This is a genomic window from Paraeggerthella sp. LCP19S3_G8, assembly GCF_052119225.1.
Taxonomy (GTDB): domain Bacteria; phylum Actinomycetota; class Coriobacteriia; order Coriobacteriales; family Eggerthellaceae; genus Paraeggerthella; species Paraeggerthella hominis.
The window spans coordinates 56899-172241 of record NZ_JBQKFQ010000004.1 but is presented as its reverse complement, the minus strand read 5'-3'; the positions used below and the strand labels follow the sequence as shown (position 1 = coordinate 172241).

93 protein-coding genes and 1 pseudogene (2 of these 94 only partly in view) are annotated in these 115343 nt (G+C 61.0%); 67 read left to right on the top strand and 27 right to left on the bottom strand.

Going from position 1 to position 115343, the window contains the following annotated elements; genetic code table 11:
- Positions 1-727, top strand: the final stretch of a protein-coding gene (cydC, locus tag ACTQZK_RS06095; RefSeq protein ID WP_441898870.1) for a thiol reductant ABC exporter subunit CydC. Its footprint begins 2783 nt before the window's first position; 727 of the gene's 3510 nt are visible here — the last part of the coding sequence; its start codon lies off the left edge, out of view; its stop codon occupies positions 725-727.
- A 90-nt stretch (positions 728-817) separates the two neighbouring features.
- Here cydC and yfcE read toward each other — a convergent pair whose 3' ends face one another.
- Positions 818-1363, bottom strand: a complete 546-nt coding sequence (gene yfcE, locus ACTQZK_RS06090; RefSeq protein WP_441898869.1) for a phosphodiesterase — start codon at positions 1361-1363, stop codon at positions 818-820.
- Between the two features lie 15 nt (positions 1364-1378).
- The gene (locus ACTQZK_RS06085; protein WP_114566877.1) at positions 1379-2608 is read right to left on the bottom strand and encodes a deoxyguanosinetriphosphate triphosphohydrolase family protein; all 1230 of its coding nucleotides are present in this window, start codon (positions 2606-2608) and stop codon (positions 1379-1381) included.
- Positions 2609-3432: 824 nt separating this feature from the next.
- Between ACTQZK_RS06085 and ACTQZK_RS06080 the strand changes: the two genes are divergently transcribed.
- The 10 genes from ACTQZK_RS06080 to ACTQZK_RS06035 all read left to right on the top strand — a co-directional run bounded on the left by ACTQZK_RS06080 (position 3433) and on the right by ACTQZK_RS06035 (position 14327).
- Positions 3433-4203, top strand: a complete 771-nt coding sequence (locus ACTQZK_RS06080; protein ID WP_216529540.1) for a class I SAM-dependent methyltransferase — start codon at positions 3433-3435, stop codon at positions 4201-4203.
- Positions 4204-4337: 134 nt separating this feature from the next.
- Positions 4338-5036, top strand: a complete 699-nt coding sequence (locus ACTQZK_RS06075) for a hypothetical protein (RefSeq protein WP_114567998.1) — start codon at positions 4338-4340, stop codon at positions 5034-5036.
- Positions 5037-5822: 786 nt separating this feature from the next.
- Positions 5823-7514, top strand: a complete 1692-nt coding sequence (locus tag ACTQZK_RS06070) for a response regulator transcription factor (RefSeq protein WP_181792631.1) — start codon at positions 5823-5825, stop codon at positions 7512-7514.
- Positions 7515-7601: 87 nt separating this feature from the next.
- The gene (locus ACTQZK_RS06065) at positions 7602-8312 is read left to right on the top strand and encodes a hypothetical protein (protein WP_216529541.1); all 711 of its coding nucleotides are present in this window, start codon (positions 7602-7604) and stop codon (positions 8310-8312) included.
- Between the two features lie 409 nt (positions 8313-8721).
- Positions 8722-8952, top strand: coding sequence for a hypothetical protein (locus ACTQZK_RS06060; RefSeq protein ID WP_181792633.1), 231 nt, complete (start codon positions 8722-8724; stop codon positions 8950-8952).
- A gap of 234 nt (positions 8953-9186) precedes the next feature.
- Positions 9187-11553 (top strand): molybdopterin-dependent oxidoreductase, encoded by a 2367-nt coding sequence (locus ACTQZK_RS06055; protein WP_114567994.1) that lies wholly within the window; start codon positions 9187-9189, stop codon positions 11551-11553.
- Complete coding sequence (locus ACTQZK_RS06050) at positions 11525-11878, top strand: 4Fe-4S dicluster domain-containing protein (protein ID WP_114567993.1); 354 nt, start codon at positions 11525-11527, stop codon at positions 11876-11878. Before ACTQZK_RS06055 ends, ACTQZK_RS06050 begins: the two co-directional genes overlap by 29 nt.
- 21 nt (positions 11879-11899) lie before the next feature.
- Positions 11900-12130: a zinc finger protein gene (locus ACTQZK_RS06045; protein WP_114567992.1), complete on the top strand. Its 231-nt coding sequence runs from the start codon at positions 11900-11902 to the stop codon at positions 12128-12130.
- 286 nt (positions 12131-12416) lie between these two features.
- The gene (locus tag ACTQZK_RS06040) at positions 12417-13817 is read left to right on the top strand and encodes an MFS transporter (protein ID WP_216529542.1); all 1401 of its coding nucleotides are present in this window, start codon (positions 12417-12419) and stop codon (positions 13815-13817) included.
- Positions 13818-14084: 267 nt separating this feature from the next.
- A complete protein-coding gene (locus tag ACTQZK_RS06035) occupies positions 14085-14327 on the top strand; it encodes a hypothetical protein (RefSeq protein WP_216529543.1) in 243 nt (80 codons plus the stop codon).
- A gap of 248 nt (positions 14328-14575) precedes the next feature.
- On the opposite strand, the gene ACTQZK_RS06030 is transcribed toward ACTQZK_RS06035, so the two are convergent.
- Both ACTQZK_RS06030 and ACTQZK_RS06025 read right to left on the bottom strand, forming a co-directional pair.
- Entirely contained in the window at positions 14576-14926 is a 351-nt protein-coding gene (locus tag ACTQZK_RS06030) for a hypothetical protein (RefSeq protein WP_114567989.1), read from the bottom strand.
- Between the two features lie 114 nt (positions 14927-15040).
- Complete coding sequence (locus ACTQZK_RS06025; protein ID WP_225749079.1) at positions 15041-16306, bottom strand: MFS transporter; 1266 nt, start codon at positions 16304-16306, stop codon at positions 15041-15043.
- Positions 16307-16490: 184 nt separating this feature from the next.
- Here ACTQZK_RS06025 and ACTQZK_RS06020 point away from each other — a divergent pair, with 184 nt between their 5' ends.
- The 9 genes from ACTQZK_RS06020 (at position 16491) to ACTQZK_RS05980 (ending at position 26520) form a co-directional block, all read left to right on the top strand.
- Complete coding sequence (locus ACTQZK_RS06020; RefSeq protein WP_441898863.1) at positions 16491-17807, top strand: trigger factor; 1317 nt, start codon at positions 16491-16493, stop codon at positions 17805-17807.
- 117 nt (positions 17808-17924) lie between these two features.
- On the top strand, positions 17925-19301 hold the full coding sequence (gene rimI / locus ACTQZK_RS06015) for a ribosomal protein S18-alanine N-acetyltransferase (RefSeq protein ID WP_441898861.1): 1377 nt from the start codon (positions 17925-17927) through the stop codon (positions 19299-19301).
- A 505-nt stretch (positions 19302-19806) separates the two neighbouring features.
- The gene (locus tag ACTQZK_RS06010; RefSeq protein WP_114565961.1) at positions 19807-19998 is read left to right on the top strand and encodes a hypothetical protein; all 192 of its coding nucleotides are present in this window, start codon (positions 19807-19809) and stop codon (positions 19996-19998) included.
- A 9-nt stretch (positions 19999-20007) separates the two neighbouring features.
- Complete coding sequence (dnaG, locus tag ACTQZK_RS06005; RefSeq protein WP_441898859.1) at positions 20008-21864, top strand: DNA primase; 1857 nt, start codon at positions 20008-20010, stop codon at positions 21862-21864.
- 89 nt (positions 21865-21953) lie between these two features.
- A complete protein-coding gene (locus tag ACTQZK_RS06000; protein WP_114565963.1) occupies positions 21954-22382 on the top strand; it encodes an NfeD family protein in 429 nt (142 codons plus the stop codon).
- Positions 22379-23317: an SPFH domain-containing protein gene (locus ACTQZK_RS05995; RefSeq protein ID WP_418830903.1), complete on the top strand. Its 939-nt coding sequence runs from the start codon at positions 22379-22381 to the stop codon at positions 23315-23317. Before ACTQZK_RS06000 ends, ACTQZK_RS05995 begins: the two co-directional genes overlap by 4 nt.
- A gap of 254 nt (positions 23318-23571) precedes the next feature.
- A complete protein-coding gene (gene def, locus ACTQZK_RS05990) occupies positions 23572-24120 on the top strand; it encodes a peptide deformylase (RefSeq protein WP_114566116.1) in 549 nt (182 codons plus the stop codon).
- A 2-nt stretch (positions 24121-24122) separates the two neighbouring features.
- Positions 24123-25082, top strand: a complete 960-nt coding sequence (gene fmt / locus ACTQZK_RS05985) for a methionyl-tRNA formyltransferase (protein WP_216529548.1) — start codon at positions 24123-24125, stop codon at positions 25080-25082.
- Positions 25075-26520 (top strand): RsmB/NOP family class I SAM-dependent RNA methyltransferase, encoded by a 1446-nt coding sequence (locus tag ACTQZK_RS05980; RefSeq protein ID WP_441898855.1) that lies wholly within the window; start codon positions 25075-25077, stop codon positions 26518-26520. Before fmt ends, ACTQZK_RS05980 begins: the two co-directional genes overlap by 8 nt.
- Positions 26521-26717: 197 nt before the next feature.
- Here ACTQZK_RS05980 and ACTQZK_RS05975 read toward each other — a convergent pair whose 3' ends face one another.
- Positions 26718-27068, bottom strand: coding sequence for a hypothetical protein (locus tag ACTQZK_RS05975; RefSeq protein ID WP_441898853.1), 351 nt, complete (start codon positions 27066-27068; stop codon positions 26718-26720).
- 74 nt (positions 27069-27142) lie between these two features.
- On the opposite strand from ACTQZK_RS05975, the gene brnQ reads away from it, so the two are divergent.
- Entirely contained in the window at positions 27143-28495 is a 1353-nt protein-coding gene (gene brnQ / locus ACTQZK_RS05970) for a branched-chain amino acid transport system II carrier protein (RefSeq protein WP_418830899.1), read from the top strand.
- Here brnQ and ACTQZK_RS05965 read toward each other — a convergent pair.
- Positions 28454-29095: a TetR/AcrR family transcriptional regulator gene (locus tag ACTQZK_RS05965; protein WP_216529550.1), complete on the bottom strand. Its 642-nt coding sequence runs from the start codon at positions 29093-29095 to the stop codon at positions 28454-28456. The genes brnQ and ACTQZK_RS05965 overlap by 42 nt on opposite strands.
- Before the next feature lie 229 nt (positions 29096-29324).
- Between ACTQZK_RS05965 and ACTQZK_RS05960 the strand changes: the two genes are divergently transcribed.
- The 7 genes from ACTQZK_RS05960 (at position 29325) to ACTQZK_RS05930 (ending at position 43038) form a co-directional block, all read left to right on the top strand.
- The gene (locus ACTQZK_RS05960) at positions 29325-30083 is read left to right on the top strand and encodes an ABC transporter ATP-binding protein (RefSeq protein WP_441898851.1); all 759 of its coding nucleotides are present in this window, start codon (positions 29325-29327) and stop codon (positions 30081-30083) included.
- Entirely contained in the window at positions 30076-31344 is a 1269-nt protein-coding gene (locus ACTQZK_RS05955) for an ABC transporter permease (RefSeq protein WP_418830898.1), read from the top strand. Before ACTQZK_RS05960 ends, ACTQZK_RS05955 begins: the two co-directional genes overlap by 8 nt.
- Before the next feature lie 452 nt (positions 31345-31796).
- A complete protein-coding gene (locus ACTQZK_RS05950) occupies positions 31797-34412 on the top strand; it encodes a DEAD/DEAH box helicase (RefSeq protein WP_441898849.1) in 2616 nt (871 codons plus the stop codon).
- 147 nt (positions 34413-34559) lie between these two features.
- A complete protein-coding gene (locus tag ACTQZK_RS05945) occupies positions 34560-36347 on the top strand; it encodes an ABC transporter ATP-binding protein (protein WP_441898847.1) in 1788 nt (595 codons plus the stop codon).
- Between the two features lie 514 nt (positions 36348-36861).
- Positions 36862-38064, top strand: coding sequence for an NADP-dependent isocitrate dehydrogenase (locus ACTQZK_RS05940; RefSeq protein WP_441898845.1), 1203 nt, complete (start codon positions 36862-36864; stop codon positions 38062-38064).
- Positions 38065-38267: 203 nt separating this feature from the next.
- Entirely contained in the window at positions 38268-40859 is a 2592-nt protein-coding gene (locus ACTQZK_RS05935) for a YhgE/Pip family protein (RefSeq protein ID WP_441898843.1), read from the top strand.
- Positions 40852-43038: a YhgE/Pip domain-containing protein gene (locus tag ACTQZK_RS05930; protein WP_216529557.1), complete on the top strand. Its 2187-nt coding sequence runs from the start codon at positions 40852-40854 to the stop codon at positions 43036-43038. The genes ACTQZK_RS05935 and ACTQZK_RS05930 overlap by 8 nt, the downstream gene beginning before the upstream one ends.
- 58 nt (positions 43039-43096) lie before the next feature.
- Here ACTQZK_RS05930 and ACTQZK_RS05925 read toward each other — a convergent pair whose 3' ends face one another.
- The 3 genes from ACTQZK_RS05925 to ACTQZK_RS05915 are packed head-to-tail and all read right to left on the bottom strand — an operon-like array spanning position 43097 to position 44247.
- Entirely contained in the window at positions 43097-43378 is a 282-nt protein-coding gene (locus ACTQZK_RS05925; RefSeq protein WP_147269846.1) for an ArsR/SmtB family transcription factor, read from the bottom strand.
- 9 nt (positions 43379-43387) lie between these two features.
- The gene (locus ACTQZK_RS05920) at positions 43388-44044 is read right to left on the bottom strand and encodes a 4Fe-4S binding protein (protein WP_216529558.1); all 657 of its coding nucleotides are present in this window, start codon (positions 44042-44044) and stop codon (positions 43388-43390) included.
- The gene (locus ACTQZK_RS05915; protein WP_114565979.1) at positions 44041-44247 is read right to left on the bottom strand and encodes an ATP-binding protein; all 207 of its coding nucleotides are present in this window, start codon (positions 44245-44247) and stop codon (positions 44041-44043) included. Before ACTQZK_RS05915 ends, ACTQZK_RS05920 begins: the two co-directional genes overlap by 4 nt.
- 319 nt (positions 44248-44566) lie before the next feature.
- Here ACTQZK_RS05915 and ACTQZK_RS05910 point away from each other — a divergent pair, with 319 nt between their 5' ends.
- Entirely contained in the window at positions 44567-46480 is a 1914-nt protein-coding gene (locus ACTQZK_RS05910) for an SHIRT domain-containing protein (protein WP_216528430.1), read from the top strand.
- Between the two features lie 129 nt (positions 46481-46609).
- Here the strand turns inward: ACTQZK_RS05910 and ACTQZK_RS05905 are convergent, their stop codons facing one another.
- From ACTQZK_RS05905 to ACTQZK_RS05885, 5 genes are all read right to left on the bottom strand, one after another.
- A complete protein-coding gene (locus ACTQZK_RS05905) occupies positions 46610-48766 on the bottom strand; it encodes a Tex family protein (RefSeq protein WP_216528431.1) in 2157 nt (718 codons plus the stop codon).
- A 385-nt stretch (positions 48767-49151) separates the two neighbouring features.
- Positions 49152-50999, bottom strand: a complete 1848-nt coding sequence (locus tag ACTQZK_RS05900) for an extracellular solute-binding protein (RefSeq protein ID WP_441898839.1) — start codon at positions 50997-50999, stop codon at positions 49152-49154.
- A 13-nt stretch (positions 51000-51012) separates the two neighbouring features.
- A complete protein-coding gene (locus ACTQZK_RS05895) occupies positions 51013-53145 on the bottom strand; it encodes an ATP-binding response regulator (RefSeq protein ID WP_216528433.1) in 2133 nt (710 codons plus the stop codon).
- A complete protein-coding gene (locus ACTQZK_RS05890; RefSeq protein WP_225749093.1) occupies positions 53142-55232 on the bottom strand; it encodes a diguanylate cyclase in 2091 nt (696 codons plus the stop codon). Before ACTQZK_RS05890 ends, ACTQZK_RS05895 begins: the two co-directional genes overlap by 4 nt.
- The gene (locus tag ACTQZK_RS05885; RefSeq protein WP_114565985.1) at positions 55229-55603 is read right to left on the bottom strand and encodes an Hpt domain-containing protein; all 375 of its coding nucleotides are present in this window, start codon (positions 55601-55603) and stop codon (positions 55229-55231) included. The genes ACTQZK_RS05890 and ACTQZK_RS05885 overlap by 4 nt, the downstream gene beginning before the upstream one ends.
- Before the next feature lie 246 nt (positions 55604-55849).
- On the opposite strand from ACTQZK_RS05885, the gene ACTQZK_RS05880 reads away from it, so the two are divergent.
- Together ACTQZK_RS05880 and ACTQZK_RS05875 are read left to right on the top strand one after the other, a co-directional pair.
- A complete protein-coding gene (locus ACTQZK_RS05880) occupies positions 55850-57805 on the top strand; it encodes a fructose-1,6-bisphosphatase (protein WP_225749094.1) in 1956 nt (651 codons plus the stop codon).
- Between the two features lie 5 nt (positions 57806-57810).
- Positions 57811-58152: an arsenate reductase family protein gene (locus ACTQZK_RS05875; RefSeq protein ID WP_114565987.1), complete on the top strand. Its 342-nt coding sequence runs from the start codon at positions 57811-57813 to the stop codon at positions 58150-58152.
- Between the two features lie 11 nt (positions 58153-58163).
- On the opposite strand, the gene ACTQZK_RS05870 is transcribed toward ACTQZK_RS05875, so the two are convergent.
- The 3 genes from ACTQZK_RS05870 to ACTQZK_RS05860 form a co-directional block, all read right to left on the bottom strand.
- Positions 58164-58412, bottom strand: coding sequence for a hypothetical protein (locus ACTQZK_RS05870; RefSeq protein ID WP_216528438.1), 249 nt, complete (start codon positions 58410-58412; stop codon positions 58164-58166).
- A 143-nt stretch (positions 58413-58555) separates the two neighbouring features.
- Positions 58556-59851, bottom strand: a complete 1296-nt coding sequence (locus ACTQZK_RS05865; RefSeq protein ID WP_441898835.1) for a sensor histidine kinase — start codon at positions 59849-59851, stop codon at positions 58556-58558.
- A gap of 4 nt (positions 59852-59855) precedes the next feature.
- Positions 59856-60668, bottom strand: a complete 813-nt coding sequence (locus ACTQZK_RS05860) for a LytR/AlgR family response regulator transcription factor (protein WP_441898833.1) — start codon at positions 60666-60668, stop codon at positions 59856-59858.
- A gap of 99 nt (positions 60669-60767) precedes the next feature.
- Between ACTQZK_RS05860 and ACTQZK_RS05855 the strand changes: the two genes are divergently transcribed.
- The 8 genes and pseudogenes from ACTQZK_RS05855 to ACTQZK_RS05820 all read left to right on the top strand — a co-directional run bounded on the left by ACTQZK_RS05855 (position 60768) and on the right by ACTQZK_RS05820 (position 69472).
- Positions 60768-62576 (top strand): InlB B-repeat-containing protein, encoded by a 1809-nt coding sequence (locus ACTQZK_RS05855; protein WP_216528441.1) that lies wholly within the window; start codon positions 60768-60770, stop codon positions 62574-62576.
- 76 nt (positions 62577-62652) lie between these two features.
- Positions 62653-63093, top strand: coding sequence for a hypothetical protein (locus ACTQZK_RS05850; RefSeq protein ID WP_216528442.1), 441 nt, complete (start codon positions 62653-62655; stop codon positions 63091-63093).
- Between the two features lie 206 nt (positions 63094-63299).
- The gene (serA, locus tag ACTQZK_RS05845) at positions 63300-64880 is read left to right on the top strand and encodes a phosphoglycerate dehydrogenase (RefSeq protein WP_114566001.1); all 1581 of its coding nucleotides are present in this window, start codon (positions 63300-63302) and stop codon (positions 64878-64880) included.
- Positions 64881-65091: 211 nt separating this feature from the next.
- Entirely contained in the window at positions 65092-65973 is an 882-nt protein-coding gene (locus ACTQZK_RS05840; protein ID WP_441898831.1) for a 2-isopropylmalate synthase, read from the top strand.
- A 12-nt stretch (positions 65974-65985) separates the two neighbouring features.
- Positions 65986-66186: pseudogene (locus tag ACTQZK_RS05835) on the top strand (homocitrate synthase/isopropylmalate synthase family protein); the annotation flags it as partial.
- A complete protein-coding gene (locus tag ACTQZK_RS05830; RefSeq protein WP_441899036.1) occupies positions 66160-66621 on the top strand; it encodes an alpha-isopropylmalate synthase regulatory domain-containing protein in 462 nt (153 codons plus the stop codon). The pseudogene ACTQZK_RS05835 and the gene ACTQZK_RS05830, both read left to right, overlap by 27 nt.
- Positions 66622-66983: 362 nt before the next feature.
- Entirely contained in the window at positions 66984-68468 is a 1485-nt protein-coding gene (locus tag ACTQZK_RS05825; RefSeq protein WP_114566003.1) for an aldehyde dehydrogenase family protein, read from the top strand.
- A 518-nt stretch (positions 68469-68986) separates the two neighbouring features.
- A complete protein-coding gene (locus tag ACTQZK_RS05820) occupies positions 68987-69472 on the top strand; it encodes a PaaI family thioesterase (RefSeq protein ID WP_428420468.1) in 486 nt (161 codons plus the stop codon).
- A gap of 62 nt (positions 69473-69534) precedes the next feature.
- Here the strand turns inward: ACTQZK_RS05820 and ACTQZK_RS05815 are convergent, their stop codons facing one another.
- On the bottom strand, positions 69535-70188 hold the full coding sequence (locus ACTQZK_RS05815; protein ID WP_114566005.1) for a TetR/AcrR family transcriptional regulator C-terminal domain-containing protein: 654 nt from the start codon (positions 70186-70188) through the stop codon (positions 69535-69537).
- A 345-nt stretch (positions 70189-70533) separates the two neighbouring features.
- On the opposite strand from ACTQZK_RS05815, the gene ACTQZK_RS05810 reads away from it, so the two are divergent.
- Together ACTQZK_RS05810 and ACTQZK_RS05805 are read left to right on the top strand one after the other, a co-directional pair.
- The gene (locus ACTQZK_RS05810) at positions 70534-72615 is read left to right on the top strand and encodes an oxidoreductase (protein WP_114566006.1); all 2082 of its coding nucleotides are present in this window, start codon (positions 70534-70536) and stop codon (positions 72613-72615) included.
- Between the two features lie 138 nt (positions 72616-72753).
- Positions 72754-73938, top strand: a complete 1185-nt coding sequence (locus ACTQZK_RS05805; protein ID WP_114566007.1) for an acyl-CoA dehydrogenase family protein — start codon at positions 72754-72756, stop codon at positions 73936-73938.
- A 204-nt stretch (positions 73939-74142) separates the two neighbouring features.
- On the opposite strand, the gene ACTQZK_RS05800 is transcribed toward ACTQZK_RS05805, so the two are convergent.
- Positions 74143-74997, bottom strand: a complete 855-nt coding sequence (locus ACTQZK_RS05800; RefSeq protein ID WP_216528446.1) for a phage tail protein — start codon at positions 74995-74997, stop codon at positions 74143-74145.
- A 396-nt stretch (positions 74998-75393) separates the two neighbouring features.
- Here ACTQZK_RS05800 and ACTQZK_RS05795 point away from each other — a divergent pair, with 396 nt between their 5' ends.
- The 6 genes from ACTQZK_RS05795 to ACTQZK_RS05770 all read left to right on the top strand — a co-directional run bounded on the left by ACTQZK_RS05795 (position 75394) and on the right by ACTQZK_RS05770 (position 82251).
- Complete coding sequence (locus ACTQZK_RS05795; protein ID WP_216528447.1) at positions 75394-76533, top strand: acyl-CoA dehydrogenase family protein; 1140 nt, start codon at positions 75394-75396, stop codon at positions 76531-76533.
- A 51-nt stretch (positions 76534-76584) separates the two neighbouring features.
- Positions 76585-77376 (top strand): electron transfer flavoprotein subunit beta/FixA family protein, encoded by a 792-nt coding sequence (locus tag ACTQZK_RS05790; protein ID WP_114566122.1) that lies wholly within the window; start codon positions 76585-76587, stop codon positions 77374-77376.
- 18 nt (positions 77377-77394) lie between these two features.
- Entirely contained in the window at positions 77395-78387 is a 993-nt protein-coding gene (locus ACTQZK_RS05785) for an electron transfer flavoprotein subunit alpha/FixB family protein (RefSeq protein ID WP_225749101.1), read from the top strand.
- A 1-nt stretch (position 78388) separates the two neighbouring features.
- Positions 78389-80497, top strand: coding sequence for a heterodisulfide reductase-related iron-sulfur binding cluster (locus ACTQZK_RS05780; protein WP_225749102.1), 2109 nt, complete (start codon positions 78389-78391; stop codon positions 80495-80497).
- Positions 80498-80563: 66 nt separating this feature from the next.
- Positions 80564-81400 (top strand): NUDIX hydrolase, encoded by an 837-nt coding sequence (locus tag ACTQZK_RS05775; protein ID WP_441898826.1) that lies wholly within the window; start codon positions 80564-80566, stop codon positions 81398-81400.
- The gene (locus tag ACTQZK_RS05770; RefSeq protein ID WP_441898824.1) at positions 81385-82251 is read left to right on the top strand and encodes an MBL fold metallo-hydrolase; all 867 of its coding nucleotides are present in this window, start codon (positions 81385-81387) and stop codon (positions 82249-82251) included. Before ACTQZK_RS05775 ends, ACTQZK_RS05770 begins: the two co-directional genes overlap by 16 nt.
- A 158-nt stretch (positions 82252-82409) precedes the next feature.
- Here the strand turns inward: ACTQZK_RS05770 and fadK are convergent, their stop codons facing one another.
- The gene (gene fadK, locus ACTQZK_RS05765; protein WP_428421470.1) at positions 82410-84038 is read right to left on the bottom strand and encodes a medium-chain fatty-acid--CoA ligase; all 1629 of its coding nucleotides are present in this window, start codon (positions 84036-84038) and stop codon (positions 82410-82412) included.
- A 640-nt stretch (positions 84039-84678) separates the two neighbouring features.
- Between fadK and ACTQZK_RS05760 the strand changes: the two genes are divergently transcribed.
- Positions 84679-85557, top strand: coding sequence for an enoyl-CoA hydratase/isomerase family protein (locus tag ACTQZK_RS05760; RefSeq protein WP_114566015.1), 879 nt, complete (start codon positions 84679-84681; stop codon positions 85555-85557).
- Between the two features lie 95 nt (positions 85558-85652).
- Positions 85653-86276 carry a flavodoxin family protein gene (locus ACTQZK_RS05755; protein WP_441898821.1) on the top strand — a complete coding sequence of 208 codons (624 nt, stop codon included), beginning with the start codon at positions 85653-85655 and terminating at the stop codon, positions 86274-86276.
- Between the two features lie 287 nt (positions 86277-86563).
- Here the strand turns inward: ACTQZK_RS05755 and ACTQZK_RS05750 are convergent, their stop codons facing one another.
- Positions 86564-87874: a CaiB/BaiF CoA transferase family protein gene (locus tag ACTQZK_RS05750; protein ID WP_114566017.1), complete on the bottom strand. Its 1311-nt coding sequence runs from the start codon at positions 87872-87874 to the stop codon at positions 86564-86566.
- Positions 87875-88359: 485 nt separating this feature from the next.
- Between ACTQZK_RS05750 and ACTQZK_RS05745 the strand changes: the two genes are divergently transcribed.
- The 3 genes from ACTQZK_RS05745 (at position 88360) to ACTQZK_RS05735 (ending at position 92170) form a co-directional block, all read left to right on the top strand.
- Positions 88360-89514 (top strand): acyl-CoA dehydrogenase family protein, encoded by a 1155-nt coding sequence (locus ACTQZK_RS05745; RefSeq protein ID WP_114566018.1) that lies wholly within the window; start codon positions 88360-88362, stop codon positions 89512-89514.
- 309 nt (positions 89515-89823) lie between these two features.
- Positions 89824-91089, top strand: coding sequence for an MFS transporter (locus ACTQZK_RS05740; protein WP_225749106.1), 1266 nt, complete (start codon positions 89824-89826; stop codon positions 91087-91089).
- 145 nt (positions 91090-91234) lie between these two features.
- A complete protein-coding gene (locus tag ACTQZK_RS05735) occupies positions 91235-92170 on the top strand; it encodes a LysR family transcriptional regulator (protein WP_114566020.1) in 936 nt (311 codons plus the stop codon).
- Here ACTQZK_RS05735 and ACTQZK_RS05730 read toward each other — a convergent pair.
- Together ACTQZK_RS05730 and ACTQZK_RS05725 are read right to left on the bottom strand one after the other, a co-directional pair.
- Entirely contained in the window at positions 92160-92750 is a 591-nt protein-coding gene (locus tag ACTQZK_RS05730; RefSeq protein WP_418831512.1) for a hypothetical protein, read from the bottom strand. The two genes, ACTQZK_RS05735 and ACTQZK_RS05730, sit on opposite strands and share 11 nt — an antisense overlap.
- An 8-nt stretch (positions 92751-92758) precedes the next feature.
- Positions 92759-94222 carry a helix-turn-helix transcriptional regulator gene (locus ACTQZK_RS05725; protein WP_114566123.1) on the bottom strand — a complete coding sequence of 488 codons (1464 nt, stop codon included), beginning with the start codon at positions 94220-94222 and terminating at the stop codon, positions 92759-92761.
- 303 nt (positions 94223-94525) lie between these two features.
- Between ACTQZK_RS05725 and ACTQZK_RS05720 the strand changes: the two genes are divergently transcribed.
- The 8 genes from ACTQZK_RS05720 (at position 94526) to ACTQZK_RS05685 (ending at position 104792) form a co-directional block, all read left to right on the top strand.
- Positions 94526-95818 carry an MFS transporter gene (locus ACTQZK_RS05720; protein WP_225749108.1) on the top strand — a complete coding sequence of 431 codons (1293 nt, stop codon included), beginning with the start codon at positions 94526-94528 and terminating at the stop codon, positions 95816-95818.
- 93 nt (positions 95819-95911) lie between these two features.
- Positions 95912-96907 carry an acetyl esterase gene (gene aes, locus ACTQZK_RS05715; RefSeq protein ID WP_216528458.1) on the top strand — a complete coding sequence of 332 codons (996 nt, stop codon included), beginning with the start codon at positions 95912-95914 and terminating at the stop codon, positions 96905-96907.
- A gap of 70 nt (positions 96908-96977) precedes the next feature.
- On the top strand, positions 96978-98129 hold the full coding sequence (caiA, locus tag ACTQZK_RS05710) for a crotonobetainyl-CoA dehydrogenase (protein WP_114566023.1): 1152 nt from the start codon (positions 96978-96980) through the stop codon (positions 98127-98129).
- Between the two features lie 72 nt (positions 98130-98201).
- On the top strand, positions 98202-99416 hold the full coding sequence (gene caiB, locus ACTQZK_RS05705; RefSeq protein ID WP_114566024.1) for an L-carnitine CoA-transferase: 1215 nt from the start codon (positions 98202-98204) through the stop codon (positions 99414-99416).
- A 220-nt stretch (positions 99417-99636) separates the two neighbouring features.
- The gene (caiC, locus tag ACTQZK_RS05700; RefSeq protein WP_441898816.1) at positions 99637-101211 is read left to right on the top strand and encodes a crotonobetaine/carnitine-CoA ligase; all 1575 of its coding nucleotides are present in this window, start codon (positions 99637-99639) and stop codon (positions 101209-101211) included.
- Between the two features lie 226 nt (positions 101212-101437).
- The gene (locus ACTQZK_RS05695) at positions 101438-102310 is read left to right on the top strand and encodes a MaoC/PaaZ C-terminal domain-containing protein (RefSeq protein ID WP_216528459.1); all 873 of its coding nucleotides are present in this window, start codon (positions 101438-101440) and stop codon (positions 102308-102310) included.
- Positions 102311-102462: 152 nt separating this feature from the next.
- Complete coding sequence (locus tag ACTQZK_RS05690; protein ID WP_114566027.1) at positions 102463-103878, top strand: MFS transporter; 1416 nt, start codon at positions 102463-102465, stop codon at positions 103876-103878.
- Positions 103879-104045: 167 nt separating this feature from the next.
- Positions 104046-104792, top strand: a complete 747-nt coding sequence (locus ACTQZK_RS05685; RefSeq protein ID WP_216528460.1) for a class I SAM-dependent methyltransferase — start codon at positions 104046-104048, stop codon at positions 104790-104792.
- 217 nt (positions 104793-105009) lie between these two features.
- Here ACTQZK_RS05685 and ACTQZK_RS05680 read toward each other — a convergent pair whose 3' ends face one another.
- Both ACTQZK_RS05680 and ACTQZK_RS05675 read right to left on the bottom strand, forming a co-directional pair.
- A complete protein-coding gene (locus ACTQZK_RS05680) occupies positions 105010-105627 on the bottom strand; it encodes a class I SAM-dependent methyltransferase (RefSeq protein WP_114566029.1) in 618 nt (205 codons plus the stop codon).
- Between the two features lie 204 nt (positions 105628-105831).
- Complete coding sequence (locus tag ACTQZK_RS05675; protein ID WP_216528462.1) at positions 105832-106809, bottom strand: helix-turn-helix domain-containing protein; 978 nt, start codon at positions 106807-106809, stop codon at positions 105832-105834.
- 268 nt (positions 106810-107077) lie between these two features.
- Between ACTQZK_RS05675 and ACTQZK_RS05670 the strand changes: the two genes are divergently transcribed.
- From ACTQZK_RS05670 to ACTQZK_RS05640, 7 genes are all read left to right on the top strand, one after another.
- On the top strand, positions 107078-107734 hold the full coding sequence (locus ACTQZK_RS05670; protein ID WP_225749111.1) for an MptD family putative ECF transporter S component: 657 nt from the start codon (positions 107078-107080) through the stop codon (positions 107732-107734).
- A gap of 10 nt (positions 107735-107744) precedes the next feature.
- Positions 107745-108551 (top strand): energy-coupling factor transporter transmembrane component T family protein, encoded by an 807-nt coding sequence (locus tag ACTQZK_RS05665; protein ID WP_441898814.1) that lies wholly within the window; start codon positions 107745-107747, stop codon positions 108549-108551.
- The gene (locus tag ACTQZK_RS05660) at positions 108548-110047 is read left to right on the top strand and encodes an ABC transporter ATP-binding protein (protein ID WP_441898813.1); all 1500 of its coding nucleotides are present in this window, start codon (positions 108548-108550) and stop codon (positions 110045-110047) included. Before ACTQZK_RS05665 ends, ACTQZK_RS05660 begins: the two co-directional genes overlap by 4 nt.
- A 502-nt stretch (positions 110048-110549) precedes the next feature.
- Positions 110550-110720 carry a hypothetical protein gene (locus ACTQZK_RS05655; protein WP_441898811.1) on the top strand — a complete coding sequence of 57 codons (171 nt, stop codon included), beginning with the start codon at positions 110550-110552 and terminating at the stop codon, positions 110718-110720.
- Positions 110721-110762: 42 nt separating this feature from the next.
- Positions 110763-111758 carry a hypothetical protein gene (locus tag ACTQZK_RS05650; protein ID WP_225749115.1) on the top strand — a complete coding sequence of 332 codons (996 nt, stop codon included), beginning with the start codon at positions 110763-110765 and terminating at the stop codon, positions 111756-111758.
- Between the two features lie 214 nt (positions 111759-111972).
- Positions 111973-112170, top strand: coding sequence for a DUF2992 family protein (locus ACTQZK_RS05645; protein ID WP_441898809.1), 198 nt, complete (start codon positions 111973-111975; stop codon positions 112168-112170).
- The gene (locus ACTQZK_RS05640) at positions 112095-112277 is read left to right on the top strand and encodes a hypothetical protein (protein ID WP_441899035.1); all 183 of its coding nucleotides are present in this window, start codon (positions 112095-112097) and stop codon (positions 112275-112277) included. The genes ACTQZK_RS05645 and ACTQZK_RS05640 overlap by 76 nt, the downstream gene beginning before the upstream one ends.
- A gap of 447 nt (positions 112278-112724) precedes the next feature.
- On the opposite strand, the gene ACTQZK_RS05635 is transcribed toward ACTQZK_RS05640, so the two are convergent.
- Both ACTQZK_RS05635 and ACTQZK_RS05630 read right to left on the bottom strand, forming a co-directional pair.
- Positions 112725-114167: a hypothetical protein gene (locus ACTQZK_RS05635; RefSeq protein ID WP_441898807.1), complete on the bottom strand. Its 1443-nt coding sequence runs from the start codon at positions 114165-114167 to the stop codon at positions 112725-112727.
- Positions 114168-114561: 394 nt separating this feature from the next.
- Positions 114562-115343: the 3' portion of an Abi family protein gene (locus tag ACTQZK_RS05630; protein WP_441898806.1), read on the bottom strand. Its footprint extends 121 nt past the window's final position; the window shows 782 of its 903 coding nt (coding positions 122-903); the start codon falls outside the window, past its right edge — the gene reads right to left on this strand; the stop codon is at positions 114562-114564.

Here is a 115343-nt window from a genome sequence, read left to right as displayed (position 1 = left end):
CGGCGCGCGGGTTCTCGATCTTCTGGACGAGCGTCCTCAGACCGATGATGTGCTCGACGGTGCGGACGTGTCGGAGTTCTTGGGCGCAAGCGCGCGTGGCGTGGACTTTTCCTACGGAGACGTCGCGGTGCTCGACAACGTGGACGTGCGCATCGAGCCAGGATCGATCGTGCACTTGGCCGGCAGGAGCGGATCGGGCAAGTCGACCCTGTGCAAGCTGTTCATGCGCTTCTGGGATGCGACCCGCGGCGTAGTGGAGGTGTCTGGCACCGACGTGCGCCGCGTGAACACGGAAAGCCTGCGCGCGATGCAGGGCTACATGACCCAGGAAACCCACCTGTTCGCAGGCTCCGTGCGGGACAACATCATGCTTGCGAAGCCGGATGCGACGGAAGACGAACTGCAAGCGGCATGCGACAAGGCGTCGTTGACCAGCCTGGTCGAGCGGCTTCCCCGGGGTTTGGACACACCGGTAGGCGAATTGGGCGATACGCTGTCAGGAGGCGAGCGCCAGCGCATCGGCCTGGCGCGCGTGTTTTTGCACGATGCGCCGTTCGTGCTGTTGGACGAGCCGACGTCGAACCTCGACAGCTTGAACGAAGCGGCCGTGCTCAAGGCGCTGCTTGACGGTCGCGAGGGAAAGACCATCGTGCTGGTGAGCCACCGTGCGTCGACGGCGTCGGTGGCCGACGCGACGTACACGGTGGATCGAGGTCGAGTGTCGTAGCGCGCGGCGGGGCTCGAGGCGAAGCGGGATGCGGGCGCTGCCGGGGTTGCGCCCTGTGCCGCCTCTCGCTTCGCCTCGCGTCTTGCCGGTTTACCAGCGTTGCTCGCGGATCGTTTCCCCTTCGAGGCTCTTGAGCGTGAACGCCCCCTGGTTGTATACGGCGTAGCTGGCGCTTCCGTCTTTGGGGATCGAAGTGCTGCCGGGATTGACGAACAGCACGCCGTTGCGCTCCTCAAGGGTTTTGACGTGCGTGTGGCCCGATAGGAACGCCGACCCCTTCGGCAGCGCCGGAGCGTCATCGGGGGATTTTCCGGGCAGGTGGCCGTGCGTGCAATACAGCAGGCGTCCATCTGCTTCGACCAGCGCGTAATCGGCCATGCAGGGAAAATCAAGCACCATCTGGTCGACTTCCGCATCGCAGTTCCCGCGCACGGCCACGATGAAATCCGCCATCTGGTTCAGTACGGCAAGCGCCTCTTTGGGCGCGTAGCCTTGCGGCAGGTCGTTGCGGGGTCCGTGGTAGAGAAGGTCTCCCAGCAAGACGATGCGGTCCGGCGCCTCTTCTTCAATGCGCCTGGCAAGCGTTCGCACGGCGGCGGCCGAGCCGTGCAGATCGGATGCGATGACAAGTTTCATGGGCGTCCTTTCGGTTCAGCTCAAATCGGCGCAGTAGCCGCGTCCGAAGACTTGCTTGTTGCTTTTGGGGAACAGGTGCGCATGCAAAGCCGTGAAATAGCTGTCGGTCATCGAGGCCATGTAGTCTACGACAATTTGATTGGGCTCCGTGGCCAGGTATTCCTCGGCCGACACCGTGCGGGATTTCGCTACGAGGTTCGATACGTGATGCTTGAACACAGGCGACGATTCGTCGCCCGCCTTAAGGTCGCTCAGCAGGCGCTCGTACAGCTCCGCGAACATTTCCTCCACCACGTTTCCCGCTCCGAGCACCATGCCCTCGCGTTCGTAGATGATCTCGTAATTCTGGCGCTTTGCGCGTTTGAGGTCGGCGAACACGTTTTCGCTCATGGCGATGCGGTCGGATCCGTAGCTGTTGTTCACGATGTCTACGGTCAGGTTGTTGATGATGCGGGCGTTGTCGCGGCCGATGACCGTGCTGTCGAATACGTCGAGGGAATCGATCACGCCCATGTCGATGGCATCCGCGCGATCCTTTCCCACGTAGGCGATCATGTCGCTCACGCGTACGACGCATCCTTCCAGCGTGGACGGTCGCAGCGTCTTGATGGTGGACTCGTCGGCGTTGCAGGCTTCCACCAGTTCGTCTAACTGGGAAAACGTAGCAGTATGGCCCATGCGCAGCACCTGCTGAGCGAATTCCCCATTGTGGCAGAGCACGCCGTCGAGCGTCTGCAGGCTGACGTTTCGCCGGTACAGTTGGTCGAGCACGCGCACGGAATGGACGTTGTGGTTGAAGTAGCGACCGGTTTGCGCGTGGTAGCACTTGTTGAGGAAATGCTCGCCTGCATGGCCGAACGGCGTGTGCCCAACGTCGTGGCCGAGCGCGATGGCCTCGATGAGGTCGCAGTTCAGGCCCAGCAGACTGCCGATGTTTCGCGCGATGCGGCTGACAAGCTGCACGTGCAGCCCGCGCCGGCAGATGTCGTCGTTTTCGATGAACGAGAACACCTGCGTCTTGTCCGCGTAGCGGTTGTAGGCGGGCACGTTGATGATCTTCTCGATATCGCGCGCGAAGGCGGGGCGCGTAAGGGTTCCCTCGTCATGCGGATTCGGCTCGCGGCGCGCGATGGCCGCGTCGTCGAACGCATGCGGGTTCCGCCTTCCGGCGGCTCGATCGGACAGGATGATCGCCTCGACGTCCTTGTCGAGGGCAAGGTAGGGGATGGAGGCTGGTTCGTTCATGCGTCCTCCTTTGAGATTCGAGGTTGAAGATCGCATCGATAGTAGAGTCTGATTGTATCATTTCCTGATGCTCGCCTGGAAATTCACGCGAAGCATACGGCGGCGCTCTCGCGCGCCTGTTGCTGCCGGTAGCGCCGACCCTCCGCACGTCCTCGCGCGCCCGTGTCAAAACGGACGAGTTTTGCTGGTCCTCAGATAAGGATAATGCAAGGTGACAGCCCATTGATCAGGCACGATGTAAAACACTTGTAGCGGCATAGCCCCGACAAGGCGAAAAATCGCCGCAAAACTCGTCCGTTTTGACAGAAGGGCGTCGGTCCCGCAAGGTTGCCGGCCCCGCAAGGCCCCCGACCCCGCAAGGCCCCCGACCCCGCAAGGTCGTCGGCTTCGCAGGCCCCCGCCCCCGCAGGCCCCCGGCCCCTCGAAGCCAGTGCGAACGCAAGGCTGCGAGGTCTCGTCCCGCCAGTCCCAATCGTGACAGCACGGCTCGTCCGGGATCGGCTGCATCGAGCCGCCGTAAAACGAGAGCCGCACGATGCAGGGATCTCGAACTCGATGGGGGTGAGCATGCTCGGGTGACCACGGGGATGATCAGAGGGTCGTGCTCTTCATGCGAGACGCGGGCTGCAGCGTGCGGCTTGATTTGACTATAGAGAACATCTCGCGATGACGCATGGGCTAATCAGGGTATTTTCTCAAAATGAGGTCATACTCGGGGTACCACTTTGAGCTGCGTTGCGCCATTTGCCTTGCGGCGTTGTCGGGGCTTCGCTATGCTCCTTGCTGAAAGGGGAGGTCGAGGCAAGACGGTAAGGAGCGGGCAGATGGACTGGAACGGGAATCTTGCTGAAGCGGTGGCGCCCTATATGAAGGGAAGCCCCCTCATCGATGTCTTGGAAGCCGTTGCGAACCTGTCCGCGAAAAAGGCGGAAGCCCTTCGAATCCTGAACGTTGCATGCGACGAGAGCTTGGGCTCGACCGAGTTGGAGCGGTACGGCTGCGTTGCCGTCGCGAGTATTTCGACGGTTGCGCGCGCTTCGGGCGATCGGCGCCCGGAGTTGGCGGACGTCGTTTATTCGGACGGAGCGTTCGACCTTGTGACCGACCAGATTTCCCTTCTGAAGAACGTGGCTTGCTGCTTGCCTTCCGGCGGTTTGCTGGTGGGGGAGATGGGAGCGTTCGGCAATGCGGAATCTCTTGAAGACGGCTATGCTCAGGCGATACGCAAGCACAGCGGCGATTACGTTTGCCAGTTCTGCTTTCCAAAAGAAAAAGCGTACCGACGTGCTTTGGAGATCGCCGGATTCGAGGTTGTGGCAATGAGCGCTTTCGACAAAGCAACGCCTTTGGAGAACGGTCGCGACGGCTTGCGCTTGTGGGCTGAGTCCCGCTTCGCGAAGAGCCTGGCCTTGTATCGCCCCGAAGACAGAGAGCTTGTTTTGGAGGACTACGAGAAAGCGTGCGAGGAGCGGTCGTGGAATGAGAGCAGTGGGTGTTGGGTGGCGGATTACCGGCGCCTGCGCTTCGTTGCCAGGAAATCTCGAGCGGCAACCGCTCCGCTTGCCTATTCTCCGCTGCGTGTTCTGGGCTCTTGATCGCCCGTGATGAGCTCGGGCCCTTGCTCCCGGCTCTTCCCACCTTCGGTTTCTGTGCTAGTATGTAAGCAACCGCGATGCGGCTGGCATGGGGATGCTACATTTCATATTCTGCGATTGAGAGAGGATCTCCCATGTTAACGCCCTTAGACGAACTTATCTTCTCAGATGGTAACCGCGAATCTTTTCAGCGGATCATCGATATCACGCAAACGCATGGGAAGCCGGAAAAGCTCTTCCTTGTAGGTCCGAAAGAATCGGGCAAGACCACGGTGCTGCGCGCACGGCAGCTGGACAAGGACCTTCTTTCCACGAAGCGCGTTCTATATCGTCCCTGTCAAGAACTGCCGGAGGCCATGAGGGCAAATGTCTATGACGGTTACTTCGATGACTTGGGAAAACACGAAGTCTTGTTCTTGGATGACTTCGAGGGCTTCTTCGAGGACGAAGAAGTGGGACCCATGTTGTGCAGGTTGTTGCTCCAGGAGCGCGAGCGTCATGGTTTGGATACCGTCATCTCGTCTGACAAACCGCTTTCTGAATTCGATTTAAGCCAGTTCGAAGGCGTTTTGGACGATTTCGAAGAAATCCGCATCGAAGCCCTCGATGGTGCCGGCCTGGTTGATTACGTGAGGACCCTTCTTGCCATGTACTACGAAGAAGGGAAAAGCCCCGTGCTTTCCGAGGAAGCGATCGATTACGTTGCGCACGGTTTGGGGGAGCCTCCCAGCATGATTCGCAAAGCCCTGTTCTATCTGATGACGGAGTATTCCGGTACGCCGGGCGCTGAGTTGTCTCGCGATTTCGTCGTAGAGGCGCTTGCGAAAGACTAGCGCGTTTCCCGGTACGTCGAACGAAAAGGAAGCCGTCCGTGAGGGCGGCTTCCTTTTCGTTCGACGCTGTGCGATGGAGCTTACCGGCGCCGTCGCACGATTCTCGATGCTGCTGGCTAGGCGGGGTGCGCATCAAGCCATTCTTTGCTGGGCGGAGTGTTTCGCTTGCATGGTTGGTTGCCGTGGTCGTGCCGTGGCGAAGAGCTTTTGCCGCAGGGATACGCGCAGATCAAGCCGCTGTAGTTGCAGCGAACCGGCTGGGGCCGAACAAGATCGTTCATGTCCTTGCCGCACTTTTTGCAGTGCAGATCGACGCCGTTGACGATGTCGACCCTGTCGAAGATGGTGCATGTGCCGCAATCCGGGCACGTTCCGGACTTTTTGGGTGCAGGTTGGCATTTCCCGCACATTGGATTGCATATCCAGCATCCTCCCGGCATGTGCGTTCTCCTATCGACGAGACCTGATGAAGACGGCTCCATCCAACAACGCCGTGCTTGTTGATTTTTTTGGTGCGCACGCGCGCGAGCAAGGAAACGCGTTGGAATAGGCCTTGTGCGTGCGGGGGGGGGGGGTATCATTGACTAAATTGGTTTTCCTATACGGTCACCGCACCGCTTCGCACGAATAAACGTATCACTCAGAATAGGCGCATTTGTACTGACGAGGGTACTAAAACGAGGGTTTTAGTACTTCTGGCTATATATCCCTCAGGGGTAGGTGGATAAAGTGTATGACATGGGCCGGTGGTTCGGGTCGCTGGCTTCACGGGGAAAGAGGGCGCTTATGGGGTTGGATAATCGTGTAGCATGCTCGCAGCAAGTTGAGATGGTTGAGGAAGCGAACGAGGCGTATACCAAAACGCTCAAGATGATCGGTTTCAAAGCTCTGCTCGGTTGGCACTATCTTGTTTTGTTCACGCCTCTTTTCATTGGGACCGCCGCAATCAACGCGCCATCCCTCTTTTTTCAGCGACAGGTTACGTTGTATCTGACTCTAGCCGTTACGTTCGGCATCTTGGTTCTGGTTGGAAAGCGCATGCTTCGCAAGAACAGAACCGCTCCTTCGAAGATCCTCTTGGTGTCTGCGGGCGCGTTGGCCACCCTTGCCACTATCGTCTCCGCCACGACAATGGATTTCCCCGTGCCCCTTCGTTTGGGCACGGTCGTGCTGCTTGGCGTCTCGGAAGCCCTGTTGATGTTCCTGTGGCTGCATTATTACGTGCGAGCTGCTGCAAACTACCTGACCCGCTCGTTTGCCGTCGACATGATCTTCGGCGGATTGGTGGCCCTGCTCGTCTGCAGCCTGCAAGAACCTATCGGCCTGATCGCAGCGGTGCTGCTGCCTCTGGTGGCCATTACGTCGCTGATGGCCAATTGGAGGACGGCGGAACCGTTGCCGCCAACTGGCTTCTCCGATGCGTTTGCCCCTCTTTCGCGCAAAGCAATTCGGGAATTCGCGCTTACATCGGTTCCGACGATGGTCTATGCGTTTGCGTTCGGGTTGTTGCAAGGCGCGTATCTTGTCGACGGCACGTTGCTGCTCATGGCCAACGACCCCCTGATTCTTGTCGGCATCGCGTTGGCGGGCGCGTGCATCATAGCCTCCTCGCTCCATTCGAAGCAAAGCCGGTCCATCGACGCCATCCATCGCTACTCCCTTTTGCTGTTCGTCGTAGGCATCGTGCTGCTGCCGTTTTTCCGGGAAGGCTTCGGCGCCCTAACCGCGGAATGCGTCATCTTGGCGGGCTTCAACTTGTTCGACTTCGGCGGCGTGATCATCGGCATCGGGATCGCCCAGCGCCTGCGCTCCGATTCCCTGCTGCTTGTCGACGGCGGCCGCGTGGTGGCTTACCTGTGCTTGGCGGTAGGCTGCATCGTGGGCGATCAGCTGATGATGCTTTTCATGGACCAGCACGGATGGCTGGTTCTCATCGGCGTGGGCGGCGTCGCGATCGCAATGCTGGTGGCTACCGTGCTCACGCCCTTCCATGAATGGGAGGAGCTTGCCTCCGACGGAGCGGATGCGCAGGCTGCCGCGCCTGCTTCGCAGCCTGAGCCGACCTCTGCCGACGACGCAGCTCGTGCATCTTCGTCTCAAAAGCCTCAGGCGCCGGCTGTTAAAGCCGCGTCCTCGGAAGACGGCGAGCCGGCCTCGCGCGGCAAATCGGCCAAACCCGAGGGCGGATACGTCGATTCCCCCTGGCGACGCACATGCCAGCGGATTGCTGAACTGTACAAGCTCTCGCCGCGGGAAACAGAAATATTCTTCTTTATCGCAAAGGGCCGCAATGCGGAATACGTTCAGCAGGAGCTGGTCATATCCATGCATACGGCTAAAACCCACATCGCAAACATCTATCACAAACTCGGGGTGCATTCGTCGCAAGAAATGCTCACGCTTATCGAGACGTTTCGAAGGGAAGACATCGAAAAGCAGGGGGCGAAGCTCGGAGAAAGGAAAGCTGTCAAAGACTGAGAAGAACGCGAAGGCGGCATAGGGAAATCCCGTACGTCTGCGCCGGCTTTTGTAAAGCAACTTGCACTCGATTGATAGGAGAACACGATGGCTAGCACTACGTTTCAACTTGATCCCGCGGATTTCGAACTGTCGGACTACGGTCCGGTTCGCATCTCCTTGCCCTCCATCCCCGCGGTGACGGAAGAGGATATTGAAGCCCAGCTGTTTTCGTTCGTTGTCGCTTCGGCTCATAAGGGGTCTAGCATCAAGTCGCTTGCCAATCTGGATGACGCATGGGTGCGGGATCATTTCGAGGGAATGTCCACCATGGAGGACCTGAAGGCGTCCATCAAGCAGGATCTTGAGAAAACGTCCCGCATGGGCCTTGAAAACTACAAGCTGCAATGCTGCAACGATGCGCTGATCGCCCGTCTGGAAGGAGAGGTGCCCGAAGCCGTTGTGACGGAGGCGATGGAGGCATCTCGATCCATGTACGACGATCGTCTGCTCGCAAGCGGCATGACCAAGGTCCAGTATCTTCGCCAAGAGAAGCTGACCGAAGAGGAGTACGAGCAAAAGATTCGCGCCGACGTGGCGTACAACCTGTCGCTCAACGTCGTTCTTGACAAGCTGATTGAACGGCAAGGGCTTGCCGTTGCCAAAGAGGATTTGACCGAGTACCTTTCCGCCGACAACCCCGAAGCGTTCCTTGCGGAGATCGAGAGGAACGGGAAGGTCGACGAAGCGTGCCAAGCTGCCGCGCGCGTGAAGGCTATGCGCCAGATCGTCGATACCGCCATCGTCGACGAAGGCTAGTCCTTTCGATCCGTCCGTTCCCCTGGAGTCTGCCCAAGCGACGCTCGAGCTGATTGCCAAGGTTGGCGCCAAGCAGAAAAGGCGTCGGTGGTCTGAGAGCCGCCGGCGCCTTTTTTACGCGTCAAAGCGATGGTCCTTGCTGCCGGGCTTTTCTTTCCCTGCTGCACGAAGCGTGATGGGGTCTTTGGTGATGTAAAGACGAAACGCCAGGTCAAAGTATCAATATCTTTGTACTAGAACGTATAACCCATGGTACTAGATGCCCCTTTTTCATACCGATTTGGGTAGGGAGCCGCAACTTCGGGCTGCTAAATTTCGTCTCGTGGATGCACCCCATGCCATTCACTTGGACTTGCGAAATGCTTCGTTGAGAACCAAAGAAAAGAAGTCGCTAAAGGAAGGAACGACCATGTGTTTCAGACCACCATCGTTCGATGACATGATGAAGAAGTGCCCGTCGTGCGGCACGTTCAACCCGCCCGAGAATGACAAGTGCAAAAAGTGCGGGAATGATCTTCCGACCGAGGCGCCCGCTCCCGGCGCTCCCGCGGCTCCCGGTGGCGCCCCTGCGGCCCCCGGCGCTCCGAAGGCTCCCGGTGCCCCTGCGGCCCCTGGCGCTCCCAAGCCTCCTACTGCGTAGTTGCAGCGGGCTTGAAGGTTTCCGCTGCTTGCAAGAACGCAGGTTTGCAGGGGAAGCGTTGATCGTCTTTAAGAAGCTCCGATGACGAGTGAAGAGGAGAATCGTACAAGGCTTTATGCGCGTTCCAAGATAGAACGAGGCTATCGACGGGACGGGCGGGAAGGGCAAAAGGAGCTTCTGAAGAATAAGGGTTTCATCTATCAGTTGGCATCTCTTAATGAAAGGGGGATTTTCATGATCAACGAATACAACCATGATCTGTACAAAACAGACTGGCGCTGGTTTGAGAATGGTTATGAAGTGACCCGCACCTCGGTCTGGACCGGACCTGGGTGTCACAACGGCTGCGGCGTGCTTACGTACGTCAAGGATGGCAAGCTTGAGAAGATCGAAGGTGACCCCAACTTCGGGTACAACCAGGGACGTCTGTGCCTGCGCTGCCTGGACATGGTTGAGGCTATCTACAACAACGACCGACTGAAATGGCCTCTTCTCCGCGACGGCGAAAAGGGCGAGAACAAGTGGAAGCGCATCACTTGGGAAGAAGCGTTCGACTGGTTGGAAGATACGTACAAGAAGATTTGCAAGACGATTCACGACGACTACAACGGTATCGGGCCCGAGGGCATCGTGGCTCTTTCCGGTACGGGTCGTAACGCCATGTGGCACGGCGCCATGTGCCTGCGTGCGGTTTTCGGCAGCCCGAACATGTCGTTCGGCTTCCTCTCTGCCGACTCCTGCTATCAGCCTCGTATGACTGCCAACCTCATGAAGGACGGCGATTGCTGGATCCTCGACGCTTCCCAGCTTCACCCGGATCGCTACGACAACCCTGATTGGAAGCAGCCTGAAGTGGTTATCGTTTGGGGCAACGAGCCTCTGGCGTCCAACCCTGACGGTTTCGTCGGCCACTGGCTGATCGACCTCATGCGCATGGGCACGAAGTTCATCGTTGTCGACCCTGCTCTGACATGGCTTGCCTCGAAGGCCGACATCTGGTTGCAGGTTCGTCCCGGCACCGACTGCGCTCTTGCCATGGGCATGCTGCGCGTCATCGTCGACGAGGACCTGTACGATCACGAGTTCGTTGAGAACTGGTGCTACGGCTTCGACGACCTGGTCGAGCGTCTGCAGGACTACCCGACCGACAAGTGCGCCGAGATCTGCTGGATCGACGAGCAGGATCTTATCGACGCAGCCCGTATGTTCGCTGCTGCAAGCCCCGGCGCAATCCAGTGGGGTCTTGCCATCGACATGCAGATCTCCGCTATGGAGGCTTCGTTCGCCATCTCCGACATCACGGCGCTGTGCGGCAACCTCGACGTTCCCGGTGGCAACGTGCTCGTTCGCTACGCTTACAACAGCTCCAAGAAGTACGGCTGCGGCCTTGAGTTCATCTCGCAGGAGATGCTTGATCGCCGTATCGGCACCGACCAGTCCCCGATTCACAAGGCTGGCTACACGCCGTTCATTCCGCCCGATCTGCTGCTCGAAGCCATGGAGACCGGCGTTCCGTATCCGCCTCAGATGATGTGGGTGCACGGCACCAACCCCATCGCCAACATGTCCGGCGATGCCCCGCGTCTGTACCGTGCGTGGAAGAACGTTCCTTACACGGTCGTGGTGGACTACTACCTGACCCCGACCGCCGTGGCGTTCGCCGACCTTGTTCTTCCGGTCGCCATGTCGGTTGAGCGCGACTCCTTCCGCTCTTGGTGGCAGCCGCTGCGTACGTTGACTGCTTCGGCTGGCCGCTACTTCGAGTGCAAGATGGACGAAGAGCTTGTGCTCGACCTTGGCAAGCGCTTCAACCCTGAGTTCTTCAACCAGTTCGAGACCACCCGCGACTTCTTGACGTGGATGATTCAGGACGACGGCCTTGGCGTTGACTACACGTTCGAGGACCTTACCCACAAGGTTTACGACTACTGGGATTGGAACGAGACGTACGAGAAGTACAAGAAGGGTCTGCTTCGCGAGGACGGTCAGCCGGGCTTCGTTACCGCGACCGGTCTGTACGAGGTGTCTTCTCCGCTGTTCGACGTGTGGGGCTTCGATCCTCTGCCGCATCACATGGAGCCGTACGAGAGCCCGTACCGTACTCCCGAGCTGTACAAGGAGTACCCATACATCTACACCTCCGGGCACCGTCACATCGGCCTGTTCCACTCCGAGCATCGCCAGCTGCCGACGATGCGCGAGGTTCATCCCACCGCTATCGCCGACATCTCTCCGGAGATCGCGAAGGAGCAGGGCATCAAAGAGGGCGACTGGGTATGGTTCGAGAACAAGCGAGGCAAGTGCAAGCAGCAGGCGCATATCGCTCCTGGCCTGATGCCGAACCTCGTGCGTGCTCGCCATGGCTGGTGGTTCCCCGAGCAGGAGGCTGCCGAGCCCAACCTGTACGGCGTGTTCGACTGCAACGGCAATAACCTGACCACGATGGGCGTTTACGGTCCGACGCACTACGGCGCTCCGTACAAGAGCACGCTGTGCAAGTGCTACAAGGTAACGCCTGAAAACGATTGCTCGCCGAGCGCAATCGTCACCAAGGGAGGAGGTTTCGGGGGCTATGACTACACCCGATTCGAAGGAGACTAAGTACGGTCTGTTGATCGACTACGAATTCTGCACCAACTGTCACACCTGTGAGGTTGCCTGCAAGAAGACGCATGATCTTCCGATTGGCCAGTACGGTATCAAGACGCTCGAGTATGGTCCCGTGAAGAATCTGACGGGCAAGTGGGAGTGGACGTATCTTCCCCTGCCGACCGATCTTTGCGATCTGTGCGCCGACCGTGTGGCCGAAGGCCGCCTTCCCAACTGCGTACATCACTGCCAGGCTGGCGTAATGTACTACGGCACGGTGGAAGAGCTGGCTGCTAAGGCGGCTGAAAAGCCCAAGATGGTGCTTTTCACGAAATAACCGGACTGAAGGAGGAGAGCTATGGCTCGTCAGGAAAAAGGCGGATTCCGTCCGCCTCCGTTGGGGAAGATCTTGTGGAAGTGCACCGAGTGCAACACCTTTAACGCCGCAGATGCAACGGTATGCAAGAAGTGCGGTGCCGAGAAGGAGAAAGCACTCGACGAGTCCATCGAGAACGCTACGTTCAAACCCATTTCGGAGTCTGAGCGCCTGAATCAGGATCAGAAGATCTTGAAGGAGCTCGAGGGTTAGTAGCCTTGTTTCAGAAAAGGGTCTCAGGCTCCAGGGGGCCGAGACCCTTTTTCCTTTCCAATGTCGCTCGTCAAGGCGGTGCGCAATTCGATCCAAGGGAATAAGAGGGTTCTACGGATTGAAGCGCACGGCACTTTTATCGATGCGCATGGCGAGACGGCCTCTCGTTTTCCAGTTGTTTTCAGGAGGCCGTCGGACGGCACCGTTTCGTCAAAGCGACGCGCTTATAAGATTCCACTGAAGCTAGGGGATTGAGGCTTAAGTGGAACGTTACAAGGAGCGGTTTATGAGTGCAGATTCCAAAGCGGCTAGGAAATTCACCATTTCCCAGTTTATCGATTCGTTCGGAGTTAGTAAGTTTACGATCTCTATCTTTTTCCTCGTGGGCATCGCAATGATGTTCGATGGCTATGACTACATGATCATCAGCTATACGAACACGCAGATCATGCAGGAGTTTTTCGGTCCCGCAGGAAACGATGCACTGAAGGGCGCTCTGTCATCTTGGTCCACTATCGGCATCGTGGTCGGCTCGTTCGCCGCAGGCCCGCTGTCCGATAAGTTCGGTCGCCGTAAGATTCTGACGTTTGGCACGTTCATGTACGGTTTGTTCACCATTCCGTGCATTTTCGCCCCGTCTTACGAGCTTTTCTCGGTGTTCCGCGTTATCGCCGGTCTATTCCTGGGCGTGTGCACGCCTATCGTTACCACGCTGTTTACCGAGTTCACGCCGACGAAGCAGCGTTCGTTCTTCATCACGTTCGGCATGGCTTGGATGATTGTCGGCTGGGTGTTCGCTGCCTTGATCGGCACCATCATGGTCCAGGTTGCAACGTGGCATTGGTGCTACGCTATCGGTGCGTTCCCGGTTGTCTACGCGTTCATTTTCGGCAAGTTCACACCGGAATCCGCCCACTGGGCGGCGGTTCACGGCAAGATGGATCTAGCGGTATCTACCTTGAAGTGCATCCAGAAGCGCTCTGGCAAGGACACGGGATTCGAAATTGATGCTGCGAACATTCTTGTTCCGCCCGTTGCCGGCAAGGCAAGCCCTGCTGAGGTTTGGAAGGGCAGGTACCTTAAGACCACGATTGCTCTGGTTATCATCTACTTTGCCGGTAACTTCAGCATCTACGGCGTAAACGCCTGGCTGCCGGCTTTGATGCTCGAAGCTACGGGCGGCGCGGTTACCGCTTCGTACATGCTGGCTATGGCTCAGAACGCGGCATCGGTTGTCGCGAACTGCACGACGGGCTTCGTATCCGAGGCAATGGGTCGTAAGCGCAACCTGACATTCGGTTACGGGTTGGCTGTTGTGGCGTGCTTGATAGTCTCTCAGGTTGTCAAGCTGCCTGCGGAAACGAGTTTCTGGCCGTACCTCATCGCATTCGTTTTCATGGGCTTTGCCTTGAACTACGCTATCACGGCTGCTCAGCCGATGATGTCCGAGTCGTATCCTACCGAGTTCCGCAACTCGGGCGTGGCCACCATCGTGGCGCTCGGAAAATCGGCCGGTATCCTTTCGCCTGTTGTTTTGGGCGGCTTGAAGGCTGCTGGTTGGGCGTTCTCTCCGCTGATTGCTTTGCTTGCGGTTCCCATGGCGTTCGGCTTCGCCGCATGCTTCTTGCTTCCCAAGGGAGCGAAGGGCATGAACATCGACGATATCGCCGAAGCCGTGGAGTCCTAGCACAAGGCGAACCTTCGCATCATGTGCTTTCCGTCTCTTGATAAGGGGATGGTGGGCAACCTCGAACGGGCTTCCGAGTAAAATCGGAAGCCCTGACGGGTTGTGAAGGGGGTTTCGACTTGGAAGGGAAGGGATGCCGCGCTTTGGTTTGCGCGGGCTCGCAAGCGGCGGGCGACGGTGCGCGTGGCCGTCGTTCTTTTGATTCCTCTGGCGAATGCGTGGTTTCTACGCGCATTGCCAAAGGCCGTTAACGAAGGGGGATTTGACATGATCTGTCCATTTTGCGGAAGGGAATCGCAGTCGGAGGAGCATTGCACGAAGTGCTACGCCCTCTTCAACAAAGAGGTGCGCAGGATTGCGTACGACTCCGAAAACGACCCGAGGAGCGACATGATCGGGCCGTTCACCTCGAAGCAAGCCAAGATTCTGGCGTGGACTATCATGGGGTTGCTGATTGTTGCCTTCGTAGCGGCCACGGAGCTTACTGGAAACGGCTTGTCCGGGCACTGACGGGCAGGCGATCCTCTCTTCGGCTTTGCGCTCCTGCAGAAGCCCTTGCTCGTCCCTGATGGATCGTGCCACATGGATCCATCAGGGACGAGCAAGGGCTTCTGTATGCGGGACGTAGGTATTGAAAAGGCGCCGTACGCATGCGTACAGCGCCTTGCCTTGGTTTGCGGACTGGTTGCAGGCGGTAAAGCAAGGCGTCCGCAGCCTGCGTGGGCAGGGCTGCGGACGCAGGCCGAGCAGATCGCGGGTTACGACTGCGCGTTCTGGCGCGACTGCTGCTTTGCGCGATCCTTCACGTCTTTCTTGGAAAGCCCTGTGCGCGCGTAGATGGAGTTGATGTACTGCCCGCTTTTCGTGAAATCGATGCTTGCCGAGCCGGCGAAGATCGCAAGGCCAACTGACGAGACCATCATGACGGCCCCGGCAACGAGGTTGCCTGCCTCGATGATGCCGTTCAGCTCGAGCGCCAGCTTTCCCCATACCAGAACCAGAATGGCGGCCAGGGAGGCCGAGCACTTGATGATGTCTTTGCGTCGATTCGCCTGCAATCGAAGAATCTCCTCGTAGGCCTTTTGCTGGCGCTTGCTGTATCGAGCCATAATTGCCCCCCTTGGTTCTTGACGAAGCTTCTTGCGAACGGCGTGCGCTCTACTATACCGAAAAGCTGAGTCCGCGAAGCGAAGGACTCAGCTTTTCGGCGTTCAACCGGGATACTATCCTCTTCTTGCAGCCCTGCGGTTCTCGAGCATCTTCATGTCCTTGTCCCATTTCCGCGAGAAGGGAAGCACGGTGATCGTTGCAATGACGGAAAGCACGGTCATGACGATGAATATGGGAAGCCGGTTGGCTGCTCCGCCGACGGCGATGCCGACGACGATGTTCAAGATGGAGCCGAACGTGATGGCGAAGTTCGCCAAGGACAGGTTCAACGGGTAGTTCTTCGAGCCGAATCGCTGGCGAGCAAACGCGGAGGCCACAACGGGCACGCCGCCGTAGCAGAAGCCGCAGCACAGGGCGCCTATGATGTAGAGCGCCGAGATGCCGGTCATGAACGCGCTGACGATGCACGCGGTGGCGGCCACGGCGATGAGCCCGTCGATCAGCATGGTGATCTTCACGTTGGTCTTGTCGTAGATGAGGCCGATGACCACGCGCGCCAGGCCGTTGCAGGTTGATACCAAGCCAACGAGCAGGGTGGCGAAGCCGGCGTCGAGTCCGACGATCTGCGCGTCCGAAGCGCAATTGCCGATGGTCGCCAGTCCTATGGCGATCACGATGATCGCCCAGGTCCAGTACACGTAGAACGTCCCCGTTTTCAGTGCGCTATCCTCGTCGCCGGGATCGTAGCTGTCTCCCGTGGCCTTTTCGGGCGCCAGAAGCTCCACGATGTTCGCGGGCGGCCGCTGCAGGAACAGGGCCAGGGCAATCACGATCACTGCCGTGATCACGCCGATGGCCGTGAACACGGTTCCCAGGCCGAACAGGGGAATCAGGTTGACGGACAGCGTGCCCAGTATAAGGGATCCCAGTCCGAAGCCCATCATGAGAACGCCCGACGAGAACCCTACCTTGTCGGGGAACCACACGTTGGTGGTGGCGACGACCGAGTTGTACCCCACGCCTACGCCAAGGCCGCCGAACGTGCCGTAGCATAGGTACACGACCGCGATGCTCCCGTTGCCGAAGATGCCGGTTCCGGCGAAGCCGATGAAGAACAGAACGGCTGCGACAAGCAGCGTTCCTTTTACGCCGATCTTCTTCTCGATCTGGGAGCCGATGACCGCTCCTATGCAGAACGTGATCATCATGATGTTGAAGGTGAGCGCGACGGCGCCCTTCTCCAGTCCGAACGAGGAGCACATGGGCGCTGCGAACATCGAGAATGCGTAAATCAGGCCCAGGAACAAAAGCGTGAGCGTTGACAGAATGAGGTAAAGCACCCGCTTACTCTTAATCTGTCCGATGGTGAGATCAGACATAAAACCCCTCTCCTTTGGATTTTCCGGGAAAGCTCGTGTACCTCAAGGATAGTCACCAAGGGGGACGCCCCCCTATAGTTGCCCGTACTAGATTTGGCGTTTTCATACTCCCGAAGGGACTACGCGAACGGGGGCGAGTGCTAGATTTTCCCCATTGCATCTATCACGGGGAAAGGGGTACGTCATGCAGGTGACTATGAGGCAGAAAAGCGTCGATACCGTTGAGCTTACGGTGTTGCTTTCGACCGAAGAGGTGAAAGACGGGCTCAAACGCGCGGCGATCCTGGTGGCGTACGAGCATAAGGTCGAGCCGGATCCCAAGCGGCAGCCGGTGGACGTGGTGCGCGAGGTGCTCGGAAAGGACGAGGCGGCGTTCTTGTTCGACGAGGCCGTTATGGCGCGCTGCGCGCCGTTCGCTTTGGCCGACCGCGAGGTCGATATCGTGGGCGAGCCGAAGTACGCATGCGCCCAGCATGTGCGCGAGGGCCATACGTTCGAGTTTCAGATGACGTGCGTTCCCGTTCCGAAGTTCGAGCTGTCCTCGTACGATCCCGTCGAGATAACCATGCCCGCCCTTGCCGTTTCGGACGATCAGGTTGAAGAGCAGATCCAGGCTTTGGTGAAGGCTTCCGCCGACCGGGGAACCGACGATAGCCATAGCACGGTGGAGAAAGGCGACTCCGTGGAACTGGAGCTGGAGACGATCCAGGACGGAAAGCCGGTCCGTGCGCTGTGCTCGAAAGCGCGCGTTTACAACACCGGCTCTTTGTCCATGCCGGACGATTTCGACGAGGCGATCGTGGGGATGGACGTCGGGGAAACGAAATCCTTCGAGTTCGAAGGCCCCAGCTTCGAGCTTGACGCGAACGGGCAGCCGGTTATGGAGTCGTATCGCTCGACGGTCACGGTCAAGCGCATTCTGTCGACGGTTGAACCCGAAGTGACGGATGCGTGGGCGGCTCGCGTCATGCCGAACTGCTCGACCGTCGCGCAGCTGCGCGAGCATATCCGCTCGCGCTTGCTTCAGCAGCAAGCGAAAGAGCACCAGAAGCAAAAGGAGCAGCTGTGCGCCGCCGAGCTGGCCAAGCGCTTCAACAGCAAGATTCCCGATGCGGTATACGACGCCGCCATGTCCGAAGCTCGTAAGACGCTTCACAAGTCGCTGAAAGAGCAGGGGCAAACGCTGGAGGACTTCCTGAAGCAGCAGGGGATGGAGGAGCAGCAGCTGACGATGTCGGTGATGATGCAGGTGCGCGAGCAGCTGGTGCGGCAGTTCTCGCTTGACGCGTTCGCTTGGCATGAGGGGCTTTCCGTGGAGGATGCGGACATCGATTCGTTCTTCGATGCGATTTCGCCCAACAACGCCGTTGCGGCGCGGAAGGATTTCGAGCGATCGGGCAAGCTGTTCGCCGCCAAGGGAGCCGCGATGCGCTTGAAGGCGAATCGCCTGCTGGCAGAGCAAGCTGTCGTGCGCGATGCTGCTGCGCACCGGGTCGGCTGAGCGCCTGCATTCCGGAAAGCACGTGGAGCAAGCGGACGCTCGGCCGGATGCGCGTGTCCCGGTCGGGCTCGCGCGCTTTGCGTACCGAACTTGCGAGCAGAGCATGGGAGGACGGCTGTGGCGTGGGGAAGAGAGAATATTACGAAACAGGCGTTTCGCACTGCGCCTGAGGACTACGCCGCGTTCGAGGCGATCAATTTGGCGGGGCGAGAGAACGTTCGCGTGTTGGACGTCGGATGTTTCGACGGCTTCAACACCCGGCTGAAGTTCGCGCCTTACGACTCGATTGCGCGCGTCGTGGGCATCGACCCGTCGGCTGACGATATCGCGCGTGCCGTTGCGCAGACGGATGACGCGCGCTTTCTATTCGTGCATGCCGCCTTTGAAGACTTCGAACCCGAAGACGGCACGGCTTTCGACGTGGTGTACTTCTCCCATGTGTTGCAGCATGTGCGGGACCCGCAGGCGGCTTTGGCCAAGGCTTATCGGTTGCTGGCGCCGGGAGGGTTCGTCGTCGTGAAGACCACGGACGACTCGGTGAAGCTGTCGTATCCCGACCCGAGCCAATTGATGAAAAGGCTTTTCGCGCTGTACGACGAGCATGTGCGACCGAATACGGCCTGGACGGCGTGCACCGACCGTTGCAATGGGCAGAAATGTTACACCTACCTGGTTCGCGCGGGTTTTTCGCCGATACGGGTGAAAACGTTTTCCGTAGACACGGTTGGGAAAGCGCGCGAGGAGCGTCTTGAGCTGTTCGAGCGTTTCGCGTACTTCAGGCGAAACGTGCCGAGCTGCGTCGATACGGCGATAGCGAACGAGATCCACGCGCTTCTTGACGAATGGAAGGCTCTTTTCGAGAGCGACGAGTACTACTTTTCGTCGGAGTCGTTCGTGGCTATTGGACAAAAGCCCGACGTCGACCGGCGGCCTTGGACGTTCGCTGGCGATGCGTTCGGCGACGGTCGTGCCGGGTGCGCGCAATTCTCGGAGTTGCAGGGGACGATGGACGCGGAGGGCGATGCGCTGCTGATTCGCCCCATGGTGGAAGACGATCTTGCGGGCGTCATGGCCATCGAGGCGAAGGCTTTCCAAGATCCGTGGACGCCGCTTGCCTACGCTCTTGAGCTTCGGCACAATCCCTGTGCGCATTACGAGGTGGTGTGCGCCTTGTCGGGGGGCGGTTCTCCTGTCGCTTGCGATGTGACGGGGTATCTTGGCTGGTGGGAGGCGGGCGATACTGCAGCGATCGTAAGGGTGGCGGTAGATCCTTGCGCCCGACGGGGCGGATGCGGGACGAAGTTGGTGAAGCGCGCGTGCCAGCAGGCGGCGGCGCGGGGGTGCCGTTCCATGCAGTTGGAGGTGCGTGCTTCCAACGAATCCGCGCGCGCGTTTTACCGGCGGCTTGGATTCAGGGACGTTTTCGTTCGGGAGGGGTTCTACGATTTCCCGGCTGACGACGCAGTGGTGATGGCGAAAGAGCTTGAACCGTAGGCTTCGCGCTGCGCGGCGGGTTCGCGCGTCCGGCGGGTTTACGTCGGTTGCGTCGCTCGCGTGCTCGGTAGGTTCTCCTGCTTGCGCCGCGCACCTTCGCGTGTGCTCGCGCCGAGCCGCCCACACGTTCTCGCGCGCCCGCTGTTGCCGGTAGTGCCGACCTCCCCCGTACGTCCTTGCGCGTCCGTGTCAAAACGGACGAGTTTTGCTGGTCCTCAAACTAGGATAATGCAAGGTGACAGCCCTCTGATCAGGAACGATGTAAAACACTTATAGCGGCATAGCCCCGACAAGGCGAAAAACCGCCGCAAAACTCGTCCGTTTTGACAGAAGGGTACTGGTCCCGCAAGGTCGCCGGTCCCGCAAGGACCCCCGGTTCCGCAAGGCCCCCCGGTCCCGCAAGCGTCCCGGTCCTGCGAGAACACCGGCTCCGTGCCAGGTGCTGGCGCGCGGCGGTTGCACGCTTGCGCTATACTGTCCGAAACAAAACTCGGAAGGGCGGCGCATGAGGAATCGGGAGCGAATCTACGCAGGCATCGCGGTGCTGAGCTTCGTCTTGATGACGGGCAGCTTGGTGATGACGTACATGAACGCGGGCGAGGGCGAGGTCGGTTTGCTGGACCTGGGTCCGTCCCTTGCGCTTGGCCTGCTGTTTTTGGTGAACGTCGTTCTGGCCAAACAGAACAAGCAGAGGTAGGGTTCGCGCATGGCCGGCATCAGCGAAGAAGACATTCAGAAGGTACGCGAGGCGAACGACCTGGTGGCCGTTATCAGCGAGCGCACGCCTGTGAAGCAGCGCGGGCGCGATTTCTGGTGCTGCTGTCCGCTGCACAACGAGAAAACCCCCTCTTTCAAGATCGATCCCGCCACGCAGCTGTGGCATTGCTTCGGCTGCGGCGAGGGCGGCGACGTGTTCTCCTTCATCATGAAAACCGAGGATTTGAACTTTCCCGAGGCCGTGCGCCGCTTGGCGGAGCGCGCGCATATCGAGATATCGGACGCCGGCGGGCCGCGCAGCGTTGGTTCTAGCAAGAAAGCGCGACTCAAGGCCGTGTGCGAGGAAACGGCGGACTTCTACCATACGCAGCTTATGCGCAATCCCGGCCCCGAGGCGAGCGCCGCGCGCAGCTACCTGGGCGCGCGCGGGCTTGGCGGCGACGTTCCCAAAACGTGGCGGTTGGGCTTCGCGCCGGGTCGCGGGCAGCTGGTGCGCCATCTGGCGGCAAAGGGGTTCAAGCCCGACGAGATGGTGCAGGCCAACGTCGCGCTTTCGGGCGACGGCGGCAGGCTGCGCGATCGGTTCTACAACCGCGTGATGTTTCCCATCAACGACCCGCAGGGCGAGTGCATCGCCTTCGGCGGGCGCGTGGTGGGCAAAGGCGAGCCGAAGTACCTGAACTCCCAGGAAACGCCGCTGTTCCATAAGTCGCAGGTGCTGTACGGCATGGAGAAGGCGAAGGCGTCCATGGCGTCAACGGGCACCGCCATCGTGTGCGAGGGCTACACCGACGTGATCGCGCTGCACGAAGCGGGGATCGAGAACGCGGTGGCCACCTTGGGCACGGCGCTCACCATGCGCCACATTCGTCTGCTCGCGCGCCATGCGCAGCATCGCATCGTGTACCTGTTCGATGGCGACGAAGCGGGGCAGCGTGCGGCCGACCGCGCGCTGGCGTTCATCGACGACAGCATGACGCCGGAGGCGGGTCGCACCAAGATCGAGCTGGCGGCCGTCACGCTGCCGGACAACCTGGACCCGGCCGATTTCGTGTCGGATCGCGGGGGCGCGGCGCTGCAAGAGCTGGTCGAACATGCGCAGCCCCTGCTCAAGTACGGTATCGATCGTCGATTGGCGCGCCATGACCTCAGTCGTGCCGAAGGCCGCTCGGCCGCCTTGGCCGATGCGCTCTCGGTGCTCGCGCCCATCAAGGACTCCATGTTGGCGCGCGATTACGCCGTGCAGATCGCCAGCAGATGCCGTGCGCGCGAGGAGGACGTGCTCGATCAGCTGGGCAAGCTGAAGCCGCCGCGCGCTGCGGACGCCGAAGGAGCGGACGCTGCGGCAGACGACGAGCCTCGGTGGGCTCCGCAGCCGCGGCGCGAGCGGCTTCCCCAATCGGAGGTCAACCGGCGCCGCTTCGAGCGCCAGTTGCTCGCCCTGATCGCGTCCCGACCCGACCTGGGCCTGCTGCACGCTGACGCGCTCGCGCAAACGCAGTGGCACGAGCCCGCGCACGCTACGATCGCGCAGAGCATGCTGGACACGCTGGCCGAAGACCCTGCAGCTCAGCCCGCGCGGCTGGTCGGCGAGGTCGCGCGCGTGCTGCCCGCTGCGGCCGGCATGTTGACCGCCGGTGCCGAAAGCGCTGTGGAGGACGAGGGCCGCTTGGCATCTTTCCTGGTGGAAGAGCTGTCCATAGGCGACGCGGAAGATGCCGTGGCAGCGCTCAAGGCCCAGCTTTCCGATCCGTCGCGTCTTCCGGCCGACGAGTACGAGATGCTGTTCGAAGCCGTGGCCGCCATGCAGCAGGATCTGACGCGCCGCCGCGCCGCGCACGTGTAGGCGCAACCGTTCGGTTTCGAGTCCGCTGCGCGTCATGCTGTCGTGCAGACGGATAGTGTATACTCGAACAAGGAGAAAGGAGCTACCGTATGAGCCCCTTCGTATGGTTGGGCGTCGCCGCGGCGATGGCCCTTGTCGAGGTCGTTTCGCTGGGCCTCATCACCCTGTGGTTCGTTGTCGGCGCGCTGGTAGCGTTCGCCGCGAACCTGCTCGGCGTCGATCCTGCCGTGCAGGTGATCGTCTTTCTGGTCGTTTCCGTCGTGTGCCTTGTGGCCCTTCGCCCCGTGTTCATGAAGTACCGCAATCGCGGTGATTCCAAGGAACCGACGCTGGTCGGCCAGGTTGCCGTCGTGTGCGAGGCTATCGACAACGATCGCCTGGTCGGGCGCGTTGAAACGTCCGATCACATGACCTGGGCCGCCTGCTCTGCCAGCGGAGAGCCCCTGCCCGTTGGCCAGAACGTCGTCGTGGTCGGGCAAGAAAGCGTCAAGCTCATCGTTGAAAGGAAACTCCCATGATCTTCCTTATCGTGCTCGTCGTGATCCTGGTTCTGTTCTCGGTCACGTGCATCAAAATCGTGCCGCAGGCCGAAGCCGCCATCGTGGAGCGCCTGGGCTCGTACCTGACCACCTGGAACAACGGGCTGCACGTGAAGATTCCCTTCATCGACCGCGTGCGCCCCTACGTGTCGCTCAAAGAGCAGGTGTTCGACTTCCCGCCGCAGCCCGTCATCACGAAGGACAACGTGACCATGTCCATCGACACCGTGGTGTTCTTCAAGATCATGGACCCGAAGCTGTACTGCTACGGCGTGGAGAATCCCATCGTGGCCATCGAGAACCTGTCGGCCACCACGCTGCGCAACATCATCGGCGATCTTGACCTGGACACCACGCTCACCTCGCGCGATACCATCAACGCAAAGATGCGCTCCATCCTTGACGAGGCCACCGACGCCTGGGGCATCAAGGTCAATCGCGTAGAGGTCAAGAACATCACGCCGCCGGCAGCCATTCAGCAGGCTATGGAAAAGCAGATGAAGGCCGAGCGCGAGAAGCGCGAGGCGGTGCTTTTGGCCGAGGGCGAGAAGCAGGCTGCCATCACTATCGCCGAGGGAAAGAAGCAGGCGCAGATTCTTTCCGCTGAAGCCGAGAAGCAGACCATCATCTTGGCTGCCGAGGCCGAGAAGGAGAAGCAGATCCGCGAGGCCGAGGGCGAAGCGGAGGCTATCAAGAACGTGCAGCAGGCGACGGCCGACGGCATCCGCGCGGTGCGGGAAGCGGGCGCCGACAACGCCGTTTTGACCCTGCAAGCCTTCGAAGCGCTCAAGAAAGTGGCGGACGGTCGTTCCACGAAGCTCATCATCCCCTCCGACATCCAGGGCCTTGCCGGGTTGGCGGCGTCGCTCAAAGAGATCGTCGTGGACAACGAGGATTCCGCTCGTACGGAGTAGCGGCCCGAACGCTCGAGGTGCTTGAGGCGCCGTTCGAGCGCGCTGCGATGCGGCGCGTGTCGAACGGCGCTTTTCGTCGGCTGCCTCCCGCGTGCGGCGAACGGTCGCCAAGTTCGGTCTCTTGCGCTTCTCACCTCGCGTTTTATGGATCTTTCGGCAAGCCGCTGGACAAGGGCGAAGCGATTGCGGACAATGCTTGCCAGAATTTTGTTTCGCGGCGCCTCGAGCGTCGCGCGCGTGGATACCAAAAGGACGTGCTGACCGTGATTACTATCGTGCAATCTCCCAATCCCATTTTGAACCAGCCGTGCGAGCCGTGCGATCTTGGGGACAAAAGCCTGAAGCGCTTGGCCAAGCAGATGGTGAAGACCATGTACAAGAATTCCGGCTGCGGCCTTGCCGCGCCGCAGGTGGGCGTGACCAAGCGCCTGGTGGTCATCGACTGCGACGAGTCCGACGAGCAGAACCCCATGGTACTGGTGAACCCGGTGCTGGTGGAGACGAAGGGCGAGGTCGTCGTCGAAGGGGAGGGCTGCCTGTCCATCCCCGGCATCTCCGTGCCCATCGCCCGGCCGTCGTGGGCGCGCGTGCGCTTCTTCGACCTGGACGGCGAGGAATGGGAGATCGAAGGCGACGGCCTTCTGGGTCGCTGCCTGCAGCATGAGCTGGACCACCTGGACGGCGTGACCATGTTCGAGCGCTGCGATCCCCTCGCGCGCATCCAGGCGCTTCGCGATTACGACCAGGCGGTTGCTTCCGGCGCGAAGCCGGGAGAGACCTCGCTTGATCCACGGGTTCGATAACCATGCGCGTCGTGTTCATGGGCACGCCGGAGTTCTCGGCTACGATCCTCGATGAATTGGTGCAGCAGCATGAGGTGGTTGCCGTTTACACGCGCCCTGATGCCGTGCGCGCCCGCGGGAAGCAGTTGGAGCCTTCGCCGGTGAAGGCGACGGCTGAGCGCTGGAACATTCCCGTGCGCACGCCGCGCACCCTGCGCGACGAGGACGTCCAGCGCGAACTGGCCTCGTTTCGCCCCGACGTCATTTGCGTGGCCGCTTACGGGGCCATTCTGCCGAAGGCCGTGTTGGATCTTCCCCGGTACGGCTGCCTGAACGTGCACGCGTCGCTTCTGCCTCGCTGGCGCGGCGCCGCTCCTATCGAGCGCGCTATCCTGGCGGGCGACGAAGAGGCCGGCGTATGCATCATGCGCATGGAAGAGGGCCTGGATACAGGCGCGTACTGCGTGTGCCGCACGGCGAGCGTCGGGGATTTGAACGCTGAAGAACTGACCGACGAGCTGGCTATTCTGGGATCTCACGCCCTGTTGACCGCGCTGGTGCGCGTGGAGCGGGGCGTGTGCGATTGGACCGAGCAGGACGAATCGCGCGTGACCTACGCCGATAAGATCGCCAAGGGCGAGCTGGACTTGTCCGTTGGCGATTCCGCTGCGCTCATGGTTCGCAAGGTGCAGGCTTCGAGCGCCGCGCACCCTGCGCGCGCCGAGGTGGCGGGGCGCGCGGTTACGGTGCTGTCGCTTGCTCCCGTGGCGGCCGATAGCCAGGCGCGCGATCTTGTTGCGGGCATGGCTGCGGGCGATGTTCGCTATGCGGCGAAGCGCTTGTTCTTGGGCGCGGCCGACGGCGCGGTGGAGCTTCTGATTCTGAAGCCGGCGGGCAAGCAGGCCATGGATGCGAAATCGTTTGCCGCCGGGATCCAAGGGATCAAGGACGGCGGCCTTATCTGGAAGGGGCTTCATGCCTGATCGTAATAAGGGCTCGCAGGATCGACGCGCGCCGAAGGGATACGCCGGACCTGTGGAGAAGCCGCGAGAGAGCCGCGCCTCGCGATCGAAAGCCAGCCCGGCTCGGCTTGCCGCGCTCGACGTGGTGCGCACCGTGCGCGAGCGCGGGGCGTTCGCTCAGGACGTTATCGGCAAGCGCATCGACGGCTCCTCGCTTTCGCCTGAGGACCGCTCGTTTGCGACGCTGCTCGCATTGGGCGTGGTCAGCTCCGTGGGCACGCTCGACGATGTGCTCGATCGGGCGCTCAGCAAGCCGACGGACGTGCAGCCCGACGTGCGCGACGCCCTGCGTTTGAGCGTGTACGAGATCATCTTCCTGAACAAGACGCCGCATGCAGCGGTTGACCAGGGAGTCGAGCTGGTGCGCTCGTTCGCGCCCAGGGCGGCTGGCCTTGCGAACGCGGTGCTGCGCAAGGTGGTTGTTTCACGCGCGTCCTTCCCGTTCGGCGATCCGACGCGCGACGTGGAAGCGCTGGCTCGCCTGCATGCTTTCCCCGTTTGGCTGGCGCGCAAGCTGGTGCTCGATCTGGGACCCCAGGCGGCGTTGGACTTCATGCGCGCCTCGAACGAGCCGGCGCCGCTGTTCGTGGCGGCGAATGCGGCGAAGACGGACGAAGCCGCCGTGGCCGCCGCGTTCGCGAAGGCGGGAGAATCGACGCAGCCGGTTGAGATCGACGGCGTGCCCGTGCCCGGCTGCCTGCGCGTGAAGGACAACCGCGCGTTGTTGCTGCCCGAGGTCAAGCAATTGTTCGTGCAGGGAAAGATCCTTGTTTCCGATGCCGCGTCCCAGCTGGTGGCTGCGTCCGTCCTGCCGCAGGACAAGCCCGCGTCCATGCTGGAAGTGGGCGCCGGTCGCGCAACGAAGACCATCTTGCTGCAAAGCGCGGCGCAGCGCACGTGGGGGTCGCAGATCGAGTCGTACGTGACGCTGGACAATCACGGGTTCAAGACGAAGCTGCTGCTCGAGCGCGCCGCGCGGTACGGCTCGTGCGTGTCGGAGGCGCTGACGGGCGACGCCCTGGCGTTGGGCAACGTGGTTCGCGATCGCCTGTTCGACGTGGTGTTCATCGACGCGCCGTGCTCGGGGCTGGGAACGCTGCGACGCCATCCCGAGATTCGCTGGCGCTTGCAGCCCGAGGACGTGGCCGCGTTCGCGAAGACGCAGCTGGGCATGCTGCGCGCCGCCGCCGGGCATGTGGCGCCGGGCGGAACGCTGGCGTACGCGACGTGTACGGTGACCTGCGAGGAAGACAACCAGACGGTGAAGGCATTCCTCGCGAGCGAAGAGGGGCAGCGCTTTCAGCTGGCTCCCATTGCCGGTCGCTCGTGCTTGGCTACGCGGCTTGCGCCGGGGTCGTCGGACGCGCATTTCGCCGTAAGGTTCGCGCGCGTTTCGTAGAGGACGCGAAGGGTCGTGCGTTTTTCTCCGTCCAGCGCACGCGCAAAGGCGTTCCGTGGTAGGTTTTGACGGTTTGCGGTCGTCGTGGACGTGTCGCAAACCGCATCCGATCTTCCAGTAATTTTCTATGATTTTTTGACCTGGTGTAATGCTGGGCCATCTGGTTGTGGTCGCAAGCAAGGGACTCTGCAACAACCTCAAACCGTCAAAACCTGCCAGCGAACGCGGTTTTTCGTGCGCAGGACCGTGCTGGGCAGGAGAACGGGCGGGTCGATGGCCTGTTCGCGGGATCGTGCTGGGCGGGCGAACAGGGGCGGGTCGATGGCTCGTGCGCAGGACCGTGCTGGGCAGGAGAACGGGCGGGTCAATGGACGTGCGCAGGACCGCGTTAGGCGGGCGAACGGGCGGGGGAGGAGCGGGTCGATGGCCCGTTCTCCGGCGAACAGCGCGAAGCAGGCCATCGGCTTCGCCCCTTCGCCTTGCTCGTTTGCGTCGATTTCATAGTGAAACAATATGGAATAGCGATCGAACGAGGGCAGTGCTATCATTGCGGATCGTTCGCGCCGTCGTTTCGCGGCGCGCAAGGGCGTGGCAGTACGATACGGAACTCAGGAGGAACCTCGTGGAAGAGCAGCAACAAAACGCGCGCGGCGGGCTGCGCCCCAGTCAGCTGCTGATGGTGGGCGGCATGCTGTTCTCTATGTTCTTTGGAGCGGGGAACCTGATCCTGCCGCCGCTTTTGGGCTTGCAGGCGGGCACCGAAGCCGTCCCGGCTATGGCGGGCTTTCTGCTTGCGGGCATCGGCCTACCCGTGCTGGGCATTGTGGCCGTGGCCCTGTGCGGCGGCGTGCGCGAGCTGGCGGGGCGCGTGAGTCCTTTGTTCGCATCGGTGTTCATTGCGCTCGTGTACCTGACCATCGGCCCGTTTCTGGCTATTCCGCGCACGTCCTCTACGGCGTACGAGATGCTGCGGCCTTTGTTGCCGGGACCTGACGTGATCGATCCGAACGTGGCGGCGGTCGTGTTCTCGGTTGCGTTTTTCGCCGTGGCTTTCGTTTTGGCGCTGCGGCCTGGGTTGCTTTCGCGCGTGCTGGGCAAGTTCTCTGCGCCTGCGCTTATCGTGCTCATCGTCTTGGTGGTGGGCGCATCGGTGATCGGAGGCGGGGGAGAAGTTCTCGAGCCGCAGGCTCCGTACAGCGTGAACGCGGCGACGCACGGCTTTTTGACCGGATACCAGACCATGGACCTGCTGGCTGCGCTGTGCTTTGGCATCGTGGTTGCGGCGAACGTGAAGCAGCTGGGCGCGCGCGATCCGAAGCAGGTTGCCGGCGCCATTTCGAGTGCGGGCGTCGTGGCCGGCGTGCTCATGATGGTCATCTACTGCGGCTTGGGATTCGTGGGCGCCACCATGGGCGGCGCGCTGCCCGACGCGACCAATGGCGCGGCCATTCTGGCGGCATCGGCCAGCATGCACTTCGGCGAGGCTGGGGCCGTTATCGTGGCTGCGATCTTCCTGATCGCGTGCCTGAACGTATGCACGGGCTTGATCTCGTGCTGCTCCGAGTACTTCTTCGAGGCCGTCCCGCGCGTGCCGTTGATTGCCTGGGCGGCTGCGTTCGCCGTGTTCAGCTGCGCCGTTTCGCTTTTGGGGCTGGACGCGATCCTGGCGTTTTCCGCGCCGCTTCTGGGCGCGTTGTACCCGCCGGCTATCGTGCTGGTAATCATGGGCCTCGTGCACGCTCGTTGCGACAAGCTGTCGCTCATGTGGCCGTGGGCGGTGCTGTCGACGGCCGTGTACAGCGTGGTTGTGGGTCTGCGCGACGCGTTTGCGCCCGGCGCATGGCTGCCGCTCGATGCGCTGCCGTTTGCGGACTTCGGCCTGGGATGGGTGCTCATAGCCTTTGCGGGCGCCGCCGTGGGCGCTGCATGGTCGCTAGCTCGACGTCGGCGCGAATCGCGTTGCCAGCAAGGCTGATTCGCTGATCACGCCCTCGTCGAGAAACGTTTCCAGCAGCATGGGCGGAACGGTCCTTCGCATGCGCTGGCCGAAACGGGATCCGAAGAGCTGCTCGGTTGTCATGTCGGGCAGGTGCTCGGCGCGATAGGCCAGCAGGGAAAACACTCCGCCAAGCGCGAACTCGATGGCAAGCGACGAGTTGAATCCTAGATTCGCCTCGTCAATGCCAAGCATGCCGATCCAAGCTTGCTTCATGGCGCGCTTGAGCGTTCCCTGCAACTGCGGGGATCCGTGTTTTCCGGCTATCAGGCTGAGGCGATCAAGGTGCACGTGGTATTTGGGGTCGCACAGCAAGGCGTCCAGGTTGCTTTTCGGGTCGATGATCTCCCTGAACACCGCAACCATAAGATCGGTTGGCAGCATTTGCTCGACGGCGTCTTTCGCTAGCTCGCCAAGGTTGCCGTAGTGGTAGTAGAACGCGTTTTTGTTGAGGCCCGTCGATCGTAGGATATCCGCCACCGAAAGCGCCGCGTAAGGCTTTTCGGCCAGCAGCGTCCAGAATGCGTCCCTCATGCGGTCGACGGCGGGGACGTCCTGCCCTTTTTTCGGTCGCGGCACGGTTTCCTCCTTGCTATGAGCGCTTTGCTCATTTGTAATTGGTCGTTTTCCCGTGATTTGCATATTTTTATTGGACGCATAGGCCAATAAAATCATCCTAGAACAGATGGCGAAGGGTCGTCAAGCACCGCGGTTCCCGCATGCGGGCTCTTCGAAGCAAGCCGCGCTCAAGCGCGCGGGGAGGGGACGTGATGCCATGGAAACGCAGACGCGTGCGAATGGGCGGCCTATGGTCGAATTCAAAGGCGCGGTTCAGAGGTTCGGCAGGAAAACGCCTTTGGCGGACGACAGGCGCACCGTACTGGATCGGGTGAACCTGCGCGTCGACCGGGGCAGCATTCTCTGCCTGCTGGGGCCTTCGGGGTGCGGCAAAACCACCATGGTCAACCTTATTATGGGCGTGACGGTGCCGGCGGCGGGCGAGGTGCTGGTCATGGGCGAGCGCGCTCCGTACCCTACGGCGCGCGCCCGCGTGGGCTACATGCCGCAGGAGGATGCGCTCTACGACGACATCACCGCCGAGGAGAACCTGCGGTTCTTCGGCGCGATGAACGGGCTTTCGGGTGCGCGGCTGGACGCGCGCATCGGCGAGATGCTGAAGTTCGGTCGCTTGGAAGACGATCGCAAGAAGCTGGTGTCGGCGTTTTCGGGCGGCATGAAGCGAAGGCTAAGCCTGGGCGTGGCGATGCTGCACGAGCCTGAGCTGCTGGTGCTCGACGAGCCAACGGTGGGGCTTGATCCCGATCATAGGCGTCGCATCTGGGATGCGTTTTCCGCGATGGCGGGCGAAGGGGCCACCATCATCGTGACGACGCACGTCATGGACGAAGCGGTTCGGTGCGACCAGATAGCCATGCTGCACGGCGGCCGCATCATCGCGAACGCATCGCCTGCCGATATCCTTGTGCAAACGGGAGCCGACAATCTGGAGGATGCGTTCCTTATCCTAGAGGGCTCGTCTGAAGGGAAGGAGGCCGATCATGCGTAAGACGCTCGCGGTTGCTCGCCGCATCCTCTCGCAGTTCATGCACGATAAGCGCACCATCGCGCTTCTGTTCGTGGCGCCCATCGTGGTGCTGTGGCTGCTGTCGGTGCTGCTGGGCGCCGACTCCTACCAGCCGCGCATCGCCACGGTTTTGCTTCCGTCTTCATATCAGCATGCGCTCGAGGCGCAGGATGCGCGCGTGTCGGACGTGGGGGTCGACGAAGCCGAGCGTCTGCTGCGCTCCAATAACGTGGATGCGGTATTGCGCATGAAAGGCGACGCGACGCTGGAGATATGGGCCGAAGGCAGCGATTCCACCAAGACCGCTGCCGTGATGGCGTGCGCGTCGTCTGCCATGGCCGACGTGCAAAAAGACGCGGCGGATCAGATGGAAGCGGACATCGAGGCGAAGAAGGACGAAATCGAGCAGGCTCGGGAGGACGCTGAATCCAAGCAGGTCGAACTGCGCAGCGCTATCGAAGAGGTGGCGCTCTCGCTTCCGCCGAGCGCTTTGGCGAAGATGCCGGAGTCGGTGCGCGACATGTTGGACGGATCGCTTGCGAGCACCGTTTCGGCTGAGGATTTCGCCCTTGACCCTTCGTCGTACATGCCGGTGAAAGAGGTGGAGACCTCGTATTTGCACGGTAGCGAGGATTGGAAGATGTTCGACTTCTACGGGCCGGTGTTCATCGGGGTGTTCTTGTTCGCGTTCACGTTCATCACAAGCGGCATGTCGCTGGTGAACGAGCGCGGCGCGGGAACCATGGCGCGCTTTCTGGCGACGCCGGTCAAGCCGACGCAGATCTTGGGCGGCTACTCCATTGGATTCGGCGCGCTGGCGCTTGCGCAATCGGGCGTGATCCTGGCGGTGGCGTTGGGGCTGATCGGTTTTCCCAACGAAGGCAACCTGGGCTTGGTCGTGGTGACGGCGGTGTCGATGGCGCTGGTGTCGGTGACGTTGGGGCTTTTGGTGTCGGGCCTGGCCAGCAACGCGTTTCAGGTTATCCAGCTCATGCTCTTGTTCGTGGTGCCGCAGATACTGCTGTGCGGCTTGTTCGACCTGTCGAGCGCGCCGGGCTGGCTTCAGGCGCTGGGCCAGTGCATGCCGGTGACGTACGGGGTGGACGCCCTGCGCGCGGTGATGCTGCGCGGTGCCGATTTCGCGGCGGTCTGGCCCGATCTTGCGGTTCTGTGGGGATTCGTGGCAGCGTTCTTCGTGCTGGCGGCGCTGGGCTTTCGCAAGAAGCGCGCCCGGGTGCGGTAGCGGACGGGGTTGGGGTCCTTGCGCTGCACGGTTTTGCCCTCAATGTTGCGCTTGACTCGGCATGCTTCGGCCTCGCCTTCGCACGACCTGGCAAAACGATCGCGTGACGCAAGTCCCCGAGGGCGGGGCGCTCAAGGAACTCGCGATACGCGACATTGGGGGCAAAACCGTGCGGCAAACGCGGCCCTGCGCGGTGCCGCCAACCTGAATGGACGCTTCGGCTGCACGACTGGGCGCATGTGGTCCGGTTGTGCTTTGCGGGTGCGGATTATCGTATCGGCTTGGGAGCTCCAGTCCGCGTGTTGTCACGCCAGCCTGCCCCCGCCCCGCATCACGCGCGTTCCGACGCGCAGAACGCGAGGACTTTGCTGCTTGCCCGTCCGCATGGGCGCGGTAACGGGTAAAATAGATGCTTTGCAAAGTATCGCTGGTATGGTCGGAGGTCGTCCCGCATGGTCGAACGCGCAACAGAGGAAACAACGGAGAAGTCCGAAGGGGCGGCGTTCGCGCACGGGTCGCTGGGGCTGCTCGCGCCAAGCTGGTGGGAGCCGGAAGAGGGGGAGCCCGCCCCCGAGCCGTGGCTCACGCCCGACGAAGCGCTCGACCGCTTCCTCGATTGGGTGGCGTCGCGCGGCATCGACCTGTGGCCCCATCAGGAAGAAGCGCTCATGGCGCTCATGATGGGCGACCACGTCATCCTGGGCACGCCCACGGGTTCCGGCAAGTCGATGGTCGCGCTGGGCCTGCATTTCATGGCGCTTGCCACAGGTCGGCGCGCGTACTACACAGCCCCCATCAAAGCCCTGGTCAGCGAGAAGTTCTTCGATCTGGTGGACGTGCTGGGGCGCGATAACGTGGGCATGATCACGGGCGACACGCACATCAACGCGCAGGCGCCGGTCGTGTGCTGCACGGCCGAGATCCTGGCGAACGAAGCGCTGCGCGAGGGCGAGCGCGCCGACGTGGGCTGCGTCGCCATGGACGAGTTCCATTTCTACGGCGACGCCGACCGCGGATGGGCGTGGCAGGTTCCCCTGCTCACGCTGCCGAAAACGCAGTTCTTGCTGATGAGCGCAACGTTGGGCGACGTCTCGAACATCGCGAGCTCGCTCAAAGAGCGCACGGGCGTCGACGTCGACGTGGTGGCCGACGCCCCGCGCCCCGTTCCGCTGTCCTACGAATACGTGGAGATGCCGCTCGAAGGCAGCGTGGAACTGGCGCTGCGCAACGGCGAGGCTCCGCTCTACATCGTGCATTTCTCGCAGGATGCCGCGCTTGCCACGGCGCAATCGCTTTCGAGCTTCGGCGTGGCGTCGAAGGAGCAGCGCGAGGACATCAAGCGCGCCATGGCCGGCACGTGCTTCACCACGGCGTTCGGCAAAACGCTCAAGCGCCTGCTTTCAAGCGGCGTCGGCGTGCACCACGCCGGCATGCTGCCCCGGTATCGCTTGCTGGTGGAAAAGCTTGCTCAGCAGGGGCTTCTTCCCGTCATCTGCGGCACGGACACGCTGGGCGTGGGCATCAACGTGCCCATTCACACCGTGCTTTTGACGGCGCTCACGAAGTTCGACGGCTACAAGATGCGCCGTCTGCGCGCCCGCGAGTTCCATCAGATCGCGGGCCGCGCGGGCCGCAGCGGCTTCGACACCGAAGGCGTGGTGCTGGCCGAAGCTCCCGAGCACGACATCGAGAACGCGAAGCTGGTGCAGAAAGCCGGCGGCGATCCGAAGAAGCTGCGCAAGATCAAGAAGAAGCAGCCGCCCGAAGGGTTCGTCACCTGGAACAAGCAGACGTTCGAGCGCCTGATCGAGGCCACGCCCGAAACGCTCAAGCCGCGCATGAAGATCACGCATTCGATGGTGCTGTCGGAAGTGGTGCAGGGCGGCGACGCCTACGCGCGCGTCCGCAAGCTCATCGCCGATTCCGCTCAAACCGACGAAGAGAAGGCCGCCCTGGTCGTGCGCGCGGACGACATATTCGCCACGCTCGTGAACGCCGACGTGGTGGAGCGCGTGCAGGCCGAAGACGGAAGCACGGAATACGTCACAACCGTCGATCTTCCCGAGGATTTTGCGCTTGACCAGCCGCTTTCGCCGTTTTTGCTGGCTGCGCTGGAGCTGCTGGACCCGGAAAGCGACACGTACGCCCACGACGTCATCTCCATGGCCGAGGCCACGCTGGAAAACCCGCGTCAGGTGCTGCGTGCGCAGGAGCGGCAGGCGAAGGATCGGGCCATGGCCGACATGAAGGCCGACGGGGTGGACTACGAGGAACGCTTGGAGCGCATCGCCGAGATCACGTACCCCAAGCCGCTCGAAGATCTGCTGGGCGCGGCGTTCGAGCGCTATTGCCAGGAGGTGCCGTGGGCGCGCGATTTCCAGCTGGAGCCGAAGTCGGTCCTGCGCGACATGCTGGAAACCGCCAGCGACTTCAAGGGCTACGTGCAGCGTTACGGCATCGCCCGGTCGGAGGGGCTGCTGCTGCGCTACCTGGCCGACGCGTACCGGGTGATCGCGCGCACGGTGCCGGTGGACAAGCGCAACGATCGGCTGGAGGACGTCATCGCATGGCTGGGCTTCGTGGTGAGGTCGGTGGACTCCAGCTTGATGAATGAATGGGAGAACGCGGGGTCGGCCTTGGACGCGGCTGCGCCGGTGGACGCCGACGAGGTGGTGACGGATCGGCGCGGCGTGACGGTGCTCGTTCGCAACGCGCTGTTTTTGCGCGTGCGGCTGGCTGCGCAGGAGCGCGCGGCTGAGCTGGGCCGCTTGGACCAGGATTGGGGCTGCGGGGAGCCGCGTTGGCAGCGCGCCTTGGATTCGTACTACGAAGCGCACGACGAGGTGCGCATCGACGGCGATGCGCGGTCGATGGCCTATCTGGAGATCGACGAGTCCGACGAGAAATCGGCCCGCGTGTGGCACGTGCACCAGATTTTCAGCGACCCTGACGACGATCACGATTTCGGCATTGCCGCCGATGTCGATTTGGACGCCACGCAGGAAGAGGGCGAGGTCGTGTTCAAGAGCTTCCGCGTGGGCTTCTTCGAAGAACTGGGAATCGAATAGCCGATGGGTTTGGCCGGGGCGGGCAACCCGTCCCGCGGCCTTGCTCCCGGCGCCGCTTCGCTGGAGCAAACGTGCTGCGGCGCTCGGCGCGGCATGAGTCGACGCGCTTGTGGCATAATCGTGTCGAAGCAAAAAGAAGGGATCCTCATGTCGCGTCAAACCGCTGCGTCCACAACGCGTCGCACGTTGCATTATTTCTGGTTGGTCACTCGCAAGCACTTCGGGCTGTTCACGGCCCTTATGGCGTCGACGTTTCTGTTCGTGGCGCTGCTTTCGTACGGCAACCCGTACGTGATGAGCCTGGTGGTGGACCGTGTGAGCGCGGGGTCGGTGTCGCCGGACGAGGTGTTCGCGGTGTTCGGGCCGTACATTCTGGCGCTCATCGGAATCAACGTAGCGGGTCAGGTTGCCAGCAAGGTGCAGGACTATACCATGTACCGTCTGCAAATCGCAGCCTCGTACGATTTGGCCACCATGTCGTTCGACGCGCTGTGCAACCAGTCCATGTCGTTTCATTCGAACCGTTTCGGCGGTACGCTGGTCAGCCAAACCACCAAGTTCATGAGCGCTTACCAACTGCTGTTGGAAACCATCACGTTTCCGTTTCTGCCGGTGATCTGCTCGGTGGTGTTCACGTGCGCCATCCTTGCTCCTCGCGTTCCGGTGTACGTGGCCATCCTCATGCTGCTGCTGGCGGTGTACGCGGGGGTTTCGTACTACATGTACAAGCGCATCCTGGCCCTGAACGAGAAGGCGGCGGGCGCGCAGAACCAGCTTTCGGGCGAGCTGTCGGATTCGGTGGCGAACATTCTTGCCGTCAAAACTTACGGTCGCGAGGATTACGAGCGCGGCCTGTTCGACCAAGCGAACCGCGAGGTGGTGGCGCGCGATTCCAAGCGCATGTGGGCATCGCTTACGCGCGGCATCGTGACGGCGTGCATCACCGTTGCCATCATGAGCGTGGTGGCGGTGTTCATCGCGGGCGGCAACGCCTGGTACGGCATCACGCCGGGCACGCTGGTGGTCATGTTCACCTACACCTACACGGTGACGAACCAGTTCAACTTCATCAACAACGGGTTGCAGCGCTTCAACCGCGCGTTCGGCGACGCCAGCGGCATGACGATCATCCTCGACGAGCCGCGTCTGGTAGCCGACGCGCCCGACGCCGCTCCGCTTGAGGTGAGCGAAGGGTCCATCGATTTCGAGGGAATTGGATTCTGGTATACCGACGGAGACGTGCGCACGACGGTGTTCGACGGGCTTGATTTGCACATACCCGCAGGCCAGAGGGTTGGCTTGGTGGGTGCGAGCGGTGCGGGCAAAACCACGCTCACGAAGCTGTTGCTGCGGCTTTCCGACATTCAGGAGGGCCGCATCCTGGTGGACGGCCAGGACGTCGCCGACGCCGCGCAGCAGTCGCTTCGCCGCCAGATCGCCTACGTGCCGCAGGAGGCGCTGCTGTTCCATCGCAGCATTGCGGAGAACATCGCGTACGGACGGCCCGACGCGTCCATGGACGAGATCCGCGAAGCGGCGCGCCGTGCGAACGCGCTCGAGTTCATCGAGCGCTTGCCGCAGGGTTTCGATACCGTTACGGGCGAGCGCGGCGTCAAGCTGTCGGGCGGCCAGCGCCAGCGCATCGCCATAGCGCGTGCGCTTCTGGCTGATTGCCCGGTGCTCGTGCTGGACGAGGCTACCAGCGCGCTCGATTCCGAAAGCGAGCACCTGGTGCAGGACGCGCTGGCCACCCTCATGCACGGGCGTACGGCCATCGTGGTGGCGCATCGCTTGTCCACGGTGGCCAGCTTGGACCGCATCGTGGTGCTTGACGGAGGCCGCGTGGTCGAGGACGGCCCGCATGCGCAGCTGATCGAGGCCGGTGGAGCGTATGCGCGCCTGTGGGAGTGCCAGACGGGCGCGTATCTGGAGTAGGCCGCGCGTGAGGACGGGGGAGCGCCAGGAGTGCGAGCGCTCGGCGGCGGCGCGTGGGTGTCGCGCGGGCGATGGCGTGCGTCGCCGCTTCCGCGGAGCGCGCTCCCGCAAGGGCGAACGCCGCTGCCGCGTCCGTTTCCGCGGGGCCCGCTTCCGCGAGGGCAACGCCACTGCTGCGCGCGTTTCCGAGCGGCAAGATCCCCTCGCTGTCAAAACGGACGAGTTTTGCGGCGGTTTTTCGCCCTCAGAGGAGTCTCTTCTCGAACGCGTTTTGCATCACCCCAGTTCACAAGCTGCAAGCATCCTTTATCCTTGTTTGAGGACCGGCAAAACTCGTTCTTTTTGACAGGACGAGCGAAACCGGCGGCTTTCGGAGGAAGCGCGGCTCCGGAAATCGGAATCACTTGGATTTGAGGCCGTCCGCGCACATTCCGCGCTATCATGGTTTCATGCACGCGAACAAGCGCGCCGGTGCGCGCGGCGGGCGAAAGCCCTCGAGGACGAAAGGCTAGCTATGGCGAAAATTGCAATGACCACGCCGCTTGTGGAAATGGACGGCGACGAGATGACCCGCATCATCTGGCAGATGATCAAAGACGAACTGCTCGCGCCGCACATCGACTTGAAGACCGAGTACTACGACCTGGGGCTGGAGCATCGCAACGCCACCGACGATCAAGTGACCGTCGACTCCGCCGAGGCGACTCGCCGCCTGGGCGTTGCCGTGAAGTGCGCCACCATCACGCCGAACGCGGCGCGCATGGACGAGTACGACCTGAAGCAGATGTGGAAGAGCCCCAACGGCACCATCCGCGCCATGCTCGACGGCACCGTGTTCCGCACGCCCATCACGGTGGCGGGCATCGAGCCGTGCGTGCGCAACTGGGTCAAGCCCATCACCATCGCGCGTCACGCTTACGGCGACGTGTACAAGAACGCCGAGATTCGCGTGCCCGGTCCCGGCAAGGTGGAGCTCGTCTACACCGCCGTCGACGGCACCGAGACGCGCGAGCTCGTGCACGAGTTCGACGGTCCGGGCGTGGCGCAGGGCATGCACAACCTGGACGCCTCCATCGAGAGCTTCGCGCGCAGCTGCTTCGAGTACGCGCTCGACATCAAGCAGGATATCTGGTTCGCCACGAAGGACACCATCTCGAAGAAGTACGACCATCGCTTCAAGGACGTGTTCCAGGAAGTCTACGACGCCGAGTACGCCGCGCGCTTCGAGGAAGCCGGCATCGAGTACTTCTACACGCTCATCGACGACGCCGTGGCGCGCGTGATGAAGGCCGACGGCGGTTTCATCTGGGCCTGCAAGAACTACGACGGCGACGTGATGAGCGACATGGTGTCAAGCGCGTTCGGCTCGCTTGCCATGATGACGTCGGTGCTGGTCAGCCCCCAGGGCTACTACGAGTACGAGGCCGCGCACGGCACCGTGCAGCGCCACTACTACAAGCATCTCAAGGGCGAGGAAACGTCCACGAACTCGGTGGCCACCATCTTCGCGTGGTCGGGCGCGCTGCGCAAGCGCGGCGAGCTGGACGGCCTGGACGACCTGGTGGACTTCGCGAACCGTCTGGAGAGGGCCACGCTCGACACCATCGAGGCCGGCGAGATGACGGGCGACCTGGCGCTCATCACCACGCTGCCGAACCCGGTGAAGCTCAGCACGCGCGACTTCATCCTGGCGGTTGCCAAGCGTCTGGCGGCGTAGGCCGGCTTCTGCGCTCAACGCAACGTTCACGGCCTCGGATCGCATTGCGCTCCGAGGCCGTTTTTTTGGCCAGGTACCGTGATCCAATCATGCCTGATTGACGTTTGGGCTTCAAACGTCAATCAGGCATGGCGCCTTCATGCAAGAGGAGTATCATAGGCCGGATGCGTTCGGCGAGCTTCATGAAGGAGGGTTGCGGCAAGATGGGAAACGTTTTTCGCGTGTTCAAGCGTGACCTTTTGCGCCTGTTGAAGGTGCCGCCCGCCTTGGTGGTGGTCGTCGCCTTGCTGGTTCTGCCGTCGGTCTACACCTGGTACAACGTGGTGGGCTTTTGGAACCCGTACGACAATACGGGGAATCTGCGCGTGTGCGTGGTGAACGAGGACGTCGGCGGCTCAAGCGATTTGACCGGCGAGCTTCACGTTGGCGACATGATCGTTGAGGAACTGCACGAAAACAAGCAGCTGGACTGGGTTTTCACCGATCACGATACCGCTTTGTCCGAACTTCAATCGGGCAAGAGCTACGCGGCCTTCGTCATACCAAAGGACTTCACCGAGCACTTGCTCTCTTTGACGACCGGCGATTTCACGCAGCCGGAAATCCAATACTACGTCAACGAAAAGCTTGGGCCGGTTTCGCCTAAGATCACCGATACGGGCGCCACGACGCTTGACGAAACCATCAACTCCACGTTCGTCTCGACCGTAAGCGATGTTGCTGCCGAAGCCATAGACCAGGCGGTGTCCGACGCGCGCGGATCGATCGACGCGTCGCGGTCTCGCGCCGTTTCCGAGATATCCGAAACGGCGCAGCTGGTAAGCGACGCCCGCGCATCGCTCGACGCTATTTCGGCGGCCACCGACGAGGCTCAGAATAAGGTTGGGAATTCGCGCGGCACGCTCGATCGTGCGCGCACCGAGATTGCAAGCGCCAGCAGCGCGCTGCAAAACGTGTCGAACCTTGCCGGGCAGATGCAAAGCGGGCTGGCAAGCGTATCGACCACCGCAGCGCCCGCCGTGAGCCAAAGCCTGCTTGCCGTTTCCCAGGCGTCTTCCAAGGCGAACGGCGCGATAGGGGATTTGACGACGGCTGCGGGGGAGGCCCAGGCGGGCATAGGCTCCTCGTTGTCCCAGGGACAGGCGATCGTCCAAGAGAGCAAGGCGCTGGCCGCCTACCTGCGCACGATGGCGGACGGGCTTCCCGCCGGCGACCCCGGCAAGGAGCCTCTTGCGGCCATGGCGGACGAGCTGGATCGCCGCGCGGCCGATGCGCAGCAAACCTTGGACGGCCTTGCGAGCCTCAACGGGGAAGCGGGCAAGCTGTCCCAGTCGGTGTCGCAGGCGGGCGATTCGCTCAATGCTGCGGTGCAGCTTGCCGTCAACGATGCGAACACGTATTCGAACGGGCTGTTCGGAACCACGATTCCCCTGGTCAACCAGAGCTTGTCGCAGGTGAGCGCAACCTCGGCCACGCTGGGCGCGGCCGTTGCCAGCCAGCGGCTGCTGATCGACCAGACGTCGCTTGTCCTGGACCAGCTTTCCTCGACGCTTGCCACGGCGAAAGAAGCGCTCGGCCAAACCGACGCCATTCTGGCAAGCTTGAGCGAAAGCCTTGATACGGTGAGGACCGATGTGCTGTCGTTGGGCGAGTCGGGAGTTTTGACGAAGCTGTTCGGAGAAGACGGGCTGGACGCCACGAAGATCGCTGAATTCATGGGATCTCCCACCAAGCTTGTCACCGAGCAGCTTTATCCGCTTAACGCCTACGGGTCGGCCATGGCTCCGCTGTTCATGAACCTGACGTTTTGGATCGGCGCTTTCATGCTGCTGGTCATCATGAAGCAAGAGGTGGATGGGGAGGGCATACGGAACCTGACCGTCACGCAGCGCTATCTAGGCAGGTTCTTGCTGCTGGCCGTCATGGCGGTTCTGCAGGCGGTCATCTGCTGCGCCGGCGTTTTGGTCATAGGGGTCCAGGCCGTGAACGCCCCGGCGCTGTTCTTTGCGGCAGCGGTGGCGTCGCTTTCCTACCTGAGCATCATCTACGCGCTTTCGGTTACGTTGCAGCACATTGGCAAGGGCATCTGCGTGGTGCTGGTGTTCGCGCAGATTCCGGGCGCGACGGGCTTGTACCCCATCGAGATGACCTCGGGCTTTTTCCAGGCGGTGTACCCCTTCTTCCCGTTCACCTACGGCATCGGCGCCATGCGCGAGGCCATCTGCGGGTTCTACGGTTCCCATTACACCGACGCCGTGGGCATGCTCGTGTTGTTTTTCGTGCTGTTCATGGCTTTGGGGATCATCGTTCGGCCCCTCATGGCGAACGTGAACCGCATGGTTGCGGGGCAGGTGAGCCAAAGCGGCCTGTTCAACGGCGAGGACGTGGAGGTTCCCGAGCGCCCGTACCGGTTCGCGCAGCTGTTCCGCGCGCTTGCGGACAAGGACGAGTACCGCGAAGAGCTGCAGCTTCGCTACGAGCGCTTTGCCCGCTGGTATCCTCGGCTTATCCGCGGATCCGTGGCGCTGGGCCTGGCGGTGCCCGTGGCGTTGACCGTGATATTCGCGCTCACGCCCACCGAGAAGGTGTGGTTGCTGACCGCGTGGCTGATATGGATGGTTACCGTGTTCGTGTTCTTGGTGGTGCTGGAGAGCCTGCGCGACAGCTTCGAACGGCAGCTGAAGCTTGACGGCATGTCCGAAGAAGGCTTGCTGGAACTGGGCGCGTCGCGCAACAGCATGGCGCGAACCTCGGATGCCCTTCGCGGCTTGAAGGGAGGCGGCGGTCATGAGTAACCTGTGGCGCATCCTTCGCAGCGACTTCAAAAGCCTGTTCGCGAACGCGATGAGCATCATCATCGCCGTGGGCTTGGTGGTCATGCCTTCCATCTTCGCCTGGTACAACGTCATTGCGTGCTGGAACGTGTTCGACAACACCGGCAGCCTTACCGTGGCGGTGGCCAATGTCGACGAGGGGTACGAAAGCGATTTGGTTCCCTTGCACGTCAACGTGGGCGAGCAGGTGGTTTCCGCGCTGCGCGCCAACGACCAGATCGATTGGACCTTCACGTCCGAAGAGGACGCCGTGGACGGCGCGAAATCGGGACGCTACTACGCGGCGGTGGTCATTCCGAGCAGCTTCAGCAAGGATATGCTCACCTTTTATTCGCAGGACGTGCAACACGCGAAAATCGTGTACTACGCGAACGAGAAGAAGAGCGCGATTGCCCCGAAAATTACCGACAAGGGTGCCGATTCCGTGTCGTACCAGGTAAACGAAGTGTTCGCCGAAACGCTTTCGGAAGTTGCACTCAGCTTGGCGGAATCGCTCTCGCGCTATGCCGACGACGCCGACGTGAACGGTCGCATCGCCGATCTGTCCAAGCACGTGCGCGGCATGGGGGAGCAGGTGAAGCAGATGGGCTCGGTGCTCGATCTGTACGCTTCGCTCGCGCGTTCTTCGCAAACGCTTATCGGCGATTCGGTCAAGCTTATCGGGTCGGCCCGCTCCGAGTTGGACGGCATGGGCGCAACGGCTTCGCAGGGTGCGGCGGCTACGGGCGACATGGTCGAAGCCCTGAAGCAGTCGGTCGACGACCTGTCGCACGCGCTCGAGAGCACGGGGCAGGGCTTCGGCGCGGTTTCCGATTCGGTGGACGCCCTGTTCGACACGGCTTCTTCGGGAACGCAGGAGTGCGTTGCGCAGATGCGCGCGCAGGCCGATACGGTGGACGGGCAGATCAGCCACTACGTTGCCCTGGTGGGCCAGTTGGAGCAGCTGCGGGGGCAGGTGCCCGAAGAGTATCAACCTGCCGTGGACGCGGTGATCGTGCGGCTGAACGCCGTTATCGAGCTTATGGAGGGCGTGCGCGACAACCTGCGCAGCGCGGCGACCAAGCTGGAAGCGGGCAACGCGAACACGCAGGCCGAGCGCGAGGAGATCAAGAAGCTGGCCGCGCAGGCACAGGAGAGCATGTCGGCGGTCAAAGGCGATTTCGATGCGAACGTGAAACCGGCCATGCAGCAGCTGGCAAGCAACGTGTCAACGCTTGCGGCCAACGTTGGAGCCGGCGTGGACAACTTGCGGGCTTCGAGTTCCGGGCTGGCCGATTCCGCGGGGTCGGCCAACGATCTGCTGGGGTCGGCGGCTTCGAAGATCGACGGCGCGGCGCAGAAGCTGCGCGGATCGGCCGCCGAGCTGGCGTCTTTGGCCGACAGCATCGACCAAGCGCTTGCGAGCGGCGATATGGAAGCCCTGCGCCATGTGCTGGGCTCGGACACCCAGGTGCTTTCGAAGGCGCTTTCGGCACCGGTCGCCATCGATCGCATCGCCGTGTTCCCGGCGGACAACTTCGGATCGGCCATGGCTCCGCTGTACACGACGCTGGCCCTGTTCATCGGCTCGCTGCTTATCCTGGTTGCGGTGAAGCCGGGCGTCTCCGATAAGACGAGGGCGCTTTTGAGCGACCCGCGTCCCCGCGAGCTGTTCTTGGGGCATTTCGGCGTCATGGCGTTTCTGTCGCTGGCGCAGACCACGCTGATGGGGCTGGGCAACATGCTGTTCTTGCAGGTGCAGGTAGCCCATCCGATGCTGTTCATGCTGTGCTTCTGGGTGGCGGGCCTGGTGTTCACGTTCTTGATCTACGCGCTGGTGGCGGCGTTCGCCAACTTGGGCAAGGCGGTCGCGGTGCTGCTTCTGATCATCCAGGTGACGGGATGCGGGGGCTCCTATCCGCTGCAGCTGCTGCCCTCGTTCATCCAGGACCTCAGCCCGTGGCTGCCGGCAACCCATGTGGTCAACGCCATGCGCGCGGCCATGTTCGGGACGTTCGGCAACGATTTCTGGATCGAGTTGGGCAAGCTGGCGCTGTTCCTGCTTCCCGCTGCGTTCATCGGCCTGGTGCTGCGCAAGCCGTTGGCGAAATTCATGACGTGGTACGTCGAGCAGGTGGAGTCCTCGAAGCTGGTGGGGTAGGGCAGGCGACGCCCGCGCGTGCAGATGCGGGCGTCGCCTACGTGCGCGCGAGCGCGCATCAGGAGCAGTAGGCGTCCTTCACTGTTTGAAACAGCGATCGAATGCGCTGGTCAGCCAAGCTGTACACGACGTAATGCCCGGAACGCTGGGCATGTACCACGCCCGCAAGGCGAAGCGCTGAAAGGTGCTGGGAAAGCGCGGGCCGACTGATGTTGGGAACGCTTTCGGCCAGTTGGGCCACGGTTTGGTCGGCTTCGAGCAGCGCGCAGAGAATCAAGAGCCGATTCTCGTTGGCAAGCAGGCGAAACAGTTCCGCTACCTGGTGCGCTTTTTCTTCCATGGCGGTCTCCTATGCGGGAGTCGAAGGGTTCGTAGACGTCGCGGGTCGCTCTTCCGTCGGCGGTTCCATGCCGTGCGCGCGGCCTTTGGAGATGAGCTGGGTCATGGTGCCCATGGGACAGAACGCGCACCACGAGCGCGGCCGGTACAGAGCCATGACTGCAAGCCCGATCAGGTTCGACGTCAGCATGATGCTGTAGAACCCGAAGGCGAATTGCGCAACCCACGGCTCCACTTCCACCGGATAGGCCCAATCCCATGGCAGCGAGAAGGTCCACAGAAGCTGTACGGCCGTTCCCAGCTCGCTGCTTCCGGCGAACACCATCCAGGTGACGAACAGCATGTTCGCGAACATGGCCATGAAGAACACCAGGAAGCCCAGCCTGAACGCGCGCGACCGCAGGATGCGCGGGGTCGGCTTGTTGCGCGAGAGGCCGAACCGCTTGCCCAGGAGCGTCAGGAACTGTCCGCGGTCGCAGTAGCGGTTGCAGTAGGCTTTTCCGCCGCCTGCCAGGGAAACGATGAGCGGCACGAAGAAGAACACGAGGCCGATCCACGCGAACAGGATATTGAAGAAGCCCAGTGCCAGGTAGATGGGCGTGATCACGTACAGGCGGTCGTACCAGCGCGGTGCGCATGCCTTGCCGCACGCCTTCTTGCCGCTCATGCCGACACCGCCTCGCGTCGGTGCACGGCTACGGCGGATGCCGGGCATTCTGCTTCGCATGCTCCGCAGCCCACGCAAAGGGTCGCGTTCACGTACGCCCTTGTTCCGCGCCAGACTGAAACGGCTTCCCGAGGGCAGGCGTGAGCGCATGCGCCGCAGGCGACGCAGGCTTTCTCGGCTACGACCGCTATCTTCTTTGCCACCGTCTTCCTTTCTCTAAATTAGAATATAAGAATATTCTTAAATAATAAACGAAGAGGGACCGCCGCGCAACCGTGCAATGGCGCGCCCGGCCTCATCAGCGAAAAAGGCGCATGAAACAGGATGTCAACGACGTTTCGCTATAGAGGGGGCAATGAATAGGGTGCTAAAGCATCCGGGGGTTTCGGCCGCAACGGCGCTGCCATGGGAATAGCATAGCTTGGGAAGCTTCTAGTCTGCGCGTCGTGACGGAGGGTTTTCGGGCTGGCAGGATGCGGGCTTTGCGCTTCAACTTGAGTCATCAGGACGAAGGGAGTTGAAATGCTACGAGACAGCGTGCTTCGCCTTGTCGTTGCCGTCGGGCTGGTTGCGGGCGTTGCGATGCCGGGTAGCTTCGCGTTCGCGGCGCCCGACGGCAGCTTGGCGGGGGCGGAGGTTCGGGATGCTGCGCCCGAGGCGGCTTCGAGCGATGCCGGCTTATCGGAGGACCGCGACGAGGAAGGCTCTTCCGTCGACGGCGCGCCGGCGTCAGCGCCTGAAGCGCCGGCGGGCGCCGAGTTGCCGCCGCCGATCGCCGAGCCGCTTTCCATATCGATCGACGAGGAAAATCCCGTGGCGCCCGAATCGGGGACGGCGGGGGAGCGTCCGGTAGATGCGCGCGATGCGGCGCCTGCGGAACAGCCCGATTTCAACGGCATCGTGGAGTTCGACATGGAAGTTGCCGGAGAGGGCGTGCAGTCCAAGGTGTTTACGAGCGGCGACGAGCCGCTGGGCAACTTCGGTTTGTACGATATGGGAAGCTGGGTTTTCAAGAAGTACTTCATCGGCTGGTCGGACGTGCCGGATTACGTGGCTAACGCGCAGGGACGTCTTTTCTACGAAGGGGAGCCGGTGTCCGCGGCGTTTCCCGAGGGCCTGTCCGAGCCGCGCCGTCTGTACGCCATTTTCGCGGGCGGGTTCGATGCGCTGAACAGCGCGGGCTATATCGACATGAACCGCGGTATGAGCGCTTCCGACACCGTGGAGGGCGAGATTATCGAGCAATCCGGGTTCGGCGTCGACCAGGCGGACAAAGCGGCAACCGTGATGCTGGATCCGTCGGCGCCGGGATACGGGGTTGCGGTGCGCCCGGAATTCGGCTTCAACAAGGTGCTCGCGCACATGGTGTTCAGGAATCCCGGCGGCATCATGACCAACAGCGGAACCTGGTCGGACGGCCCGAAGCAGGGCGCGTCGTACACGCACGTCGATCTGCACGTGGTGCTTGACGAGCGCATCGGCATGCCCGACGTTTTGGAGAACGTGTCGTTTACCAGCTACCAGTTCAAGCCTTCGTATGTGCTCGACGAAAACTACAACGTGCTTGCCCGGATAGACGATTCGCTGGTGCAGGGAAGCCCCACCTCGGTGTTCTCGTTCGATCGCCAGGGCAAGTCCACGTTCATCGTCCGGGTCACGGTTCGCCGCGACGGAAATCCGGCGAACCTTCTGAACGCTTCGGCTTCGCAGGTGCTCGAGCCGATGGTGCTTACGGCGCCGGGACGTCCCTTCTTCGTTTCGAAGGAGACGGCGTACGCGGTCGAGTCTGCGGGCGAGCCGATTACACTGGGCGGCTACATCGACGGCGTGGTGAAGGTGAGCGCGATCAAGCAGAACATTCCCCGAATCGACAGCCCCTCGATGCGAATAGCCTTCGTGGCGCGAACCTACCAGGTTTCGTATCGCTTCGAAAGCATGACGGAAGGCAAGGAGCTGCCTGCGGACGTGCTGGCGCTTCTGCCTGTGCCGCTCGAGGGCCTGGAGACGGGCGTCCGCGTGTTCCCCGAAGAGCTGCTTCAGACCGAGATCCAGGTCGAAGGCGGGAAATGGGCGTTCCGCTCCTGGGATAAGGAGTCGCATCTGGTTGACGACGCCGACGGCGAGTTCGTGGGGTATTGGGAATTCGCAGCCGATCCCGTGCCGGTCGACCCGCCGGACCCGACCGACCCGCCGGATCCGGTCAACCCGGTCGATCCAGTCGACCCGGTCGATCCAGTTGCGCCGGTTGAGCCCGGGACCTCGGGGCAGCAGCCCAAGCCGATGCCCGAACCCGTAAAGGCCCAGGCAAAGGCGCTTCCCGTTACGGGCGACTCGAGCTTGGCGGCCGTCGCTGCGTTCGCGGGCGCGGCCTTCCTGGCGGGCGTGGTGATTCTTGCCGCTGCCATTGCCGTGGGAAAGAGGCGGTCGGGAAAGTAACAGCCTGCTAAGTAGTTTCAAGAGCGGGCGATCGGGGCGGGTGCGCAGGTGCGTGCCCGCCCCGATGCCGCGTGCGCCGCGAAGGGGCGTCGCTGCCGTTGCTTCGCGCTGCGAGCGCTTGCGAGGACGCTACGCCTTTCCCTTCGCCATCGAAAGCGATATCTTGCCGCGATCTTTGTCGATGCCGGTCACCCAGACGGTTACCGTGTCGCCAACGGACACGACCTCGCTCGGGTGCTTGACGAAGCGGTCGGACAGCTTGGAAATGTGGACGAGTCCGTCTTGCTTCACGCCGATGTCGACGAATGCGCCGAAGTCCACCACGTTGCGCACGGTGCCGGTCAGCTCCATGCCGACGGACAGGTCGTCGAAGTCCCGCACGGTGCGGTCGAACACCACCGGTGGCGCGTCGTCGCGGGGGTCGCGGCCCGGTTTCTCCAGCTCGGCCACTATGTCTTTAAGCGTGGGAAGGCCGACGCCCAGCTCTTCGGAAAGACCCGCCACGTTGCCCAGACGGCTTGCGATATCGGGTACTCCGCCTTGGGCGAGCGCTTCCGGCTTCATCTGTGCGCGCTTCAAAAGCTCGCGCGCCACGGGGTAGCTTTCGGGATGGACGCTCGTGGCGTCGAGCGGGTTCGCGCCGTTCGCGATGCGCAGGAATCCCGCGCAGTTCTGGAAGGCTTTCGCGCCCAGCTTCGGTACCTTCTTCAGTTCGCGGCGATCGGCGAAGGCGCCGTGCTCTTCCCGGTAGGCCACGATGTTCTTCGCCACGGTGGCGTTCACGCCCGACACGTAGCCCAAAAGACTCGCGCTTGCCGTATTGAGGTCGACGCCTACCCGGTTTACGACGCGCTCCACCACGTCGCCCAGCGCGCGTCCGAGCGCCGCCTGGTCCAGGTCGTGCTGGTATTGGCCCACGCCGATGGCCTGGGGCGGAATCTTCACCAGCTCGGCTAGGGGGTCTTGCAGGCGACGCCCCAGGCTCATGGCGCCGCGCGTGGTCACGTCGAGGTCGGGGTACTCCTCGCTGGCCAACTGCGACGCAGAGTATACCGAGGCCCCGGCTTCGTTCACGATGGTGTACTGCACGGGCTGGTCCAGTCGCGCTAGAAGGTCGGCCACGGCGTCCTCGGTCTCGCGGCTGCCGGTGCCGTTGCCGATGGCCACCACGTTCACGCGGTGCTTCTTGACCAGGCTTTCGAGTGCGGCCTGCGCCTCCTTCACCTGCGAGCGCGGCGGCGTGGGGTAGACCGTCGTGTAGTCGAGCAGCTTGCCGTACTCGTCGAGCACCGCCACTTTGCAGCCGGTGCGGTAGCCGGGGTCGAGCGCAAGGACGCGCGCGCCGCGAACGGGGCGCTGCTGCAGAAGGTTCTCGGTGTTCTTGGCGAACACGCGGATGGCGTCGGTCTGCGCGCGCTCGGTAAGAAGGCTGCGCATCTCGCGATCGAGGGCGGGCGCCATCAGGCGTTTGTAGCCGTCGGCAACGGCTTCGCGCAGCACGTCGGCGAAGGGGCTTTGCGGGCGCGTGATCACGCGACGTTCCAGCTGCTCCACCGCGGCGTCTGCCTGAACGCGCACCTTCACGCGCAGCTTGCCCTCTTTTTCGCCGCGGTTCACGGCGAGCACGCGGTGGTTGGGGATGCGCGAGAGCGGCTCCGAGAAATCGTAGTACGACTCGTAGACGGTTTTTTCCTGTGCGTCGGTTGCTTCGACGGCCAACGCGCCGGTGCGTTGGGTGAAGCTGCGCAGCACGGCGGTGTGCTCGGCGTCGTCGGCTATCGTCTCGGCAACGATATCGCGAGCGCCCTGCAGCGCGGCTTCGGCCGTGGGGAAGCCGGCTTCGGCGTTCACGAGCCCGGCGGCAAGGGCGAGCGGGCTCTTGTCCGAGCGTCCCTGCGCCAAGATGAGCAGGGCGAGCGGTTCCAGCCCGGCATCGCGCGCTTTCGACGCGCGGGTGGCGCGCTTTTTCCTGTACGGCTTGTACAGGTCCTCCACGCGCTGCATGATCGCGGCGTCTTCGATCTTCGCACGCAGTTCGGGCGTGAGCTTGCCCTGCTCGTCGATGGCGCGCAGCACTTCGTCCTTGCGAGCCTCGAGGGCGCGCAGGTAGGAAAGGCGCTCGTCGAAGGCGCGCAGCTGGGCGTCGTCCATGCCGCCGGTGGCTTCCTTGCGGTAGCGGGCGATGAACGGAATGGTGTTGCCCTCGTCGACGAGGGCGATGACGGCTGCAACCTGCGCCGCGGAAAGCCCCAGCTCGCGTGCGAGCGTGGTATGGATGTTCGACATGGAATGCGCTCCTGTGTTCCGGCTTGAAATCGGGCTTGCCATTATACGCGAACGTTGCCGTCCGGGATGTCCGCGTTTCCGGATGCAGGGATCGGCGCGCGCTGTCAAAACGATCGAGTTTTGCGGCGGTTTTTCGCCTTTGAGCACGTCGCTTCTTGAAGGCGTTTTGCATCATCCCAGTTCACGAAGTTGTCATGGGTCTTTATCCTGGTTTGAGGATCAGCAAAACTCGCTCGTTTTGACAGCGCGCGGCACCGCGGCGGAAGCATCAGCCGGGCGACGCGCAGCCGGAAGCGTTCGTCGCAGTGCGCCGCGCAACCGGAGGCGTCGCTGCCGCAAAGACGTCAGCCGAGCGCCGCGCAACCGCCGCCCGGCTGACGTCGACCTATTCCCAGTTCAACACGATGCGACCGTCTTTGGCGGGGGATACGGCGCCCGCCTCGGCCAGGTACTCGGTCATGAGGTCAGCGCAGGTTCCCCGGTCGGAATGCTCTTGCACGATAGAGGAAACGTAGGAATCGTCTATCGTGGTTGCCCAGGCTGCAATCGTGTAGCGGGCGTCGTCTTCGATCGGGGCGCCGTCGGCCATAGTCAGGCTCAGCACGTTGCCGTCCTTGTCGCGCCAGGGGGCGTACTCCATGCGCAGGCCCGAGCACGCGTACAGGGCGTTGATCTCGTCGCCGTCGGTTAGCGGGTGCTCCATGAGCTTCTTCAGGTTGGTGCCCGTGATCTCGTAGGTGGTCAGGGCATCGCTTTTGGATACGCTGCGCAGGTTGAAGCGATCCGCCAGATCAATGGGTCCCTGGTAGAGTTTCCCCGAGTTGCCCTTGAAGTAGGTGCCGTGCAAGAGCAGGGCTGCGTCGGCCCCCGTTGCCTCGCGCATGGCGTCGGCCATGAGCATGCTGGTTTCGAGCGAGGTGAAGTTTTCCGCGGCGTTTCCGACAACGGCGCTCTTTACGGGGTCGGTCGGCCTGTTCGGTTCGAAGGCGTCGGTGGCGGCGATGATCTCGTCCATGGTCATCGACCCGCGCATCCACTCGAAAGCAGTCTCGAAGTCCGACGTCTGCCCGAATTGATCCGCGAAGTACACCTGCCCCTTGTCGATGCAGTTCTTAACGTCCCAGAACTCGCTGCGGATGTTCTCTTGGTACGACTTGACGCCGCTGATGCCGGTGAAGCACTGGAACAGCGCGTCCTGACCCTCGTTGGTGCTCAGGTAGTCAACGATGTCCAGCAGGATTTGCCGCTTGCTCGGGTCGTCCATGGAACGCTGCGAGATGGCTAAATTGGTGCCGGACACCATTTGGACCCAACGCTCGTTCGGCGTGTCGGTGGGATAGCCGATGAAGTCGATCTCGCAATCCGGGTTTTCTTCTTCGTACAGCCCGTACATGCCCAGCTCGGCGGGGATCATGGCTATCTCGCCTGCGTACAGGGCTTGACGGTTTTTCGTAAGGCTGGACGTGAAGTCGCTTTCTACCACGATGCCGCGATCGTACAGCTCCTTCAGCACGCCGTAGTACGGCTCCAGCAGCCCTTCGCACGAGGCTTCCCCTTTGACCACGGCTTCGTACTGCGCGCGCTTTTGCCCGGTGCCGAGCACTTCGCGATTCGAAAGCCCCAGTCCCACCTCCTGCACCGAGTATTTCAGGCAGGGGACGAAGGGGCGAATGCCCTCGGCGGATATGGCGTCGCACAGCTCGAACAGCTCTTCGCGCGTTGCGGGGATCTGCCAGCCGTGCTTCTCGAAGAGCGTCTTGTTGTAGAAGATGCCCTTGACGGTGTTGTTGATGGGCAGTTGCCGCAGCGCCCCCTCGGCGCCCAGCGTTTCAAGGGACGACAGGTTGTAGCGGCTGGTGAAGCTTTCGGAGGAAAGGTCGTACGCGTACTCGCTGTTGCCCATGCGCATGGCGCTGAACACAAGGTCGGGCAAGTCCTCGTGCCTGCCCTGTTCCTCCACGTAAGACCTGATCGTATTCGTTCCGGCGGCGTTGACCGTGACAATCTGAACGTCCGGGAATTTCTCTTCCAAAGCCGCCTTGAGCGGGCCGTCGTTGAAGACGGTGTAGCGGCCGATGGTGACGACCGTCTTGCCCGGCTCCACCGGCTGGTAGGAGACGATCTCGTTCTGGGCGCCGACGCTCTGCTCGGGCGCGGACGGCTGGCTGCAAGCTGCAAGTCCTAGAAGCAGGGCTGCGGTCGTCAGGGTTGCGACTGCCTTTCGAATGCGCATGCTGGTGCTCTCCTTACCGGTTCAGGTACGTGCGAAACGCGTTTTCGATGTCTTCGAGGTTCAGGGGCTTCGCCAAATGATCCTGCATCCCATGGCGAAGCGAGTTCTGCACGTCCTCCTCGAACGCGCCCGCCGAAAGGGCCACGATGGGAATGGTTGCGGCGTCGGGGTGCTCGCTTGCGCGGATGGCGGAGGCAGCCTCGAGGCCGGTCATGACGGGCATCTGGATGTCCATGAGCACCAGCGCGTAGCGTCCCGGCGCCGAGGACGTCACCGCTTCGACGGCTTCGGCGCCGTTGCGAACGGTATCGACTTCCACGCTGAAGTCCGAGAGCAGATCGACGATGATCTCTCGGTTCATTTCGTTGTCCTCGGCCAGAAGCACGCGCTTGCCCCGGCAGAGGGCGCGCAGGTTTTCTTGGGATTGCTCGCTCGCGGGTCTTGAAACAACGGTCGCGGCCCTTTCCAAGGGGATGTCCATGATGAACGTCGATCCTTTCCCCGGCGTACTGCTTGCCTCGACGGTGCCGCCCATAAGCTCCACCAAGCTGTGCACGATGGCAAGCCCCAGGCCGCTGCCTACTTGGGCCGAGGTGAGGGACGACCGCTCCTGCTCGAAGGGCTCGAACAAGCGCTTCATGAACGCTTCGCTCATGCCGGCGCCGCTGTCGCGCACGATGAACCGCACGCGCGAGGTCGGACCGTCCTGAGAGACCTCCTCGCAGGACAGGGCGACGTCTCCGTGTTCCGGAGTGAATTTGACGGCGTTCGATACCAGGTTCACCAGGCACTGCTTGATTCTGGTCGCATCGCCTACGAAGCTTGTGTGCGAAAGCGCGCGCGGCGCCTCGCGCAGCGTCACGCCTTTCTCCTCGGCGGGCCCGCTTTGCAGCGCGATGACCGAGTCCAGCACATCGGAAAGCAGGAAAGGCTCGTGGGCCAGGGTCATCTTTCCGCCGTCAAGGCGATTCATGTCCAACATGTCGTTGATGATGTCGATGAGGTATTCGCCCGACTTCTTGGAGCGCTCAAGATGTCCGGCCGCGGTTGCCGGGTCGTCAAGGGAGCGCAGGGCAAGCTCGTTGGAGCCCACGATGGCGTTGAGCGGCGTGCGAATATCGTGGGACATCTTGGTAAGGAAGTCGCTCTTGAGGCTGGCTCGCGCGCTTTCGATCTTCGCCATCTGGCTTTTGCTCACCAGGTGGTAGAGCCACAGCAGCGAAAGCGCCGCGATCGACGCCACGATGAGCACCACCAAGGCGATGACGCTTTTCATGCTGGCGAACGTGGCCTGCGCGGTTATCGATACGGGGATGGCCATCACGATGTTGCGGCCTTCGTTGTCGGGAAACGTCTGCAGAAGCCACGTGTCGTCTTGCAGCTTCACGAGCACCTGCTCTTCTTCGCAGTTCAGGAGCGCTTTCTGCAGTTTCTCCACCAGGGCGGGGTCCACGCCGTCGTTGGTTAGGATGCGCAGGAAATTGTGGCTTTTGAAGTGTTCGTTAGCCTGCGACTCGGAAGGGCGCAAAAGGATGACGCCGTTCGTGTCGACCACGTACGAGGCGCCCTGTCCGTTGAACACGGGCAGGATGGCAACGTCTGCGTACTGCTGGGAGTCGACCACCTTCAGAAGGCCCGCGATCTCGACTCCGTCGATGGAAACGTTCTCGACCGGTGCTGCGAACACCCAGAAATCGCCCTTGCTCTGGACCGTGCAGAATTCGGAGCGCACTTCCGTCCAAGTGCCGATGTCCTCGGACAGCATGGAGCTTGACACGACGATGGCGCTTCCGTCCAAGGCAAGGCATCGTCCGTCCTCCGACAGCAGGTGGAACTCGTCCGAGTGGTCCAGCAGCTCGTCTACCTGAGCCATCGAAGTCGCACCTGAGTGCGACAGGAACCGTGCGGCCGTGGCGGTTTCTTCTTCATGGCGTTCTTTCAGCAGGTTGAGCTTCTTCGATATCAGGCTGCTGATCTGCTGCACGGATTCGACGCGCTCCCGATGGATGGAGTTGCTGAGGTCCGTGTAGGCGCGCGCGAAAGCAAAGGTTGCGCAGAGCAGCAAAGCCAAAAGGGCAGCGGATGCTGCCTTGAGCCAAGCCGGTGCCTGAGCGGATGCGGTTCGCGGTTTTCGCGTTCGTCTCATCGGGCTCGATCCTGTCCGGCCGCCGCCTCCTCGGTGTCCGAACCGGGTATTTCCGAAAGCACGGACAGCATTGCGGACATGGACTCGTCGTAAAAGCGGTAGCGGTTGCGGCCCTGCTGCTTCGCTGCGTACAATGCCTGGTCGGCGCAATAGAACAAGTCTTCGAACCGCGTGCCGTTCTGCGGCGCGCGAGCGGCTCCCATGCTGACGGTCATGGGATGGCCTCGGTACGGGTTCCCAAGCGAGCTGAAGATTCGATCGACGGCCGCCGCAGGGTCGGAGGCCTCGACGAACACCAGGAACTCGTCGCCGCCGATGCGGGCGGTGATGCCCGCATCGCGCACGGCGCTCAGCACGCGCCGCGCCGTCTCCTGCAAAAGGTCGTCGCCGAACAGATGCCCGTAGCGGTCGTTCGCGCTTTTGAAGAAGTCCAGGTCGAACAGCATGAGCACGAAGTTTTTCCGCGAAGCCGCTTCGTCGAGCGCGTTCTGCACGGCGCTTTTGGCGGCCTTGCGGTGGAGCAGGCCGGTGAGCGCGTCGGTGCTTGCTTGCCAGATGAGCCGATCCAGGTTCATCCGCTCTTCGTGGACGTCCACGCATTTTCCGATGAATCCCGTTAATACCTCGGCATCGTTTCCCAGCCAAAGGGGACGGGCCAGCAGCTTGTGCCACCGCTGCCCGCTGTCTGTGTGCAGCAGGTAATGGGCGCTCACGTTGGGGCTTTCCGGCGAAGCCGAGACGATCAGGTTGCGCAGCTGCTCTAGGTTTTCTTGCGCGACGACCTGGAGCAGCTTGCTGTTTTCAAGCGGGTTCTCGATGATGCTGGGAAGGCCAAGCTGCGACGCGCCCCATTCGGAAAGCGTCAGGACGTCGGTGTGCGCGGCGTATTCGAACTGGATTTCGCGGGACAGGTCGGCGAAGAACTGGTACTTGATGCGCTCCTGCTCGAGCAGCGCCAGCGTGCGGCTGGATACGTTGGCGGTTTGCACCATGGCGCGCGTGATGTCGAGCATCTCCTCTTTGGAGACGTTCCCCAGCGACTTGAGCTTCAGCTCTCGTTTCAGCTGCGGGCCGATGTCGGCCAGGCATTGCAGCAGCAACGGGTTGAACGCGCCGCATTCGCCGTTGAAGATCATGCGCATGGTTTCGTCGTGCGAGATGGCGTCTTTGTAGACGCGCTTGTGCGTCAAGGCGTCGTACACGTCAGCGATCGCCACCACCTGCGCCTCGATGGGAATCTCGTCGCCCGCGAGGCCGTCGGGATAGCCCTTGCCGTCGTAGCGCTCGTGGTGCCAGCGGCAGATGTCGCGCGCCACCCGGACCAGTTCTTCGTCCGGGTAGTAGCGCGTGCTTTCCAATATGTTCGCCCCGGCAACGCCGTGGGTCTTCATCACGGCCCATTCTTCCTCCGTCAGCTTTCCGGGCTTGTTGAGGATCTTCTCGTCGACGGAGATCTTGCCGATGTCGTGCAGCGCCGAAGCGTTGGCGATGAGCGGGATCTTGGGCTGTATGCGCGCGTGCTGATCCGAAATGCGGCAGAGCTGCTCGAGCAGCATTTTCGTGATGGAGCGGATGTTGAGCACGTGCATGCCGCTTTCGCCGTTTCGGAATTCCACGATATGGCTGAGAAGGTCGACCATGATCAGGTTGCCCTTCTCTTTTTCGAGCATCTGCTCGGTGACCATGTTCTCGAGCATCTTTTGCTTGGAGTACAGCAAAACGGTGTTGTCCACGCGCCGTTGGACCGCCTTGGGGTCGAAGGGCCGGCTGATGTACTCGGTTGCGCCCAGGTCGTAGGCGCTGTCGATGTAGGTGGATGCGCTTTCCGCGGAGATGATGATGACCGGGACGTGCTCGAGCCACCTTCTTTTGCCCATGACGGCCAGCGCTTCGAAGCCGTCCATTTCCGGCATCACGATGTCAAGCAGCACGAGGGATATTTCGTGCTCGTGCTCTTGGAACAGCGCGATGGCCTCGCGGCCGTTGCGCGCTTCGAGTATTTCGTATTCGTCGCAGAGGATGTCGGCCAGCATGGAGCGGTTCAGCTCGGAGTCGTCCACGATAAGGATCAGGCTGCGCTCTTTCATGGCCGTTCCGTTTCCGGCTGGGCAAGCAGATCGCCGATGCGGGCCATCGTCTCCCGGTACGCCCGCGCCGTCTCTTCGGCCAAGGGCGCAACGGCGCCGTCTATCGTTTTCGGGCGCAGGGCCTCGGTGAGCCTTGACGAGCAGTCGGTCAGGCGGGTAAGCCCCAGGTTGAGCGCCGATCCCTTGATGGTGTGGGCAGCGCGAAACGCCGTATCGGCGTCGTTTTCCGAAAGCGCGCGCTGAAGAACGTCCATGGAATCGTCGCGTTGCAGTATGCCCAGATACTTCCGTATGCGGTCATCGTTGCCGATCCTTCGGATGGCCTCGGCGTAATCCGCGCCCAATAGCGCGTAAAAGCGTTGCACCGTCATCGCGCTCGTCTGCTCTCGTGTCGATTGATTACGTAAAAGCAAAGATTACTTTACCGTAAAACGATCGGCGCAACGGGCACAATTTGGACGGAATCGCCGTGGACGGAAAACACGCGCCGCCGCGCTGCGGGGAAGCGCAGCCCCGTCGAGTTATCGCGCCGCTTGCCCGCTGGCCAGCCCGTTGCGGCGAATTGCTGATACTATAGAACGGTTAACGTGTTGCCGTACCTCTCAAGGAGATCAGCTATGGATGTGACGGAAAAGCGCTACCTGGAACTTCTCTCCCGATCGTTTCCCACAGCCGCCAAGGCTTCGGCCGAGATCATCAATCTCAGCGCCATTCTGAACCTTCCGAAGGGCACTGAGTTCTTCGCGTCCGACATCCACGGCGAGTACGAGGCGTTCTCGCACATCCTGCGCAACGGATCCGGCTCCATCCGTCTCAAGATCGACGACGTGTTCGGCGACGAGCTGAGCAAGGAGGAGAAGCGCTCCCTCGCGACGCTCATCTACTACCCGCGCGAGAAGATGGAGCTGGTCTTGTCCCAGGTGGACGACCCCGAGGCATGGTACGGCGTCATGGTGCCGCGGCTGGTGGCCGTGTGCAAGCGCGCGGCGCGCAAGTACACGCGCTCGAGGGTGCGCAAGGCGCTGCCGAAGGATTTCGCCTACATCATCGAAGAGCTGATGACGGAGAACCGCCACGGGGTGGACAAGCAGGCGTACTACGCCGCCATCATCGACGCCGTCATCCGCACGGATCGCGGCGGCGCGCTCATCGAGGCGCTGTGCCAGCTCATCCAGCGGCTTGCCATCGATCATCTGCACATCGTCGGCGACATCTACGATCGCGGTCCGTATCCCCATATCATCATGGATACCCTTATGGAATACCATTCGCTCGACATCCAGTGGGGCAACCACGACATCGTGTGGATGGGCGCGGCGCTGGGGCAGCGGGGCTGCATCGCGCACGTGGTGCGCAACTGCGCGCGCTACGGCAACCTGTCGATCCTCGAGGACGCCTACGGCATCAACATACTGCCCCTTGCGTCGTTCGCGCTCGACGCGTATCGCGACGATCCCTGCATCGCGTTCGGGCTCAAGGGAAACCCCGACCTTTCGCCCCAAGAGTTGGAAATGAACGTCAAAATCCAAAAAGCGATGGCCATCATCCAGTTCAAGGTGGAGGGAAAGCTGATCGACGAGAACCCGGACTTCGGTCTGGAGGATCGCAAGCTGCTCGACAAAATCGACTACGAACGCGGCACCGTGATGCTCGACGGCGTGGAGTACGAGCTGACCGACAACGTGTTTCCCACGGTGGACCCGGCCGATCCCTACCGCCTGACTCCCGAGGAAGAGGACGTTGTGCAGCGCCTTGAGCAGGCGTTCGCCGGGTGCGAGAAGCTGCAGCGCCACATGCGCTTCTTCCTTGAGGCGGGCAGCTTGTACAAGGTGTACAACGGCAGCTTGCTGTTCCACGCGTGCGTTCCCCTGAACGCCGACGGGTCGTTGAAGGAAGTGGACGTGTTCGGGCGCACGTACAAGGGCCGGGCGTTGTACGACGCCATGGAGCGCTGGGTGCGCGCGGGCTTCTTCGATCCCGATCCGGACATGCGCAAGCGCGGGCGCGACCTCATGTGGTACCTGTGGCTGGGCGAGGGGTCGCCGTTGTTCGCGAAGAGCAAGATGGCCACGTTCGAGCTGTACCTGATCGCGGACAAGGCCGCGCGCAAGGAGGTTAAGAACGCGTTCTACTCATACCTGGACGACGAGGCCGTGCTGGCGGGCATCTTCGAGGACTTCGGGCTGGACCCCGACGCCTCGCGCATCGTGTGCGGGCACGTGCCGGTCAAGGTGAAGGACGGCGAGGATCCGGTGAAGTGCAACGGGCGCGTGCTGACCATCGACGGCGGCTTCTCGAAGGCGTACCAGCCCACCACCGGCATCGCGGGCTACACGTTGATCTCGAATTCCTACGGCTTCGTGCTGGCTGCGCACGAGCCTCTTGAGTCGATGCGCGCCGCCGTGATGAACGAGCTGGACATTCATTCATCGCGCCGCGTGGTCGAGCGCGTGGAGAAGCGCACCTTGGTGGCGGACACCGACACCGGTGCGGTGCTGAAGCAACAGATCGCCGACTTGGAGCTGCTGTTGGCGGCGTATCGTTGCGGCGAGATCGCCGAGAGCGGGAAGTAGGAAGCATGAACATCCAGGTATTCGGCACGAAAAAGAGCTTCGATACGAAGAAGGCCCAGCGCTACTTCAAGGAACGCCGCGTGAAGTTCCAGTTCATCGACTTGAAGGAAAAGGGCATGAGCAAAGGGGAGCTGGAGTCGGTCTGCCGCGCCGTGGGCGGGATCGACAAGCTGGTGGACCCGAAGGCGAAGGATGCCGATCTGGTGGCGCTGCTGGCGTATTTGAGCCCCGACCAGAAGTTCGACAAGGTTTTGGAGAACCAGCACGTTGTGGCGGAGCCGGTGGTGCGCAACGGGAAGCAGGCCACGGTGGGCTACGCTCCGGACGTGTGGGGAAGCTGGGAATAGGCGCGACGCTGCTATTCCCAGCTTTTCTTCGGGAGCGTTGCGTGGCGTACCGGGGACGTGGTTCGCAAGGGCGACTGCGCCTGCAGGGCCTCTTTCTCTTTCGCGTTCACTTTGCGACGACGGTCGGTCGCCCGCTCCACCCAGGCGTCGCGCGCTTTCTCGCTTTTGAATTCGTGCAGTACCGGCGACGTTTTCACGAACTTTTGCCCCATGCCCATTTCGTGACTGTCTTGGACCGCGTAATATGCCTTGGCCTTCATGGCGCTGCTCCGATGCTCGTTGGAGAAGATGGGGTAGGGTGGAAGCGCCCTGCGGCCCGCACCTTCTGCTCACGTTGCTTGTTTGAAAGTTAGTTTATACTAACTTTTAGGAGATGCAAGAGCGTCCCGTGCGCGCGGGGACGCTATGCGGGCTGCTGCTCCAGGGGAATGGCGATGCGGGCGACGAACGTGCCGCCGACGGTTTCGTACAGGGACATGCCCCCATGCTTCCCTACGATGCCGTCCACGCTTTTGATGCCGAGGCCGTGTCCTTGTTCGGACGTTATCGGCTTGTCGTTTTCCATGGTCACAGCCTTGCAGCAGGGGTTTTCTACAAGAATCAGCAACGTGCGGTCGTCGGTGCTCGTAATTGTCAGGCGAACCTCGCGGTTTCGACCGTCGTGCACGTTCGAAACCGCGATCAGGGCGTTTTCCAGCAGATTCGACAGCAGGGCGCACCATTCCGTGTCGCTGAGCGGCGCGTGTCGGGAAAGGCTTGCCGTTACCTGCATCGATGCGCCAAGGTGGTGCGCCTTTGCGGAAAACGAGGACAGGATCAGGTTCGTCGTTTCGTCGTTGCAGAACCGCTGCGGAGTGATGTCGTCAAGGTCGGCTTCGATTTCCGCCAGATACTCCTTGAGCTTTTCGGCGTTGCTTTCAACAAGCAAGTTGCCGATAAGCGCAAGGTGGTGGCGCATATCGTGGCGGTAGGCTGCCGTTTGCGCGGTTGTCTCGCGTAAGCGGCTGAGCTCGAGCTTAGCCTGGTCGAGCTGTGCTACGGCGGCTTGCTGCTCTTGTAGGAGCAGCTGTTTTTCGCGCGTGTTTTTGAATACGCGAAAGACCAGGTAATACGACAGTACCGTAAGCACAAGGGGCATGAGGTGCGCGTTCAGCCCGGCGGGCAGGTCCGTGATGGAGAAGCCACCCTGCGTTGAGAACGCGTACAGTTCGTACGTCAGCGGGATCAGGGAGAAGCGCGCGAAATCGCCGGGTTCGCCGTGCTTGAGCGCGTAGGCGAGCAGGTTGCGGAATCCCTTTGCGGCCACAAGAAGCATCAGCGAGCATGTTGTGGCAAAGATGGCCAACTCGGTCCAGGGCCCGGTTTCCCCGAATAAGCGCGCGACCGAATCCGCGATAACGGGGACGGCGCAGGACACGAATGCGGTGAGAAACGCGAACACCACTTTCCAGCCGCGATACGGGGAGACGATCGAGAACGCGATAAGAATCGGGACGTGCATGATCAGGGCGTAGGCGCGCGCGTAGGCGGTGCGCCCGAACAGCAGGAACACGGCGACGTTGACGATGATCGTGCCGAGGGCGAATGCGATCGCGATCTTCTTGCGCTGCGGCGGGATCTTGGCGGGCTGCACGTCGAGCAATATCCACATGAGGGCAACGGCGTAGACGGGCAGGATGAATACGGGTACGAGCGACATGCCGTTACGCCATTCCGGCTTGCACGAACAACCGCTTCAAGTAGGCGGCTTTGACCTCGCCGAACAGTCTGCGCGATACGGGGACCGACTCGTCCGAGAACGTGCGAAGGCTTAGCTTTTCAAGCTCTTGGGCCTGATCGAGATTGACGATGAACGCCCGGTGGACTCGGATGAATTCGGGTCGGCTAAGAAGCTGCGGCTCGAAGTCCGACAGCGATCCGGCAACTTCTCGCACGCTCTTGTCGGTCAGGTGAAAGCGCACGGTTCGATTGAGCACTTCGACATAGGCTATGCGCGCGAACAGGATGCTGGCGGCTCCGCCCTTGAGCCTGACGGCCAGTCCCGTGCCGTGCTCTTCGATGCGCAGCCGCAGCTTGTCGAGCATGGGGAACAGCTTGTCGTAGCTTACGGGTTTCAGAAGGTAATGGAACGCGTCAACCTCGTAGCTTTGAACGGCGAATTCGGGTGACGAGGTGAGAAACGCAATCTTGACGTTTTCGTCGAACTCTCGAATTTCCCGAGCGATCTGCATGCCGTCGACGAAAGGCATCATGACGTCGAGCAGCAGCAAATCGAAAACCTCTTTGCGCATGTCGTCGAATAATGCAACGCCGCTGGTGTAAGCGGAGAGGGAGAGGCTGGCTTTCGTTTCCCGACGGTATCTGTCGAGCAAATTCGCGAGCACCGCCAGGTCTTTGGGGTTGTCTTCGCAGAGTGCGATGCGCACGGTGTTGCCTTTCTGGCCGGTGTCGAGTTCCTTGGGGCATCGTCGTTGAACGCAACTGGAAACGTCACCGTGTTTTCTTGATCCGTTCATGTTTGGAAACCTTACCGTTTGTGCAGAAAACGGTTTGCGTATCGAATTATATGACATGATCGCCTTCAAAATGCATGAAATTAAACGAAAGGAAAGCCGATGGGTAAGCGATGGGCGAGCGCGTTTGCGGGGACGATCCTGCTGCTTGCTTTGATGCCGGTGACGGCGTTTGCGGCGGAACCTGCTGCGTCGTTTGGCGGCGGCACCGGGTTGGAGGACGATCCGTACCTGATCGAGAACGAGGCCCAGTTGTGCGCGATGGGAGCCGGACTGAACGATGGCACCCTCTCGAACGCGAGTTTCAAGTTGACGGCGAACATCGATCTCGCTGAGGCTTGGGATGCTCCTTGCGGGACGTATTCCGGCACCTTCGATGGAGGCGGGAGGACGATCTCCGGCTTGGTTGTCAACGGCGGCGCTTCGCAGGCGTCGTTGTTCGGCATGGTGAAGGGCCGTATCGTGAATCTGGGGTTGGCGGACGTTGCTGTGACCGGGGGGAACTACGCTGGAGCTTTGGCGTCGGAGTTGCGGGGAGGCGTCGTTTCGCGTTGCTTCGTTTCGGGTGCGGTCAGCGGCAATGACTCCGTGGGCGGGTTGGTCGGCGCTGCTACCGGCCGCGCGCTTATCGAGAATTGCTACAGCACGGCTTCCGTGACCGGATCGGCAAGCTCTATTGGCGGCATTGCGGGCTTCGTGCGCACGGGTGTCAATATCTCGTATTCCTATAGCACGGGCATGGTGCAGGGGAAAGAGGTGGTCGGCGGCATCGTGGGCAACGTGGACAACTACCAGGGCGAGAATACCATCAAGAATTGCGCCGCGCTCGGTTCGTCCGTTATTGCGACGAGCGGTGCCTCGTCGGCAGGTCGCGTCTGGGGCAACGCTGTAAATGAAAACGTATTTACAGCTTCGAATAATTATGGGTTTGCGGGCATGAGCGTTGGCATTGGGTCGTCTGATATCGCGCCTGAGAAGGGTGCCGAGACGAAGGACGGCGCGGATGCATCCGCAACGGACATCGTCGACGCATCGTGGTGGCAGCGTCAAAACGGACTCGGGTTCATGGCGGCTCCTCTGGGCGCTTGGACGTTTTCCTCTGGGAACCTGCCTGTGCTGATGGGCGAGAAGAACCCGATTCCCACTCATATTGCGTCCGAGGCCGTGTGCACCGTTTCGTTCGACGTTGCTGGCGGCAGCGCCGTGGAACCCCAAACGGTTAAGGCCGGATCGAAGGTCGCCAAACCGGTCGACCCGGTAAAGAGCGGCGCGACGTTCGGCGGATGGTGCAAGGATTCCGCATTGACGGTTCCGTGGGATTTCGAAAGCGATACGGTTGCCTGCGATACCACGTTGTACGCGAAGTGGACGGCTTTGGCGCCGGTGTACGTCGACCGCACCATCGTGGACGAAAAGAGCTTGGTCCAGGTGAGTGGGAAGCTGACCGAGGGCGCTGTGCTCGAAGTGGCGCCCTTGTCCTCGGGCGCTGCGTACCAGGCGGTTTTGGCGCAGGCCGGCCGTGAGGGGCACGACGTGCTTTCCGCGTACGAGGTGCGCTTGACGGGCGGCTCGTACGAGGGCGCGTTGCGGCTGTCGTTCCCTTTGGATAGGAAGCACGATGGGGAAACGGTCACGGTTCGCCATCTGAAGGCGGATGGGACCTTGGAGACGATGACGGCCGAATGCGCGAACGGGAAGGTGCTGGTCAGCGTGGGCGAGCTTTCATCTTTCGCCTTGACGGTGCCAAAGGACGTGCAGGACGGCAAGATCGTGTCGGCGGCTGAGGCTCAGCCTAAGACGTTGGTTAAAACGGGAGATACGTCGAACATGATAGCTATGGCCTTGATCGCGTGCGTTGCGTTCGGCGCCGTTGCGCTGGGCGCGGTTGGTGTACGCAAGCGCAGCGAATAACGAAGAAGGAAGCGAGGGATCTGCTGGCAGCAAGCGTTGCCTTGTTTGGGTCCTTTCCAAGAAAATGGAGGATGACATGGAAAAGAGCGGGTCTCAGAAGGTTCTCAAGGTTATTTCGATCATCATGATTGTGCTGGGCGTCCTGGGGGTTGTATCGGGGGCGTTGCTGCTGGCCGGAGGCGGTGCTTTGGGCGTATCGGGTATCGATACGGCAAACGACGATGCCGCCGTTGCGGGTGGATTGACTATGATCGTTGGGTTCGGCTTGCTTTTGTCGTCCGCTTTCAACCTGATCATCGGTATTTTCGGGTTGCGCGGGGCGAACAACCCCAGCAAGATCGGCGCGTTTTTCGTTTTGGCAGTTCTGGGCGTGGTGTTCGGCGCGCTCAACCTGGTAGGCACGTTTCTCGGCGGCGCGGACGCTTCGTCTATCGTAAACGCGGTTGTGTCTTTGGTTCTGCCTATTACGTGCGTGATACTTGCGAACAACATCAAGCATCAGGAAATGCGCTGGTAGAAAATCACTTTCAACTGCGGGGTCGTATGCGGTTCGTGCGGCCGCATAAGCCCCGCAGTTCGCATTTCATCGGTTATTTCGCCGCTCGTGCTTTCGCGCGGGCGGTTTTTTCGTATGATGGTTCCGCCCGTTCGGCCGAGGCATGTGCGCCTGGTCGGGGCATCTTCATTCCGACACTGTTACATGAATCAAAAGGTGGGTTCGTTATGACGAAGAAGGTGCTGGTTTCCGAGAAGCTGGCCGAAGCCGGCCTTGCGGTGCTGCGCGACAAGGGCATCGAGGTCGACGTCAAGCTGAAAATGACGCCCGAAGAGCTGCTTGCGGCCATTCCCGAGTACGACGGGCTCATCGTGCGGTCGGCCACGAAGGTCACGCGCGAGGTGATCGAGGCTGGCGGCAAGCTGCGCATCATCGGGCGCGCGGGCGTAGGCGTGGACAACGTCGACGTGGAGGCCGCAACCGAGCGCGGCGTCATCGTATGCAACGCGCCGACGTCGAACATCGTGTCGGCCGCCGAGCACACCATGGCCCTCATGTTGGCATGCGCGCGCAACATCGCGCCTGCGAACGCGTCCATGCATGCGGGCGTGTGGGAGCGCGCCAAGTTCACGGGCGTCGAGCTGTACGAGAAGACGCTGGCCATCTTCGGCCTGGGCCGCATCGGCGGCTTGGTCGCCGAGCGAGCCCGCGCGTTCGGCATGAAGCTGATCGGGTACGATCCGTACTGCAGCCCCGAGCGTGCCGAGCAGCTGGGCGTGACGTTGTACGACGACGTGAACGCCATCGTTCCGCTGGCCGATTTCATTACGGTTCACCTGCCCAAGACCAAAGAGACCATCGGCATGTTCGGGCCGGAGCAGTACGCCGCCATGAAAGACGGCGTCATCTTGGTCAACGCTGCGCGCGGCGGCATCTTCAACGTCGATTCGCTGGCCGATTTCCTGGCGGCGGGCAAAATCGGCGCGGTGGGGCTTGACGTGTACGAAACGGAGCCGTGCCGCGAGAGCCCGCTGCACGAGTTCGAGAACGCCATCCTCACGCCGCATCTGGGTGCGAGCACGCTCGAGGCTCAGTTGCGAGCGGGCGTGCAGACGGCCGAGTACGTGGCGGCCGGCCTGGAGGGGTCCATCGTTCCCACGGCGCTCAACATGGCTCCCGTGCCGCCCGAGGTCATGGACACGGTGGGACCCTACGTTCCCGCCTGCCAGATGATGGGCAGCATGTTGTCCCAGATCCACGGCGAGGTTCCGCAGTTCTTGAAGCTGACGGCGGCGGGCGCGCTGGCGAACGCCGACCTGTCCATTCTGGTTGCCGGCATGCTCAAGGGGCTGCTGTCCTACCAGAACACGGCAACGGTCACCCCGGTGAACGCCGAGGCCGTAGCGAAGCGCCACGGCATTCGCATCGATACGCTGTCGAACGCCGACGCCGCCGGGTACGCTTCCACGGTGTCCATCGTGGCCGACGGCACCGAGGTTGCGTGCACGCTGGCCGGCGAGGCGCAGGCGGCGCGCCTGGTGTCGCTTTTGGGGTACAAGATGGACATCGCCCCGGCGTCGCAGTCGCTCGTGTTCGAGTACGAGGACGCGCCGGGTCGCGTGGGCACCATCGGAACCATCTTGGGCGAAGCGGGCATCAACATCACCACGATGCAGATCGGCACGAAGTCGGAGGAGCGCTGCGCGCTTGCGTACATGAACGTGGAGGGTTCGGTCGACGAGGACGTGCTGGCGAAGCTGCGCGCGGGCTTGGCCGACCTCAAGAACCTCTGGTACATCAAGCTGTAAGATCGGGGGGAGAAGTTGCAGCGGTGCTTCAGAGAAGCGCCGCTCGCCTCCCTTTACGGTCGGTTTCCCGGAATTGACCGGAGCTCGAAGAATCCCAATTGAATCGGTTGGCTTAATTAGCTATGATTATCAAACCAATTTGAGCAGCCTGCCGCCCGCGGCGCCTTTCGGCGAAGCGGGCGGCAGGCGTATGACGGGAAGGAATGAGCACATGACGCGCAAGATCGATATCTTCGACACCACGCTGCGCGACGGCGAGCAATCGCCGGGCGCATCCATGAACACCGAGGAGAAACTGGTGGTCGCGCGTCAGCTGCTACGTCTGAACGTCGACGTCATCGAGGCGGGTTTCCCCATTTCGAGCCCGGGCGATTTCGAGAGCGTCCGCTGCATCGCCGAGCTGGCGGGCGACCAGGCCGTCGTATGCGGTTTGACGCGCGCGGTCGAGAAGGACATCGATTCGGCGGCCGACGCGCTTCGCTACGCCAAGCGCCCGCGCATTCACACGGGCATCGGCGTGAGCCCGAGCCATTTGCGCGACAAGCTGCGCATCACCGAAGAAGAGTGCATCGAGCGCGCGGTCAAGTGCGTGAAGTATGCGAAGAAGTACGTCGAGGACGTGCAGTTCTACGCCGAGGACGCGGGCCGTTCCGACTACGATTTCCTGGTGCGCGTGATACAGGCCGTCGTGAGCGCGGGTGCCACCGTGGTGAACATCCCCGACACGACGGGCTATTCGCTGCCCGAAGAGTTCGGACAGCGCATCAAGTACCTGGTCGACGGCGTGAACGGCATTGAGAACGTGAAGATCGCCGTGCATTGCCACAACGATCTGGGCATGGCCACGGCGCTTGCCATGGCCGGCGTGAGAAACGGCGCCCGCCAGGTCGAGTGCACCATCAACGGCCTGGGGGAGCGTGCGGGCAACACGGCCATGGAGGAAGTGGTCATGGCCATCAGGATGCACGAAGAAGAGCTTGACGCGCACACCGACGTGAACACGCGCGAATTCGTGAAGGCCAGCCGCTTGGTGTCGTCCATCACCGGCATGAACGTGCAGGCCAACAAGGCTATCGTGGGGGGGTACGCGTAAGCGCACTCCTCGGGCATCCACCAAGACGGCGTGCTGAAGAAGCGCGACACCTACGAGATCATCGATCCGGTGGACGTGGGTGCGGGCCAGAGCCAGATCGTGCTGACGGCGCGTTCGGGCCATGCGGCGCTCAAGCATCGCCTGGAGGAACTGGGCTACGACTTCGAGGGCGAGGCGCTCGATCAGGTGTACGAGGCGTTCCTCAACCTGGCCGACAAGAAGAAGGAGGTCTACGACGAAGACCTGGAGAGCCTGATCAACGAGCGCGATCGCAACGAGCGCGCGCTGTACACGCTCGAAGCCATCCAGATCAGCTGCGGTTTCCCGCTCACCCCGACCGCAACGCTCACGCTGCGCGATGCCGAGGGCGAGGTTCGCACGGTGTGCGAGTACGGAACCGGCCCCATCGACGCCGCGTTCAAGGCTGTGGACAAGATCGTGCAGGTGGGCAACGACCTGACCGAGTTCACGGTGACCTCCGTCACGCGCGGCATCGACGCCTTGGGCGAGGTGACCGTGCGCGTGACGGCCGAGGGCGGGGACGCCTATACCGGTCGCGGGGCGGACGGCGACATCATCGTCTCGTCGGCGAAGGCGTACCTGAACGCCTTGAACCGACTGCTTTTGGACAAGCAGCAGCGCGCGTAAGCGTTTCGGCTGCGTGCAAGCTGCTGGCAAGGACCGACGAGGGGTGCGCTGACGAAGGTTGGCGCACCCCTCGTCGCGTTGCTGGGGCGCGCCGGGGTGCGTTGCGCTCGATGCGACGCTTGCGCGCCGGACTCCCGGTTTCCGCGGCTGGCTTCCCGATCGGTTTTTTCGCCTTTCGTCTTGGAACAGCTTCCGTTCGCCTGTAATTGACACCTGATCACCCACGTTTACGGACCGTTGACGATTCTTCATGAGAAGACGACTGACAGTTCTGCTGCTCGCGGGGTATGCTAGAGAAAGCGATCGAGGTGAATCGCTATCCTGAACGCATCGCATGCGCTTCCAAGAGAAAGGATGCACAAATGAACAATCCTGCTCAGGAATCCTATCAACTCTACATCGGGGGCCAGTGGGCCGACGCGTCCGACGCCGCGACGCTCGATGTCTACTGCCCTGCAAACGGAGAGAAGCTCTCCACGATTGCCGACGCTTCGAAAGAAGACGTCGAGCGCGCCGTCGACGCCGCATGGAAGGCTTTCGAGACCTGGGGCAAGACCGACAAGGCCGAGCGCGCGATCATTCTGAACAAGATAGCCGACGTCATCGAGGAGAACGCAGAGCATTTCGCCCTGCTGGAAACCCTTGACAACGGAAAGCCCATCCGCGAGACGCGCGCCATCGACGTGGCTTACTCCGTCGACCACTTCCGTTACTTCGCCGGCGTGCTTTTGGCCGACACGGGCGAGGCCGACATGCTGCCGGGCAACATGATGTCGCTTGTGGTCCACGAGCCTATCGGCGTGGTGGGCCAGATCGTGCCGTGGAACTTCCCCTTCCTCATGGCCGCCTGGAAGCTTGCTCCGGTGCTGGCTGCCGGCGACTGCACGGTGTTCAAGCCGTCTTCTACTACGTCGTTGACCGTGCTCGAACTGGCTCGCTTGACCCAGGACATCATTCCCGCCGGCGTGTTCAACGTGGTGACGGGCCGCGGCTCCAAGTCCGGCCAGTACATTCTGGACAACCCCAAGATCAGCAAGCTGGCGTTCACCGGCTCCACCGAGGTCGGTCGCGACGTCGCCCGTGCGGCGGCCGAGCGCCTGATTCCGGCTACGCTCGAACTGGGCGGCAAGTCCGCGAACATCATCTTCCCCGATTGCAAGTGGGACATGATGCTCGACGGCGTGCAGTTGGGCATCCTGTTCAACCAGGGCCAGGTATGCTGCGCCGGCAGCCGAATCTTCGTGCACGAGGACGTCTACGATAAGTTCGTCGAAGATGCCGTCAAGGCGTTCGAGAACGTGCGTGTTGGCTTGCCGTGGGAAGACGACACCCAGATGGGCAGCCAAATCGACGAGCGCCAGATGAACAAGATCCTGGAGTACGTCGAGATCGCCAAGCAGGAGGGCGGCAAGGTGCTCGTGGGCGGCGAGCGAGCTACGGAAGGCGAGCTGGCAAAGGGCGCGTTCCTCAAGCCGACGCTGCTGGAGGTGCCGAACAACTCGTGCCGCGTGGCTCAGGAGGAGATCTTCGGGCCGGTGGCCGTGGTCATCAAGTTCAAGGACGAGCAAGAGGTCATCGACATGGCCAACGACTCGGTCTACGGCCTGGGCGGTGCCGTGTGGACTCGCGACATCAACCGCGCGTTCCGCGTTGCCCGAGGCGTGAAGACGGGCCGCATGTGGGTGAACACCTACAACCAGATTCCGTCGGGCGCGCCGTTCGGCGGCTACAAGCAGTCCGGCATCGGTCGCGAGACCCACAAGGTGATGCTCGAGCACTACACGCAAACGAAGAACATCATGATCAACCTGGGCGAAGAGCCGAGCGGCTTCTATCCCCAGAAGTAAGCGCTGCAAGCGGTTCGCGTTTCGACCTTCGAAGGGGTCCGGCATTGCGTCGGGCCCCTTTTGCGTGGTGCGCCAACGGTTGGCGCGCGGTCGGATCGGGCGCGCTCTTCCTGCGAACGAGGGCTTTCGGCGCGCGTTTGCTTCCTCGCAAGCCGGCTTGCGCGCGAAAAACCGCCGTCGCTGGCAGGTTTTGACGGTTAGAGGTTGTCGCTCTTGTCGTTGCGTGCGCCGCTGCTCGGATCGTATTTTATTTTACCAGGTCACAGCTTTGGTCTGCGGTATTGCCCTTTCGCGGGCGCGCGTCTTGCCCGGTTCGACGACCCCAAACCGTCAAAACCTGCCAGCGAACGCGATTTTTCGTGCGCACGTGGTCTGCGGCGGCGGCGCCGTTGCTGGCTTGCCGTCTTCTGTTCGCGGGGTTCCGCAAACGTTCACGGTGTGTGCGATTTGTCCGTGTCGCCGGTAGGTGCGGGCCGCTACCATGAAACGCAGGCAATGGGAAGGGAAGGGCGAAAACGATGGCTACCATGAATCCGGAACACGCGAGCGCGGTGATCGAGCTGATCAACCGCTCTCCTTACTTCGAGCTGCTTGACGTGAAGCTGGTGGAGCTGGGCGAGGGGTCGTGCGTCGCGTCGTGCGACCTTCAGCGCAAGCACATGAACGCATTCGGCGGGGCCCATGGCGGCGCGTACGCCTCGCTGCTCGATTGCGCTGCGTATTGGGCGGTGTACGGATGGCTCGAAGAGGACGAGGGCTGCACGACGATGGACATCAACGTATCGAACCTCAAGGCTTCGAGCGTCGGTCCCGTTACGGCGACGGGTCGCGTTATCAAGCGAGGTCGCACCATGTGCTTCTGCGAGGCTGAAGTGCGCAACGGGCAGGGTGCGCTGCTGGCGCATGCAACTTCGAAGCTTCTGGTAGGACCTCATCTTCAGCCTATGAGCGCGGCCGTGCGCGAACTGGAATCTGCCGCGTTGCCGCCGAAGTTTCTCGCATGAGAAGCACAGCGCCCCGAAGGAAGGCCGCGCAATCCGCAGCCTTCCTTCGGGGCGCTGAAAGCCTACAGGTTGCGTCGCAGCTGCGCTTCCTTGATCTGCATTTCAAGCGAGCTGTGGATGATGTTGGCGAAGGGGCCTGCCTGACCGGTTAAATGCTCGACAGTGGGCTGGTCGCACTTGCGGATGTAGTAGTACAGAAACGCGCAGGTGTAGAACTCGGCAAGGAACTGGATGTTCTCGTTGGGAAGGTAGCGGTTCGACAAAATGGTGTCGATGTCCGTGCGCAATGCGGGCAAGTACAGGTTGTACAGGTAGTTGCGCAGCGAATAAGGGCTGTTGTCCACGAGCGCTTGCGTGTAGAAGCGTCGCTTGGCCTCCAGCACGTTGCCGAAGCATTCGAAGAACTCGGAATGGTCGAGCGAGCGAACGCCGGATTTCTGCAGGATGTAGTAGGGGAAGCGGGAGATGGAGTCGTTCGAGTTCTCTTCGTACACCAGCGCGCTTTCGGGGAAGCGCTTCTTGAGCTCCTGGCCTAAATCGTAGCGGAATATCCACGTGATGAGGCATTCTTTGTTTTCGAAATGGTAGTAGAACGTTTTGCGGTTCTTCCCAGTGCGCTCGATGATGTCGCTGATCGACACTTTCTTCAAGGGCATTTCGTCGCAAAGCGCCACGAAGGTGTCGGCGATGAGGAGCATCGTGCTTAGCGCGTTCATAGGGCTGCCTCGCTCTCGGATTGTACGGCCTGCGGTGAACGCTTGCAGTATAGCGTGTGCTGCCGGCTATTTCTAGGACAAAATAAAAAAAATGTGCATGTTTGCAGTTTGCAAACCCCCAGAATTGGGATAACTATGCCCTAAAAAGCCCACTAAATGGGCAATTTGTACCAGCAATGTTGGGTTAAATACCCCGAATAACCAACAATCTAATCTATCTGTCCATCGTCAGCCTAAAAGTCAGCGCGTACAATGACGATCAAGAGGTCGGGCAAGACGAGTCGCCCTCTTGGCGTATCACGTGAATGAACGCTTGGCAAACGCAAAGCGGAAAGGGGTTGTAACGTGGCAAAGTATCAGAAGCTGCTCGAGCCGTTCTCGATCGGCAACGTCGAGCTGAGGAACCGGTTCGTCATGCTGCCGATGACGATCGAGAAGGTCGACAACTATCACATTTCGGACGATTTGGTGGACTTCTACGAGCAGCGCGCTAAGGGCGGCGTGGGCCTGATCGAAGTGGGCAGCGCGTACATCTGCGATTGCTTCAACACGGAGCCGAAGTACCACACCACGACGGGCGCATGCGGCATCTGGGCCGACGAGTTCAATCCCGGTTGGCAGCGCATCGCCGAGGTTTGCCACAAGCACGGTTCCAAGGTGGCCGCTCAGCTGCAGCTGTGCTACGAGTGGCGCGCCTCCGGCGACGATCCGCTGCTGTCCTACGCTCCCTCCAAGGACGTTCCCAGCGGTCCGTTCGTGGGCATGCCCGAGCGCGAGTACACCAAAGAAGAGATCGCCATCGTGGTAAAGCAGTACGGCGAAGCTGCCAAGCGCGCCAAGGACAGCGGCATCGACATCATCGAGATCCATGCCGGCATCGGCTACATGGTCATGCGCTTTTTGTCCAAGTACTCCAACCATCGTACCGACGAGTACGGCGGAAGCGCCGAGAACCGCGCTCGCTTCCTCTGCGAGATCGTCGACGAGATCCACAAGACCTGCGGCGACGACATGCCCATCCTGGTGCGCATCTCCGCCGACGACTTGATGCCGAACGGCAACCGCATCGAGGACACCCTCGAGATCATCCCGATCGTCGAGAAGCACGGCGTGGACGCCTGGAGCGTGCAGGCCGGCTTCCACGAGGCTCCGCGCCCGGTCGCGAACCAGATCGTTCCCGAAGGCGAGTTCATCGACCTTGCCAAGCAGGTGAAGACCGTTACGAACAAGCCCGTCTTCCCCGGCACCCGCATCAACACGCTCGACATGTGCGACAAGGTTGTCACGCAGGGCTACGGCGACGCCGTGGGCATGGCGCGCCAGTTCATTGCCGATCCCGATACGGCTGCCAAGGTTGCCGCCGGTCATCCCGAGCAGGTTCGCCCCTGCATCGTGTGCAGCCGCTGCCTTGACAACATCTTCATCGGCAAGCCGTGCCAGTGCTCCGTCAACGCCAACGTGTGGGAAGGCGTCAAGGTGGGCCTGCCCGAGGAGAAGCCGGCCGAGGCTCAGAAGCACGTTGTCGTCGTGGGCGCTGGCCCCGGTGGCCTGGAAGCTGCTCGCGTTGCGGCCGTCCGCGGCCACAAGGTGACCGTGCTCGACAAGTCCGATCGCGTTGCCGGCCTGCTGGGCATGGCGCAGGTGCTCAACGCCAAGATCGAGCCGCTGGTGTCCTACTGGAACGAAGAGATGAAGCTGCATCCGAACATCGAGGTCAAGCTCAACACCTACGTGGATGCCGACACAGTGAAGGCTCTCAACCCCGACGAGGTCATCGTATCTCCCGGCGGCGGCATCATCAGCCTTGACGTTCCCGGCATCGACGGCAAGAACGTCGTGAAGTCCGAGGACATCAAAGAGATGTGCTCCGGCAAGGTTCCCGAGGGCAAGGGCATGCTGTGGAAGGCTGCCGTCGCGGCCATCAAGGCGCAGGGCGGTACCGTGGGCTTCATGCGCATGGGCCTGAACATGGCGTCCGGTCCCACCGCTATCGTGGGCAAGCGCGTCGTGGTCGTGGGCGGCGGATTCGCCGGCTTGGAAGTTGCCGAGGCGATGTGCGAGAACCGTGAGATCACGGTCATCGAAGAAGCCAAGAAGATGGGCAACGGCATCGGCATCATCGACAAGAACCCCACCATCAACTTGGTGAAGTCCAAGGGCGTGAAGCTCATGCCGCTGACCCGCCTGGTCGAGGTTACGAAGAAGGGCGCGAAGGTTCAGAACGTCGAGACCGGCGAAGAGCAGCTTATCGAGTGCGATACCGTTCTGACGTCGCTCGGCGTCGAGCAGAACACCAAGCTCTACGACGAGATCGCCAAGGTGTTCCCGAACGCCAAGCTCATCGGCGACGCTACCACGCCGGCCGGCAAGGTCTACCGTACGCTCGAGGCTGTCAAGGGCGGCTACGCAGCGTCGATGACCCTGTAGTTCTTATGGCGCGACCCGGAGGCGCGGTGACGCTGCGCCTCCGGAAGCGGATGCCGTCTGCTGCAACGGCGGCATCCGATTACCAAGGTTCAAGCACGCAAGTGTTTTGAATAGAGACCGTCCTTTGAAGGAGGAAACATGGATTTCAGCTACACCCCGGAACAGCTCGAGATCAAGAAGGGTATTCGCGAGTGGTGCAAGGAGCACCTGACCGAGGAAGTCATCGCTGCCGGTTACAAGAACCGCGGCATCGCTCCCGAGGTTGCCAAGGCTTGGGTTGACGACGGCTGGGGCATGTACGGCCTGCCCGCGGAGTACGGCGGAAAGCCGGTCGACCATGTGACCATGGCCATGATCATCGAAGAGCTCAACCATGCTGGCGGCAATATCCCCATGGCTCCCAACCTGCTCATCATGTTCGACATGTGCGAGTTCGGTAACCCCGAGCAGGTCAAGTACGCTATCGACTACTACAAGGAGAACGGCTATCCTCCGTACTGCCTGGCCATCTCCGAGCCCGGTGCCGGTTCCGACAACCAGGGCATGGAAACCTGCGCCACCAAGGATGCCGACGGCAAGATCCACATCAACGGCACGAAGACCTGGGTGACCTCGGGCGAGAACTCCGGCGGCTTCATCGTTGTCTGCAAGGACGAGGATCCGTCCCGCGACAACAAGGAAATGTCCATGTACCTGGTGGCTTCCGACGCTCCCGGCGTGACCATCGAGCCGCTCAACAAGATCGGCATGCAGATCATGCCGTTCTCGATGATCCACTTCGATGACGTCGTGGTCGAGGAAAGCGCGCTGCTGGGCATCAAGGGCAAGGGCTTCTACCAGCTCATGAAGAACTTCGAGTGGGAGCGCTGCGTGCTTCTGGCCGAGCTTCTGGGCGAGGCTCAGGCTGCCATGGACGACGCCTGCGCATGGACCAACGAGCGTCTGCAGTTCGGCAAGGGCATCAAGACGTTCCAGCTGGTTCAGGAGCACATCGTCGAGATGCAGATCGAGCTCTCCAACACCCGTAACTTCCTGTATCGCACCTGCTGGAAGCTTGACAACGGCATCCCCGTCAACAACGACGCCGCCATGCTCAAGCGCTACGGTGCTCCCGCGATGACCGACTGCTGCTCGCGCGCTCTGCAGCTGATGGGCGGCCTGGGCTACACCGACGAGACCCGCGTGTCCCGCCTCATGCTCGACTGCCGCGGCTTCCAGATCGGTGGCGGCACCGTCGAGATCATGGTGCACATCTCCGGTCGCGGTATCCTCAAGGAGTACGCGAAGGCCGTGGAGGATCCGGATCACCTGTACACGATCTAAGTCCCACCTACCCGTCGGATCGTCTTTTCTGGGACGTTTCCGAAAGCGATGCGGAAGCCCCGGTGCAAGCTGGGGCTTCTCGCCGTTTACAGGGGCGCTCCGGATCGATTGCGGGCGCGAATGGGGGGGGGTGCGACGTCAAAGCCCTGCGCGTTGCATGCGCAGGGCTTTGCGGGAGGCGTTCGTTGTTGCAAGAAGAGGAGCTTAGAGGTTCTTGAAAGATCCCTTGCTTCCGTGGCAGTTCATGCCGATGGCGCGAATGGAGCAAAAGGAGCGGTACTTGCAGCGTCCGCACGCGCGCCTGCGGCCCTTTTGCGTGGGGTCGTACATGCCCACGACGCCAACCGTGCTGAAGGGAGGGTCGAACGCTCCGTCGGCGTTCAGCTTCAAGCCCAGGCGCTGCTCGGACTGCGTGTAGAACACGAACTGCGAACGGGATTCCAGCGGGAAGTCGCCGACGCCGGGGCAGAGCCGGTCGTCGGTGTAGAGCTCTTCGTCCAGGGCGGTTTTCACGATGTCGGCGTTCACGTGGTCGGCCGTGCTCTCCACCAAGGCCAGCGCGCATGCGCGTGCGATGGCGCGATCGAGGTCGTCCGCGTTTGCGGGCAGCGCTTCGGGCTGTTCGGGCCCGATGGTTGCGGCCATGAGCGCGCAGTGCGTGGCGCGACGCAGCTTCTCGTAGGAGCTTTGCCCGTGGAACACCATCATGGTGCCGACCAGCTTGATGGCAGGCTCGACGTATTTGGGAGGCAGCGTGCAGATAGCGGGGTTGAACACCTTGTAGGCTCCGCGCGGTTCGTATGCGGCTAGGCAGGCGGCGATGGCGCGGTCGATGCGATGCGCGGCATCTTCGGAAAGCGCGGGCTCGTACGGCTCGTCGGCCACCTCGTCCGGATCGCCCGATGCGGGCTCTTCCTCGGTTGAGGGTTCGTCGAGTTCGGACGGATCGACGTTGAGCGCAGCCAACGCGTCGTCGTCCAGCTGGCGCAGTACGTCAAGACGAGAAAGCGCGTCTATCTCGCACGGCACTTCGATGATCTGCCGAAGCTGGACGGCCATAGTGGTTCTCCTTTGCGGGCTTGCTTGCGCCTTGCGTTCTCCGGGCGCAATTCAAATGATCTCTCAGTGTGATGATAGCGCGTCGGAGGTTGATGCGACCCGGTCATTTACTTTCCTGTGTGCAGTTTTCGCGCATGCGTAGCGGGGCAGAATTCGCAGCTTACCCAATCGGACTTGACTGCGCATGCGCAAGGAAGGAACAGAACCAAATCTTTGGCCAGCAATGATGCTCATTCCGTTTGTTTTGACCGTAGGCATACCTTGGTGACGCTCTATCATGAAAGTAATCAGTGGGAAAGGAATACGCCGTTGCAATCGCTTGTGGGCGATTCGACCTGTATGCGGCGGCCTCCTGCTATCAATCCTCGATCAAAGCACGATAAGGGAAGGGGTCCCATGTACGAACTAACGCAAGAGGAGCGCATGATCCTCGCGATGGTAGACGATCTGTGCGTCGACGTCGTGTCGCAGCGTGCTGCCGATATTGACGAGGAGGACGAGTTCCCCGAGGACATCTACGAGCTGTTCGTGGAGCAGGGGCTGTTCGCGCTTGCGTACGGCGAGGAGCACGGCGGCGTCGAGGTGAGCATGCACTGCTGGGTGCGGGTGATCGAGCGCATTGCACGGGAGTCTCCGGCCGTGGCGCTGATGATCCTTATCTCGGCTATCGGGTCCGACGCGTTGGTGTTTTCCGGCACCGACGAGCAGAAGGAGTCCATCCTTCCCGCGCTGGCCGCAGGCGAAGCCAAGATCTGCTTTGCGCTGACCGAGCCCAATGCCGGCTCCGATATTTCCTCCATCGCGACAACGGCTCTGCCCGACGGGGACGGCTACGTGATCAACGGCAGCAAGATATTCATCACCAACGGCGCCGTGGGGGATTACTTCACCGTGTTCGCGCGCGTCAACGAGGACGGCGAATCGAAGCCTTCGTGCTTCATCGTGCATAAGGACACGCCGGGCCTGATCATCGGCCGCAAAGAAGACAAGATGGGGCTGCGCGGTTCCGTGACGTCGCAGCTGTTCTTCGAGAACATGCACGTGGGCCCCGAAACCGTGGTGGGCAACGTGGGCGACGGCTTCGAGATCGCTCACCACACGCTCAACCGCGGTCGCTTGGCCGTTGCCGCGCTTGCCACGGGCGTGACGGCCGCATCGCTTGCGGCGGCGGCAGCGTACGCGAAGGACCGCATCCAATTCGGCAAGCATATCGCCGATCTACAGGCCATCCGCTTCATGCTGGCCGATATGGAAATATCCTTGGAGGCTTCGCGTCTGCTGCTCGACCAGGCGTCGTCCGCGTTCGGCGGCGACATCCAGACCATGATGAAAACCGCTTCGGTGGCCAAGGTGTACTGCTCCGAGGCGGCGGTGAAGGCGTCGGAAACGGCGGTGCAGATCTTCGGCGGCTACGGCCTGTGCAAGGACTACCCGGTCGAGCGCTATTACCGCGATGCAAAATCGTTCACCATCGTCGAGGGAACCAGCCAGGTTCAGCGTTCCCTTATTGCGAAATCGGTTCTGAAGGAGTATTAGGAAGCGTTGCGCCGCCGCATGCAGCGCGATGACTACGAAGGGGGGCTGCCCATGAACGTTGCAGTCTGCATCAAGCAAACCGTCGACACCGAGGCAGAGGTGCGTGTCGATTCCGAGGGACGCGTGTCGACTGAGGGCCAGACGCTCGTTATCGATCCGTATAGCGAGTTCGCGGTCGAGCGGGCGGTGCAGTTGAAAGAGGAGCACGGCGGGGAGGTCTTCGTCGTGTGCGTAGGCGGGGACGAGTCGATGCCCGCCGTTCGCCATGCGCTGTCCATGGGCGCGGATGCGGGGTACCTCATCGACGACCCGGCTCTTTCCGGCGTGGACGGTGCGGCGAAGGCGCGCGTGCTGTCCGCCGCCCTTGAACGCCTGTCCGTGGATCTGATCTTGGGCGGGTGCAAGTCGGCCGATACGTCGAGCGCACAAACCATGCCGCGCGTTGCCGAGCTTCGCGGCTTGCCGTGCGTGCAGGTGGTCACGGAGCTGACGGTTGACGTAGCGGGAGCAACGGTGCACGCCACGCGCGAGATCGACGACGGCGTTGCCCTGGTCGACGTTGCCTTGCCCGCCGTGGTGACGGCGCAGCAGGGCCTGGCCGAGCCGCGCTATCCTAACGTTCGGTCGATCATGCAATCGAAGAAGAAGCCCGTCACGGTGTGGACGCTTGCCGATATAGGCGTTGATCAGGCGGAAGTGGTTGAGGTGGAGCCTCGGACCCGCGTGCTGCGCTATCGCGAGAAGCCCGCTCGTCAGGGAGGGCGCATCGTCGAAGGCGAAACGACTGCCGAGGTGGTTCGCGCCACGATGGATTTGCTGGCTAGCGAAGCCAAGGTCTTGTAGGACGAAAGGGGATCACCGATGGCAGGAATCTGGGTTTATGCGGAGCCGAAAGACGGTTCGTTTCCGCGTGTGACGTTTGAAATGCTGGCGGCTGCGCGCTCGATGGCCGCCGAGGGCGACGGCAGCGTGACCGCTGTAGTTCTGGGCAGCGGGCTTGCCGATGCTTCGCTCGATTGCCTTGCCCATGCGGGCGCCGATGCGATTGCCGTGCTGGACGATGCGGCGTTGGCGACGTACACCACCGACGCGTACGCGTCGGCGCTTCAAGCGTTGACGGAGCAGCAACGCCCCGATGCCGTGCTGTTCGCGGAGGGGGCGACGGGACTTGATCTGGCTCCCGTGCTTGCTCAGCGGCTCAATACCGGCTTCGTGGCCGATGTGGTGGCGATCGCGCGCGACGAGGAAGCGGGCTTCGCGTTCACGCGCGAGCCGTACTCGGGAAAGGTCCAGGCCGACGTCGTTTTCGCAGCCGATGCGCGCCCCATGCTGGCCACTGTGCGTCCGAAGGCGTTCGAGCCCCTTGAGGCAGACGAGCAGCGGACGGCTTCCGTTGTCATGCAGCAGGTGGACGGCTTCGGCGACGTGCGCCAGACGGTGGCCGATGTGGTGCGCCGGGCGTCGGGCCGCGTGGAGCTGACCGAGGCCGATACGGTGGTGTCGGGCGGGCGCGGCACGAAGGGCGCAGAGGGATTCGCGCTGATCGAAGAGCTTGCCGACGTGCTGGGCGCCGCGGTCGGCGCATCGCGGCCTGCGGTCGACGAGGGGTGGACCGACATCCAGTTCCAGGTTGGGCAGACGGGCAAGACCGTTGCGCCTTCGCTCTACATCGCGTGCGGCATTTCGGGTTCCATCCAGCACATGGCAGGAGCTGCGGGTTCGAAGTGCATCGTGGCGGTGAACCGCGATCCCGAAGCGGACATCTTCAAGGTGGCCGATTACGGTATCGTAGCCGACCTGTTCGAGGCAGTTCCGCTTTTGACCGAGGCGTTCCGCGCCGGCAAGGCATCGTAGCGTGGACGCGGCGGTTCCCTCTCGCGAGGCTTTGTGGAACATCGAGGGTTCATGGATCATGTACCCGTGCTTTTTGCTGGTGCTGGCCGTAGCCGCTTACTGTTTCTGGCGGCGCTACCGCTTATGGAAGGTGGGGCTTCCGGCTGATCGGACGGACAATCCGCGCGAGCGCTTGAAAGGCGCGTTCGTCGATGCGGTTCTGCAGGCTTCGGTGCTCAAGGGGCGCGGGGCGGGCATCAAGCTGGCTCACCTGGGGATGTACGTGGGCATGGCCGTTATGGCGGTGTCCACCGTTACCTATGCAGCTCAGGTTGACCTGGGGCTTGATATAGCAAAAGGGGATTACTACCTGTACTTTCTGGCCTTCGCCACCGACGTCGCAGGGCTTGCGTTCTGCATCGCGATGGTCGCCTGCATCGTTCGCCGCGTTTCAGGGTCGAACCCTTCGCTGGATACGAAGCCGGCCGATATCGTCGTGCTGGTGTGGCTTTTGGTCATCGGCGTGTCGGGCTTCTTCGTCGAAGGTCTGCGCATCGTGGGGACGAGCGATCCTTGGGCGGCGTTCTCGCCGATAGGAAACCTGTTCGCGCAGCTGTTCGCCACCTGGAGCGCAGAGCAGATCTCGTTTGTCCACAGGGTTCTCTGGTGGGGCCACATGGCCGTGGCTTTCGGCATCCTGGCGTACTGGGTGTATTCCAAACTGGCGCACGTGCTGCTGGTGCCCGCCACGGTGTACTGCCGTTCCTTGGAGCCGAAGGGCACGCTGCCTTACGTCGACCTGGAGGACGAGGACCTGGAGGAATTCGGCGTTGGAAAGCTGGAGGACTTTACCTGGAAGGATCTGCTCGATGCACAGGCGTGCGTCAGGTGCGGGCGCTGCGAGCTTATGTGTCCCGCCCATGCAAGCGGAAAGCCGCTGTCCCCGAAAGATCTCATGCAATCGCTCGATGCTCATCTGAGCGAACGCGGGCCGATCGTGCTCGCCCAGCGCAAAGCCGAGGTGGCGCAGGCGGCGGGTTCCGAATCGGGGTCGAAGGAGGGTGGCGCTCCGGCGGTCGCGTTCGAGCCGACCGAGCAGCAGCAGGCGGTGCTGGACAAGGCACTGGTGGGCGATGTGATTTCTCCCGAAGCGCTTTGGTCGTGCACGACGTGCGGCGCGTGCATGGAGGCTTGCCCGGCGCTTCTGGAGCACGTTCCGAAGACGGTCGGCATGCGTACGTACCAGGTGTCGATGGAAAGCGCGTTTCCCAGCGAGGCGACTTCGACGTTCCGCAGCTTGGAGACCAACGGAAACCCGTGGGGCTTGGGATGGCAGAGCCGCTTGTCCTGGGCCGAGGGGCTGGACGTGCCGACGTTGGCCGACGTACCGGATGCCGAGTACGTGTACTGGCCCGGTTGCGCTGGGGCGTACGATGCGCGCAACCGCAAGGTGTCGCGCGCTCTGGTGGCGCTCTTGCAGCATGCCGGCGTGAGCTTCGCCGTCATCGGAAACGAAGAGAAGTGCTGCGGCGATGCCGCGCGGCGCCTGGGCAACGAGTTCGTGTACTATCAGCTGGCTACCGAGAACATCGAAACGCTCAAGGCGTACGGAGCGAAGAAGATCATCGTGCAGTGCCCTCACTGCGCGCACGTGATCGAGCGGGACTATCCGCAGCTGGGCGGCACGTTCGAGGTGGTGCGGCACGTCGAGCTGCTGGAGCGCCTGGTGAGAGAGGGCAAGCTGGGCTGCACCGCCGGCATGAGCTCGCGACTGCCGTTCGAGTACGTTACCTATCACGACTCGTGCTATCTGGGTCGCTATGCGGACGTGTACGAAGAGCCGCGTGCCTTGGTGACCGCCAGCGGCGCGCGCGTGGTGGAGATGGAGCGCACACGCGAACAGAGCTTCTGCTGCGGCGCGGGCGGCGGGCGCATGTGGCTCGAGGAACGCGAGGGCCAGCGCATCAACGCCATGCGAACCGACCAGGCGCTTGCTACGGGCGCGGATGCGGTGGCAACGGCGTGCCCGTTCTGCCTTGCCATGTTCGAGGACGGGTTGGCGGCACGCGACGCCGACGTTCCCGCAAGAGACGTGGCGGAGCTTCTTGCCGAGGCTCTTCGATTGATATAGCGTGTCGTAGACGCCGCCGCATTCTGCTTGCGGCGGCGTCGGGGCGTATGCGGGAAGGAGTTCGCGGTGAATGCGTGGCGCTCAGGAGAACTGCTGGAAGTGCCGGTGGGCGAAGCGCTTTCGGAGATGCTTCGCTCGTACGTCGCGTCGGGCGCTGACCCTGTGCCTCCGCGCCTTGCCGCCACGGTGATGCTGGTGCGCGGCCCGCGCGAAGTGTTCATGCTGCGCCGCGCGAAAACCATGGCGTTCGTTCCCGATGCGGTGGTGTTTCCCGGCGGGGGAGTGGACCCTCGCGACGCTGACGAGCGCCTTCCTTGGGCGGGTCCTTCGCCTGCCGTCTGGTCTCGGCGCATGGGCGTAGACGAGGAAACGGCGCGGCGGGTGGTGACGGCGGCGGCCCGCGAGGTGTTCGAGGAGTGCGGCGTGCTGCTGGCGGGACGGGATCACGGCGCCGTGGTTGAGCAGGTGGGCACCTCCGAATGGGCTGAAGAGCGGCAGCGTCTTGCCGAGCACGAGTCGTCGTTCGCGGAGGTTCTGCTTCGCCATGGACTTGTGCTGCGCGCCGATCTTCTAGGGTTGCGTTCCCATTGGCTGACGCCCGAATTCGAGCCGCGTCGCTACGATACGTACTTTTTCGCCGCGCTTGCTCCGCAGGGGCAGGTTCCCGATGACCGTACAAGCGAAGCGAACGGCGCTGGTTGGATTGATCCGGTCGACGCGCTGGAGAAAGGCGCTCGGGGCGAGATGCGCCTTGTGCCTCCGACGGTGTACAACTTATCCCATCTTGCGTATGCCGAAAGCCCCGAGTCTTTCGCGGCGGGCGTCGATGGCGCTCGGCGCATCATGCTCGAGCCGTGCAAGCGCGAACCCGAAGGGGTGGTGCTGCGATGCGTGCTTCCGTAGCTGCGTGCGAGCGCGAGCTTCCCCGGCCCGCTCCGGGCACCGTGCCTGCCGATCGGGCTACGTGGCGCGGCGGGCGCTTCTCTGCGCGGGCGCGTTGCATTCTAGCCGACAATCCTTCGCCGCTCACGTACGTGGGAACCAACACCTGGGTGCTTTCGGAACCGGGTTGCACGGGGTGCGTCGTGGCCGATCCCGGTCCTGCGCTGCCCGCGCACCTCGATGCCGTTCATGCCGCGTGTGAAGAGGACGGGCTGCGCGTTGCGGCGGTGGTCCTCACGCATGACCATTACGACCATGCCGAAGGCGCGCAGCAGTTCGCACGACGGGCGAAGGCGCCCCTGCTCGGGCGTCGTGCTCAGACGCTTTCGGAGGGTCCTCTTGACCTGGGGGCAGATGCTCCTGCGCTCGAAGCGGTGTTTTTGCCGGGCCATTCGAAGGACTCCATCGGACTCGTGTTTCCCAAGGATGGGTCCGTTGTGACGGGCGATCACGTGTTCCGTCAGAGCTCCACGCTCATCTGCTGGCCGGACGGCACGCTGTCCGACTATATAGCCAGCCTGGAGCGCTTGAGGCGCATCGTTCGAACGCGGCGCATACGCGTGCTGTTGACTGCTCATGGATTGCCGATCGACGATCCCTTGGGCTTGATCGACCGACAGACGGCGCACCGTCTGAGCCGTCTCGACCGCGTGAGGAAGATCGTCGCGGCGGGGGCGGGGTTCGATGTCGATCGTATTCTGGAAACGGTGTACGACGACGTTGACGCGCGTCTGAATCCCGCTGCGCGCGTCAACGTTCAAGCGCAGATCGCGTACTTGCAGGAAGAGGCTGCTTCCTCGACCCGTATTTGAGGGCGCCCCGCATCGCCGTCATGCGATCAGGTTCGTAACGGTTGACGCGTGCTTCGGTCTTCGATGGCGCGAAAGGCCCCGTACCGTGGAGCTCGCACGCTGTGCGCTCCTTGGTACAGGGCCTTTTAGCTGCCTTCAGAGCCGTTCTCGAACAACCTTTACGCTTGCATGCGCTTGGCAAGTTCCTGTGCCAGCTCGAAGCGCTTCACCTTGCCGGTCGCCGTCTTCGGGATGGCATCGATGTACTCCATGCGCTCGGGCCACAGGCGCTTTGCGACATGGCGCTCGGCCAGGTAGGCTGTCACGTCTGCCACGGTGGGACGGCGGTCGTCGGTGGGCACGGCAAAGGTGCAGATGCGTTCGCCAAGGCGTTCGTCGGGCATGCCGATGGTGGCCGTTTCGCCGATGCCGGGGCAGCCGATCAGGTCGTCGTCGATTTCGCGAGCGCAAATGTTCTCGCCGCCGCGGATGATGATCTCCTTCTTGCGACCGTTGATGCGAATGCGTCCCCGTTCGTCCATGTATCCCAAATCGCCGCTGTAGAACCAGCCGTCGTCGTCCAAGGCGCGGGCGGTGCGCTCGGGCGCGTTGAGGTAGCCGACGAACTGATGGGGCCCGCGCGAAATCTCCTCGCCTTGTTCTCCCAGGGGCACGTCGTTGCGGTCCATGTCCACGATGCGCACTTCGATGCCGGGGAAGGGCGTTCCCGACCACGACCCGTTCCATTCGCGGCAAGCCGCAGGCGGAACGAAGATGTGCGGGCAGCTTTCCGTGGAACCGTAGACCTCGCAGAGCATGACGCCGTGGTTGGCGGCGCACTGCACGAGCGAACCGGGAACCGGCGCGCCTCCGCACAGGAACAGCTCGAGCGTTTCGATCTGCGGGCCGCCTTCGTGCTCGATGCACTTGAGCATGTCGTAGATGAACGGCGTTGCGCCCATCGACCACGTGCACTTCTCGCGGTTCATCTGCTCGATGGCTTGAGCAGGGCGGAAATCCTGCTGCAACACTGTGCGCCCGCCCAGGATCATGGGGGAGATAAGGCCGTGGTAGAAGCCGGTGGCGTGGTTGAGCGGGGAGGCCATGAACATGACGTCGTCCGAAGTGCGCTCGGTGCCCTTCACGAAAGAGCTTTCCGAGAAGATAAGGTTGTTGTGCGTGAACAGAACCGCTTTGGGCTTGCCCGTGGTCCCCGAGGTGGACAGGATGCACGCGATGTCGTCGGACGTGATGGCCGGCCGCTTCGACAAAGGCTCGTACTGCGAGCAGATCTCGCTCAAGGCGGGCAGATCGGAATGCTTGGGCTCCACTTTGTCGACGAGCGCCACCGGGCCGAGCGAGGGGATCTGGTCGACGATGCTCAGGATCTGCTGCTCGAAGTCAACCTTGCCAGCCCTCGTTGGGCAGATGAACGCCTTCGATTCGACAAGGTTCATGCCGTACACCAGGTCGGCGTCGTTGAAGTTGCGGGGCAGCGGATGCATGACCGCACCTGCCTTGAGCGCCGCTACGTAGACGATGCAGAATTCCGCCCAGGTGGGCATTTGGAACGTCACGACGTCTCCGGGCTGCACACCCTGTTCGACCAGCCATGCGGCCAGACGCGATGCTTTGTCGTCAATCTCCCCGTACGTGTAGCGCGAGCCCTGGTCGTCGCACACGTATTCGCGTTCCGGATGGCTGGCCACCCGCTCGCTCCAAAGATCCCCCAGTGTTTTCTCGGTCCAATACCCCTGCTCGTAGTAGTGCCGCTTGCGATCCTCGTTGATTTTTAGATCGGTTATCATGCCCCTGATGTCCTCTCCTGATCGACTTTTGCCCGCCTATGCCCTTGAACTGTCGATGCGCTTTGCAGCAAAGCGGGTTGAAGCTGGTTCAGTGCCGATGGTGTATGACTTGCCTGTGCGGGGTGGCCTCCTCGTGTTCGAGATGCGGACTGCGATGCCGCGCTTGTGCGGCCTTTTGCATGGATCATGTGCGTTGCGGCCATTGTATGATGCTGAAGGTATGATTTGTCGGTGAAATGCTTCGGGACCTATCGGTAGTTCCTATGAAACGATAGGGAGCGCCTATAATCCCAGGCGAGCGGTGCGAGCGTCCGGTTAGCCGCGGGGCCTGCCAGCAGGGCGGCGGGCGGCATGGACGCGCCCGCGATTGAGAACGAGCCCGATTCGGCCGACGTGATGCGTGCTGAGACAATGCGGGAAGCGCGGGCGCCCGACCGCTTTCGTCGGTAGATCCCCTTTAGATTCCGGTCATTATTTGAAATGTGTTACCAATAGGGCTTCCAAAATCAACAATACTATTGAATTGTCCGTGGTGTATGCCGGGGTAGCATGTGACTATAGTACCAGCCTGTGTGCGTTAAAAAAATCGTATGGATCAAAACGTAAAAATGAGGAACACAGGGAAAGGGGCTTGAAACCAATGAGCGTATATCAGGAAAGCTATCATCTGCCGGAGTTCGACTACGAGTACGAAAAACTGCTGATCGAGAAGCGCGGTCCGGTTTACATCTGCTCGTTCAATGACGCGGGCAACCTCAATGCCATGTCGTACAAGCAGATGAGCGAGTTCAACGACTTCCTTATCAAGGTTCGCCTGGACAAGGATTGCCGCGCTATCGTTTTGACGGGCGAAGGCAAGTCCTTCTGCGCCGGCTTCAACCTCAACGACCTGGCTCTTGATCCGCCCGAGGACATGGGCCGCATCCAGCGCGACTTCTACATCATGCAGCGCATGTGCTCCGACCAGATCATCAACATGCGTCGTTGCGAGCAGCCCATCATCGGCGCGCTCAAGGGCTACGCTGTGGGCGGCGGCCTGTCCATCTCCTGCGCATGCGACATGCGCTTCCTGGGCGAGTCCTACAAGATGAACGCTGGCTACCTGTCCATCGGCTACACCGGCACCGACATGGGCGGCGCGTTCTTCCTGCCCAAGATCGTGGGCTATGCTCGCGCTTGCGAGATCCTCATGAACCCCAACCGCTTCGGCGCTGAGAAGCTGCTCGAGTGGGGCTTCGCGAACAAGGTCGTTGCCGACGACGACGTGGTTGAGGAGGCTGTTGCCTTCGCTCAGCAGATGTGCGATGCCACGGCTCCGTTCGGCCTGCGTCTGACGAAGGAATGCCTGCAGGCTTCCTTGGACGGCACCAGCTTCGAGAACGTCATCAAGATGGAGAACCGCAACCAGGTGCTGGCCTCCAACACCAACGACGGCATCATGGGCACCCTCAAGATGAACCCGAAGAACAAGCAGGACGTCAAGGACAACCCGGACAAGTACGCGTTCCATAACATGTAAGAACGCGTCAAGCGTAACGTTCGAATGCTTTGCAGTGCCCTCGTGCCCTTTGGCGCGGGGGCACTGTCCTATACCGAGGCGGAGAAGGGAATCGCATGAAAATCATCGGTGTAAACGGAAGCCATCGAAGCGGAAAGGGCACGTCGCATCTCTTGGCGGCGGTTCTTGACGAGGCGTCGGCGGCAGGCGCGCAGGTTGAGCTTGTGGAGCTTGCCGATTTGGATATTCAGTACTGCGTGGGATGCAACGCGTGCCTTGCGAAGCCTGCTTGCGCGCTCTCGGGGGACGACATGGCGGCGCTTGTGGAAAAGCTCTTGGCTGCGGACGGTATCGTGCTGGCCTCTCCCGACTACTTCTCGAGCGTTTCGGCTCGCATGAAGACGTTCATGGAGCGCACGCGCCCTCAGCACATGGTGGCCAACGCCTTCAAGGGCAAGGTGGGCTGCATGGTGGCTACGGCCGGGTTGAGCGATTGCGGCGTGGAGGAGACGCTTGCCACCATGGACCGCTGGTTCGCTACGCAGGAGATGCTCGTGGTGCATCCTCGCCCGGAAGGTCCGGTGCTTGGGTCCGGAGCTGCCGCCACCCAGTACGCTGGCTTCAACGCCGAGAAGGGGCGCGTTCAGTGGCGTCGCGTCGAGGACGACCAGGTGGCCTTCGATGTCGCTCGTCAGCTGGGACGCGATATGGTAGAGCTGCTGGAGCGCTTGGGAGCGTAGCGCTGCCAGGTGTTCGAACCTGCGTCAGGCTGCGATCTGCGCAGTTTGGCGCAAGTGGTTGAAAGGGAGCCCGGTTGGCTCCCTTTTGCGTGCCTGCGGCGGTCATTGTCGATCCAAAAACACGTTTTCAGCCCGAAGAACGTGTTTTTGGATCGACAATACACTGGCGTTGAGATCAAGCGATGCGACGGAGCTGGCCATGCGTTGACATCATGGCATCTGCGCACCCGAATGCGAAAAAGGAGCCCGAAGGCTCCTTTTTCTGAATCAATGCCCTATTCAAGGATTTAGAACTTGCACTCGACCTTGCCCTCGACCTGACGCTGGGACTTGAAGACCACGTCGGGAACCTCTTCGCCGTGGTAGCACTTGACAGCGCCGTTTGCTTCCAGTTCCGCGATCTGCTCGTCGGTGTAGCCGTACTTCTGCAGGTACTCGGCGGTGTGGTAGCCGATGGGCTTGGACAGCACTACCGGGGGATCGCCGAAGCTCGCATAGCGAATCGGGGTGGTGGGCAGCGCATGCTCGCCGAACGCCTTGTACTCGACCTTGCGGATAGCGTCGTTGACGTAGGCTTCCTCGTCCTTGATGATGTCGGTGAAGCGGAAGACCTTCTGGCTCGGCACCTGCCACTCGGACAGGATGGGCAGCCACTCGTCCAGTTCCTTCTTCGCAAAGCCCTCTTCGAGGATATTGATGAGATCGGGCTGCAGGTTGTTGGCCTTGATGTTCTCGATGGTGGCGAAGTCCGGGCTGTCGACCAGGTCGTCGCGACCAATGATCTTCATCATGTCGTTGTAGTAGCGGTTGTGCTGCGGCTGGCAGATGTAGATCCACTTGTCGTCAGCGGTCTTGTACGTGTTGTTGAACGGGTTGGGGACGTTCGTGCGCGACTTCGGATAGTCGGCGCCGAACTGCTGGGCGCAGATACCGATGCTGCCGCCCCAGATGGCTGCGTGGTACAGGTTGACGACGACCTTGTCGCCCTTGCCGGTGCGCAGCTTGTTGACAAGCGCGCCCAGGATGCCTGCGGCCATCATGATAGCCGTGTTGTAATCGCCGAACGCTTGAGGCGGGATGGCGGGAGAGGTGCCCTTCTCGCAGAAGGTACCGGCAACGCCGCCGCGTGCAGCCCAGCAGACCGCGTCGTATCCGGGAGCGTGCGCGAACTCGCCGTGCTCGCCGTAGCCGCGCATCTGAGCCCAGATCAGGCCCGGGAACTGCTCGGAAAGCGTGGGATAGTCCAAGCCCAGTTTCTCCAGGGCGGCCGTGCGCATGTTGTTCATGAAGATGTCAGCTTCGCCGATCATCTTCTTTGCGATGGCCAGGCCTTCCTCGGACTTCAGGTTGAGGGAGATCCAGTTCTTGTTCGTGTTGTTGAGGTCGATCGTGGGATCCTCGGTGTCGGTGAGCTCGCAGCCGAAGCCCGGGCCCTGAGTGCGCTGGATGTCGCCATCGAACGACTCGATCTTCATGATCTCGGCACCCATTTCGGACAGAACTCGAACAGTTGCGGGAGCCGCGACGTACGTGCACATCTCGACCACTTTGATGCCCGCGAGCGGGCCGTAGCCATTGAGTTTCTCAGTGACGGTCATACGACGGTTCTCCTTTCTTTTGCGGTCGGTGATTTCTCCTGTCGTTATACTCACATGTTCTTGTTTTTGTTGCTATGGACAATTGCTAATACTTGATGGACTTTTGCAATTAATATTAAATTTGCCGGAAATACTCACATGCAACGCTATTTGTTTACCAGATGCGCCTTCTGCGTACACAGATCTATTGATTCGTCCGGGCGATGTGCTTCTATATGCTTCAGCCCGAAGCTAGCCTGCTTCGGTTTGCGACGGGCCGAGCGACTGCGGTCTTGGACTGCTCCATGATCGCAAACGGCATGGGTTTTTGTCGGTTAGGAAGCGTTTTGCCGTTTGACATGGTTGAATTCGCTAAACTGGGGGTAACGGCGGGGCAGATGCCCGCTATACTTTTTAGAGAAGATCGGGCGCTTGAGCCAAAACGCGTCCTTGAAACGAGGGCGCACGAAAGCGTCTTGCCTATATATAGGAGAAAGGATCCCATCGTGGACTTCAGCCTGACGGAAGGTCAGCGCAAGCTCGTCGAGGCGTTTCGGACGTTCGGCGAAGAGCGCTTCAAGCCCGAGCTGGTGCATCAGTGGCGCCGCGACCAAGGACTGCCCGATGAGGTGGTCAAGGGATTCGTCGACCTGTATTTCGGGTTGGAGGATCTTGCGGACGGCGACGGCCCCGGCGCGTTCAGCTTGTGCTCCCAAGCTCTTATCATCGAGGAGCTTTCGCGCTGCTCGGGCGCGACGCTGCCGTTCCAGATCGACTTGTTCAATTTGGCGCTCATGGGCGAGTTCGCCGCGCAAAGCGAGTTCGACGCTATCGTCGACGACTACCGCAAGACGGGCCGCCTTATGTTCGCGCTTGCCATCTCCGAGCCGGAAGCCGGTTCGGACTCCATGAACATGCAGACGTACAACCGCACGGTCGACGGGCGTTTGATTTTGAACGGGTGCAAGACGTTCGTGAACAACGGGGAGTACGCGCCCTACATCCTTGTTGCGGCCATCGACCGCGATGCGGAGGGCTCGGACAAGTACCCTGCGCTTACATTCTGGCTGGTGCCGCGCGATCTGAAGGGCATCCGCGCATATCCGGTGAACAAGATAGGACAGTCGATGCTGCCGTTTTCCACGGTGGTGTTCGAGAACGTCGAGTTACAGCCGGAATATCGTCTGACGGGACGCCACGCCGGCTTCCGTCAGCTGTTCCGCATGCTGGAGTTCGGGCGCGTGACAACGTGCGCGGGCTCTTTGGGCATGGCGCGCGCGGCTATGGAGGACGCGGTCAAGCACGCGCGCAGCCGCAAGGCGTTCGGCGTGCAGATCGGGCGGTTCCAGCAGATCGAGCAGATGCTCGTGGACATGGAGGTGAGCATCTACAACATGCGCTCTATGCTGTATCGCGCCTGTCTTGCCGTGGACAACGGGGAAGACGACGAGCGGCTGTCCGTGGCGCTCATGAAGCGCTACGTCCCGGCGGCTGCAACCGACGTGGCCAGTTCCGCCATGCAGATACTCGGCGGCATGGGCTATACCGAGCATGCGCGCGTCAGTCAAATTTGGCAGGATTGTCGCGGCAACCAGATTGCAGAGGGTACGGACCAGATCATGGTGTACATTGCCGCACCGCTTGTTCTGGACAAATACTAAGGGAAATTTCTTGCGTTGGGATGCGGCGCAAAGAGCATCCCTGTCCTGTGTTTTAATGACCTGCAGAATGCGTTTTCGATTCTGCAGGTCTTTTTTGTATGTAATATCTACTCAAATATAGGCAATTGTCCATTGAGGAAGCATTTCCTCGGTCAGTTTCTCAAGTATGACCATTCTCACGTTTCGGCGAACGGGGGACAATGCTGCCCAGAGAGCCAGCTCTGTGTAGTATCGGTTCAGGGGCGCCGTTCCTTTTCGTGTGACTCAATTTCACGAAAAGGGGCGACAGACATTCTTAGGAGGATCAAATTGAGTACAACAGCAACGAAAGAGAAGATGAGCGTGCGCCACATGCTCGTCGTTCTCACGGGCATCATGATCACGTTCGGATGCTCGGCCTTGTGCTTCTCCACGTGGGGCCTGTTCCAGCCGGTCGTGGCTGAGGGCTTGGGGGTCGAAACTACCGCCTTCGCCATGTACGTCACGGTTATGTACCTGACGATGACCGTCGCTTCTCCGTTCATGGGCAAGCTTCTGCAGACCATGGACATCCGCATCATCTTGTCCGTCTCCGCTTGCTTGGTGGGCGGTGCGTTCTTGCTCATGAGCTTCTCGAACGAGATCTGGATGTTCTACCTGGCGGCCGTGCTGCTGGGCCTGGGCGAGATCTCCATCCTGTGGCTTGCCATCCCCACGCTCATCAACCGTTGGTTCGCCGCTAAGGCGGGTACGTTCATCGGTCTGTGCATGGCCTTCACGGGCATCGGCGGCGCTATCTGGTCTGCGGTGTTCACCGCGCTGCGCTCCGGCGGCATGGACTTCCACACCATCTACCTGATCTGGGCTGTTATCGCGCTTGTCACCTCGCTGCCGTTCACGCTGTTCTGCGTGCGCAACTCTCCTGAGGACTGCGGCCTTGCTCCGTACGGCGCTTCCGTCGCCGCCGGCCAGGCTCCTGCCAAGCCGATGGGCCTCTCTGCTGCCAAGGCTATGAAGACCCCTGCGTTCTACGCCGTCTGCGTGTGCGCCGGTATCATCAACATCGCCGTTCTCATCGCCATGCAGTTCCCCACCTACACCAAGTCGCTGACGGACGTCACCTTCGACGTGCTGGTGGTCGGCGGTCTCATGACCACGGTCATGATGGTTGGTCAGGCTATCTTCAAGATCATCCTGGGCGCGGTTGCCGACAAGAACTCCAAGGGCGCGCTCGTGTTCGCCTTCGTGTGCGGCGTTGCCGGTATCCTGCTGTGCTGGCTGGGCTTCGCTTCCGAGTACATGCTCTACATCGGGTCGTTCATCTTCGGCGCCTTCTACGCCACTGCGGTCGTGCTCGTGCCGATCATCGTTCGCCAGTCGTTCGGCTCGCGTGAGTACTCGGTCATCTACTCCCGCGTCAGCACCGTGTTCAACCTGATCGCAGCGTTCGCGTCCATGATCTGGGCTTGGATCGGCTCTAGCTTCGGCTTCAACGTGGTGTTCATCGTCGGACTCGTGATGCTTGCTCTCATCCTGATGCTGGGCTTCTTCACCTTCTCAAACGCCAAAAAGTTCAAGAGCCAGTGGACTGAATAACGTCTCGAGAAAAAGGGGCGGCTCTTCTGAAAAGCTTCACGGGGGATCCGGTTTTGCGGATCCCCTTTTTTTCGGTATATGGGAAGTCTTGTCGGGGGGGGGGGGCTTCTTATATCATTGCTTCGAGGCGAACGAGGGGGAAATCGTGAACTTATCGCAGTTGTACTACTTTAAGAAGTTGGCGGAACTGCAGCACTACACGCGGGCGGCGAAGGAGCTGTACATCACGCAACCGACGCTGTCCGACGCTATATCCTCGCTCGAAAAGGAACTGGGGCTTCCTCTTTTCCAGCGAGACGGACGATCTATTAAGCTTACGCCGCACGGTGCGGAATTCTACGAGTACGTGCGCGCTTCGTTGCGCCAGCTTGACGAGGGCGTTGCCGCCATGGAGGCGCGCAAGGGAGACTTGCACGGCCTTGTCAATCTGGGGATGATCTTTACCGTGCAGGACGACTACCTGCCGGCGCTCTTGCGCGCCTACCAGGCGGAATTCGGCTCCAACGTGAGCATCGAGATCCATCAGGCGTTCACGAACTACCTGACGCAGAACCTGCACAACGAAACCTTGGACTTGGCGTTTTGCGGGAAACGGGAAAACGAGCCCGACATAGCCTACTTTCCGGTGCTGAACCGTCCGCTCGAGCTGTGCGTTCGGTCCGGTCATCCGCTTTCGCGGCGCTCCTCGGTGACGTTCGACGACTTGCGCGGCATGCGCCTTATCACGTATCGACGGGGAATTCCCATAGGCGAACAAGTTGAAAAGCTGCTCGAAGAAGCGGCTCTTGAAGGCGTTGTGCAAAACTACGACGACGACATCTCCATGGCTTCGGTGATCTCGATTGACGGTGGTACCGGCGCGCTCATGCTGAACTCGGTTGGGATCAAGCTGTTCTCGGACATCACGATGATTCCCATCGAAGGCGTTCCCCGCGATTTTTACTGGGTGTACCTCGCGTGCAGCAAGAAGCATTACAAAAGCGGGGCAGTTCGCTCGTTCATCGATTTCGTCAAGCGGTTCGATTCAGATGATGTGGATTTCGGCCATTGGCCCGAAGGGCGGCCTGTCTCTACGTCCTAAGGGTTTCTGCGTGAACGGCTTGGTCGATCAAGCCTAGGCCGTCCAGGTAGGCGTACAGGTGAAAGCCGCGCTTGCAGCGGAACGTGCAAGCGCGGCATGGATCCTCGTTGCAGTACGCGTAGGCGTCCTCGTCTGCAAACGCGAATACGAGCGGTGGCTTTTTCCCGGGCAGCACGTACTTCAGCTGCACGCCGGTGAACGTCTTGAGCGCGACCCAGCGCAGCGGATGATCGCTCGTCGAGCTCCATCGAACGCGCAGCGCGTTCGCGTCGACTCCGCCTACCACTTCGTAGCCGATCGAGAAACCGGCGCGTTGGCCGTCGGGAAGCGGCTCCAAGCGCTCCATGATCCGTCCGCAGCACGAAGGGGCGAACGCGTTTCCGGCGAAGGGGAGCGTCGCGTCTTCGCGCCGCAGCGAGCGGTCGATCCGAAGATCCGCTGCGTCGTCGACGGCGCAGAGCACGGCGTGGCATTCGGTGCAGCGGAAAAACGGCAGGGGGTGGCTGCTTACGCCGGGCTTCCACGACGCGCGCGTGCGCGTCGGGCTCATGCGCTGCTCGGTTGCGTTCGCTTCCCCCAAAACCCCTCCTAAAAGTCGCTGCGCTGCATATTAAGGTAGTTCAGCAGCTCGCTTCGTTTGTGTATCTGCATTTTCTCATAGATATGCCGCACGTGGGTGTTCACGGTGTACGGCGATATCACCAGCTTCTCGGCCATGTTGTTAGTGGTGTACCCGCGCGCGATAAGCACGAGGATTTCGCTTTCGCGACCCGACAGGCTGAACTCCTTCGCCACTTCGGCGCAAATCTCGTCGATTTCGGCCTTCGTGGGCGGGGCTGCGGTCAGGGCGATGATGTTGAACTCTTGGCGCACGAGCGGGATCAGCAATACCGCCAGCAAGCAGATAAGCGCAAGGCACGTTTCCGGCGTGATGGCCGCTGCCAGTTGCGGTGCGTGCTCGTAGCCTACGGCCCAGGTGTTGCCCACGGCGATGCCCGCCCGTACGAACCCGCCGGCGAACGCGAAGGCCATGGCGGGCGTGACGTAGCCCTTCGACGTCAAGATGCCGAAGTACATGATGAGCAGGATCTCCATGAGCGAAGAGATGCCCGTGGCCATGATGAACGAGGGGAAGTAGGTGACCGGGTCGGCCAGGAAAAGGCCGAACGCCGCTATCAGCAGCACGATCATCCACGGGAACATCTTGAATATGTTGGCCTTGTCCTTCGTGAGAAGAGCTATTCCGGCCAGCCCCAGCATGAGCACGGCTCCGCCTATGATGCCCAGGGTGAAGCTGAGGTCGTCGGTGGGGAGCACCTCCCAGGGAATGATGGCGACCAGGAAGTAACAGGCGACGCTCGCTAGAAACGTGATGGCGCTGACGGCTACCATGTTCTTGAGCCCGCCTTGCGCCGCGCTTTTCGGCAGCAGGACGGGAAAGGACCGCTCGCCGTCGCGACGAGCCTGCACCAGCAGCACGCCGGATGCGATGGGCAGCGCGGCCACGAACACCGTGGTCACGTACGTCGGCAGCGCCCAGGCGATAGCGACGGTTGCCAGGACCGCCACGCCGAACGTCGTGCCGATGTGGCGCAGCGAGTAGTTCGCCTTCACGCACGCGTAGCGCTCGCCCCAGAGGATCCACATAGCCGATTCGGTTGCTCCCAGGAAAAACGAAAGCGCGTACGCCAAGCCCGGAACAGTGAACACCTGGGGGAGCAGGCAGAGCGTCAACGTGGCTGCCGCCGTCAGCGCGGGGGCAGCCACGTACATCCATTTATAGGATGAGAGGTGCTTCTTGCGTCCGAGCAAGAAGGCGAACGCTAAAAGAAAGAGGACGGTGGCCCCCAGGTTCACGAGCCAGGCGATTGTCACGCGTTCATCGAGCAGCTGAGTTTGCGCGAACATGTGGGGAACGAACCACAGCGCGTAGTGCCAGGCAAGAAGAAGCGCGAAACCCACGTACTTCAACGACGGGCGGGCCATGATGGATGCAAAAGCCTCGCGCGGTTCCGTTCCGGTGGCAGGAGATGCTGCCGTTTGGGGTGCCATGAAGTCGACCATCCTTCCTATCGTGCGTTTGTGATAGATGATGATGCCGCTGAACTGCTCAGATTGTTCAGCACTTGCAGTGCATAGCTTCGCAATCGTTAGTATAGAAACCTATCACTAGTTCGTCATGAAACCCTCGCAAGAAATTAAGTATTCGCCTAATTAGTGGGCATTTTGCGATGCTAATTCGACCGCTCGAGGACAGAATGCACCCATCGGCTCGACTTGGCAGCCGGACGCCGAGGGAAAGCTACCGGCGGCCGGCCGCGAGGCCGGGCAAAGACAAGGAGAAAGGAATGAAAGATGTCGTTGCTTGCCAAGAGCAAGGGAGAGGTTACCTATAAGGAACTCTCCACGCTGCACAAGTGGGCGCTCGTCGTGCTCATCTCCATGGGCTCGTCGATTATCTACGCGCCTATGTACCTGAAGAACGTGTTCTACGATCCCTTGATGCAGGCGCTCGGTGCCACCAACGCGGACCTCGGCTTGATGGTGTCCGCCTACGGCATCGCTGCCATGATCTGCTACCTGCCTTCCGGCATCGTAGCCGACAAGTTCCGGATGCGCACGTTGGCGTGGTTGGGCTTCCTGGCCACCGCAGTGCTCGTGTTCGTATACGCGACGCTGCCCTCCGTGCAGATCTGCTTGATCCTGTTCGTGCTCATGGGCGTTACCTCCATCCTGGTGTGGTGGGGCACGCGCTTCAAGGTGATCCGCCTGTGCTGCGAGGAGAACGAGTACGCCTCCAAGATCGGCGTCAGCTACTCCATCTACGGCGTGACCGGCTTGGTCATCGGCCTTATAAACGCCGGCATCATCGCTGCCATCTCCGGCTCTGCCGGTGTGCAGGCCATGCTCATCTTCCTGGGCGTCATGATCGCCATCCTGGGCGTGGTCTCGTACTTCATCATCCCTGACTTCAAGGGCGAGATCAACAAGGACGCGAGGCTGTTCAGCGTGTCCGAGGCTCTGCAGGCCGTCAAGCACCCCGGCGTGATCTGGGCTTGCGTCGCCTACTTCTGCGTGTATGCCGTGTACCAGGGCGCTACCTACACCACCCCGTACCTGACGCAGGGCTTCAACGCCGACGGCAACCTGGTGAACGTGGTCGGCCTTATCCGCACCTATGGTATCGGCCTCATCGCCGGCCCGGTTATCGGCTACATCGCCACGAAGATCAAGAGCCCCTCGAAGGCCATCCTGGGCGGCTTGATCCTCTCCGTCGCCGTGCTCGTCGGGTTCATCCTCTTCCCGCAGGATCCCTCCGGTGCCGTGATCGCTTCCATCCTGGTGGTCGTGTTCGGCTTCACCACCTACGGCGCCTTCTCCATCGGCTCCTCCCCGCTGTCCGAGGTCAAGATCCCGATGTCCATCTTCGGTACCGCTACGGGCATCCTCTCGGTCGTCGGCTTCCTGCCTGACGTGTTCATCCACACCTGGTACGGCGGCATGATCGACGCTCAGGGCACCGCCGCCTTCAACATGATCTTCGGATTCGAAATCATGTTCGGCGTCATCGGCTGCTTCTGCCTGGTCATGTTGCTCCGCACGGTCAAGAAGCACTTCGGCTCGACCGCTCAGGCCGAAGAGGCGTAATCCAAGCGCTGCGTTTACAGATCACCGCGGAGGGCGACGGTTCGCCCGAGCCCTCCGCGGCTTTGCATCACCGATCGGAAAGGGAAGGCGAACGTGAACAAGCTCGATGTACTGTCTCTGATCAATCCGCAGATGAACGCCGTGCTGGCGAAGGAAGACGAGCTGGCTGGCGACGCGAACGACACGAGCGTGGGTTTCGAGAAGATGCGCGAGAACTACGTTGCCGGTCGCGCGTACTGGGTCGAAGGCGGCCCGGTCATGGCCGAAAAGCTCGACGCTGCCGTGGCGGGTCCGTACGGCGACATCCCGGTGCGTTACTACTATCCCACTGACGAGTCCGCCGCGGCGCGCGCCGCGAGCAAGCCTGAGACTCCGGCTATCGTGTACGTGCACGGCGGCGGGTTCGTCCTGGGCAACCTGGACACGCACGACCGCATCTGCCGCGTGCTTGCTCGCAACGCCGGCGTTGCCGTGGTGGCCGTGGATTACCGGCTTTCGCCCGAAGCGAAGTTCCCGAGCGCGGTTCACGAGGTTGCGGCTGTTGCTGCGTACCTGCACGAGCGCGGTGCCGAGCACGGCATCGACGGCGAGCGCCTGTCGTTCGCGGGCGATTCGGGCGGCGCGCATCTGAGCCTTGCGGCCACGATGTATCTGCGCGAGGAGCTGGGCGGCAGCGATTTCGTGAAGTGCTGCCTTTTGTACTACGGCTGGTTCGGGCTCAAGGATTCGTCTTCGATGCGCCTTCTGGGCGGCTCGTGGGACGGCTTGACCGAGGCGGACTGGAAGTTCTACATGCAGATGTACGCGAACGATCCCGCCGAGCTGGAGGAAAGCCCGTACGCGAACCTGTTCCTCAACGACATGACGCGCGACATGCCTGCTTGCTATATCGCGGCGGCCGAGTACGACCCCTTGCGCGACGACAGCACCACGCTGGCGACGATCTGCGAGGAGTACGGGGTTCCGTACCGTTTCGAACTGTTCGAAGGCGTTATCCACGCGTTTCTGCACTACACCAAGATGCTCGACGAGGCGAACGACGCCCTTGAGCACGGTGCGACCTTCTATCGCCAGCAGATGGGCCTGTAGGCGAGAGATACATCATTCAGGTTTCAAAGCGGGAGGATCCCGCTGAACACATACAAAAAGGAGGATCGTCATGGATTTCAAGTTGACGGACGAGCAGGAGCTGATCGTCGATAGCTACCGCGAGTACATGGAAAGCGAGAACTGGGAGACCTACTTCCACGAGTGCGACGAAGCGCACGAGTACCCGCTTCGCTGGGTGAAGGGCCTGTGCGAGCTGGGCTTCGACCAGATCATGCTTCCCGAGAGCCATGGCGGTCTGGGCCTTGAGCAGCCGTGCGTGACGCTGATGGCCGTGTACGAGATCCTGGGCAAGTACGGCGCTCCCACCTACGTGCTGTATCAGCTGCCCGGTTTCGAGACCATCATCCGCGAGGGCACCGAAGAGCAGATCGAAGCCGTCATGTCCACGCTGGGTTCCGGCGAGCAGATCTGGAACTCCGCATGCACCGAGCCGGGCGCCGGCTCCGACGTGGGCGCGCTGGCCACCACGTACAAGCGCGAGAACGGCAAGATCTACCTGAACGGCACCAAGACGTTCATCACCTCCTCCGCTGGCGTGAAGTACCTGGTCATCATGGCCAAGAACGCTGACGACGAGTCCGTGTTCACCGAGTTCTTCGTCGACATGTCCAAGCCGGGCGTGAAGCTGTCCCCGCTGACCAAGCTGGGCCTGCGCATGGACAGCTGCTGCGAAGTCTACCTGGACAACGTGGAACTTGAGGAAAAGGACATCTTCGGCAAAGAGGGCAACGGCTTCATGCGCGGCGTGTCCGACTTCAACTTCGAGCGCTGGCTCGTGGGCGCGTGTGACTACGGCACCGCTATCTGCGCGTTCGAGGACGCCATGGCGCATGCGAACTCCCGTATCGCCTTCGGCAAGCCCATCAGCCGCTTCCAGCTCAACCAGCTCAAGATCACCGAGATGTGCATCAAGCTGACCAACATGAAGAACATGCTGTACGAGGCTGCTTGGAACGCCGACAACAACGACGGCAACTTCAACGCCGCAGCGGCCGCCATGTGCAAGTACTACTGCGCCAACGCCTCTTTCGAGGTGACCGACGACGCCATGCAGATCATGGGCGGCATCGCCGTGGCCAGCGAGCATCGCATCAACCGCATCTGGCGCGACCTGCGCGTCGACCGCGTTTCCGGCGGCACCGACGAGATGATGATCCTGGCCACCTCCAAGGGCGCTTCCATCAAGTACAAGCAGAAGTAACCTGCCGCTCGTCCACGGGGGCGCGGATAGCGCCCCCGCATCCTGAAACCCATGCGAACAAGGAGGAACAACATGGCAATTCCTACCGACAAGCCGTCCTACGGCCCCCTCGACGGCGTCAAGGTCGTCTACGCAGCAGTCGAGTTGGCCTGCCCGAAAGCAGCCGACCTCATGGCCGACTGGGGTGCCGACGTCATCTGGCTCGAGAACACCGGCGCGGGCGACACCATCCGCGATACCGCGTACGTGAAGCAGGCCGAGCGCCGCAACCAGCGTTCCGTGGCTTTGAACTACTTCTCCGAAGAGGGCAAGAAGGTGTTCTTCGACCTTGTGAAGGATGCTGACATCTTCATGGAGGCATCGAAGGGCGGCACGTGGGCGCGCAAGGGCATCACCGACGACGTGCTGTGGGAGCTCAATCCGAAGATGGTCATCGTGCATGTTTCCGGCTTCGGCCAGGAAGGCGACCCGAAGATGGTCAAGCGCGCTGCGTACGACCTGACGGTGATGGCTTACTCCGGCATCATCATGCAGAACGGCACGGAGGAGCAGCCGATGCTGCCCGGACCGTACGCCGGTGACTACTTCAACACGCTCATGATCGCAAGCTCGGCGCTGGCGGCCCTCTACAAGGCCGAGAAGTCCGGCAAGGGCGAGAGCATCGACTTGGCCATGTACGAGACGCTGCTTGCCATCGGCCAGTACTACCTGGTGGACTACTTGAACGAGGGCATCAAGTGGCCCCGCCCCGGCGCGCGCAACCAGAACCTGTGCGGCATCGGCGAGTTCAAGTGCAAGGACGGCTTCCTGGGCGTGTGCCTGTACGGCGTCGACCAGAACAAGTACTTCCTGGAGACCATCGGCCTGGGACATCTGTGGGGCACCGAGGACATTCCCGAGGACACGTCGGGCCTGTGGCTGTCCAACCCGCATGCCGACGAGATCCAGAAGGCGTTCGAGGAGTACTGCCTGGCGAACTCCAAGTACGACATCGAAGAGGATTTCGCTGCGCACCGCATCGCTGCCCAGGTGGTCAACGACATGGAAGATCTCGTGAAGGAAGAGCACCTGAAGCTGCGCAACACGTGGGTTGACTGGGAGACCGTCGACGGCGAGACGTTCCACGGCTTGGGCGTGTTCCCCAAGTTCAAGAACAACCCGGGTCAGATCTGGCGTCCGATGCCGCATCAGGGTGGCGACACCGTGGACATCATGACGAAGCTGGGCTACACGCCCGAGCAGATCAACGAGCTGGCCGAGGCCGGCGTCGTGAAGATCAGCGAATAAGGTCCATGCGTTTGGCGGGCGGCTTGCGATAGGCACGCCGCCCGTAGCGCGGTTCCGTTTTCAAGGGACCGCCGTCCGGTGAAACCGGATGCGGGTGCGCGGCCCGAACGTTCCGCGCACCCGCACGATGCCGCCTTCCGAAAGCGAAGCGCGGTCGAACGGCGGCATCGTGCGGGTAGGGGATTGAACGAGGGGTCGAAGGACGAGAAGGGTGAGACGGGTGACCGACATCGTAGGAAACGAAACGCTGCGAAGCCTTTGGACGGGACTCGTCGACTCGTGCGGTGACCGCACGTTCCTCATCTTCCAGGATCGCGAGGGCGCGACGTGCGAGTTTTCCTACAGCGCGTTCGACCAGGAAATCAACCGAACCGCCAACCTGTTCCTCACGTTGGGCATCGAGGCGGGCGAGCGGGTGGCCGTGCAGATGCACACCTGCCCCGAGTTCATGATGTGCCTGTTCGGCTTGGCGAAGATCGGTGCCGTCATGGTGCCGATGAACGAGCAGTACCTGGCCGAAGAGGCGGCGTTCGTGCTCGAGCGTACCGGCGCGTCGTGCGCAGTGGTGGAGGCGGATTTCGTCGGCCTGTACGACGGTTTGGCTGACGAGCAGGGCTATCTTGCCAAAGGCGTGTTCGTTGCGCGCGGTTCGGCAGATGCAGAAGCAGGTTTGCCCTCTTCCGTTCCGGTGCGCTGTTTCGACAAGGCGCGCGCGTGCGAGCCGACCGTGCTGCGCGAGGAACGCCCCCTTGCCTCGAACGACCCGGTTGAGATCATCTTTACGTCGGGCACGACGTCGTGTCCGAAGGGCGTTGTGCTTACGCATGCGAACATGCTGTTCAGCGGCTTGTATGGCGATTGGGAAGTGTCGCTTACGCGCGACGACCGCATGCTTTCGACCATGCCTGCCTGCCATTCCAATTTCCAACTGGCGGCGCTCACCCCGGTGCTCACGGCGGGCGCTACGCTCATCGTGGTGGAGAAGTACAGCGCGAGCCGCTTCTGGAAGCAGATCCGCGACTATCGGGCCACGGTCGTGCAATGCGTGGCCATGATGCTGCGCACCCTGCTGCTGCAACCGGTCGATCCGAACGAAAAGGATCATTGCCTGCGCGAGATGCTGTACTTCCTGGCCGTTTCCGACGAGGAGAAGCGCACGTTCGAGGAGCGCTACGGCGTGCGCATCATGAACACGTACGGTTCCACCGAGTCGATCAGCTGGGTGCTTACCGACCCGCCGACCGGTCCGCGTCGTTGGCCGAGCGTCGGACGCCCGGGCTTAGGGTACGAGGTTCGCATTGCGGGCGACGACGGCGTGCAAGCTGCTGCGGGCGAATTGGGGGAGATCCAGGTCAAGGGCACGCGCGGTCGCACCATCATGAAGGAGTACTACAACGACCCCGAGGCTACGGCGCGCACGTTCACCCAGGATGGATGGCTGCGCACGGGCGACAAGGGCTACATGGACAAGGACGGCTGGTTCTTCTTCGTCGACCGCAAGGCCAACATGATCAAGCGAGCGGGCGAGAACATATCGGCCAGCGAGCTTGAAAGCGTGCTCATGCAGCATCCCGCCATCGACGAGGCCGCGGTGATCGGCGTGCCCGACCCTATTCGCGACCAGGCCGTCAAAGCCTTCGTGAAGCCGCGCGTGGGCGTCGAGATCGCCGAAGGGGAGGTGCTGGCGTTTTGCGAGGAGCACATGGCGGGGTTCAAGGTCCCCTCGTTCGTCCAGATCGTCGACGACTTTCCGCGCACGTGCTCTATGAAGATCGAGAAGAAGTTGCTGAAGTAACCTGTTGTCGGCGACGGGCGGCCCGGGCGGCATCCAGTCGCTCGAACAGTCCTCGCTTCGCTGCGGAACTCGCTTGGTGGATACCGCCCGGGCCGCCCGTCGCTGCGAAGTCTCTTGAACGTGCTCGACTTTCGACGAGAGCGGGGAAAGGGGTCGGTGGACGGGGCGTACTTGAGAACCTGGTGAATGGGTGCTGTTTTTCTGGTTGGGAGATAAGGAGAGGGTCATGGCTATTAGCACTGAGATCGTGGGCAAGGAGTTCGGGCCGTTCGTGCGAGAGTACACGTTCAAGGATCTGGAGATTTGCGCGCTCGGCTGCAACGCGGGATTCGACGGCAAGACCGATCTTGAGTACGTGAACGAACATGACGCGGAAAACCCGCAGCTCAAGGTGCTCCCCATTTTCGGCGTGCCGTTGACGGTGCACGAGGAAATGACGCGCACGCTTGACTACGGTTACAACTACGATGGCTCGCTGCATTACGGGTTTGAGATCAAGCTGCATGCTCCCTTCCCGATGGGCGACCGCATCGAGACGTTCGTGACGCAAGACGCGCTGTACGACCGCGGCGAGGGCCGCGGGTGCCTGTCGAAGCAGACGGGGCGTTCCTTCGCCTCCGACGGGACGCTGTTGTGCGAAACCGAGACATGGGACGTGTGCATCTACGACGGTGGATGGGGCGGGCCCAAGCCGCCGAAGGACATCGTCGAGATGCCTGATCGTGCGCCCGATGCGGTGGTCGAGGAGACGATGCCGCTCAACATGCCGCTCATCTATCGTCTTATGGGCGATTGGCATCAGCAGCACATCGACTTCGCCTATACCGAGCAGACCGGCCTTGCGCGTCCGATCGCGCACGGCGTGAGTTTGGGCGGCTTCTCCATGCGCCACATCATCAGCTCGTTTTTCCCGGGCGAGCCTGAGCGCATGAAGCGATTCAAGACGAGGATCACTTCGCCGGTGCTTCCGGGCACCGCGCTTCAAACTCGCATGTGGAAGGTGGGGGAGAAGGAGATTCGCTTCCAGTTGGTGGATGCGGACGTGGACGAGACGGGCGCGAAGCCGCATTTGAACTTCGGTATTTGCACCTGGGAGTAGCAGGTTCAACCGGGCGGGGTCGATCCTTGGGCTGAGGGTGCCTGAAAGACCGTCGCTTCGCTCCAAGGATATTTCAGGCGCCCTCAGCCCAAGGATCGCCTCCTGCGATTGACGCGGGCGGAGCTGGTTTTAGCATGTGAGGAGACGAGAGCATGGATGATGTGAAGCAGATCACGCAGGTGACGAGCCCGACAATGGGCGAGGCGATGGACGGTGCCAAGCAGATTGGCGAGGGCATGGTGGGCAAGGTGAAGAAGTCCGCCAAGAAGACCATGGACGACGTTGCCATGACCCCGTTTCTGCGCAAGATCACGTTTTTCTCGAGCGGCGGCTCGTTTTTGGACGGGTACGTGCTTTCTCTGATCGGCGTGGCGCTTACGCAGATCACGCCGCTGTTCAACCTGACGGGCGCCTGGAGCGCCGCTATCGGCGCGTCGGTTCTGCTGGGCATCTTCGTGGGCACGATTCTCGGCGGTTACCTGACCGACCGCATTGGGCGCAAGAAGATGTTCATCGTCGACATCGTGGCTATCGGTCTGTTCTCTATCTTGAGCGTGTTCTGCGCCGACCCGTTCCAGCTGGTTTTGGCGCGCTTTTTCATCGGCGTGTTCGTGGGCGCGGACTATCCTATTGCCACGTCGCTCATTGCCGAGTTCACCCCCAAGCAGCATCGATCCATTTCGATGGGCATGGTGTCGGCTGCGTGGTATCTGGGCGCTACCGTTGCGGCGTTCGTGGGCTACTTCCTGTACAGCGTTCCCAACGGATGGCAGTGGATGCTCGGGTCGGCGGTGGTTCCCTGCATCATTTTGCTGATCGGCCGTCACGACATTCCCGAATCGCCCATGTGGCTGGCGCAGAAAGGGCGCACCGCCGAGGCCGACGAGGTCATGCGTCGCGTCTTCGGCGAGGGCGTGGAGCTTGAGCTTGAGGAGCCGGGCGAGAAGACCAGCCTGCGCAAGGTGTTCGCGGGCGGCTATGCCAAGCGCATCGTGTTTCTGGGCATCTTGACGCTGTGTCAGGTGGTGCCTATGTACGCCATCTACACGTTCGGTCCCGAGATCATGACGGCGTTCGGCCTGGGCGAGGGGCACGAGGCCATCTTGGGCGAGAGTGTGGTCAGCTTGTTCTTCTTGATCGGGTCTATTCCGGCGATGTTCTGGCTGAACTCGATGGGTCGCCGCCCGCTGCTCATTCGTTCGCTGGCGCTTATGGCCGTGGGCTTGGTTATCCTGGGCCTGTTCCCCGATGCTCCCGTGTACGTGATCATCGTGGCGTTCGGTTTGTACGCATTCTTCAGCGGCGGGCCGGGCATTTTGCAGTGGCTCTATCCCAACGAGCTGTTCCCGACCGAAGTGCGCGCGTCGGCGGTGGGCGTGGCTATCGGTATCTCGCGTATCGGCACCATCATCGCCACGTACGGTACGCCGCTGTTCTTGGCTGCATACGGCATAGGACCCACCATGCTTGTTGCGGCGGGGCTCGTGATCCTGGGATTGGTGCTGTCGGTGCTCATGGCGCCCGAGACCAAGGGTAAGTCGCTTCTGGAGACGAGTTCGCTGGACTAGCGAGGCGCCGTGCTGCATCGGCATTCGGCACTAGGCGGTATCCGGTTAAAAAACAACCCTGCATTTGGGTTGGGCACGGTGGTATAGTCGAGGGAGTTCCATGACGGCTGCCGACGAGGGAGGGTGCCGCCCTTGTCGGGCGCGACCTTCTGGATTCAGGAGCGAGCATGTTGGAAAATCCCAAAACCATAGACGAGCTTGTCGGCTTGCTTGATTCGTTGGGGGTGGAAACCCGCGGGCGTTCGGAGGAGCAGCTTTCCGGGGAGGGCTACTATGCGGCCCTGCCGCGCCAAGGGTACAGCTCCCGCTGCGAGATGTCGCTTCCCGATGGTCTTTCGGGCAAGCGCGTGCTGGATCTTTTGTGCCGCAGCGGCAAGGGCGCTTACAAAATTGCCGATCTGGTAGGGCCGGACGGGTTCGTTTTGGGAATCGATCCCGACGAGGATCGCATTGAACACGCACGAGAGCAAGCGGCTCGCAACCATCCTCAAGGTGACGATTGGAGACGAACCCTTGCGTTCGCGCAGGGGTGTCCCGAGGATCTGCGGGCCGCCGGCGTCAAGGATGCGACGTTCGACGTGGTGGTCGTGAACAGCGCGCTCAACCTGGTGCGCGATCTGCCGTCTGCGCTGCGCGAGATCGCGCGCGTGCTCGTATCGGGGGGATTTCTGTACCACGCGGGCGTGTTCGCCGAGTCTCCTTTGTCGAAAGATCCGATGAGCCGGCTTGCTGCGCGCGGCAACGTGTTCGGTGCAGCACGCAGCAAGCGCACGTTCGAGCGCGCCGTCCGGGAGGCGGGTTTCTCGACGTGCGTGTTCGCCCCAGGCGATGGTGTGGCGCCGAGCGGCTTCGAGGTTGTCCCCGAGCTGGTCAACCGCAGGTTCCAAACGTCTGTCGTCCGCGCGAGCGTTTAAGGGGCTGCGGGCGGCGTCGGAGGCAGACGACTTGCTTGCTGCACGATTCTTACTGCAATGTTGCGCTCGAAGGGCATGCAGAGCGACGATCTTCGGTGCGACTGTGCGTTTCACCTGGTCGCGGATGCTCATTGCCGACGAACGGGTTTCAATATGCGCCCGAGCGCAACATTGGGAACAGAATCGTGCATTCGGGCGTGGTTGACGCGCCGGGCGCCTAGGATTTCATTCCTATCAAGACGCATTCGGGGACAGGACCGCCTTCGACCAGATTGGCGCTGATCACATGGAAGCCGCAGTTTTGGACGAAGGAAGCCAGTTCTTCGGACGTCCATTCGTGGAACGTCTTGAAGCCGACCGCCTCCATCAATCGCAGCCTTGCAGGGGATGCTACCCGGTCGTGGACGAACGTCGGGGCCAGCAGGAAACCGCCCGGTTTCAGAACGCGATGCGCCTCGCGCAGTGCGAGTTCGGGTGCGGGCATGACGTGCAGCGCATTGGCGACGACCACGGCGCCGAAGGACGCTTCGCGATAAGGAAGGCTCGTGGCGTCTTGCACGGAGAAAGAGACGCGGCTTTCAGGCGATCGCGTGCGAGCCTTTTCGATCATGGCCTCAGAGAAATCGGTAGCCTCCCAAGAGCGGACTCTCCCTGCAAGCGCGAAGGTCAGCTGCCCGGTTCCACAGGCCAGTTCAAGCACGTCGATGTCCCTTTCCAGCCAGTTTCTCAATTCTCGGCACAGCTGAGGGTAAGGCCCGTTGCGCCTTTCGACAAGGGGCGCGTACAGAGGCGCGACCTTGTCCCAGAACTTCTTGTTCGGTTCGCTGTTCGACATAAAGCAGCTCCTGGTTAGGCGGGGAAGGGGGGTGCTTGCGACTTGTGCTTCGCGCGGCCTTCGAGCCGTGTTTCAATTAGAAATTAGCTATATCTAACTTTGGATGCTACCGCTCGCGATGCTCTTTGTCAAACCGACGGGCCAATCTGGGCGGTCGGGTGGAAAACGGCAGACGGGACGGCGAAGGGCCGCATGAACCCTGCGCTAGCGCATTCGCTTGCCGCGCATGGCGCTTGGGGCTATGCCGGTATGGCGCCTGAACGCCTCGGTGAACGCCGCCGGCTTTCTGTAACCGACCTTTGCGGCAATATCGGCTACGGGCATGTTGGTGGTCCGTAAGAGTTCGGCAGCTTCTTCCATGCGCGCTTCGGTAACGAAAGCGTTGGGGGACGCTCCGAAGTAGCTTTTGAACGTTGCCTTGAACTTCGTTTGGCCCATGCATGCGCGATGGGCCAGAACGTTGCAGGTAAGGTTCGCGCTCAGGTTGTTTCTAATGAAGCTACCGACGTTGTCAAGCGATCTCCGGTCGTCGAGCGGCGGCAAAGCGCCTTCTCGTCCGGCATCCTCTTCTTCGATCTCGCTTGCTCGTTTGATGATGAGCGCCAGCGCTTCGGCTACGGCCCCTTCGTAAAACAAGTCAGCTGCCATGCCGGCGCCTCGATAGCGTTTGATCTGCTTGAAGAGGGCGATGAGCTCCGGGCAGTCCGGTCTTCCGTCGACGAGCAGGAAAGCCTTGCGCATGTCGGGTATATTGCCGAACCGTTCATGCAGGTAGGTTCTGTAATAGTCCGGCGATACGGTGATCGACGTGGCCTGCACGGTCGAGCCAGGAAGAAAGCGCGCCACGTACTCGTTTCCTTCGCTCGCGATGTAGGTGGAGACCGTTCCGGGCCTCGGCGTGGCAGTGCGGGCTTTTGCGATCAAGCCGGCTTTGTCGTAGTAGCTAACTGAAAGGTGCTCGGTATGGCGAAAGCGCATGATGCCTTGGCTTTTGAACTCGATTCGAAAAGCACTGACGGCGAAGAAGTTGTCTCGAGAATAGACCCAGTATTCGCCCGAGCCTTCTTCGTTGTCCATCCGGTACGAGCATCCGGCTTGCGCATAGGAGCGCTCCGACGCGACCGGCGTCATGTTCCATTGCTGAAACGCCTTGTCGTACAGGTCGCTTTTTATATCGAGCATGCTCGCGTTCCCTTTCCTTCGATTGCCGGTGCCCTCTGTCGTCATTGCGAAAAAATCAAACAGCCGAAAGAACGCAAGGCTCCCGCTCCTTCGCGCACGGGCAAAGGCGTCGAAACGACGCAGCCTTATCTGGTCGCCTTAATGCCGAAATCGGCCGGTTGTTGCTTGAGCCGCGTTTCCTTATGAACTCATCGACTATTGTAGCAAAAGTTAGCTAAAGCTAACCATAACCGATTGATAAGCCGTTGGCTTGAAAGGAGCGCTCGTTATGTCGCAAGCGGTATACGATCGAGGGGAAGACGCCTCGTCTTCTCAGTCCTCGAAACGAGGCGGGGGCTGGACTACCCATGACGTTTTAACCTTTGTCGTTTTCAACATCATCATTGTTGTTGTTACTATGGCGGCGAAGATGGTGGAGGACATGCTGCTATCGCCTCAGAATACTTTCTTCGTTGGGTCATGGCTGTTTCCGCTGCTCGCAACACCTTTTTACCTGGTTATGGCCGATCGTATAGGAAAACGCGGAGTGTTGAGCGCCTCGATCATCGTCTTCGGCATTTTCTACGCTATCATGGGCGGCTTGTATTGCATTCCCGTGGCTATCGTCGGCGCGATCGTGGGCGAATTGCTTATGTGGGGGAAGGATTCGTATCATAAGGTGAAACGCGTTGTGCTGGGCTACTACGTGTACTGGGTTGCATTCGCCTTCTACGGAATAGTTCCGTATCTGCTGTTCAAAGAAGCTTACATGCAGCAGTTGGGCGCGTACTACAGCGCCTCTGACATCGCTGCGATGGTGGCTCAATATACCGAGCTGCCATGGATTGTTCTTATGCTGGCCATGTTCGCTGCCGGTACGTTCGCGGGTGGTTTTATTGGCGGCAAGTTCTTGAAAAAGCATGTCCGCAAAGCGAAGATCGCGTAAGGGTTTCGCTATGGAGACGCCATTGGAAAACTGTACGGAGCCGTTTTCTCCTCCTTCCGCAGTGCGGCAGCGTATCGAGCCTGTTGCGGCTGGAAATGGGTCTGCGCACAAGGCGGCTTTCTTGCATGCCGATATGAAGGAGGGCGTTCTTGGGCTGGATCCCCGTACGCATCTGCTTGTCATCCTGGCTGCGGGCATGGCGGCTTTGGCTATTGTGGGGCTGCCCGAACTCGTCGGTCTCCAGATCCTCTGCGCGGCCTACCTTGCGGCGAACGGCAGGGCGAGGCTGGCTGCGAGGATGTGCGTAAGCTTCGCGGTGATCTGCGGTCTCAGCTTCGTTCCGCTGCCCGGGCTTTACGGCGTGCTGTTCGTAAGCCTCATGCACATGATGCCGCCGATGTCGGCGGGAAGCGCGCTTTTCACCCTCTCGCCGTCGGCTATCATGTGCGCCTTGCGCAGGTGGCGCATGCCGAACCGCGCGTTGATCGGCGTATGCATGGTGTTTCGATTCGCCTCGATCCTTCCGTTCGAGTTCTCGTCCATAGTTCGCGGCCTTCGCATGCGAGGCGTGTTCCCTCGGGTTGTCGATGCGTTTTCCCATCTGGGGCTTGTGTACGAGTGCTTGTACACACCGCTTGTAATGCGCTGCTTGCGTTTGTCCTCCGAGCTTGCCGCATCGTCCGAATTAAGGGGGATTGACGTGCAGACAGGGCGTTCGTCGATATACCACGTGGGGTTCGCCGCGCGCGATGTCGTTGTTGTTGCAATCTTCGCATGCGCATGCGCCCTCTTGTACGGAACGGGGTTTTACGTATGAGCGGGATGCCATGCCGGCGGACGGCTTCGGTGTTGCTGGAGAGCGCATCGTTTCGCTATGTCGATCAGTCCGAGGCCGCCGACGGGGCGGCGTGCGATGTGCGTCACGGTGTAGCGGGGAGTTTCGTAGACGATATCTCGTTCGAGATCAAACCGGGCGCCTGCACGGTTCTATGCGGACGTTCGGGGGATGGGAAATCGACTGTCTTACGCATGATCGATGGGCTTGCAGGTACGTTTTTCCCGGGATGCCTTGAAGGGGTGGTTTGCGTTTGCGGAACCGATGTGCGAAAAGTGACCTCCTACGATAGGGCTTCGGGCATGGGCGTTGTGCTGCAGGACCCGCGGAGCCAGTTTTTCATGGGATTGGTTGGGGACGAGATCGCCTTCTCGTCCGAGAACTTGGGCGTCGATCCGGACGAAACCATCAGCAGGATCAACCGCGCTGCCGCATGGTGCGGTATCGACGCGCTTCTTGGAGAGCGGCTGTCCGAGTTGTCGAGCGGCCAGAAGCAGCGCGTCGCCCTTGCGGCTGCCATAGCATGCAATCCCAAGGTGCTGATTTTGGATGAGCCGACGTCGAACCTGGACGCGCAGGGAACGGACGACCTCGAGAGTATCTTGATGCGTTTGAAGCAGGCGGGTGTTGCCATCGTGATTTCGGAGCATCGTCTGCATCGCATGCTGCCCGTAGCTGACGAGTTCGTTTGCCTGAAAGATGGCAGGATCGCGGCTCGATGGGATGCGCGGGCTTTCGCTGCTCTTTCGACGAGGGAAGCTGCTCGCTTTGGGCTCAGGCATCCTTCCATGGTCGCCGGGACTTTCTATGGACAGGAAAAAGCGGCGCGCAGGTTTTCCGCGAAAGCGAGCGAGCGTGCGGGCGAGGATTGGATCGTCGAAGATGTTTCGTATTTGTATCCATCTACCAAGCGCGGCATTGCATGCGTGAATGCCGTGTTCGCAAGCGGCAAGGTTACGGTTGTCGAAGGAGGGAACGGCGCGGGAAAAACAACGCTAGCAAAAGTGCTGTGCGGCGCCGCGAAGCAGCAGCGGGGATGCGTGGTGCGCGGCGGAAAGCCGCTGCCTCGTCGGCAAAGGAGGCGGATGAGCTATTTCGTCATGCAAGACGCTGACTATCAATTGTATGCGGGAAGCGTGGCTGACGAAGTAGTGCTCGGCCGAAAAGTCGACGACGATTTGAAGGCGCGCGCGTGGGAGGCGCTTGATACGTTCGACCTGATCGATGTGGCGAATCGTCATCCAGCGAGTCTTTCGGGAGGCCAAAAGCAGCGCGTTACCCTTGCTGCGGCGTATTGCTCCGACGCGGAGCTCGTCGTGCTCGACGAGCCGACAAGCGGGCTTGACGGGCGCGGCGTGGCTGAGGTTTCCCTGTGGTGCAAGGAGCTGGCGCGGTCCGGCAAGACGGTGGTCGTCATCACTCACGATAGCCTGCTTGCCCGCTTGGCTGGCGATGCGGTTGTGAGCCTTGGGGAGTAGGGGCGTGGTGGGTGCTGGCTGTTGACGACTCGTTGGCAAGATGATGAGGCCATCGACAGCCAGCATTGACGTTGTGAGTGGGCGATACCCCACCGGGCTTTGCCCAGTCTAAGTGTAAAGTGCGGCAGCTCCGATAACGGGTATCGCCTAGCCTGATTCTACAGCGCAGAAATTTTCGGGAAAGACTTGATTCAGAGGTTTTTATGCGACGTTTTGTAAAACTTCGAAAAGATCTTAGCTTCACTATGAAGTACGGTGTTCTAGAACGGTGTCCGAGCTTCTTCGAAGAAAGGAATAAGAATTGCTCGAATACCCGTACTTTTCTGTTCTAGACGATGGGGGGCGATTTGAATTCGTTTCTTTAGATACGTTTATAAACTTATTGAATGCAAGAATATAAATTGAGTCGCGGGGCTACCGTCTTGCGCAATTTCTCATTTGTAATGGATGCAAAAGGGGCTTGAGCTGGAATTATTGTTTCTATTAAGGTTTTACGAGAGTAGTGAAAAAGCATGCCTTGAGGCTTGCTGCGCAGGGAAGAGCCATTATCCTGGTTGATGCAAGCGATCTTAAAAATATGGAGGACGGTCTGTCTCTGGAAGAATACATATTATTAGATAAAGTAGAAGCGCTGATCAAAAAAACGGAAGATGGCTTCAGGCATTTATGCTAAGTGCCACCAATTGAGCCATTCGAAATAATGAAAAGAAGAGAGATGACAGGACGAGAGTATCGTAAGCCTATTTCTAAGCATCCTCCTCGTTATTGCGATAGCAGCGAGCGACGAATCATGATTGCGCCCTTCTCTCGCAAGATTACGGGCAAATGGGATGAAGAGTATGTTGTTGCCCGGATCATTGCGAATATGAACATTGTTGGGAGATGGCTTTCCTGCATTATGCCGAATCTTTATTTCGAATCGGGCTTGCGTTCTGGTCTTATGGTGACGATGTCTGCTCCTTCGCAAAGCATTGACCCCACTATGTCTTTTCCTGGCGATGTAGATATCCTTGCAATTCCATACGACGAAAACGACCTCGTTCTTTCTGAAACGATCGCTATAGAAATTAAAGTCTTGAGGGGAGACGGGCAGCGTCCTGGAAAATCGCCTAATAAATTCGGATATTCTCAGGCTGCGTCATTGTTAAACCATGGTTTTCCTCATGTTGCGGTCGGGCATGTGATTGTCACGGACGATCCTTTAAACAATCCCAATAGAAGCATGTTTGTGGCATCTGTAGGAAAAGGCGGTTTCATCACGTCTTGTGAAACTGTAAAGCTTGATATGTTCGAAAACGATCTTGCAAAACGTGACTTCGGGAGATTGGCGTGCAACCGCAGTAACGAGCAAATTGGCTATTTTGTCATGAATTATGATGGCGAGAGGATCTTTGAGCCAATGGGGCATTCGTGCATCCGCAATCAGAAATACTGCGAAAGGCTAGCCGACTGCGTGTACCGATACTACAAAGAGAACTACGAGCTGTTCTTTGAAATCCCGCGTTACTCCGACTCCGAAATCAAACTATGGGAAAAGCGAATCGAGGAAAATCCTGCAATAGAAACTCCTTGGGGCGTTTATCGGAAACTGTTTCGAGGCGAAAGAATACAAGAGGTCGATACCTTGCTTGCAATGATTGATGGACGGAATCGCATTGGATATCTTTGCCGCACGAAAGGTCAGGACTTTTTTCTTTGCGACATGAGTTAATTCCTCTTGCATGCTGTGTGGCTTTCGTCGCCACGAGTGTTTTTTAAAGCTACTTCAATCTACGCCTGAACTACGATGATCTCATCAGGGATGAAAACACAGTCTCCGTTGGGTAGTCGTGGGCGTGCGCAATGCGCATCAGCAACCTGCTTCCTTGGTCGTCCTTTCTCTGCAGGGCTTGTTTACTTAAAGGAGGAACAACCTGCAGATCGGCGTGTCGTCTACCCTGACCCTCTATCACGACGGCCGGTTTTGGGCGGGGATCGTCGAATGGATTAAGGACGGCAGGCTCCAAGCCGCCCGAATCGTATTCGGGACGGAGCGTCGGAGGGCGAGATCCTGCGATTTGTGGCGAGTGAATGGGAGGCGCTGTCGTTCTTCGGTGACGAAAGGTCTGACGAGCCGAAATTAGCGAAGAGTCCGAAGCGTCGCCAACGCGAGGCGTCTAAGGCGCTTGGCAATCCCGCTGTGAGCACGAAGGTGCAAGCGGAAGCAAGCTCGATTCGATCAGCGTTCTGAGAAGTGGAAGAGAAAAAGCGCGGACATTGGCGGGTGGGTCATGCGCCCGGTCGTGATCGTCGCGGTTGATTGTGCGTCTGAACCCGCCCAGTGGTGCGGGCATTCACTTCAGGCTCGGAGCCGCGTTTGCATAGAAGGGGCGACCTGCCGATTTTGAATCGACAGGTCGCTTCATTCGCTTGGATACCTACGGTTATTTTGAGGGACCTATTCTCACTCCGTTTTCGCAGTCTCTCCATGCGCATCACTTCGCCATCCGCAGTTACGCCGATCCGAACCATTGCGTAATCACCCCTATGATTGCCGCAGCCGAATCATAGGGGTGATACGGATTTCGCGCGTTTGCTCCCTGTTTGCACGTAGGAATTTGATAAACACTTTTGTGAGGAAAGCGAATTGCAGAGGTGTTTTTCCCGTAATGCTTTTCGCAACCCTTTTTAGGTCGTTCTATTCCGGCAACTTGAATGTTACCTCGCCAGAATCGAAGAAGACCTCGATTGGCTCGTTATGGAGTGCATTGAGGCCATCAACAGAGTCGATAAACGGTGTAATGCGCGTATCGCCCGTTTCCTTCATTTTGGCAAGGGACTCGGCGATTCGGGTGTAGCGATAATCCCCAATCTTGGAGCTAACGTCGATAAGGGCTTCATCGACTGGACCGTCCTTTAGAACGGGTATCGACCCGATAACGCTGCCGATTGCATTGCTTGCAACGGAGACGCCGCCAAGCAGCATCGATTCCACGGTTGTGGCCGACTTTTCTATCAGACCATCAAAGCATTCGGTATAAAGCTCTCGGTACTGCAACGAATATCGCTGCAATTTGTCACGTACGCTTTGCAGGTAGCCTTCTTCGAAGTTCTCCAGAAGCATGACTTCAAGGAACCATGCATGGGCAAATTCGTAGAGCGCGAGTTGGTATTGGTCAAATTCTGCATTCAGAGCCTCAAGCTTTGAATTTACGGAAATATCACCATGTATCAGCGAGCCGTCTTCTTGCGCTTTCGAAATCCTGCCACGCCTGAATACAATCGCCTGTTCTGCGTCCTTCTTAATTTGCTGGACCAAGTGCAGTTTGGCTTCCTTGAACTTCTCGTTATTCCAATTGTGCTGATAGGCATCGGTTATCTCGTTTAAGGCATTAATATTGCCAATATGCTTTGCCTTCTCGTTATCCTCTATGAAATCAAGAATGGCCTGTTGTGTCTCTTTGATGTCATCGAGTTTTCTATCCATGTTGACAACTGCTGCAGCAATAAAGAGCGTCATGGGGTCAATGGGCACAACCGCCATGCTCGTCATGCTGAATCCTGAATCAACAGGAACGAAAGCGCCTTGGGTTAATCCGTTTGCCCCAGTGGTTGCTGAGAGAAACCCTGCTCCGTCTCCGCGGGCGAACGGTGCAGCTCCGATACTCGGCGCGCTCCAGCGATACAAGGTTTCTCCGCCAGCAATCGAACCGTTTGATTGGACGGCTATCTGGCGGAACGAATCCGAAAGAGAAGCAAAGCCTGCACCAAGCGCGGCAAGCTCAGTCAACGGAAGTTTTACAACTCCCTTCGACGTTTGCCTGCATATTAATTCGTCATTCGACCCCGAGTCCTTTTCAGATAACTTCTGCAGTGCCTTGTTAGTTTCAGCGTGGTAAGTTGAAAGCTCTTGAGCCCTTCGCTTTTCATCTTCTTCCTGGGCATTCTTTATAGCGTCGGTAATACCATCAGCGGCAGACGCAGCAGCGCCACCGATTGCCTTAACAGCCCCTGAAGCCGTTTCGCCAACCGCATTCGCTGCTTCTTGAATTTTGCCTGATGTCGTATCGGCGACCTCGCCGGCAATTTTTGCAGCACTCTGAACTGCTTCTGCTGCCTTCGAGAAATGATTAAACCCCATAATGTTCCCCTCCCATAGCTTTTCTATCTATACGCTCGCTCGCTCTTATAATGCCCTGCGATGCTTGTTATTCATTATATTGCTGATATGCATGACGGACTGCTCATTAGCGCCTTTGATGTGGATGACCAGCGCCCTAGGAATAAGCACGAAGCTGTTTGCATGCTTCTAAAGTCCAATAACGCAAGTATTTGGTGAAAAACACAAATTTGACCCCGATACCTGCACGCTCATCTTCAGCAATGGTTCACTTAGGGATAAGGCTGATAAAGTGTTAAGTGACGTCCTGGCCATAGCCCGTAGGATCGGACAGGACGTGCTCGAAGAAGACGAGGTGAGCGTGTAGCCATGGGAGTACCGCGCGAAGTGGTGCGGCGGGTATAAGCGGAGAGAATTACTTCGGTTGCGGGAAGTAGATACCTTTTGCAAACTCCTGGCTGCTGTCCAAAAGCGCAGTGATCTCATCCGCAATGGTTGTGTCTTCGTCGATCTTTTTTCTGTAATGGTTCGCCATGATGATTGCGGTATATGGTCCAGCTGGATCGTATTTGACGTGGCGAGGGCGAAGCTTCTTCTGGACGGGGCATTGGATGTCGAGCCTGTGATGCCATATCTGAGCATGGTGGCAGCACATATTACGAAGAACGGACAGCGAATGCACTACGCTGCCGAAGGGATCCCACTGCAACGATAATGACGCGGCAACTGCTTTGACCGAATCACGGTCAGCGAAATATTCGATCATGTTTGAAATATGGCCGAACGATACAACTTCCACAGCGGCCCAGATGGGAACCTTCCTGTAACGGCTGATCCTGCTTTCTAGGTCATCGCCATTAAATTCCTCATCGGCGAAGTGGGCTATAGAAGCAGCCTTTGTCCGGGAGAGGTCGCTCACAAGGCTCTTAACTATGTTTTCCCGCTTGTCGTTTAGGCTGAGATACGAAGATTCGCCAAGATAGAACGCTTTGTTCCCATGCGTACGACCGAGTTCGTGGGCAAGCGCAGCTCTTATGCCTATTTCGATTACGGTAAGTTGCTGGAACAGCAGCTTACGAAGCTGACTATCTAGCTCCATGATTTTCCGTATGTCGGCAAAGCTTGCGCCTTCGACGAATGCGTTGTCCCCGTATTCTGGATTACGCTGGAATTGGCGCGCATAGCCAGTAAAGCGAT

What these genes read in the sequence shown, in the direction of transcription:
- yfcE (WP_441898869.1), bottom strand. Translation starts at nt 1,363, where the DNA reads ATGAAACTTGTCATCGCATCCGATCTGCACGGCTCGGCCGCCGCCGTG.
- ACTQZK_RS06085 (WP_114566877.1), bottom strand. Translation starts at nt 2,608, where the DNA reads ATGAACGAACCAGCCTCCATCCCCTACCTTGCCCTCGACAAGGACGTC.
- ACTQZK_RS06080 (WP_216529540.1), top strand. Translation starts at nt 3,433, where the DNA reads ATGGACTGGAACGGGAATCTTGCTGAAGCGGTGGCGCCCTATATGAAG.
- ACTQZK_RS06075 (WP_114567998.1), top strand. Translation starts at nt 4,338, where the DNA reads ATGTTAACGCCCTTAGACGAACTTATCTTCTCAGATGGTAACCGCGAA.
- ACTQZK_RS06070 (WP_181792631.1), top strand. Translation starts at nt 5,823, where the DNA reads ATGGGGTTGGATAATCGTGTAGCATGCTCGCAGCAAGTTGAGATGGTT.
- ACTQZK_RS06065 (WP_216529541.1), top strand. Translation starts at nt 7,602, where the DNA reads ATGGCTAGCACTACGTTTCAACTTGATCCCGCGGATTTCGAACTGTCG.
- ACTQZK_RS06060 (WP_181792633.1), top strand. Translation starts at nt 8,722, where the DNA reads ATGTGTTTCAGACCACCATCGTTCGATGACATGATGAAGAAGTGCCCG.
- ACTQZK_RS06055 (WP_114567994.1), top strand. Translation starts at nt 9,187, where the DNA reads ATGATCAACGAATACAACCATGATCTGTACAAAACAGACTGGCGCTGG.
- ACTQZK_RS06050 (WP_114567993.1), top strand. Translation starts at nt 11,525, where the DNA reads ATGACTACACCCGATTCGAAGGAGACTAAGTACGGTCTGTTGATCGAC.
- ACTQZK_RS06045 (WP_114567992.1), top strand. Translation starts at nt 11,900, where the DNA reads ATGGCTCGTCAGGAAAAAGGCGGATTCCGTCCGCCTCCGTTGGGGAAG.
- ACTQZK_RS06040 (WP_216529542.1), top strand. Translation starts at nt 12,417, where the DNA reads ATGAGTGCAGATTCCAAAGCGGCTAGGAAATTCACCATTTCCCAGTTT.
- ACTQZK_RS06035 (WP_216529543.1), top strand. Translation starts at nt 14,085, where the DNA reads ATGATCTGTCCATTTTGCGGAAGGGAATCGCAGTCGGAGGAGCATTGC.
- ACTQZK_RS06030 (WP_114567989.1), bottom strand. Translation starts at nt 14,926, where the DNA reads ATGGCTCGATACAGCAAGCGCCAGCAAAAGGCCTACGAGGAGATTCTT.
- ACTQZK_RS06025 (WP_225749079.1), bottom strand. Translation starts at nt 16,306, where the DNA reads ATGTCTGATCTCACCATCGGACAGATTAAGAGTAAGCGGGTGCTTTAC.
- ACTQZK_RS06020 (WP_441898863.1), top strand. Translation starts at nt 16,491, where the DNA reads ATGCAGGTGACTATGAGGCAGAAAAGCGTCGATACCGTTGAGCTTACG.
- ACTQZK_RS06010 (WP_114565961.1), top strand. Translation starts at nt 19,807, where the DNA reads ATGAGGAATCGGGAGCGAATCTACGCAGGCATCGCGGTGCTGAGCTTC.
- dnaG (WP_441898859.1), top strand. Translation starts at nt 20,008, where the DNA reads ATGGCCGGCATCAGCGAAGAAGACATTCAGAAGGTACGCGAGGCGAAC.
- ACTQZK_RS06000 (WP_114565963.1), top strand. Translation starts at nt 21,954, where the DNA reads ATGAGCCCCTTCGTATGGTTGGGCGTCGCCGCGGCGATGGCCCTTGTC.
- ACTQZK_RS05995 (WP_418830903.1), top strand. Translation starts at nt 22,379, where the DNA reads ATGATCTTCCTTATCGTGCTCGTCGTGATCCTGGTTCTGTTCTCGGTC.
- fmt (WP_216529548.1), top strand. Translation starts at nt 24,123, where the DNA reads ATGCGCGTCGTGTTCATGGGCACGCCGGAGTTCTCGGCTACGATCCTC.
- ACTQZK_RS05980 (WP_441898855.1), top strand. Translation starts at nt 25,075, where the DNA reads ATGCCTGATCGTAATAAGGGCTCGCAGGATCGACGCGCGCCGAAGGGA.
- ACTQZK_RS05975 (WP_441898853.1), bottom strand. Translation starts at nt 27,068, where the DNA reads ATGATAGCACTGCCCTCGTTCGATCGCTATTCCATATTGTTTCACTAT.
- ACTQZK_RS05960 (WP_441898851.1), top strand. Translation starts at nt 29,325, where the DNA reads ATGGTCGAATTCAAAGGCGCGGTTCAGAGGTTCGGCAGGAAAACGCCT.
- ACTQZK_RS05955 (WP_418830898.1), top strand. Translation starts at nt 30,076, where the DNA reads ATGCGTAAGACGCTCGCGGTTGCTCGCCGCATCCTCTCGCAGTTCATG.
- ACTQZK_RS05950 (WP_441898849.1), top strand. Translation starts at nt 31,797, where the DNA reads ATGGTCGAACGCGCAACAGAGGAAACAACGGAGAAGTCCGAAGGGGCG.
- ACTQZK_RS05945 (WP_441898847.1), top strand. Translation starts at nt 34,560, where the DNA reads ATGTCGCGTCAAACCGCTGCGTCCACAACGCGTCGCACGTTGCATTAT.
- ACTQZK_RS05940 (WP_441898845.1), top strand. Translation starts at nt 36,862, where the DNA reads ATGGCGAAAATTGCAATGACCACGCCGCTTGTGGAAATGGACGGCGAC.
- ACTQZK_RS05935 (WP_441898843.1), top strand. Translation starts at nt 38,268, where the DNA reads ATGGGAAACGTTTTTCGCGTGTTCAAGCGTGACCTTTTGCGCCTGTTG.
- ACTQZK_RS05930 (WP_216529557.1), top strand. Translation starts at nt 40,852, where the DNA reads ATGAGTAACCTGTGGCGCATCCTTCGCAGCGACTTCAAAAGCCTGTTC.
- ACTQZK_RS05925 (WP_147269846.1), bottom strand. Translation starts at nt 43,378, where the DNA reads ATGGAAGAAAAAGCGCACCAGGTAGCGGAACTGTTTCGCCTGCTTGCC.
- ACTQZK_RS05920 (WP_216529558.1), bottom strand. Translation starts at nt 44,044, where the DNA reads ATGAGCGGCAAGAAGGCGTGCGGCAAGGCATGCGCACCGCGCTGGTAC.
- ACTQZK_RS05910 (WP_216528430.1), top strand. Translation starts at nt 44,567, where the DNA reads ATGCTACGAGACAGCGTGCTTCGCCTTGTCGTTGCCGTCGGGCTGGTT.
- ACTQZK_RS05905 (WP_216528431.1), bottom strand. Translation starts at nt 48,766, where the DNA reads ATGTCGAACATCCATACCACGCTCGCACGCGAGCTGGGGCTTTCCGCG.
- ACTQZK_RS05900 (WP_441898839.1), bottom strand. Translation starts at nt 50,999, where the DNA reads ATGCGCATTCGAAAGGCAGTCGCAACCCTGACGACCGCAGCCCTGCTT.
- ACTQZK_RS05895 (WP_216528433.1), bottom strand. Translation starts at nt 53,145, where the DNA reads ATGAGACGAACGCGAAAACCGCGAACCGCATCCGCTCAGGCACCGGCT.
- ACTQZK_RS05890 (WP_225749093.1), bottom strand. Translation starts at nt 55,232, where the DNA reads ATGAAAGAGCGCAGCCTGATCCTTATCGTGGACGACTCCGAGCTGAAC.
- ACTQZK_RS05885 (WP_114565985.1), bottom strand. Translation starts at nt 55,603, where the DNA reads ATGACGGTGCAACGCTTTTACGCGCTATTGGGCGCGGATTACGCCGAG.
- ACTQZK_RS05880 (WP_225749094.1), top strand. Translation starts at nt 55,850, where the DNA reads ATGGATGTGACGGAAAAGCGCTACCTGGAACTTCTCTCCCGATCGTTT.
- ACTQZK_RS05875 (WP_114565987.1), top strand. Translation starts at nt 57,811, where the DNA reads ATGAACATCCAGGTATTCGGCACGAAAAAGAGCTTCGATACGAAGAAG.
- ACTQZK_RS05870 (WP_216528438.1), bottom strand. Translation starts at nt 58,412, where the DNA reads ATGAAGGCCAAGGCATATTACGCGGTCCAAGACAGTCACGAAATGGGC.
- ACTQZK_RS05865 (WP_441898835.1), bottom strand. Translation starts at nt 59,851, where the DNA reads ATGTCGCTCGTACCCGTATTCATCCTGCCCGTCTACGCCGTTGCCCTC.
- ACTQZK_RS05860 (WP_441898833.1), bottom strand. Translation starts at nt 60,668, where the DNA reads ATGAACGGATCAAGAAAACACGGTGACGTTTCCAGTTGCGTTCAACGA.
- ACTQZK_RS05855 (WP_216528441.1), top strand. Translation starts at nt 60,768, where the DNA reads ATGGGTAAGCGATGGGCGAGCGCGTTTGCGGGGACGATCCTGCTGCTT.
- ACTQZK_RS05850 (WP_216528442.1), top strand. Translation starts at nt 62,653, where the DNA reads ATGGAAAAGAGCGGGTCTCAGAAGGTTCTCAAGGTTATTTCGATCATC.
- serA (WP_114566001.1), top strand. Translation starts at nt 63,300, where the DNA reads ATGACGAAGAAGGTGCTGGTTTCCGAGAAGCTGGCCGAAGCCGGCCTT.
- ACTQZK_RS05840 (WP_441898831.1), top strand. Translation starts at nt 65,092, where the DNA reads ATGACGCGCAAGATCGATATCTTCGACACCACGCTGCGCGACGGCGAG.
- ACTQZK_RS05825 (WP_114566003.1), top strand. Translation starts at nt 66,984, where the DNA reads ATGAACAATCCTGCTCAGGAATCCTATCAACTCTACATCGGGGGCCAG.
- ACTQZK_RS05820 (WP_428420468.1), top strand. Translation starts at nt 68,987, where the DNA reads ATGGCTACCATGAATCCGGAACACGCGAGCGCGGTGATCGAGCTGATC.
- ACTQZK_RS05815 (WP_114566005.1), bottom strand. Translation starts at nt 70,188, where the DNA reads ATGAACGCGCTAAGCACGATGCTCCTCATCGCCGACACCTTCGTGGCG.
- ACTQZK_RS05805 (WP_114566007.1), top strand. Translation starts at nt 72,754, where the DNA reads ATGGATTTCAGCTACACCCCGGAACAGCTCGAGATCAAGAAGGGTATT.
- ACTQZK_RS05800 (WP_216528446.1), bottom strand. Translation starts at nt 74,997, where the DNA reads ATGGCCGTCCAGCTTCGGCAGATCATCGAAGTGCCGTGCGAGATAGAC.
- ACTQZK_RS05795 (WP_216528447.1), top strand. Translation starts at nt 75,394, where the DNA reads ATGTACGAACTAACGCAAGAGGAGCGCATGATCCTCGCGATGGTAGAC.
- ACTQZK_RS05790 (WP_114566122.1), top strand. Translation starts at nt 76,585, where the DNA reads ATGAACGTTGCAGTCTGCATCAAGCAAACCGTCGACACCGAGGCAGAG.
- ACTQZK_RS05785 (WP_225749101.1), top strand. Translation starts at nt 77,395, where the DNA reads ATGGCAGGAATCTGGGTTTATGCGGAGCCGAAAGACGGTTCGTTTCCG.
- ACTQZK_RS05770 (WP_441898824.1), top strand. Translation starts at nt 81,385, where the DNA reads ATGCGTGCTTCCGTAGCTGCGTGCGAGCGCGAGCTTCCCCGGCCCGCT.
- fadK (WP_428421470.1), bottom strand. Translation starts at nt 84,038, where the DNA reads ATGATAACCGATCTAAAAATCAACGAGGATCGCAAGCGGCACTACTAC.
- ACTQZK_RS05760 (WP_114566015.1), top strand. Translation starts at nt 84,679, where the DNA reads ATGAGCGTATATCAGGAAAGCTATCATCTGCCGGAGTTCGACTACGAG.
- ACTQZK_RS05755 (WP_441898821.1), top strand. Translation starts at nt 85,653, where the DNA reads ATGAAAATCATCGGTGTAAACGGAAGCCATCGAAGCGGAAAGGGCACG.
- ACTQZK_RS05750 (WP_114566017.1), bottom strand. Translation starts at nt 87,874, where the DNA reads ATGACCGTCACTGAGAAACTCAATGGCTACGGCCCGCTCGCGGGCATC.
- ACTQZK_RS05725 (WP_114566123.1), bottom strand. Translation starts at nt 94,222, where the DNA reads ATGGCACCCCAAACGGCAGCATCTCCTGCCACCGGAACGGAACCGCGC.
- ACTQZK_RS05720 (WP_225749108.1), top strand. Translation starts at nt 94,526, where the DNA reads ATGTCGTTGCTTGCCAAGAGCAAGGGAGAGGTTACCTATAAGGAACTC.
- caiA (WP_114566023.1), top strand. Translation starts at nt 96,978, where the DNA reads ATGGATTTCAAGTTGACGGACGAGCAGGAGCTGATCGTCGATAGCTAC.
- caiB (WP_114566024.1), top strand. Translation starts at nt 98,202, where the DNA reads ATGGCAATTCCTACCGACAAGCCGTCCTACGGCCCCCTCGACGGCGTC.
- ACTQZK_RS05695 (WP_216528459.1), top strand. Translation starts at nt 101,438, where the DNA reads ATGGCTATTAGCACTGAGATCGTGGGCAAGGAGTTCGGGCCGTTCGTG.
- ACTQZK_RS05690 (WP_114566027.1), top strand. Translation starts at nt 102,463, where the DNA reads ATGGATGATGTGAAGCAGATCACGCAGGTGACGAGCCCGACAATGGGC.
- ACTQZK_RS05685 (WP_216528460.1), top strand. Translation starts at nt 104,046, where the DNA reads ATGTTGGAAAATCCCAAAACCATAGACGAGCTTGTCGGCTTGCTTGAT.
- ACTQZK_RS05680 (WP_114566029.1), bottom strand. Translation starts at nt 105,627, where the DNA reads ATGTCGAACAGCGAACCGAACAAGAAGTTCTGGGACAAGGTCGCGCCT.
- ACTQZK_RS05675 (WP_216528462.1), bottom strand. Translation starts at nt 106,809, where the DNA reads ATGCTCGATATAAAAAGCGACCTGTACGACAAGGCGTTTCAGCAATGG.
- ACTQZK_RS05670 (WP_225749111.1), top strand. Translation starts at nt 107,078, where the DNA reads ATGTCGCAAGCGGTATACGATCGAGGGGAAGACGCCTCGTCTTCTCAG.
- ACTQZK_RS05665 (WP_441898814.1), top strand. Translation starts at nt 107,745, where the DNA reads ATGGAGACGCCATTGGAAAACTGTACGGAGCCGTTTTCTCCTCCTTCC.
- ACTQZK_RS05660 (WP_441898813.1), top strand. Translation starts at nt 108,548, where the DNA reads ATGAGCGGGATGCCATGCCGGCGGACGGCTTCGGTGTTGCTGGAGAGC.
- ACTQZK_RS05650 (WP_225749115.1), top strand. Translation starts at nt 110,763, where the DNA reads ATGACAGGACGAGAGTATCGTAAGCCTATTTCTAAGCATCCTCCTCGT.
- ACTQZK_RS05635 (WP_441898807.1), bottom strand. Translation starts at nt 114,167, where the DNA reads ATGGGGTTTAATCATTTCTCGAAGGCAGCAGAAGCAGTTCAGAGTGCT.